At 38.0% G+C, this 115,343-nt stretch carries 114 protein-coding genes, 4 tRNA genes and 1 other RNA gene (2 of these 119 cut by a window edge); 49 read left to right on the forward strand and 70 right to left on the reverse strand.

The window, feature by feature from the left end; translation table 11 throughout:
• Together CVT15_RS06140 and CVT15_RS06145 are read right to left on the reverse strand one after the other, a co-directional pair.
• On the reverse strand, positions 1–196 hold the 5' portion of the coding sequence (locus CVT15_RS06140) for a branched-chain amino acid transporter permease (RefSeq protein WP_103577367.1). Its footprint begins 140 nt before the window's first position; the window shows 196 of its 336 coding nt (coding positions 1–196); the start codon lies at positions 194–196; its stop codon lies beyond the left edge, outside the window.
• Complete coding sequence (locus CVT15_RS06145; protein ID WP_103577368.1) at positions 193–855, reverse strand: AzlC family ABC transporter permease; 663 nt, start codon at positions 853–855, stop codon at positions 193–195. The genes CVT15_RS06140 and CVT15_RS06145 overlap by 4 nt, the downstream gene beginning before the upstream one ends.
• Positions 856–957: 102 nt before the next feature.
• On the opposite strand from CVT15_RS06145, the gene CVT15_RS06150 reads away from it, so the two are divergent.
• Both CVT15_RS06150 and CVT15_RS06155 read left to right on the forward strand, forming a co-directional pair.
• Entirely contained in the window at positions 958–1,401 is a 444-nt protein-coding gene (locus CVT15_RS06150; RefSeq protein WP_103577369.1) for a tetratricopeptide repeat protein, read from the forward strand.
• 11 nt (positions 1,402–1,412) lie between these two features.
• On the forward strand, positions 1,413–1,580 hold the full coding sequence (locus CVT15_RS06155; protein ID WP_180998555.1) for a hypothetical protein: 168 nt from the start codon (positions 1,413–1,415) through the stop codon (positions 1,578–1,580).
• Between the two features lie 98 nt (positions 1,581–1,678).
• Here the strand turns inward: CVT15_RS06155 and flgG are convergent, their stop codons facing one another.
• Positions 1,679–2,467 carry a flagellar basal-body rod protein FlgG gene (gene flgG / locus CVT15_RS06160; RefSeq protein ID WP_021091447.1) on the reverse strand — a complete coding sequence of 263 codons (789 nt, stop codon included), beginning with the start codon at positions 2,465–2,467 and terminating at the stop codon, positions 1,679–1,681.
• Between the two features lie 15 nt (positions 2,468–2,482).
• Positions 2,483–3,292 carry a flagellar hook-basal body protein gene (locus CVT15_RS06165; protein ID WP_103577370.1) on the reverse strand — a complete coding sequence of 270 codons (810 nt, stop codon included), beginning with the start codon at positions 3,290–3,292 and terminating at the stop codon, positions 2,483–2,485.
• A gap of 148 nt (positions 3,293–3,440) precedes the next feature.
• Here CVT15_RS06165 and rpoD point away from each other — a divergent pair, with 148 nt between their 5' ends.
• On the forward strand, positions 3,441–5,297 hold the full coding sequence (rpoD, locus tag CVT15_RS06170) for an RNA polymerase sigma factor RpoD (protein ID WP_021091519.1): 1,857 nt from the start codon (positions 3,441–3,443) through the stop codon (positions 5,295–5,297).
• A gap of 227 nt (positions 5,298–5,524) precedes the next feature.
• Here rpoD and CVT15_RS06175 read toward each other — a convergent pair whose 3' ends face one another.
• The 7 genes from CVT15_RS06175 to CVT15_RS06205 form a co-directional block, all read right to left on the reverse strand.
• Entirely contained in the window at positions 5,525–6,280 is a 756-nt protein-coding gene (locus tag CVT15_RS06175; RefSeq protein WP_196373517.1) for a flagellin, read from the reverse strand.
• A gap of 84 nt (positions 6,281–6,364) precedes the next feature.
• Positions 6,365–7,657 (reverse strand): histidinol dehydrogenase, encoded by a 1,293-nt coding sequence (gene hisD, locus CVT15_RS06180; RefSeq protein WP_103577371.1) that lies wholly within the window; start codon positions 7,655–7,657, stop codon positions 6,365–6,367.
• The gene (locus tag CVT15_RS06185; RefSeq protein WP_103577372.1) at positions 7,654–8,505 is read right to left on the reverse strand and encodes a pyridoxal-phosphate dependent enzyme; all 852 of its coding nucleotides are present in this window, start codon (positions 8,503–8,505) and stop codon (positions 7,654–7,656) included. The genes hisD and CVT15_RS06185 overlap by 4 nt, the downstream gene beginning before the upstream one ends.
• Positions 8,498–9,589, reverse strand: a complete 1,092-nt coding sequence (locus tag CVT15_RS06190) for an OmpA family protein (protein ID WP_103577373.1) — start codon at positions 9,587–9,589, stop codon at positions 8,498–8,500. The genes CVT15_RS06185 and CVT15_RS06190 overlap by 8 nt, the downstream gene beginning before the upstream one ends.
• Positions 9,586–10,899, reverse strand: a complete 1,314-nt coding sequence (locus tag CVT15_RS06195) for a MotA/TolQ/ExbB proton channel family protein (protein WP_107898126.1) — start codon at positions 10,897–10,899, stop codon at positions 9,586–9,588. The genes CVT15_RS06190 and CVT15_RS06195 overlap by 4 nt, the downstream gene beginning before the upstream one ends.
• Positions 10,900–10,903: 4 nt before the next feature.
• Positions 10,904–11,968, reverse strand: coding sequence for a class II fructose-bisphosphate aldolase (gene fbaA / locus CVT15_RS06200; protein ID WP_103577375.1), 1,065 nt, complete (start codon positions 11,966–11,968; stop codon positions 10,904–10,906).
• A gap of 15 nt (positions 11,969–11,983) precedes the next feature.
• Positions 11,984–12,802, reverse strand: a complete 819-nt coding sequence (locus tag CVT15_RS06205) for a peptidylprolyl isomerase (RefSeq protein ID WP_087583877.1) — start codon at positions 12,800–12,802, stop codon at positions 11,984–11,986.
• Between the two features lie 95 nt (positions 12,803–12,897).
• Here CVT15_RS06205 and nth point away from each other — a divergent pair, with 95 nt between their 5' ends.
• Positions 12,898–13,530 carry an endonuclease III gene (gene nth, locus CVT15_RS06210; RefSeq protein ID WP_103577376.1) on the forward strand — a complete coding sequence of 211 codons (633 nt, stop codon included), beginning with the start codon at positions 12,898–12,900 and terminating at the stop codon, positions 13,528–13,530.
• Here nth and dsbD read toward each other — a convergent pair.
• Positions 13,523–15,253, reverse strand: a complete 1,731-nt coding sequence (dsbD, locus tag CVT15_RS06215; RefSeq protein ID WP_103577377.1) for a protein-disulfide reductase DsbD — start codon at positions 15,251–15,253, stop codon at positions 13,523–13,525. The genes nth and dsbD overlap by 8 nt on opposite strands.
• A gap of 105 nt (positions 15,254–15,358) precedes the next feature.
• Here dsbD and ppk2 point away from each other — a divergent pair, with 105 nt between their 5' ends.
• Positions 15,359–16,168 carry a polyphosphate kinase 2 gene (ppk2, locus tag CVT15_RS06220; RefSeq protein ID WP_021091543.1) on the forward strand — a complete coding sequence of 270 codons (810 nt, stop codon included), beginning with the start codon at positions 15,359–15,361 and terminating at the stop codon, positions 16,166–16,168.
• Between the two features lie 49 nt (positions 16,169–16,217).
• On the opposite strand, the gene CVT15_RS06225 is transcribed toward ppk2, so the two are convergent.
• The 4 genes from CVT15_RS06225 to CVT15_RS06240 form a co-directional block, all read right to left on the reverse strand.
• Complete coding sequence (locus CVT15_RS06225) at positions 16,218–16,649, reverse strand: trehalose-6-phosphate synthase (protein WP_087586424.1); 432 nt, start codon at positions 16,647–16,649, stop codon at positions 16,218–16,220.
• A gap of 126 nt (positions 16,650–16,775) precedes the next feature.
• Entirely contained in the window at positions 16,776–18,650 is a 1,875-nt protein-coding gene (dnaK, locus tag CVT15_RS06230; protein ID WP_103576314.1) for a molecular chaperone DnaK, read from the reverse strand.
• A gap of 35 nt (positions 18,651–18,685) precedes the next feature.
• On the reverse strand, positions 18,686–19,228 hold the full coding sequence (gene grpE, locus CVT15_RS06235) for a nucleotide exchange factor GrpE (protein ID WP_084042087.1): 543 nt from the start codon (positions 19,226–19,228) through the stop codon (positions 18,686–18,688).
• Positions 19,225–20,019: an HrcA family transcriptional regulator gene (locus CVT15_RS06240; protein WP_103576316.1), complete on the reverse strand. Its 795-nt coding sequence runs from the start codon at positions 20,017–20,019 to the stop codon at positions 19,225–19,227. The genes grpE and CVT15_RS06240 overlap by 4 nt, the downstream gene beginning before the upstream one ends.
• 347 nt (positions 20,020–20,366) lie before the next feature.
• Here CVT15_RS06240 and CVT15_RS06245 point away from each other — a divergent pair, with 347 nt between their 5' ends.
• Together CVT15_RS06245 and CVT15_RS06250 are read left to right on the forward strand one after the other, a co-directional pair.
• A complete protein-coding gene (locus CVT15_RS06245) occupies positions 20,367–20,612 on the forward strand; it encodes a DNA-binding protein (RefSeq protein WP_103576805.1) in 246 nt (81 codons plus the stop codon).
• Entirely contained in the window at positions 20,613–20,786 is a 174-nt protein-coding gene (locus CVT15_RS06250) for a hypothetical protein (RefSeq protein ID WP_196087885.1), read from the forward strand.
• Positions 20,787–20,891: 105 nt separating this feature from the next.
• Here CVT15_RS06250 and kdsB read toward each other — a convergent pair whose 3' ends face one another.
• The 6 genes from kdsB to CVT15_RS06280 are packed head-to-tail and all read right to left on the reverse strand — an operon-like array spanning position 20,892 to position 26,217.
• On the reverse strand, positions 20,892–21,605 hold the full coding sequence (gene kdsB, locus CVT15_RS06255; protein ID WP_103576806.1) for a 3-deoxy-manno-octulosonate cytidylyltransferase: 714 nt from the start codon (positions 21,603–21,605) through the stop codon (positions 20,892–20,894).
• Positions 21,602–23,065, reverse strand: coding sequence for a threonine synthase (gene thrC, locus CVT15_RS06260; RefSeq protein WP_103576807.1), 1,464 nt, complete (start codon positions 23,063–23,065; stop codon positions 21,602–21,604). Before thrC ends, kdsB begins: the two co-directional genes overlap by 4 nt.
• Positions 23,062–23,376: a divalent-cation tolerance protein CutA gene (cutA, locus tag CVT15_RS10345; protein ID WP_103576811.1), complete on the reverse strand. Its 315-nt coding sequence runs from the start codon at positions 23,374–23,376 to the stop codon at positions 23,062–23,064. Before cutA ends, thrC begins: the two co-directional genes overlap by 4 nt.
• Positions 23,377–23,425: 49 nt before the next feature.
• Positions 23,426–24,346: a tetraacyldisaccharide 4'-kinase gene (locus CVT15_RS06270; protein WP_103576808.1), complete on the reverse strand. Its 921-nt coding sequence runs from the start codon at positions 24,344–24,346 to the stop codon at positions 23,426–23,428.
• Entirely contained in the window at positions 24,339–25,469 is a 1,131-nt protein-coding gene (locus tag CVT15_RS06275) for a DegT/DnrJ/EryC1/StrS family aminotransferase (RefSeq protein WP_087583886.1), read from the reverse strand. Before CVT15_RS06275 ends, CVT15_RS06270 begins: the two co-directional genes overlap by 8 nt.
• Positions 25,470–25,479: 10 nt before the next feature.
• On the reverse strand, positions 25,480–26,217 hold the full coding sequence (locus CVT15_RS06280) for an NAD+ synthase (RefSeq protein ID WP_103576809.1): 738 nt from the start codon (positions 26,215–26,217) through the stop codon (positions 25,480–25,482).
• Between the two features lie 121 nt (positions 26,218–26,338).
• Here CVT15_RS06280 and CVT15_RS06285 point away from each other — a divergent pair, with 121 nt between their 5' ends.
• A complete protein-coding gene (locus CVT15_RS06285; protein WP_107898127.1) occupies positions 26,339–26,941 on the forward strand; it encodes an MBL fold metallo-hydrolase in 603 nt (200 codons plus the stop codon).
• Between the two features lie 172 nt (positions 26,942–27,113).
• On the opposite strand, the gene CVT15_RS06290 is transcribed toward CVT15_RS06285, so the two are convergent.
• From CVT15_RS06290 to CVT15_RS06305, 4 genes are all read right to left on the reverse strand, one after another.
• Positions 27,114–28,433, reverse strand: coding sequence for a major outer membrane protein (locus CVT15_RS06290; protein WP_107898128.1), 1,320 nt, complete (start codon positions 28,431–28,433; stop codon positions 27,114–27,116).
• Positions 28,434–28,628: 195 nt separating this feature from the next.
• Positions 28,629–29,162, reverse strand: coding sequence for a thioesterase (locus CVT15_RS06295; protein ID WP_103577089.1), 534 nt, complete (start codon positions 29,160–29,162; stop codon positions 28,629–28,631).
• 8 nt (positions 29,163–29,170) lie between these two features.
• Complete coding sequence (gene cmoB, locus CVT15_RS06300) at positions 29,171–30,040, reverse strand: tRNA 5-methoxyuridine(34)/uridine 5-oxyacetic acid(34) synthase CmoB (RefSeq protein ID WP_230853996.1); 870 nt, start codon at positions 30,038–30,040, stop codon at positions 29,171–29,173.
• Position 30,041: 1 nt separating this feature from the next.
• Complete coding sequence (locus tag CVT15_RS06305; protein ID WP_002942642.1) at positions 30,042–30,209, reverse strand: hypothetical protein; 168 nt, start codon at positions 30,207–30,209, stop codon at positions 30,042–30,044.
• Positions 30,210–30,302: 93 nt separating this feature from the next.
• Between CVT15_RS06305 and CVT15_RS06310 the strand changes: the two genes are divergently transcribed.
• From CVT15_RS06310 to CVT15_RS06325, 4 genes are read left to right on the forward strand one after another with little or no spacing between them, the layout of a single operon-like run.
• Positions 30,303–31,382, forward strand: a complete 1,080-nt coding sequence (locus CVT15_RS06310; protein ID WP_103577091.1) for a transglutaminase-like domain-containing protein — start codon at positions 30,303–30,305, stop codon at positions 31,380–31,382.
• Entirely contained in the window at positions 31,379–31,702 is a 324-nt protein-coding gene (locus CVT15_RS06315; protein WP_103577092.1) for an aryl sulfotransferase, read from the forward strand. The genes CVT15_RS06310 and CVT15_RS06315 overlap by 4 nt, the downstream gene beginning before the upstream one ends.
• On the forward strand, positions 31,695–31,952 hold the full coding sequence (locus CVT15_RS06320; protein WP_103577093.1) for a heavy-metal-associated domain-containing protein: 258 nt from the start codon (positions 31,695–31,697) through the stop codon (positions 31,950–31,952). The genes CVT15_RS06315 and CVT15_RS06320 overlap by 8 nt, the downstream gene beginning before the upstream one ends.
• Before the next feature lie 19 nt (positions 31,953–31,971).
• Positions 31,972–33,261, forward strand: coding sequence for a M28 family peptidase (locus tag CVT15_RS06325; protein WP_103577094.1), 1,290 nt, complete (start codon positions 31,972–31,974; stop codon positions 33,259–33,261).
• A 94-nt stretch (positions 33,262–33,355) separates the two neighbouring features.
• Here CVT15_RS06325 and CVT15_RS06330 read toward each other — a convergent pair whose 3' ends face one another.
• The 7 genes from CVT15_RS06330 to CVT15_RS06360 are packed head-to-tail and all read right to left on the reverse strand — an operon-like array spanning position 33,356 to position 39,860.
• Complete coding sequence (locus tag CVT15_RS06330; protein WP_107898129.1) at positions 33,356–34,633, reverse strand: dihydroorotase; 1,278 nt, start codon at positions 34,631–34,633, stop codon at positions 33,356–33,358.
• Positions 34,634–34,635: 2 nt separating this feature from the next.
• Positions 34,636–35,565: an aspartate carbamoyltransferase catalytic subunit gene (locus CVT15_RS06335; RefSeq protein ID WP_107793721.1), complete on the reverse strand. Its 930-nt coding sequence runs from the start codon at positions 35,563–35,565 to the stop codon at positions 34,636–34,638.
• Between the two features lie 16 nt (positions 35,566–35,581).
• Complete coding sequence (locus tag CVT15_RS06340; RefSeq protein ID WP_103577097.1) at positions 35,582–35,992, reverse strand: tetratricopeptide repeat protein; 411 nt, start codon at positions 35,990–35,992, stop codon at positions 35,582–35,584.
• A gap of 9 nt (positions 35,993–36,001) precedes the next feature.
• Positions 36,002–36,229, reverse strand: a complete 228-nt coding sequence (locus tag CVT15_RS06345; protein WP_002942640.1) for a hypothetical protein — start codon at positions 36,227–36,229, stop codon at positions 36,002–36,004.
• Entirely contained in the window at positions 36,226–37,251 is a 1,026-nt protein-coding gene (locus tag CVT15_RS06350; protein ID WP_103577098.1) for a DHH family phosphoesterase, read from the reverse strand. The genes CVT15_RS06345 and CVT15_RS06350 overlap by 4 nt, the downstream gene beginning before the upstream one ends.
• Before the next feature lie 9 nt (positions 37,252–37,260).
• Positions 37,261–39,453: a flagellar biosynthesis protein FlhA gene (gene flhA, locus CVT15_RS06355; protein ID WP_103577099.1), complete on the reverse strand. Its 2,193-nt coding sequence runs from the start codon at positions 39,451–39,453 to the stop codon at positions 37,261–37,263.
• Between the two features lie 2 nt (positions 39,454–39,455).
• Entirely contained in the window at positions 39,456–39,860 is a 405-nt protein-coding gene (locus CVT15_RS06360; RefSeq protein ID WP_054196916.1) for an RrF2 family transcriptional regulator, read from the reverse strand.
• 146 nt (positions 39,861–40,006) lie between these two features.
• Between CVT15_RS06360 and rpsO the strand changes: the two genes are divergently transcribed.
• Both rpsO and CVT15_RS10230 read left to right on the forward strand, forming a co-directional pair.
• Positions 40,007–40,279, forward strand: a complete 273-nt coding sequence (gene rpsO / locus CVT15_RS06365) for a 30S ribosomal protein S15 (protein WP_103577100.1) — start codon at positions 40,007–40,009, stop codon at positions 40,277–40,279.
• 393 nt (positions 40,280–40,672) lie between these two features.
• Complete coding sequence (locus CVT15_RS10230; protein ID WP_343219212.1) at positions 40,673–42,952, forward strand: molybdopterin oxidoreductase family protein; 2,280 nt, start codon at positions 40,673–40,675, stop codon at positions 42,950–42,952.
• 130 nt (positions 42,953–43,082) lie between these two features.
• Here CVT15_RS10230 and cmoA read toward each other — a convergent pair whose 3' ends face one another.
• The 12 genes from cmoA to CVT15_RS06435 form a co-directional block, all read right to left on the reverse strand.
• Entirely contained in the window at positions 43,083–43,787 is a 705-nt protein-coding gene (cmoA, locus tag CVT15_RS06380) for a carboxy-S-adenosyl-L-methionine synthase CmoA (protein WP_021085945.1), read from the reverse strand.
• A complete protein-coding gene (locus CVT15_RS06385; protein ID WP_103576943.1) occupies positions 43,784–44,677 on the reverse strand; it encodes a bifunctional riboflavin kinase/FAD synthetase in 894 nt (297 codons plus the stop codon). The genes cmoA and CVT15_RS06385 overlap by 4 nt, the downstream gene beginning before the upstream one ends.
• A complete protein-coding gene (gene tlyA / locus CVT15_RS06390; protein WP_087586404.1) occupies positions 44,643–45,356 on the reverse strand; it encodes a 23S rRNA (cytidine-2'-O)-methyltransferase TlyA in 714 nt (237 codons plus the stop codon). The genes CVT15_RS06385 and tlyA overlap by 35 nt, the downstream gene beginning before the upstream one ends.
• Positions 45,346–47,289: an NAD-dependent DNA ligase LigA gene (gene ligA, locus CVT15_RS06395; protein WP_103576942.1), complete on the reverse strand. Its 1,944-nt coding sequence runs from the start codon at positions 47,287–47,289 to the stop codon at positions 45,346–45,348. The genes tlyA and ligA overlap by 11 nt, the downstream gene beginning before the upstream one ends.
• A gap of 42 nt (positions 47,290–47,331) precedes the next feature.
• Positions 47,332–47,676, reverse strand: a complete 345-nt coding sequence (locus CVT15_RS06400) for an NADAR family protein (protein WP_230853908.1) — start codon at positions 47,674–47,676, stop codon at positions 47,332–47,334.
• An 80-nt stretch (positions 47,677–47,756) separates the two neighbouring features.
• Positions 47,757–48,896, reverse strand: a complete 1,140-nt coding sequence (gene folP / locus CVT15_RS06405) for a dihydropteroate synthase (protein WP_107898132.1) — start codon at positions 48,894–48,896, stop codon at positions 47,757–47,759.
• Positions 48,893–49,513: a DNA polymerase III subunit delta' gene (locus tag CVT15_RS06410; protein WP_107898133.1), complete on the reverse strand. Its 621-nt coding sequence runs from the start codon at positions 49,511–49,513 to the stop codon at positions 48,893–48,895. The genes folP and CVT15_RS06410 overlap by 4 nt, the downstream gene beginning before the upstream one ends.
• Complete coding sequence (locus CVT15_RS06415; protein WP_021091525.1) at positions 49,514–50,056, reverse strand: HobA family DNA replication regulator; 543 nt, start codon at positions 50,054–50,056, stop codon at positions 49,514–49,516.
• A complete protein-coding gene (locus tag CVT15_RS06420) occupies positions 50,056–51,258 on the reverse strand; it encodes an aspartate kinase (RefSeq protein WP_103576386.1) in 1,203 nt (400 codons plus the stop codon). Before CVT15_RS06420 ends, CVT15_RS06415 begins: the two co-directional genes overlap by 1 nt.
• Positions 51,258–51,722 (reverse strand): RNA pyrophosphohydrolase, encoded by a 465-nt coding sequence (locus CVT15_RS06425; RefSeq protein WP_103576387.1) that lies wholly within the window; start codon positions 51,720–51,722, stop codon positions 51,258–51,260. The genes CVT15_RS06420 and CVT15_RS06425 overlap by 1 nt, the downstream gene beginning before the upstream one ends.
• 64 nt (positions 51,723–51,786) lie before the next feature.
• Complete coding sequence (locus tag CVT15_RS06430) at positions 51,787–52,854, reverse strand: PepSY-associated TM helix domain-containing protein (protein WP_258033174.1); 1,068 nt, start codon at positions 52,852–52,854, stop codon at positions 51,787–51,789.
• A gap of 31 nt (positions 52,855–52,885) precedes the next feature.
• Positions 52,886–54,832: a TonB-dependent receptor domain-containing protein gene (locus CVT15_RS06435; protein WP_103576388.1), complete on the reverse strand. Its 1,947-nt coding sequence runs from the start codon at positions 54,830–54,832 to the stop codon at positions 52,886–52,888.
• Positions 54,833–54,938: 106 nt separating this feature from the next.
• Here CVT15_RS06435 and CVT15_RS06440 point away from each other — a divergent pair, with 106 nt between their 5' ends.
• The 6 genes from CVT15_RS06440 (at position 54,939) to CVT15_RS06465 (ending at position 59,961) form a co-directional block, all read left to right on the forward strand.
• Positions 54,939–55,823, forward strand: coding sequence for an AraC family transcriptional regulator (locus CVT15_RS06440; RefSeq protein ID WP_103576389.1), 885 nt, complete (start codon positions 54,939–54,941; stop codon positions 55,821–55,823).
• Between the two features lie 55 nt (positions 55,824–55,878).
• Positions 55,879–56,925 (forward strand): radical SAM family heme chaperone HemW, encoded by a 1,047-nt coding sequence (gene hemW / locus CVT15_RS06445; protein ID WP_103576390.1) that lies wholly within the window; start codon positions 55,879–55,881, stop codon positions 56,923–56,925.
• Positions 56,926–56,992: 67 nt separating this feature from the next.
• Positions 56,993–57,391 (forward strand): Sec-independent protein translocase protein TatB, encoded by a 399-nt coding sequence (gene tatB, locus CVT15_RS06450; RefSeq protein WP_103576391.1) that lies wholly within the window; start codon positions 56,993–56,995, stop codon positions 57,389–57,391.
• On the forward strand, positions 57,391–58,149 hold the full coding sequence (gene tatC / locus CVT15_RS06455; protein ID WP_021091515.1) for a twin-arginine translocase subunit TatC: 759 nt from the start codon (positions 57,391–57,393) through the stop codon (positions 58,147–58,149). The genes tatB and tatC overlap by 1 nt, the downstream gene beginning before the upstream one ends.
• A complete protein-coding gene (gene queA, locus CVT15_RS06460; RefSeq protein ID WP_107898134.1) occupies positions 58,142–59,164 on the forward strand; it encodes a tRNA preQ1(34) S-adenosylmethionine ribosyltransferase-isomerase QueA in 1,023 nt (340 codons plus the stop codon). Before tatC ends, queA begins: the two co-directional genes overlap by 8 nt.
• Positions 59,161–59,961, forward strand: a complete 801-nt coding sequence (locus CVT15_RS06465) for a hypothetical protein (RefSeq protein ID WP_107898135.1) — start codon at positions 59,161–59,163, stop codon at positions 59,959–59,961. The genes queA and CVT15_RS06465 overlap by 4 nt, the downstream gene beginning before the upstream one ends.
• 15 nt (positions 59,962–59,976) lie before the next feature.
• Here the strand turns inward: CVT15_RS06465 and ruvX are convergent, their stop codons facing one another.
• Genes ruvX through ilvC form a run of 4 tightly spaced genes read right to left on the reverse strand, consistent with a single transcriptional unit; the run spans position 59,977 to position 63,541 of the window.
• Entirely contained in the window at positions 59,977–60,360 is a 384-nt protein-coding gene (gene ruvX, locus CVT15_RS06470) for a Holliday junction resolvase RuvX (protein ID WP_087583917.1), read from the reverse strand.
• On the reverse strand, positions 60,357–61,127 hold the full coding sequence (locus CVT15_RS06475) for a DNA-processing protein DprA (RefSeq protein WP_103576394.1): 771 nt from the start codon (positions 61,125–61,127) through the stop codon (positions 60,357–60,359). The genes ruvX and CVT15_RS06475 overlap by 4 nt, the downstream gene beginning before the upstream one ends.
• Positions 61,124–62,515: a divergent polysaccharide deacetylase family protein gene (locus CVT15_RS06480; protein ID WP_103576395.1), complete on the reverse strand. Its 1,392-nt coding sequence runs from the start codon at positions 62,513–62,515 to the stop codon at positions 61,124–61,126. The genes CVT15_RS06475 and CVT15_RS06480 overlap by 4 nt, the downstream gene beginning before the upstream one ends.
• 3 nt (positions 62,516–62,518) lie before the next feature.
• Positions 62,519–63,541, reverse strand: a complete 1,023-nt coding sequence (ilvC, locus tag CVT15_RS06485; RefSeq protein WP_054196937.1) for a ketol-acid reductoisomerase — start codon at positions 63,539–63,541, stop codon at positions 62,519–62,521.
• Between the two features lie 142 nt (positions 63,542–63,683).
• Here ilvC and CVT15_RS06490 point away from each other — a divergent pair, with 142 nt between their 5' ends.
• From CVT15_RS06490 to CVT15_RS06540, 11 genes are all read left to right on the forward strand, one after another.
• Positions 63,684–64,502 carry an HDOD domain-containing protein gene (locus CVT15_RS06490; protein WP_021091523.1) on the forward strand — a complete coding sequence of 273 codons (819 nt, stop codon included), beginning with the start codon at positions 63,684–63,686 and terminating at the stop codon, positions 64,500–64,502.
• Positions 64,499–66,418: an RNB domain-containing ribonuclease gene (locus CVT15_RS06495; RefSeq protein WP_107898136.1), complete on the forward strand. Its 1,920-nt coding sequence runs from the start codon at positions 64,499–64,501 to the stop codon at positions 66,416–66,418. Before CVT15_RS06490 ends, CVT15_RS06495 begins: the two co-directional genes overlap by 4 nt.
• Entirely contained in the window at positions 66,411–67,409 is a 999-nt protein-coding gene (gene holA, locus CVT15_RS06500) for a DNA polymerase III subunit delta (protein WP_103576397.1), read from the forward strand. Before CVT15_RS06495 ends, holA begins: the two co-directional genes overlap by 8 nt.
• A gap of 77 nt (positions 67,410–67,486) precedes the next feature.
• The gene (gene rpsF / locus CVT15_RS06505; protein ID WP_054196940.1) at positions 67,487–67,906 is read left to right on the forward strand and encodes a 30S ribosomal protein S6; all 420 of its coding nucleotides are present in this window, start codon (positions 67,487–67,489) and stop codon (positions 67,904–67,906) included.
• Between the two features lie 13 nt (positions 67,907–67,919).
• A complete protein-coding gene (locus CVT15_RS06510) occupies positions 67,920–68,477 on the forward strand; it encodes a single-stranded DNA-binding protein (RefSeq protein ID WP_103576398.1) in 558 nt (185 codons plus the stop codon).
• A gap of 15 nt (positions 68,478–68,492) precedes the next feature.
• Entirely contained in the window at positions 68,493–68,753 is a 261-nt protein-coding gene (rpsR, locus tag CVT15_RS06515) for a 30S ribosomal protein S18 (protein WP_087579022.1), read from the forward strand.
• Between the two features lie 565 nt (positions 68,754–69,318).
• Positions 69,319–69,394, forward strand: a tRNA-Lys gene (locus CVT15_RS06520).
• Positions 69,395–69,407: 13 nt separating this feature from the next.
• A tRNA-Glu gene (locus CVT15_RS06525) sits at positions 69,408–69,483 on the forward strand.
• Between the two features lie 18 nt (positions 69,484–69,501).
• Positions 69,502–69,577, forward strand: a tRNA-Val gene (locus CVT15_RS06530).
• Positions 69,578–69,585: 8 nt separating this feature from the next.
• Positions 69,586–69,662, forward strand: a tRNA-Asp gene (locus tag CVT15_RS06535).
• A 264-nt stretch (positions 69,663–69,926) separates the two neighbouring features.
• Complete coding sequence (locus tag CVT15_RS06540; protein WP_103576399.1) at positions 69,927–70,946, forward strand: bifunctional 3,4-dihydroxy-2-butanone 4-phosphate synthase/GTP cyclohydrolase II; 1,020 nt, start codon at positions 69,927–69,929, stop codon at positions 70,944–70,946.
• Between the two features lie 37 nt (positions 70,947–70,983).
• On the opposite strand, the gene panB is transcribed toward CVT15_RS06540, so the two are convergent.
• Positions 70,984–71,793 (reverse strand): 3-methyl-2-oxobutanoate hydroxymethyltransferase, encoded by an 810-nt coding sequence (gene panB, locus CVT15_RS06545; protein ID WP_103576400.1) that lies wholly within the window; start codon positions 71,791–71,793, stop codon positions 70,984–70,986.
• 86 nt (positions 71,794–71,879) lie between these two features.
• On the opposite strand from panB, the gene CVT15_RS06550 reads away from it, so the two are divergent.
• On the forward strand, positions 71,880–72,284 hold the full coding sequence (locus CVT15_RS06550; protein WP_035167557.1) for a histidine phosphotransferase: 405 nt from the start codon (positions 71,880–71,882) through the stop codon (positions 72,282–72,284).
• 29 nt (positions 72,285–72,313) lie between these two features.
• Positions 72,314–72,672, forward strand: a transfer-messenger RNA (tmRNA) gene (gene ssrA, locus CVT15_RS06555).
• Positions 72,673–72,715: 43 nt separating this feature from the next.
• Here the strand turns inward: ssrA and CVT15_RS06560 are convergent.
• The 16 genes from CVT15_RS06560 to galU form a co-directional block, all read right to left on the reverse strand.
• Positions 72,716–73,603, reverse strand: coding sequence for a cache domain-containing protein (locus tag CVT15_RS06560; protein WP_084109392.1), 888 nt, complete (start codon positions 73,601–73,603; stop codon positions 72,716–72,718).
• Positions 73,600–73,968 carry an HIT family protein gene (locus CVT15_RS06565; RefSeq protein WP_103600176.1) on the reverse strand — a complete coding sequence of 123 codons (369 nt, stop codon included), beginning with the start codon at positions 73,966–73,968 and terminating at the stop codon, positions 73,600–73,602. The genes CVT15_RS06560 and CVT15_RS06565 overlap by 4 nt, the downstream gene beginning before the upstream one ends.
• Positions 73,969–73,982: 14 nt before the next feature.
• Positions 73,983–75,023: an AI-2E family transporter gene (locus tag CVT15_RS06570; protein WP_103576258.1), complete on the reverse strand. Its 1,041-nt coding sequence runs from the start codon at positions 75,021–75,023 to the stop codon at positions 73,983–73,985.
• A gap of 216 nt (positions 75,024–75,239) precedes the next feature.
• Positions 75,240–76,319, reverse strand: coding sequence for a cytochrome C (locus CVT15_RS06575; RefSeq protein ID WP_103576259.1), 1,080 nt, complete (start codon positions 76,317–76,319; stop codon positions 75,240–75,242).
• 23 nt (positions 76,320–76,342) lie between these two features.
• The gene (gene ruvB, locus CVT15_RS06580) at positions 76,343–77,353 is read right to left on the reverse strand and encodes a Holliday junction branch migration DNA helicase RuvB (RefSeq protein WP_009294236.1); all 1,011 of its coding nucleotides are present in this window, start codon (positions 77,351–77,353) and stop codon (positions 76,343–76,345) included.
• A gap of 49 nt (positions 77,354–77,402) precedes the next feature.
• On the reverse strand, positions 77,403–78,509 hold the full coding sequence (locus CVT15_RS06585) for a sensor histidine kinase (RefSeq protein WP_103576260.1): 1,107 nt from the start codon (positions 78,507–78,509) through the stop codon (positions 77,403–77,405).
• Positions 78,493–79,161, reverse strand: coding sequence for a response regulator transcription factor (locus CVT15_RS06590; protein WP_021091644.1), 669 nt, complete (start codon positions 79,159–79,161; stop codon positions 78,493–78,495). The genes CVT15_RS06585 and CVT15_RS06590 overlap by 17 nt, the downstream gene beginning before the upstream one ends.
• Positions 79,162–79,251: 90 nt before the next feature.
• Entirely contained in the window at positions 79,252–80,187 is a 936-nt protein-coding gene (gene nrfD / locus CVT15_RS06595; protein ID WP_107898319.1) for an NrfD/PsrC family molybdoenzyme membrane anchor subunit, read from the reverse strand.
• Positions 80,180–80,743 (reverse strand): 4Fe-4S dicluster domain-containing protein, encoded by a 564-nt coding sequence (locus CVT15_RS06600; RefSeq protein WP_009294242.1) that lies wholly within the window; start codon positions 80,741–80,743, stop codon positions 80,180–80,182. Before CVT15_RS06600 ends, nrfD begins: the two co-directional genes overlap by 8 nt.
• A gap of 9 nt (positions 80,744–80,752) precedes the next feature.
• Positions 80,753–83,026, reverse strand: coding sequence for a thiosulfate reductase PhsA (phsA, locus tag CVT15_RS06605; protein WP_107898320.1), 2,274 nt, complete (start codon positions 83,024–83,026; stop codon positions 80,753–80,755).
• A gap of 285 nt (positions 83,027–83,311) precedes the next feature.
• Positions 83,312–84,799: an anaerobic C4-dicarboxylate transporter gene (locus tag CVT15_RS06610; RefSeq protein ID WP_087586338.1), complete on the reverse strand. Its 1,488-nt coding sequence runs from the start codon at positions 84,797–84,799 to the stop codon at positions 83,312–83,314.
• Positions 84,800–84,890: 91 nt separating this feature from the next.
• Positions 84,891–86,291, reverse strand: a complete 1,401-nt coding sequence (locus tag CVT15_RS06615; protein ID WP_072595163.1) for an aspartate ammonia-lyase — start codon at positions 86,289–86,291, stop codon at positions 84,891–84,893.
• A 671-nt stretch (positions 86,292–86,962) separates the two neighbouring features.
• The gene (abc-f, locus tag CVT15_RS06620; RefSeq protein ID WP_103577513.1) at positions 86,963–88,552 is read right to left on the reverse strand and encodes a ribosomal protection-like ABC-F family protein; all 1,590 of its coding nucleotides are present in this window, start codon (positions 88,550–88,552) and stop codon (positions 86,963–86,965) included.
• Between the two features lie 62 nt (positions 88,553–88,614).
• Positions 88,615–88,773, reverse strand: coding sequence for a DUF1287 domain-containing protein (locus CVT15_RS06625; protein ID WP_230853909.1), 159 nt, complete (start codon positions 88,771–88,773; stop codon positions 88,615–88,617).
• A gap of 45 nt (positions 88,774–88,818) precedes the next feature.
• Positions 88,819–90,039, reverse strand: coding sequence for a glucose-6-phosphate isomerase (locus CVT15_RS06630; RefSeq protein ID WP_107898162.1), 1,221 nt, complete (start codon positions 90,037–90,039; stop codon positions 88,819–88,821).
• Positions 90,036–90,857 (reverse strand): UTP--glucose-1-phosphate uridylyltransferase GalU, encoded by an 822-nt coding sequence (gene galU, locus CVT15_RS06635; protein WP_103577511.1) that lies wholly within the window; start codon positions 90,855–90,857, stop codon positions 90,036–90,038. Before galU ends, CVT15_RS06630 begins: the two co-directional genes overlap by 4 nt.
• Before the next feature lie 126 nt (positions 90,858–90,983).
• On the opposite strand from galU, the gene CVT15_RS06640 reads away from it, so the two are divergent.
• From CVT15_RS06640 to CVT15_RS06700, 13 genes are all read left to right on the forward strand, one after another.
• Positions 90,984–91,625, forward strand: coding sequence for an IMPACT family protein (locus CVT15_RS06640; protein ID WP_103577510.1), 642 nt, complete (start codon positions 90,984–90,986; stop codon positions 91,623–91,625).
• Between the two features lie 40 nt (positions 91,626–91,665).
• Positions 91,666–92,481 carry a prolipoprotein diacylglyceryl transferase gene (lgt, locus tag CVT15_RS06645; protein WP_103577509.1) on the forward strand — a complete coding sequence of 272 codons (816 nt, stop codon included), beginning with the start codon at positions 91,666–91,668 and terminating at the stop codon, positions 92,479–92,481.
• A gap of 119 nt (positions 92,482–92,600) precedes the next feature.
• Entirely contained in the window at positions 92,601–93,299 is a 699-nt protein-coding gene (locus tag CVT15_RS06650) for a fumarate reductase cytochrome b subunit (RefSeq protein ID WP_021091688.1), read from the forward strand.
• Between the two features lie 14 nt (positions 93,300–93,313).
• Complete coding sequence (locus CVT15_RS06655; RefSeq protein WP_072595155.1) at positions 93,314–95,332, forward strand: fumarate reductase flavoprotein subunit; 2,019 nt, start codon at positions 93,314–93,316, stop codon at positions 95,330–95,332.
• Entirely contained in the window at positions 95,325–96,044 is a 720-nt protein-coding gene (locus tag CVT15_RS06660) for a fumarate reductase iron-sulfur subunit (protein WP_021091811.1), read from the forward strand. Before CVT15_RS06655 ends, CVT15_RS06660 begins: the two co-directional genes overlap by 8 nt.
• A gap of 362 nt (positions 96,045–96,406) precedes the next feature.
• Complete coding sequence (locus tag CVT15_RS06665; RefSeq protein WP_103576963.1) at positions 96,407–97,306, forward strand: restriction endonuclease; 900 nt, start codon at positions 96,407–96,409, stop codon at positions 97,304–97,306.
• A 232-nt stretch (positions 97,307–97,538) separates the two neighbouring features.
• On the forward strand, positions 97,539–98,270 hold the full coding sequence (locus tag CVT15_RS06670) for a phosphatidate cytidylyltransferase (RefSeq protein WP_103576964.1): 732 nt from the start codon (positions 97,539–97,541) through the stop codon (positions 98,268–98,270).
• Positions 98,252–99,361: a 1-deoxy-D-xylulose-5-phosphate reductoisomerase gene (gene dxr / locus CVT15_RS06675; protein WP_103576965.1), complete on the forward strand. Its 1,110-nt coding sequence runs from the start codon at positions 98,252–98,254 to the stop codon at positions 99,359–99,361. Before CVT15_RS06670 ends, dxr begins: the two co-directional genes overlap by 19 nt.
• On the forward strand, positions 99,348–100,583 hold the full coding sequence (locus tag CVT15_RS06680) for a uracil-xanthine permease family protein (protein WP_103576966.1): 1,236 nt from the start codon (positions 99,348–99,350) through the stop codon (positions 100,581–100,583). Before dxr ends, CVT15_RS06680 begins: the two co-directional genes overlap by 14 nt.
• Entirely contained in the window at positions 100,583–101,875 is a 1,293-nt protein-coding gene (locus tag CVT15_RS06685) for a M99 family carboxypeptidase catalytic domain-containing protein (protein WP_103576967.1), read from the forward strand. The genes CVT15_RS06680 and CVT15_RS06685 overlap by 1 nt, the downstream gene beginning before the upstream one ends.
• Positions 101,872–102,879 (forward strand): tRNA (adenosine(37)-N6)-threonylcarbamoyltransferase complex transferase subunit TsaD, encoded by a 1,008-nt coding sequence (gene tsaD, locus CVT15_RS06690; RefSeq protein ID WP_103576968.1) that lies wholly within the window; start codon positions 101,872–101,874, stop codon positions 102,877–102,879. Before CVT15_RS06685 ends, tsaD begins: the two co-directional genes overlap by 4 nt.
• Before the next feature lie 96 nt (positions 102,880–102,975).
• Positions 102,976–105,063: a dynamin family protein gene (locus CVT15_RS06695; RefSeq protein ID WP_103576969.1), complete on the forward strand. Its 2,088-nt coding sequence runs from the start codon at positions 102,976–102,978 to the stop codon at positions 105,061–105,063.
• Positions 105,056–106,888: a dynamin family protein gene (locus CVT15_RS06700; RefSeq protein ID WP_107898163.1), complete on the forward strand. Its 1,833-nt coding sequence runs from the start codon at positions 105,056–105,058 to the stop codon at positions 106,886–106,888. The genes CVT15_RS06695 and CVT15_RS06700 overlap by 8 nt, the downstream gene beginning before the upstream one ends.
• A gap of 49 nt (positions 106,889–106,937) precedes the next feature.
• On the opposite strand, the gene CVT15_RS06705 is transcribed toward CVT15_RS06700, so the two are convergent.
• The gene (locus tag CVT15_RS06705; protein ID WP_107898164.1) at positions 106,938–109,391 is read right to left on the reverse strand and encodes a molybdopterin-dependent oxidoreductase; all 2,454 of its coding nucleotides are present in this window, start codon (positions 109,389–109,391) and stop codon (positions 106,938–106,940) included.
• Between the two features lie 161 nt (positions 109,392–109,552).
• Here CVT15_RS06705 and CVT15_RS06710 point away from each other — a divergent pair, with 161 nt between their 5' ends.
• Genes CVT15_RS06710 through CVT15_RS06720 form a run of 3 tightly spaced genes read left to right on the forward strand, consistent with a single transcriptional unit; the run spans position 109,553 to position 111,040 of the window.
• Positions 109,553–109,846 (forward strand): putative quinol monooxygenase, encoded by a 294-nt coding sequence (locus tag CVT15_RS06710; RefSeq protein WP_103576971.1) that lies wholly within the window; start codon positions 109,553–109,555, stop codon positions 109,844–109,846.
• A 33-nt stretch (positions 109,847–109,879) separates the two neighbouring features.
• Entirely contained in the window at positions 109,880–110,101 is a 222-nt protein-coding gene (locus tag CVT15_RS06715) for a hypothetical protein (protein WP_021091847.1), read from the forward strand.
• Between the two features lie 51 nt (positions 110,102–110,152).
• Positions 110,153–111,040, forward strand: a complete 888-nt coding sequence (locus tag CVT15_RS06720; RefSeq protein ID WP_103576972.1) for a hypothetical protein — start codon at positions 110,153–110,155, stop codon at positions 111,038–111,040.
• Positions 111,041–111,207: 167 nt separating this feature from the next.
• Here the strand turns inward: CVT15_RS06720 and CVT15_RS06725 are convergent, their stop codons facing one another.
• The 3 genes from CVT15_RS06725 to CVT15_RS06735 form a co-directional block, all read right to left on the reverse strand.
• On the reverse strand, positions 111,208–113,946 hold the full coding sequence (locus tag CVT15_RS06725; RefSeq protein ID WP_103576973.1) for a M16 family metallopeptidase: 2,739 nt from the start codon (positions 113,944–113,946) through the stop codon (positions 111,208–111,210).
• Between the two features lie 74 nt (positions 113,947–114,020).
• Positions 114,021–114,737, reverse strand: coding sequence for a transporter substrate-binding domain-containing protein (locus CVT15_RS06730; RefSeq protein WP_103576974.1), 717 nt, complete (start codon positions 114,735–114,737; stop codon positions 114,021–114,023).
• Between the two features lie 194 nt (positions 114,738–114,931).
• A protein-coding gene (locus tag CVT15_RS06735) for a methyl-accepting chemotaxis protein (protein WP_103576928.1) crosses the window boundary here: on the reverse strand, positions 114,932–115,343 show its final stretch. It continues 1,541 nt past the right edge of the window; 412 of the gene's 1,953 nt are visible here — the last part of the coding sequence; its start codon lies off the right edge, out of view; its stop codon occupies positions 114,932–114,934.

Consider the following 115,343-nt stretch of genomic DNA (forward strand, 5'->3'; position numbering starts at 1 on the left):
TCGTATCTTTTAAGCCGTAGCAGACCAAAACGACCATTATCATCATGCCCATATGCTTCTCGATGGCATCCAAATAAGGGTTTGGCTTATAGTTTCTTAATGCATAAAACGGTGTCGCCCTTGTGATAAAAGTAGCCAAGGCACTTAAAAGCACCGCTATAAACAGTATCATTTCACTTGAATTTACACTTATCAAATTTTATCCTTAAACAAAAGCAAAAATATAAAACAAAGCGCCATCGAGCCAACAAGCACAAATTTAGCTGCAAATAGGCTCACTCCAAGCACGCCAAAAAAGGCCGCCGCAAAGAGCACGCGGTAGTTTCTATCATTTTTAAACATCTCGATGACGATCACTATAAAAAGCGAGGTCAAACTAAACTCAAGCCCCTTTGTATCGGCCTTTATAAGATCGCCAAGTATCGCACCAAGAAGCGTCCCAGCCGCCCAGTAAGACCAAGAAAGGATATTTAGCCAGGTAAAGACAAAGCTGCGATCACTCACATCCTTTAGCCCTAAATTTTTAAATATCGCAAAGGTCTCATCTGTTAGCAAAGCGATGTTTAAGAGCTTAAATTTGATCCCGCCATACTCTTTTAAAAGTGAAATTCCATAAAAAGTATGGCGTAAATTTACAAGGTAGCTCACGATAAAGACCTCAATATAGCTCGTGCCGACGCTAAAGAGCGAGAGCAACATAAACTGCGCTGCTCCGCCGTAAGCTAGCGTACTAAGTGCCACGGCGATAAACGCGCTAACGCCCATGCTCTTTGCCAGCACGCCAAATGCGACGCCAAGTGGGAAATAGCCCATAAAAATAGGAATAGATAGTTTAAAAACGTAGTTAAATGTCAAATTTTACCTTCATAAAAAGCCAAAATATTAGCAAAAATTTGAAAATAAGAGTAAAAATAGAGTTAAATTTTATAAAATGATAGAAATTTTTGGAGTTAAAAGATGAAAAAGGTAATTCTAATTTTATTTTGTATTCTATTTTCTTGGGGTAAAAACTTAGATACCACTAAGCTTGAAAATGAATGTGCTTTAAACAACATAGAAAGCTGCACCGATCTTATATATATCTACCTTGACAACAATGAGCGCGATAAAATGGCAGCTATGGCAAACAAAGCCTGCGAGCTAGGCAATCCACATAGCTGTCTATTTTTAGGAAATATATATCTACAAAAAGACACTCTAGTACAAGAGAAAGAAGAGGGGCTTAGACTTTATAATAAGGCTTGCCAACTAAAAAATGCATTTGCTTGCTATACTCTTGCGCTCATTTATGAAACTGGAGATGCTGGTATGTTGCAAGATAAAAATAGAGCAAAGAACTACTACAAAAAAGCCTGTGAGCTTGATTTGGAAGAAGCATGTAGTATGCTTAAAAATTTTTAATTAAACAAAAGATGCTTTTATTCTTGCTCTTAAGAGCAGAAATTTTAGATGAGATATATCAAAGCGATAGCAGGATAAGAGAAAATTTTACAGGCAGTTACAAAGATGCCTTAAAAATTTATAATTCATCAAGCAACAATAGTACTGCCAAATTTATATTAATGCGTCTGCTTTATTGAGTCCTTCTCTTTTGAAGTATTATTTGAAAAATAAAATACCTCAAGCGTAAAAGCAACCAATATAAGCCCAACAATAGTCAGAGTCACATCCATACTACTTACCTTTTAAGCCCATTTACTATTTCAAGCATCGAGTCACTCGTGGTTATCGCCTTTGAGTTCGCCTCGTACGCACGCTGTCCAGTGATAAGATCAGTCATTTCTTCAACTAACTGAACGTTACTCATCTCAACAAATCCTTGTCTGATCGTACCAAGTCCGTCAAGTCCTGCCACGCCTACTACAACATTACCGCTAGCGCTTGTTTCTAGATAGTTGTTATCACCCATTGAGTGAAGGCCAGCTGGGTTTATGAAATTTGCTAGCTCGATCTGACCTATCTGAGCCATCTCTCTCTCGCCTGCTTGGAGCACTGATACGGTGCCATCTGTGCCAATAGAAATTTGCGTCGCATTTGCAGGGACTGTGATCTGAGGGATTAGCTGATAGCCATCGCTATTTACGATAGTGCCGTTTGCATCAAGCTTAAATGCGCCATTTCTAGTGTAGGCTGTTGTGCCATCAGGCAGCTGAATCTGAAAAAATCCATTGCCCGCTATTACCATATCTAGGTTGTTGCTAGTCTCTTTGAAATAGCCCTGAGAGAAAATTTTATTTATCGCTGTTGGGCGCACGCCAAGACCCACTTCGATGCCTGTTGGACTTGTGGTAGTCTGGCTTGTAGCCGTACCTGCGTACTCCATTACTTGATACATAAGATCGGCAAATTCAGCCCTATTTTTCTTGTACCCATAAGTATTTACGTTTGCGATGTTGTGTGAGGTTACGTCTATCTGCGTCTGCTGAGCTATCATACCAGTGGCCGCAGTGTAAAGTGATCTCATCATAGTTTTATCCTTTTATTAAGCTTTTAGGGCTAGTTTTTGAACAGCATCTTGATTAAGATCGTTCATATGGCTTGTCATAACCTTTTGATACATATCAACTAAGCGCTGGGTTTCTATTAGACCAACCATTTCTAAAACTGGGTTTACGTTTGACATCTGAGCATATCCTTGCATCACGCTATCAGCCTCGTCAAGCTCTGTGATGTCATCAAAATTTCTACTCTCAAAAAGGTTATCTCCGACCTTTTTGAGATCTCTTATCTCCCTTGGCTGAGCGATAAAAAATTTAGAAAATTGATTGTTATTTGAGTATAAATTTCCATTTTTATCAGCAGTTAGCACCTCTCCTTGTGGCACTTGGATACCTCTTTGATCAGGATTTTGTGCCTCGTAGCCGCTTGGCAAAACTTTATAGCCCTCTTTTGTGACGATGTAGCCGTCGCCATCAAGACTAAAAGAGCCATTTTTGCTAAGTTTTACACCATTTGGAGTATCGACTAAGAAAAATGCGTCATCTCTTTTTATCGCAAAATCAAGTGTGTTTGAGCTGTATTTAAAGCCACCGGCACTAAAGTCGGTGTATTCTTCGCTCACTTGTGGTACGCGATCAAGTGTTCTATTTAAAAATTTAGCTCCATCTTTTGTGTGATTTTTAAGAGGAAGCTCATCTTGTGTCTCTTTAAAAATTCTCGCAAAGTCACCGATAACTACATCATTTCTCTTATAGCCGATCGTATTTACATTTGCAAGGTTGTTTGAGATAACGTTTAATCTGTTAAACTGCGTTACCATGCCAGCAGTGGCTTGATAATAACCATTTTGCATAAAATTTCCTAATCAAAATTTGATTTTTATAGCTACTAAGCAATCATCGTTCCAACTTTGTTTTTATACACATTTACAAAATTTGGGTATAATCCACTTTCTTTTAAACAATACTTAAATCACAATTAGACGATTCGAAAGGAAATTTATGAGCGCCGCAAAAGACTCTTTTTCTCAGATAGAAGAGCTTTTCGCTGAAAATGCAAAAGGCTTTTTGACATACGAAAAATTAGTAAAATTATTAGACAAAGCTCCGACTGCTACGATAGTAAAAAAGATAGAACAACTAGCAAAAACAAATAAAGTCCAGCTCATCACATCTGCTGAAGCTGCAAAGCTTAGAAATTTAGCCGATGCTAAAAAACGCCAAGAAAATGCTCAAAAAAGTGATCAAGATATCGACGAAGATCTCGATCTTTCTGGCGAGAGCGACCTTTTAGAGTGGTCAAGGTCAGATAGCCCTGTCAGGATGTATTTAAGAGAGATGGGTCAGATCGCGCTTCTTACAAAAGATGAAGAGGTAGAGATTAGCAAAAGGATCGAGCTTGGCGAAGATATCATTATCGATGCATTTTGTTCTGTGCCATTTTTGATCGATTTCATACTTGACTATAAAGAGCCGCTCATCAATAGAGAACGCCGTGTAAAAGAGCTTTTTAAGAGCTTTGAAGACGAGAGTGAAAACGAAGAAAACGAAGATAGCGAAGACGATATAGATGAGGAAGATGAAGAGAACGAAGAAAATGAAGCTCCTAAAAAATCAGCTAAAAACGACAAGCGCGCTGAAAAAGTTATAGAGAGCTTTAAGGCCCTCGAAAAAGCTAAAAAAGAGTGGCTAAAGACTGCAAACAAACAGGATAAAGTTGAGAGCGATGACACAGCTTCAAAGATGACACTTGCATTTAAAAAGAAAATTTTAAAAGAGAAGCTAATGGATCTTGGACCAACAAGCAAGCTAATTAGCGAGATCGTAAAATCAATGGAAACAGCACTAAAAAGCGACGACGAATTTGATAGAGAGCTAAAACGCTTGGAGTATCGCTTACCAATGTTTAGCGACGAGCTTAAGAAAAATCACAAAAGCATACTAAAAGATATTATCAAGCTTAGTAAGGAAGAAATCGCGGCTCGAGTACCAGAAGCTACAATGGTCTCAACTTATGTCGAGATCAAAAAGCTATTTACTACAAAAGAGGCAAGCAAGCAAGGCTTTGATCTTGAGCCAACAAGGCTAAAAGAGATTTTAGAGCAGATCAAACGTGGAAAGAAAATTTCTGACGAGGCAAAAGCTAGAATGGCTAAGTCAAATCTCCGTCTAGTTGTAAGTATCGCGAAACGCTATACAAACAGGGGTTTGCCATTTTTGGATCTCATCCAAGAGGGCAACATTGGCCTTATGAAGGCGGTTGATAAATTTGAATACAGAAAAGGCTATAAATTTTCAACCTACGCCACATGGTGGATCCGCCAGGCTATTTCGCGTGCGATCGCCGATCAGGCAAGGACGATTAGGATACCTATCCACATGATAGAGACGATAAATCGTATCAACAAAATAAACCGCAAATACCTCCAAGAAGAAGGTAAAGAGCCTGATGTAAGCGTTATCGCAAAAGAGGTTGGGTTAAGCGTTGATAAGGTAAAACAAGTCATCAAAATAACAAAAGAGCCTATCAGCCTCGAAGCTCCGATCGCAAACGAAGAGGACGGAAAATTTGGAGATTTTGTAGAGGATAAAAGCTCACTTTCTCCGATAGAGCAAATTTTAAAAAGTGACCTTAGAGAACAGATAGATGATGTGCTTTCGCAGCTAAATGAGCGTGAAAAAGCAGTCATTTCGATGAGATTCGGCTTACTTGAAGATGAGAGCGACCGCACACTTGAAGAGATCGGCAAGGCTCTAAACGTCACTCGTGAGCGTGTTCGCCAGATAGAAAGCTCAGCTATCAAAAAACTAAAACACCCAAAAGTCGGTAGAAAACTTAAAAACTACATTGAGGGCTAAAAGCCCTTTTCTTTGGGATATTTTCCTTAAGACTTTCTCTTTAGCTTTATAAAATTTAAAAATTTTTAGCAACAAATTTCACTAACAATCTACATTGATTTTATTATTGAAAGGTTGGATTCAGCCCTCATTTAGCCATTAGACCAACTTAAAAATACAAAAAACTTAATATTTTTAAAGAATAAAATTAGATAAAAAGAATTTACCGGCGCAAGACCGGTAAAAATTTATTCAGCTAGAAGTTTATCTAGTTTTGTAGCCAAACTCGTAGTATCATGAGCTTTAGCTAAGCTCGCAGCATGAAGTTTTAAATTTGCTTGTAAATTTTCTTCCAAGCTCTTTGCGATGTCGCTGCTATCAAGGTTCTCTACACTATTAGCATTTGCCACGCTTCTTGCGGCTAGAGCATTTATACCTCTAAATACAGCATTTTGTGTTGATCCGATCTCTGAGCGAAGTGAATTTATATTTTTTAAAATTTCGCCTGTATTTGAGCCGTCCTCTTTTACATTTAAAAGAGCATTTGTACCCAAATTTATATTTTTTGTACTCTCGCCTGTGAAAAATCCAAGCTCAGCATCAAATACGTTTTTACCGTTAAATTTAGCCTCTTTTACGCTATCATTCATAGCATTTCTTAGTGCGTTGATTTCGCCCTTTATACCTTTTTGTTCATTTGCTGATAGAGTAGGATTTGTAAGCTTACTTGAAAGCTCACCTATTCTATCCGTACTTTTACTTAAATTTAAAAGCGTTGAGTCAGCGATTTGAAGCATACCGATCATATCGTTTGCATTTGCCAAACCTTCGTTCAAGACATTTGTTTGCGAAAGCAAACTCTCTGCGATTTGCAAATTTGCACCTGAAGCTTTGATCTCGCTGTTTGCAGAGATAGCATTTAGCGCTTTCTTCTCGCTATTTTTTGCTTGATCTAAATAATAGTTTCCTGAAGCCTGGTTTGCAGTATAAGTTCCTAACTTCATAACAACTCCTTTTTAATAATTCGCTATGGATTCTACTATAAATTCTATAAAAAGTTGCAAAATCTCTATAAAATTCATTTTTCTTTACTCTTCCAGCCTCACTGCAACTGATTTTTTATGAGCAGTTAGTCCTTCAGCTTCGGCTAGCTGCATGCATGATTTGCCAAGATGCATGATACCTTTTCTACTCACTGAAATGATCGAACTTCGCTTCATGAAATTTTCAACTCCAAGCGGCGAGTAAAATCTCGCACTTCCACCGGTTGGCAATGTGTGATTTGGTCCAGCGATATAATCCCCCATCGCTTCAGGCGTAAAGTGTCCAAAAAATATAGCACCCGCATGAGTCACATCATCAATATAACTTAAAGCATCGTTTGTAGCGATCTCTAGGTGCTCAACAGCAAGCTCATTCATGAGTGCAAAACACTCTTTCAAATCTTTTGCCACTATTATTGCAGCTTTATTTCTTATACTTGCACTTGCGATCGGCTCACGTTTTAGTGTCTTTAGCTCATCTTCAATGTGTTTTTGCACAGCCCTTGCAAAGGCTTCCACTGGCGTTATCAAAAAGGCACTTGCGATCTCGTCGTGCTCAGCTTGAGAGAGCATATCGATAGCTATGTGGCGAGGATCGGCACTATCATCAGCGATGACGCCTATCTCGCTTGGACCAGCGATCATATCAATATTTACGTCGCCATAAACTAGCTTTTTAGCAGTCGCTACGTAGATATTGCCAGGTCCTGTGATGACATCAACTTTTGGCACCGTTGCAGTTCCGTATGCCATCGCCGCAATGGCGCTTGCACCGCCTATTTTAAAGGCTGTCTTTATGCCACAAAGGTGCATTGCAGCAAGAAGCAAGGTATTTACCTTGCCATTTGGCGCTGGGGTGCAAACTACGATCTCTTTTACGCCAGCTACGATCGCTGGGATCGCATTCATAAGAAGCGAGCTAGGATAAGCCGCCTTACCGCCTGGGATATAAAGGCCTGCGCGGTCAACCGCTGTGTATTTTGCGCCAAGCAAGATGTCATGCTCATCTTTATATGTCCAGTCGCTTGGCTTTGTGCGTTCATGATAGCTTTTTATCCTATTGTGAGCTAAATTTAAAGCTACCCTTAAAGCATTATCTAGTGAATTATAGGCAGCCTCCATCTCTTTAACGTCGATTATTATGTCGTTTTTACTTGTAACGCTAAATTTATCAAATTTAGCTATCTGTGCAAAAAGCGCACTATCACCATCTTTTCTTATCTCATCTATTATTCCAGCAACCACCGGCATTACAGCACTCATGTCATTATCACTTCGTTTAACAAGCTGTAAAAATTTACTCTCAAAATCAGCGTCACTACTATGAAAAAATTTCATTTATGCTCCTTTAATTTTAATTTTCTCTCATATCTTTGCTTTTGTGTAATGTTACCTAAAATTCCGCCCTGGTGGATATATAAAATTTCAGCTCCAAGCCTATCTAAATTTGCAAAAAGCGTGATAAAGCCAACAGGGTCATACACTAGGTCAAATTCCACGCCACTTTTGCACACTTCAAGCCAAATTTCATAAAGCTCTGGGTATAAATTTCCAAAATAATACTTCTTTGGCGGATTTAAAATTTGCACCTTGCTATTTTTGTCTAGCTCGTAAATTTGCTTTTTGAGATAGTCGCTGTCTCCCACGCAAGGAGCGGTATAAACGCTAAGATCAGTGTGCTTTGCCAGGTAGCAAGCGCTAGTGCCTGTACCAGAAGGTAAAAAAATATCAGGCTTTATGCCACTTTTTTTGCTCCACTCATTTATCTCATTTGCCTGCGTGATAAAACCAAACTCAGCCTCGCTCTGAGCCACACCCTCGTTTATAAAAAGTGCATTTTTGCTAATTGCCAGCTCTTTGGCAAATTTCTCACGTTCCTCTTTTACAAAAATTTCCATACCATTTTCAAGTGCAAATTTGAAATTTCCGACTGGATTTTGCTCTAAATTTGAACTAAGATGAGAGACGACATAGTAAAATTTAAGCCCTTTGAGCTTAGCAAAAAGACTTAGGCTATACATCGCATTTGACTGGCTTGAGCCGTGAGATACGATGGCTTGGATGCCGTGTAAATCAGCCTTTAGAAAATACTCTAGCTTTCTTGCTTTGTTACCGTTAAACTCACCTAGCAGATCATCCCTCAAAAGCCAAAACTCTCGCCCCTTAAGAATAACCCGCTCAATCACCCTTAAACTCCAAAAATTTCTCTATCTCGTTGATGGCCTCTTTGTTTGAGAGTGAAAATTTGATCTCGATACGCCTTGAAGCGTCCTTGTCCTCGGCTCCGTCCTTAAAAACTAGCTCGTTGTAGCTTCGACCACTTGCCACGAGCAATTTTCTAAGGCGAGTATCACCATCAAATGAGTTTATAAACTCCATAACCGCGTATGCTCTTTTTTGTGAAAGCTCTAAGTTATAAATATAACTTCCATCACTATCTGTAAAGCCTTCGATTATTATCTGATCAATATTTGATGCAATATCTTTATCATTTAAAAGCACGTCAAAATATTTACTAAGAGTGGCCTTTAACTCCTCTTTGACCTCTTCTTTTAAGACTGCACTGCCTTTATCAAAAAGTACTGAGGAGCTAAGCTTTAGCGCGCCTGAGTTTGGATCGATCTCAATGCTTGAGCCTAGCCTATCTTTTAGGGCTGAGATCACTTTTACCCTGATACCGGTTAAATTTTTCACTCTGTCACGAGTGACGTTTAAGTCCCTTAAAAGCTCGTCGTATTTAGCTTCTCTTTGGCTTACCTGCTCGAGCAAAAAGGCGATCTTGGCTAAATTTTTCTCACTGCTTTCGTTTGCATCACTAAGCGCTCTATCTTTTGATGAAATTTCATCATTTAGCACGATCATCTTTTGATTTAGATCAAAAATGCTAGCATTTAGCTCTTTTATGCTCGCATTTGCGTCCTTGTTTTCCTCTATGAGCTGGGCTAGTTTTTCTTTTAGGGCATCTATTTGGATGACAAAAATTTCATTTGATTTTTTTAAATTTATGTTTTCGTCACTTATCTTTAAAAGCTCACTTTTTAGTGCTTCATTTAGCTCTTCAAGGGTGAAATTCTTGCCCTGAGCGTCTTTTAGATTTGCTAAAGCTGCGATGATAGCTTGCTCTTTATTTTCAAGGGTGTTTTGAGTTAGGACGTATTTTACGACGACAGCGCCTATTAACAACATAAAAACAAAGAGCAGACCCGCCATCAAGTCTGCGTATGAAACCCAAAAGCTCGATTGATCCTCGTTATTTTTGTTTATTTTCATTGCACTAGATTTTCGATTTTTTCTATTACAGAATTTGCTTCTTTATCGATCTCGTCTATGTTCTTTTTAAGCTCAGCAATGAGGCTCTCGCGCTCTTTTTCACGCTCCAAGCTCCTGCCCTCTTGCTCATAAGCCGCCTTAAATATCGTCGCACTCTCCACGAGCGAGGCTCTAAATTCCTTTAGTGCGTCGTTTTGCTCTTTCATCAAAGAGAGAGAAAATTCTTTTAAAATGGCATCAAAACTCTTTATAGTCTGCTCAAATTTTAGCTGGCTCTCTTTTGTAGCGTTTAAATTTCTACTAAAAATTTCGCCAAGCTTTGCATGCTCGGTTAAAATTTTAACCTCCATATCTTTAAAGGCATTAGAAAACGCGCTTACTGCCTTTAGCATATTAGAGTGAATTTTTACAAATTCATCTTGTTTTAGGCTAGCTTCATTTAGCATTTTTAAATTTGCGCTAAGCTCGGCTTTGCTTTGATTGATGATATTTTTTTCAATCTCGCAAAGCTCTTTTAGGCTGTTAAATTTCTCATTTGTCTGCTCGCTTAGCTCTTTTACAAATTTATCATCAAGCACCATTTTAAAGGCGTCGTGACTATCTTTAAAGTAGCCTACACTTGCTTTCATGAAATTTGCATTTAGCTCATTTTCCTGCCAGAAAAACTCACGGCTTAGCTCTTTTTGCTCGCTATAAAATTTCTCAAATTTACTAACGCCTATCTTTTCAAAAAACATCCACCAAAGCGCTAAAAATATGCCATAAATCGATACATAAAATGCCGTAGCCACGCCGTTTAGCAGTATAGCGATCTCTTTTTCTAGACCATTTGTCGTGCTTGAGCTAAACTCTGGCATCGAGATAGCGATACTGATAAATGTGCCCAAAATTCCAAGCATAGGAAAGACTGCTTGACCGATGTTTGCTAGGTTGTCATTTCTAAAATTTCTTGTATAACTCTCAAAGAAGTCTTCAAATTTAGCGTTTGCTTTTTTGATGCTTGAAATTTCAAAGAGATGCGAGATGATAAATTCTTTTAGTCTTATCTTGTAGTCTTTGGCATTTGCTAAGAAATTTGAGTAAGCTACCAAGGCGCTGTGGCGAGAAAAGATAAAAGCAACAAAGAGTATAACGCCCATCATCACGATGGTATGAAGCTTCATCTGAAAATTTATAACACCAAGATAAGCTAGTATCGCCAAGATGTAGATAGCTAAAGGGATAAAGATAACTTTAAAAAAGACAAAGAAAGAGTGAGCTTGGCGCTCTTTTGGCACGCTTAGCTCACTAAAATCATTTTGATTTTGCATAGGATTAGTTCCTATTTAGGCAGTTTAAGTCGCTAAAAGCAGTCTGAAGACGCTTAACCATGCTCTCCTCGCCACTTCTTAGCCATTTCCTTGGGTCGTAGTATTTTTTATTTGGCTTGTCATCGCCCTCTGGGTTGCCGATCTGCCCTTGCAAGTACGCTCTATTTTTAGCCTCATACTCGCGCACGCCGTCCCAGAAAGCCCACTGTGTATCGGTATCAATGTTCATCTTAATAACGCCGTAGCTTACAGCATTTTTGATATCTTTTAGCTCACTGCCGCTACCGCCGTGAAATACAAAATTTACTGGCTTGTCGCTTTTTGTGTTAAATTTCTTAGCGACATAGGCTTGTGAGTTTTTAAGAATTTCTGGTCTTAGCACGACATTGCCCGGTTTATAGACGCCGTGAACGTTACCAAAACTAGCTGCGATGCTAAATTTATCGCTTATCTTACTTAGTCTTTCATAAGCAAGTGCGACATCCTCTGGCTGAGTGTAAAGAAGTGCGTTATCAACGCTTGTGTTATCTACGCCATCTTCTTCGCCACCAGTGACGCCTAGCTCGATCTCTAGGCTGATGCCAAGCTCGCTAAGCTCTTTTAGATACTTCTCGCATGTGCTTAAATTTTCGTTGATATTCTCTTCGCTAAGATCAAGCATATGAGAGCTAAAAAGTGGCACGCCGTGAGTTTTTTTATACTCATGGCTTGCTTTTACTATCTCATCTATCCAAGGTAAGAGCTTTCTGGCAGCGTGGTCTGTGTGCAAAATGACTGGCACGCCGTAAGCCTGGGCAAGCAAATGAACATGCTTTGCTCCAGCGATCGCACCAAGAACGGCTGCGTTTTCGCAGGCTTTACCAGCGTAAAAACCTGCGCCGCCATTACTAAACTGAACGATAACAGGCGAGTTAGCAACCTTTGCTGCTTCTAAAACAGCATTTACCGAGTCACTACCTACGACATTTACAGCAGGTATTGCAAAACCTTGCTCTTTGGCATAAGCATAAAGTTTTGTCACATCATCTCCGCTTAAAACACCAGGTTTTACGATATCTAAAACGCCCATTTTATCCTCCAAATTTTATTTGTATTCTATCTTTGCTTTTTGGCGTAGAGCTTCACTTTTTTGTCTAACAGCAGCTTGGAATTTCTCCATTTTTACAGCTTGCTCGATCTCTGGTTTTGCTTGCTCAAAGCTTACAGTGCCAGCTGCCTTACCATCTTCTTTCAAGATAACATGGTAACCAAACTGAGTTTTAACTGGTTTAGTTGAAACTGTGCCATTAGCCATTGAAAATGCTGCGTCTGCAAAAGGTTTTACCATTTGGCTTTGACCAAACCAGCCAAGCTCGCCGCCGTGTGCTGCTGAGCCTTTGTCGATTGATTTTTGGCTTGCTAGCTCTGCAAATTTCTTAGTTAGCGCCTCACCTTTTAAATTTTTAAGTTGAGCGATGATGTCGTTTGCTGTTTTTTCATCTTCAACTAAGATATGTCTAGCTCTTGCTTGAGCTGGTTGGTTCATGCTAGCTTTGTTTTTATTGTAAAAATCTTTTAGTTCGTTTTCACTTACTTTTATGCTATCAAAAAGCTTTCTCATATAAAGCTCAACTGCGATGCCTTCTTGCGCTGCTTTTACAGCTTTGATATACTCTACATCTTTTTCAATACCACTTGATTTAGCATCTTTTAAAAGAAGTTTTCTATTTATTAGATCGTCGATTATACGTTTTTTCTCATTTGGCTGAAGCTTGCTAGCGTCAAATCCTGGCATGGCTGCCGATAAAAGGCTTGAAATATCGCTATCGCTTATAGCATCACCATCAACTGTTGCAACTACTGCTGCATTTAGAGTGACAGCTGCAGCTAAACTTAAAACTGCTGGAAACAAAAATTTTTTCATATAAATCCTTTAAAAAATTGATTTTATGGGCAAGATTATATCAAATAATGCGGTAACTTTTCGTTTAACTTAAGAAAATAAGGTAAAATACGAAAATGAGAACAAAAAAAGATATTTTAGAGATAAAAAGAAGACTTTTAGAAGAGTTTAAAGACGCCAAAAGCGAGCTTAAATTTAGAAATTTATATGAGCTACTTGTCTGTGTCATGCTCTCAGCCCAGTGCACTGATAAAAGAGTAAATTTAATAACTCCAGCTTTATTTGAAGCGTATAAAGATGTCTATGAGCTAGCTAGCGCAAATTTAGCAAGTCTAAAACTCATGATAAACTCGTGCAGCTTTTTTAATAACAAAGCGGTAAATTTAATCAAAATGGCAAATAGCGTGGTTGAGCTTTATAATGGAGAAATTCCGCTTGATGAAGAGAAGCTAAAAGCGCTTGCTGGAGTTGGACAAAAGACCGCTCATGTCGTACTTTTAGAAGCTACAAATGCAAATGTTATGGCTGTTGATACGCACGTTTTTAGAGTGGCGCACAGACTTGATCTTAGCCATGCAAAAACGCCAGAAGCTACTGAAGCTGATCTTAGCCATGCCTTTAAAACAGATCTTGGCAAGCTTCATCAAGCCATGGTGCTCTTTGGACGTTACACCTGTAAAGCCAAAAAACCGCTTTGCCATGAGTGTATTTTAAATAATCTTTGTAACAGCAAGGACAAGATTATTTAATTTTCTCAAGCTTTGCTAGAAAATTTTTAGCATCTATGAAACCGATAGTTCTAAGAAATTTTAGCTCATCTCCACCACTAAATAACAAGAGTGCAGGCGGATCAATAAGCCCAAAATTTCTTAGCATCTCATCATTTTGTGATCCACCATTCGTTACATTGATACGAATAAGTGCAAAATTTGCCAAAGCATCCATAACATCGCTATCTTTAAAAGTGATCTTTTCTATCTCTTTGCAGCTTACACACCAATCAGCATAAAAATCTACTAAAACGGGCTTGGTTGAGTTTTTTATTACCTCATTTAGTTCATCTAAATTTTTAACGGAATTAAATTTTAACGCACTATCACTTTTTGCCAAATTTAGTCCAGAAAGTGGAGAGAAAGCCTCCTTTGAGCCCAAAAACGAACCAACTATTAGCATAACTGAATATATAAAAACTAGGATAAAAAACGCTTTTTTAAACTTAGCCCAGCTTTGCTCTGCTACTTCAAATGCCCCAAAATAAACCGCCATAAAAACGCCTATAATGCCATATCCTAATAGCTCAAAAAATTCTCCGAGCACACGTGCAAGGATCCAAACTGCCATGATGAGCATCAAAAAACCAAAGATTTTTTTCACTTCATCCATCCAACTACCAGGTTTTGGCAAGAGCTTTCCAGAGCTTAGCCCGATAATAAGTAATGGTACGCCCATGCCAAGCCCCATGACAAAAAGCATAATGCCACCATAAAAGATATTTCCACTTTGGGCAATATAAAGAAGCGCACCAGCTAATGGTGCTGCTACGCAAGGTGATACGATGAGAGCTGAGGCAAAACCCATAATAAAAATTCCAACATAGCCTGAGCTATTTTGCGATTTTTTACTTATCAAATTTTCAAATTTTGCTGGCAATTTTATATCATAAAATCCAAACATACTAAAGCTTAAAATGACAAAAATGGCCGCAAAAGCGCCAAGCACATAGATGTTTTGCAAAGCTCCTGCGATACCAAAACCAAGTAGGCTAGCTGCAACTCCAGCTAGTGCATAAGCTAGGCTCATCGCGACAACATAAATGAATGATAATAAAAAGCCTTTTTTTGCATTTAAATTAGCACCTTTTGAGACGATTATGCTTGAAAGTATCGGTATCATCGGAAAGACGCAAGGTGTTAGTGAAAGCAAGAGACCATAACCAAAAAAAGTAAGAAGCGAGATAAAGAAATTTTTATCTCCAAGCCCATTTGCAATATCTTGCTCGCTAGAAAATTCTTCGGCAAGGCTGTCGGTATCGTTTTTTTGCTCTTTTTTAAAAGTGGCGATGCTAAATTTTCCAGCTTGGTCAGTTATCTCATAAATTCTGCTTTGCGGGCGGTAGCAAATGCCGTTTTTAGCACAGCCTTGATAGTTAATGTCAAGTATTGCTTTGCCATTTGAAAGATTTTCTTTTACTAAATTTAATGGGATAAAAATCGAAAAATCTTTTGGATAAATTTCATATTCTCCCGTATTTTCACTACTTGGCAAATTTAATAGCTCATTTATCTTTTTGCCAGCTAGCTTAATCTCAAAACTCTCTTTATAAAGATAGATATTTTCACCAAAGTTAAACTTCACTTCAACATTTTGACTATCAACGCTTGGAGTTAAAACAAAGGCTTTGCTAACATCTAAAACCTCGGCAAAAAGCGAGCCTACAAATAAAATAAGCGAAAAAAGAAATTTTAAAAACATACTAATCCTTGCTAAATTAAAAAAGATGATTTTAGTCTAAATTCCTAAATTTATTCTATTTTATTGTAAAATCGTGAAAATATGTGAAATTTTAAAGGAGCAAAGATGTCAAAAGACAAAAAACACCAAAAAAGTGAGAAACTTGGCTACGAGGAAGAGCTTAGACTACTTCAAATTGAACTTTTAAAATTTCAAAATTACGTAAAAGAAAAAGGCCTTAGAGTACTTATGTTAATGGAAGGGCGCGATGCAGCCGGTAAAGGAGGAACGATAAAACGCCTAACTGAGCATCTAAATCCAAGAGGTTGCCGTATAGTAGCGCTTGCTAAGCCAAGTGATGTCGAAAAAACGCAGTGGTATTTTCAAAGATATGTGACTCATCTACCAAGTGCTGGAGAGATCGTGATCTTTGATAGAAGCTGGTACAATAGAGCTGGCGTTGAGCCAGTAATGGGCTTTTGCACGCAAGAAGAGCATAAGGAATTTTTACGTGAAGTACCAAAATTTGAAGAGATGATCATAAACTCCGGCATAATTTTCTTTAAAATTTATCTTTCAATCACAAAAGATGAGCAGAAAAAACGCTTCAAAGAGAGGCAGAATGATCCGTTAAAGCAGTTTAAAATTTCACCCGTTGATCAAAAAGCACAAGAACTTTGGGATCAATACTCTATCGCTAAATATTCTATGCTTCTTGCCTCTCACAATAGCATTTCGCCATGGGTCATCGTCTCAAGCGATAACAAAAAAGAAGCTAGGCTAAATGTCTTTAAATTTATCCTAAGTCACGTTGAATATCCAAAAAAGATAAATGACTACTTGGAATTTGACAAAAACGTCGTAAGAGATGGAAGTGAAGAGATAAAACGCATAGAAGAAGGGCTGAATAAAGATAAGTTAAAGAGTATCGATTAGAGAATTTTAACTTCTAGCTGGCGATTTGCTTAGATTTGCTAGCTAAACTTTAAGCCCACCACATTACTTTTGCTAAAATGACCATTATTAGGCAAAGCACTAGAGCTATTAAATGTGAAAATTTACCAAATGGATCAGGCTTTTTTAAAATAATGACATTAAAAACAGAGATAAAAGTTACAAGGCACATTATGAGTAAAACAAAAATTTTTACAAGCAGTAGCTTTTGAAAGTTGCTTTGCCACCAGCCAAGCTCGCCTCCAAAATAGTCTTTTGCCATATAAGCGCCACTTATTAAAAGCAATAAAAACGCTGTGCCAAATACCTTTGCGCTGCCTTTTGTGTAGGCTTTTTTAACTATTTCAAGGGTTTTAGCATCAACCGTTTTTTTAGCAAATGGATATATGCAAGCATCGAAAAATACGTATCCTATAAATACAATGGCACAAATTAAATGAGTAATCAAAAAAAATAAGTACATTTTTTCGCCTTTTTGTTTGGCATTATATAAATTTTAACTATTTAAATTACTTATTTTGAATCAATTTTAAGAATTTATGAAGATAAATTTATAAAAGAGCAAGGCAAGCGCCCTGCTCTAGGAGTTTTACTCGACTTCAGCGTCTATAACGTCGTCGTCTTTTTTGTTGTTTCCACCGTTTGCGCCAGCGTTTTCATCTTTTTTATACATAGCTTCTGCTAGTTTGTGGCTGGCCTTGCTTAGAGCTTCTACTTTAGCATCGATTTGCTCTTTTGAAGAATTTTCATCTTTTAAGACCTCTTTTAGATCGTTTAGCGCAGCTTCGATGTTGCTTCTATCCTCAGCTGGGACCTTCTCGCCAAGCTCGTTCATGCTCTTTTCAGTTTGATGAACTAGTGCGTCAGCTTGGTTTCTAGCCTCAACTGCGTCTTTGCGTTTTTTATCCTCTTCTTTATGAAGCTCGGCGTCTTTTACCATGCTATTTATCTCATCTTCGCTAAGACCGCTTGATCCGGAGATGGTGATATTTTGAGCTTTGCCAGTTGCTTTATCTTTTGCAGAAACGGTTAAAATTCCGTTTGCGTCAATGTCAAACTCAACTTCGATTTGAGGTACGCCTCTTGGAGCTGCTGGGATGCCTTCAAGGTTGAAATTTCCAAGTGATTTATTGTCCCTTGCAAACTCACGCTCGCCTTGTAAAACCATGATAGTAACGGCACTTTGATTATCTTCAGCAGTTGAGAAGACTTGGCTTTTCTTAGTTGGTATGGTTGTGCCTTTTTCGATGATCTTAGTCATCACGCCGCCAAGTGTTTCGATACCAAGGCTAAGTGGAGTAACGTCAAGAAGTAGCACATCCTTAACGTCGCCTTTTATGACCGCACCTTGGATAGCAGCACCGATAGCTACGACCTCATCTGGATTAACGCTCTTATTTAGCTCTTTACCAAATGCTTTTTTAACCTCTTCTTGAACAAGTGGCACACGAGTTGAACCACCGACCATTACGACCTCTTTGATGTCGCTTTTATTTAAACCAGCGTCTTTTGTTACCTCGTTTATCTTAGTGATAGTCTCACCCACAAGTGAGTCGATCATGCCCTCAAATTTAGCACGAGTTAGCTTTTTGACAAGGTGTTTTGGACCAGTCGCATCAGCTGTGATAAATGGTAAATTTATCTCGGTCTCTTGAGCTGAGCTTAGCTCTTTTTTGGCATTTTCAGCAGCTTCTTTTAAGCGTTGAAGTGCCATGATATCGCCTTTTAGGTCGATACCAGTTTCATTTTTAAACTCACTTACTAGCCAGTCGATGATCTTGTTATCAAAGTCATCGCCGCCCAAGAATGCGTTACCACCGGTTGCCAAAACTTCAACGATATTATCGCCAGTTTCAAGCACTGTAACGTCAAATGTACCGCCACCTAGGTCATAAACTAAAATTTTCTCAGCCTCTTTTTTATCAAGACCATAAGCAAGTGCCGCAGCTGTTGGCTCGTTGATGATACGAAGCACGTTTAGTCCTGCGATCGTTCCAGCCTCTTTTGTAGCCTTTCTTTGGCTATCGTTAAAGTATGCAGGTACGGTGATAACCGCGTCTGTTACCTTTTCACCAAGATATGCTTCAGCGTCTTCTTTTAGTTTGATAAGAATTTTTGCTGAAATTTCTTGTGGAGTGTAAACCTTGCCAGCGATCTCAACCGCGCAAGCACCATTTCTGTCTACGACGTGATATGGCAAGCGGCTTTTTGCCTCTTCAGCATTTTTTTCATTGCTCATCAAACCCATGATACGTTTGATAGAATATATCGTTTTTTCAGGGTTTGTAACTGCTTGACGTTTTGCAACGTCACCTACTAGAATTTCACCTTTGTCTGTAAAAGCAACAACAGATGGAGTTGTGTTTTTACCCTCTTTATTTGGGATAACCTTGCTCTCGCCGCGTTCAAAAACGCTCACACAAGAGTTTGTTGTACCTAAGTCTATACCTATAACTTTTGACATATTTTTCCTTTTTATTAGATTTTATTTTTATAAATTTAGTTTGCTACACTGACCATAGCTGGGCGCAAAACCCTACCATTTATCATATAGCCTTTTTGCAAAGCTTGCACGATTTGACCACTCTGCTTCTCTTCGCTATCGACCCTTAAAACAGCATTATGCACGCTCGGATCAAACTCAGTGTCAGTTGGTATCTCGCTTACGCCATGCTTTTCAAAGCATTTTTTAAACTGATTTATAGTTATCAAAATGCCCTCTTTGATCTTTTTGGCAAATTCATCATCCTCTGGATCAAAATTTGCAGCGATCTCAAGAGCATCTATGACTGGTAGCAAGTCCCTAGCAAATTTCTCATTTGCATAGTTTGCAACGTCCGTCTTCTCTTTTTCATATCGCTTTTTGATATTTTCAAACTCAGCATTTGCTCTATAATATTTATCAGTTATTTCTCCGAGCTCTTTTTCAAGTTTTTCAACCTTTGAAATATCGCCAAGTGCGTCCAAATTTACACTATCATTAGCTAGTTCTTGCACAGGCTCAACCTCAGGTAGGTTTTGCTCTTTTACCTCTTCGCTCACGCAGCCTCCTTTATTAGATTTATAAATTTCACATAGTCAGTATAAATACTGCCAGCACAGATCATCTGTGCTTCGTTGCCAAGATAGTTTGCACTAAATTTGAGCCCCATAAAATTTTCATCAAACATAGGAGAAAATGTAAGTTTTTCGTCCATCTGCAAGCTAAAACTTGGGTCAAAAACCATCTTAAAACGTCTATCTTTAAACATATTAAAGGCTAAAATTTCGTTTTCTTGGAAGTAAATTTTAGTCCTTTTAAGCTCTCTTATTTTACTTTTTAGTTCGCTTAAGCCAACTTGAGAGCAGATAAGCTCAAGTTTGTTTAAACTAACTCCAGCAAGATTACTTAAAAATTTATACATCCTAGCATCAAATTTGATGACAATCTCATCTTCGCCAAAATTTAAGATCATATATCTATCATTTAAATTTAAAATTTCTAGCAATTCATTATCGATTGTACCAAAAATCATGCAGTAAAGCTCAAATTCATCGCATAGCTTCTTCAGTATTTCGGCGTCATTTATCTCTAAATTTATATCACTTATAGCAAAAATTTCACTCCAATATCTTCTCATCGCAGCAATTGTCGGTATCCGACCGCCACTTATATGAAGCTTGGTGATCTCGCCTTCGTCTGAAAGCTTTTTAAAATAAACACGTATCGTAGAAGCCGGAATAGCCGCACTCATACGAGAGCCGAGCTCATTTGAACCAATAGGCATATTGTCCTGCAAATAAGCCTCGATGATAGAATTTAGTATCAAATCACGTTTATTTGTTTTACTCACTTTTAGCACTCTTTCTTTTTAATTGCTAAGTGGATTATACAACTTTAGTTTATTAATGTCAAGTATTTAAGTTAAAATAATTTATTTATGTATCTTTAGTCTATATAACTAAGCTTATTTAATATTAATTGTATAAGCCTTTCCGAAAATAAAATTACAAAAAATAATTAAACAAACTTAAAAGTCTTTTATATTACCTCTACGTTCTAATATTTTTATACGTTTTTACGTACTAATATAATTATTTATAGTATAATATATAATATATTTTAATTTATTTATACGTATTTCTATTATTTATATATTATTTTATGTATATTTAATAAAATAATCCGTATAATACTTTAATGATTGAAACAAGTGATATATTTAATTTGCTTCACAATGCAGTTGAGGCAAAAAATATCGGTAAGAAAATTTCACAAGCAAAAATGGCAGAAGAGCTTGGTGTACCAATGAGAACATATCAAGATTGGAGGCTTGGCAACTCAAAGCCACAAGCTGTTGCTGCAGTTTGTAAGCTACTATGTGAGCTTGACGACGATGAAATATTATTTGTTATCAATAAGATGAGAAAGTTGTTAGGAAAATAGATGGAAAATTTGACACAAAAAGAGAGAATAGACCTTGAGAGCGTGTTCGCAGCTATCTGCGCTAAGAAAGAGCCTAAAATTTTAGGTTTCTATAAAGACTTTTACTCGAGTGCGATTTTAAAATTTTACGTAGTTAAAGACAGAATTAAAAAAATAAAAATCAAGAAAAATTAGTTTTATATTATTTGAGTAGAAAAATATTTTTTACTGCATTTAAAGATTAATAATTTAAATAAATTCTCCTTAAATATCGACTTTATTTAAAGAGAATTTGCTGACTTATTTTTTACCAAATTTAGCTAGCGCTCTTTGGTAGTCCTCTTCGCTATCGATGCCTATACTTTGACTTTCAACCTCTAGCATCGCTATCTTTTTACCATTTTCTAGGGCGCGTAGCTGCTCGAGCTTCTCAGTATTTTCAAGGCTTGAAGGCAAGAGGCCGCAAAACTCTTTTAGGCTCTTTACGCTGTATCCGTAGATGCCAAGGTGCGCCTTGTAGCTTTTGCACTCGCTTCTGTTAAATGGTATCCTCGATCTTGAAAAGTAAAGCGCATAGCCCTCAAAATCAGTCACCACTTTGACTAAATTTTTATCATCTGCAAACTCATCGTCCATATTTTTATAGCAAGAAAACATAAAGGCATTTTGCCTATTTTGCTCGCAAAATGCCCTAAATTTAGCGATATTTTCAGGCTCTATAAATGGCTCATCAGCCTGAACATTTATGATGATCTCGCTCTCGCTTAGCCCCAAAATTTGCGCCGCTTCATTTATCCTGTCAGTGCCACTTTGATGATCTTTGCTAGTTAGCACCGCTTTTATGCCGTGAGCCTTGGCGACACCAAGCACACTTGGCTCATCCACAGCAACCGCCACATCGTCCACGCCGCTTACTCTAAGAGCCGTCGCCACAAACATCGGCACGCCGTTTATCTCTTTTAAAATTTTATTACTAAACCTTGTTGAGGCAAGGCGGGCTGGGATGATTATCATCGCTCGATCCATTCTAGGACGCACTTTTCAATCTCGTCCTCTTTTATGATGCTTTTATGTAAAATTTTCGCACTAAATAGCGAGTTTATTGAGCTTGGCACGCTATCGTTTAAGATTTTAGCAGTCTTTGCCAGCGCATCTTTTTCATCTTTTGTATCTTTGATCTGGCACGCTTTGATCATGCTTGGCGTAAATTTCACCCAGTGCGCGGTCGATGTGATGACGTTTATGCGGCCAGCATCCACCATCTTAAAGCAAGTAGCCGTATGCGGATCGATCGCGTAGCCGTTCTTTGCGAGCTTTGCGATGTATGCCTCGCACTCTTTATCGTCGCACCAGCTAGCCTCAAAGTCCTCTTTTAGCGCTTCAAGCTCTTGCTTGCTAAGTTTATAAAATTTATTTTTGGCTAAGCTTTGCATGAGTTCATTAGTTCTAACGCTTCCAAATTTATCAAACAGCAAGCGCTCGACGTTTGAGCTGATCAATATATCCATTGCTGGGCTTATCGTCTTAACCAGCTTTTTATCTCTTAAGTCATAAACGCCGGTGGTGAAAAACTGCGTCAAGATATTGTTTGCGTTTGAGGCGATCTTGATCTTGCCAATCTTTGCGCCCATTTTTTTAGCGTAGTATGCCCCAAGCGCATTACCAAAATTTCCACTTGGCACGATGATGTCAAAACTCTCATTTGCCTTAAGCACCTTTTGTTTTAGTAAATTTGCGTACGCGTATGCGTGGTAGATGATCTGAAAGAGTATTCTGCCAAAATTTACCGAGTTTGCCGCGCTTAGTTTAAGGTGCTTTTTCTTCAGTTCAGCCTTAAATTTATCATTTGCAAGCAGCATCTTTAGCGCCCTTTGAGCGTCGTCAAAGTCGCCTTTTATGCCAAAAACCTTTAAATTTTCACCTTGTATGGTCTGCATTTGTAGCTTTTGCACCTCGCTCGTGCCACCATCTGGATAGAGACAGACGACCTTGATATTTTCGTCGTTTGCAAAGGTTTGAAGTGTCGCAGGGCCCGTGTCGCCGCTAGTTGCGCACATGATAAGGTATTTTTCGCCTCTTTCCTTTGCCAACTGGCTAAGCAGCGAACCAAAAGGCTGAAGCGCCATATCCTTAAATGCCCTAGTTGGGCCGTGATAGAGCTCATTTACATATAGATTTTTATCTATTTTTTTAAAAATAACTGGGTGCTTTGGATCATCAAAGCTTGTGTATCTCTTGACCGCCTTTTGGAAAAACGCCTCTGGCACGTCAAATTTAAATAGCGAGATGATGTGAAGTGCGAGCTTTTCGTAGCTTAGGCTCGAGAGCTCTTGCCACTTTGCCTTTGTGATCTTTGGTAGCTTCTTTGGTGCGTAAAGTCCGCCGTGAGCGGAGCTTGGGCTAAGCATAGCTGTGTTTAAATTTACATTTTTTACCTTTTCATCTTTTACGCTTCTAGTTGGTGTTAGTCTCATTTTTTGCCTTTTTTGGTTGATTTTTGTATCCAATTTTCGTATTTTTTAAAGACCTCTTTTGGCTTAAGTGCCAAAATTTCTGGAGTTTCGTAGCTGTGGTGCTTTCTTATAAATTTAGCTACTTTTTTAAATTTAACGTCCGTTTTTATGAGTAAAATTTGCTCTTTTTCATCAAAAAGCTCTTCTTGCCAAAGATATAGACTCTTTGCGCTAAAGCTACTCACACAAGCTGCAAGCCCCTTTTTCACGAGCTTTTTGCTTAGTTTTTTTGCCTCTTTTTTCTTTGCGACTGAGGTGATTAAAATTCTCATTTTGATCAAAATTTCCTTTTAAAAAGTGGCTCATTATAACAAAATGGGCTTAAATTTGCTGTGCCAAAACCTTTTTAAACTCCTCGCTTAGCGTAACTTCAAGCGTGATAAGCGATACTCTCAGCCCAAAATCCTTTGCCTTTACATAGTCCTTTTGCGTCATCAAAAGTGAGGTGGCAGCGTAACTTTGCAAAATTTCACTTAGCTCTTCTTTTGAAAAGTCGTAGTGATCAGGAAAAAAGACCTGTCCCACACACTCGCTAAAAAATGGCTCAAGGCGGGCTGGGTTTGCTATGGCGGTAACTAGCACCATTTTTTCGCTTTTATTTAAAATTTCACTCTTTCTAAAGTGAGTTTGCCCCTCGCAGGCGATAAAATCTGCAAATTTATAAAAGCCAAACGGATATCTATAAGCTCCGCTTGGTAGACAAAATTTTAGCTTTGGCTCTGGGTTTGGACGCACTAAGATGTCAAATTTTGCTATATCAAATTTAGAAAATCCATCATCAAGTAAGATATACTTTGCGCCATGCTCTTTGGCATATTTTATAGCTAATTTCCTATCTTCGCTTACTATTACATTTGCGTTTTTAAGGCTTGTAGCATATATCATCGCTTCATCGCCACTTGCTGCTACGTCAAGTAAAATTTCGCCATTTCGAGCGACAACTTGTATGCCTTTGCTTTTTCTTTTATAGCCTCTAAGAATGATAAAAGCGCCCTCGAAATTTTTAGCAATTGCCACGCAAAGTGGAGTCTTCCCGCTTCCTCCAAGGGTCAAATTTCCAACGCTTATTACCTTTATGCCAAAGTCTATTTTTCTAGCAGTAAATTTCTTAAGCACAACAATAAGAAAATAGATAAAACTTAATGGCAAAAGTAAAAATGCTAGTAAAATTTGAAAGAAATTTGGGCGAAAAAAGTAGTCATTCGCCCAAGAATGCAAGAAAATATTTAATTTCTTAAACACGAGTTTTAGAAATTTCTTTTACTTTGCTGCAGATGTATTGCACCTCTTCGTCACTCAAACTATGATAAATAGGCAGTGACAACACTTGCTGATAATTTTTTAAAGCATTTGGAAAATCATTTACTTTAAGTGAGTATTTATTTTTATAATAACTTAGTAAATGTATCGGTATGTAGTGCAATGATGTGTGAATGCCATGCTCCAAAAGCTCTCTAGCAAAGCCATCACGATTTTTGTTTATCTTAATAATATACTGAGTGTAAATGTGCTCGCGTTTTTTAACAGGGATTGTTATATTGCGGCACTCACCAAGCTCTTTATCATAAATTTTTGCGATCTCTTGTCTTCTTTGTATGAGCTTATCTGTTCTTTCTAGCTGCGCAATAGAAAATGCTGCATTTATCGAGTTTATATCATACTTTAAGCCAATATCGACGACATCATAAATATAACTCAAGCTACCGAATTTATCAATGCCATTTACAAGAGCATAGTTGCGAAGTAGTTTTGCTCTTTTATAAATTTCCTCATCATTTGTCGTAAAAAATCCAACCGTTGATATAGGATTTTGCACACGCGAATGTGTTTGAAAGCATGATAAAAAGGAGTCTGATCCAACTTTTTTGCCATTGTATGTTAAGCCCATACCGCGATTTGCATCATCTAAAATTTTTACGCCGTATTTCTCACAAACCGCCGTTATCTCATCCATCCTAGCACTTTGACCTGCGATATGAGAGATAAAAGCACATTTTAATTTTTTGTGATTTTGTTCTTTTAGTACTTTCTCAAGGGCATCTGGGCAGATGTTAAAATCTTCTTCATCAACATCCACAAAAATAGGTTCAGCATCAAAATGTCTAACAGCTTGTGCAATGCTAGGAAAGGCATTTATGGAGCAAATGACCTTATCTCCGCGTTTAGTGTCAAGCGCACTTAGTGCCAAGTGATGTGCGGCTGCGATATTATTTGTGGTAACTACAAATTTTGCACCAAAATACTCTTTTAACTTCTCTTCAAATCTAGCAACGATATTAGTAGTATTTTCAGAGTGCAAAGCCTCCTCAATAAGCTCACTTTCACGCTCAGTGATAGTTGGTCTATAAAACGGAATCTCTCTCATCTTTAATCCTTTAAATTTTCACTATCAACGGCATTTGTCGTTTAAACCTGTTTGAAACAACTCTATTTTCTATATCCGATACTGCTTTTAATCCAAACTTTTTGATGACTTGCTCCTTGTTATTTTCTAAATTTTCTAAAATCTCATCAATAACAGCATAACTGTAACCTATGTCGCCTTCGTCACTTTGTCCATCCCACAAATCAGCCGAAGGTGCTTTGTTGATAAAATTTTTATCAACCCCAAGATGTTTTGCAAATTCAAAAATTTCACTTTTGTAAAGCTCTCCGATAGGATTTATCGCACATGCTAAATCCCCAAATATCGTACCGTATCCAAGCATAAGCTCACTTTTGTTGCTTGTTCCGATAACTAGAGCGTTTATACTAGATGAATAATCATAAAGCAAGCTCATTCTAACTCTAGCTGCTAAATTCCCTTTTCTTAAATTGCTTAAATTTACATCTATCGTTTCGTAAAAGGCATTTAAAATACCCTCTATGGATAAAACCTTATATTCTATGTTTAATTTTTCACATAAATTTAAGGCATCATCCATATTTTCTTTACTTGACGATACTGTTGGCATGATGAGTGCGTAAGTCTCATCTGGTTTTGCTCTAGCACACAAAGTCGCTACCACAGCAGAATCAATACCACCACTTACACCGAGCAATAATTTCTTATCTTTAGTTTTATCTTTTAAGCTAAAAACTAAAGTTTCTTCGATCTTTTGATACTCCTTCATTATCCCTTTGCCTAAATTTGCTTCCTTTTTGCAAAAATTATACTAAGTAAATTTAAAATTTTTCTTTAAGTTTAAGTAAAAAGATGTAAAAATTTTTAAAATGATAAATTTAGGATAAAAAATGAGAGTAATGCATAAAAGTTTTGGGGATTTTGGTACTAATTGTTATATTGTTACAAAAAATGGTTCAAGTTTAGTAATAGATCCAGGAGATGGGGCAAAAGAGTGGGTTTTACAAAATGCCACAAATTTAAAAGCCATCCTTTGTACTCATGGACATTTTGACCACATTTTTGATGTGGGCGAACTAAAGAATGAGCTAAAAATTCCGGTTTACATTAATAAATTTGACGCTTTTATGTGTGAGAATGATATTTTTGACTATATGAAAAATGTATTTAAGCCAGATGTTTTAGTTAATAACGATGAAAATTTCCAGATTGATGATTTTTGCGTTAAATTTCATCATTTTCCTGGACACACACCAGGTTGCTCGATGATAGAGATAGAAGATGTGATGTTTAGTGGAGATTTTTTATTTAAAGGTAGCATCGGACGCTGGGATTTTCCTTTTTCAGATAAAAACGAAATGTTAGCTAGTTTAGAAAAGTGTAAAAATCTAAAGGGCGACTTCGCACTTTATCCAGGGCACGGAGAAAGTAGTACACTAGAGGCCGAGCAAAATAATATTAATTATTGGATAGATATAGTAAAAAATAGCTAAAAATTTCAGTGGTATTAATTTCAAGTTTCAAACTTTTAAAATACACTTAATCGCTATTAAAAATTTATATTTTTATAAAACTAAGAGTCAATCAAAAAGGGTAGATAAATTTTATATGGAGTCTATTAAATTTTAAAGAGGTCCGAGCGAAAACTCGCTCGGGCGAAAGTTTTTAGAAGCTATATTTTGCTTCAAATCTTATACGATCTTGTTTGTAGCTTGCACCATCTTTTTTGTCTTTAGCAGCCGCATACCAAGAAAGGAATGTAAGTTTTTTGCTGTATTTGTAGCTAGCGTCAAGTGACCATTCGTTTCTTTTTGCTCTCTCTTTGCCAAGCGCATAACTTGTGCCCTTACCTTGAGTATATCCAGCACCAAAGCCAAATTTATCTATATCATACCCAGCATTAACAAACCAGTAGTCGTTATTGCCCTTGATGTTATTGTAGTATTGTTGGCCACCACTCATTACACCATTTAAGATCTTAGTTGGGTTGATTAACTGTCCATTTCCATCAATTGATGTAAATGCGATTTTGTCTTTGTTTTTAGCGTCATTTTCTTTGTTTTTAGCGTCAAAGTCTAAATAACCAGCGTTAAGTTTAGCACCAAATAGTTTTGTGCCAGCTTGTACTGCCCAGAAAGTTGCATCAGCTACTTTTTTATGATCTGAGTCACTATAAGCATATTGACCTTTTAAGTTTAGGTTTATATCATCTGTTACATTAAAGCTGACACCAGCTTCAGTACCATAAAGTGTAGCAACCTCTTGGATATTCGTAATTGCTACTTTGAATGATACTGGATCATAACTACCCATAGCACCTAAGTTATAGATGTTACCAGCAGCATCACTAAATTCATCACTGCCAAGCCTTGACAATAATGGGCCATCTATATCTGGGCTTTTAGCTTTATATTTAATGTGTCCAAATTTATCATATTCTGTATTGCCATTTTTGTCTTTTAATATTTCAGCATCGTTATCAATAGCATCATAAGCAGCAGCTGTTAAAGTAAGACCAGGTACGTCAGTACTTACTACTTTTAGACCAGTGCCAGCTATATCGCTATCGATAAAGAAACCTTTGACAAGTTGTTTACCAGCTGTGATGGTAGTATCAGCCACTTTGTAGCCTAGATACATCTCATAAACACCAAAAGTGCCTGTTGTATTTGTTTTATCTGTGCCAGCTCCTGCATTATCACCAGATCCATCTGTAGCAGAATATCTTAGTCTCAAAACACCAAAAAAGTTATCGTCTATCGCAGCTTTAAATGCTGTTTCCATTCTAAACGCATGGCCAGCACTACTACCTTTTACAGTATCATTAACTTTTGAATTTTTAGTACTATCATTTGTATAACGATATCTTGCAAATCCTGAAAGATCTACATTTTTTATAGCTTCTTCAAGTGGAGTTGCACTTGCAACGCTTGAAAATGCACCTAAAGCAACCAAAGCAGCTAAGCTAACTTTTGTAATTTTCATCTAAATCTCCTTTTGATAAAAAGTTTTGAAAGGATATTATCATAGAAAATTAATTTTATTGCTTAATTTTCCTTAAAATTTTAAAAAATGTTACCAATTATTTACCAAAATAGGATAATGAGATAAAGATTGTCTTTTTAAAATTTCGTTTTATTTGGAAGTAATTGCAAGAAAATCAAAAATTTTTACTTACTTTTAGCTATTATCTTTAGCTTCTTCTCGTTCTTTTTTCTGCCTTATAGCAGCTTCTTTTTGGATATTTTTTTGTTGAGCCAAGAAGATATGCTCTTCAAGTGTGACAAGTTGAAATATTCCTTCAAAAATTTTTATATCTTTAACATATCCAAGTACTTTCACTTCTCTTTTTCTGCTCTCTTCAAATCTTGCTTGCGCGTCAAATTCCACCACGTCACCAAGCTTTAGTGGCCCAAAGAAATTTATCCTAGCCCCGATACTAACGCAAAATTCTTCATTAATGGCTAAAAGAGCGGCATGATTTGCGCCCATAAAAATAAATCCGCTATGAATAAGCCCCTCAGTATCGCACACCATATCATCCGTAGTAAAAAATCTAGTCTTTGCGTGATTTTTTTCAAGTAAAAATGCCGTTCCACTAAAATTTAGCTTTGTAAGTGGAGCGGTTTTGATCTCATTTCTTAGTGGATTTTCATCTTCTGGTAAGATTATTTGCGATTCATCTTTTATATCATAGATATTTTCTTCTGCCATTTTTATCCTTAAATTTTAACTCTAACATATGCTCTTTTTGGCGCTGGGTAGCCCTCGATGGTCTTTGTATTATCGTCTGGATCTAAGAAATTTCCAAGACTCTCACCATCTATCCACTGCGTTTTTCGCTGCTCATTTAGATCAGTGGCCTTTGTATCAAGCAGGGTAAAATCCTTAAATTTAGCCCTCTCACACCAGTTACAAAGCGCACTAAGCGTTGGCACAAAGTAGATATTTGAAATTTTTGAGTATCTATCTTTCGGACTCAGCGCAAAGTCGCCATCCATATCTATATACATTGTATCTAAATATAGCTCGCCTCCAGGATTCAAAGCCATTTTTAGCTCTTTTAGCATCTTGATAGGATCACTTCTGTGATATATCACCCCAAGACAAAAAATCGTATCAAATTTAGCTCCATACTCAGGCAAGTTCTCAACGCCAAGAAGCTCATAAGTGATATTTGAGCGGATAAATTTGTTTAAAAATTTAAACTGCAAATATGTATGCACACTAGGATCAAAGCCGGTTATGCTTTTTGGGGCATATTCAAGCATCTTAAACATATAATAGCCATTATTACAACCCACATCAGCCACGCTTTTGCCAGCTAAATTTAGGTGTGGGGTGAGGATATTAAATTTAATAAAACTTTGCCACTCGCTATCTATATATATATCATCAAGTAAAAATGGTCCTTTTCGCCAAGGCTTTAGGCTAAGGGCTAGATCATAAATTTCATCTTTTTTGGCTTGGTCTAAATTTTTAAATTTCACATTTACACTATCTTTTAGCTCAAGCTCGCAGTCAAAATTTGCTAAATTTTCTATCCTATTATAAATTTGCTTTTGCTGCTCGTTAAATTTGCTAAGATCCACGCTATTTCCAGTCGACGATGTTGTGCGGACATTCTTTTTGGTAGGTGCCAGTCGCGTCATAATACTCTTTACAATCATTATAATATTGAGTCGAAACTCCACGCTCGTTCATATAAAGACAACCATTGCAAAATAGCGCTATAAAGCCTAAAAATATAATCTTTTTCATGTGGCGGATTTTATCATAAATAAAAATTTTATGCTAGAATAGCAGGCAGTTTTAGAGCCAAGTTTGGCTAATATTAAGCAAAAAAGGCATTTTATGCAAAGAAGAGATTTTTTTAAATTCAGTAGTTTTTTAGGTGCAGCGAGTCTGCTTCCAAGTGTCACTCTAGCTAGCGATGAACCAGCAAACCCAGTAGTTAGAAATTTCGACGTAAATTTCAAACATTTCTTACTTGAAAAGGGCAAAAGCTCAAGGATTTGGCTACCGCTCCCACTAAGCACCACTTATCAGCAACTAACCAAAGACTACGTCATAAACACAACAGCTAAAAACGTTTATATTTCAGATACGCTAATACCAACAATGTATGCTGATTTTGAAGAAAATGAGCCAAGACCTATCTTAAATGTGCAGTTTAAAATTCAAACAATAGAGCGTAATACTGACTTTAGCAAGGTAAATTACGATCCAAATGAGAAGGTTGATCCTGCAGTTTTAGAGTTTTTAAAACCAACTTCACACATCCCAACTGACGGCGTCGTAAGAGCAAAAGCGCTAGAGATTATCGGCGATACTAAAGGCGATTTAGAGCGCGCAAAAGCAATCTATACGTGGGTTGCAAATACTATGCAGCGTGATAACAGCATCCTAGGATGCGGCACAGGCGACGTTAAAGCCATCCTAGAAAGTGGCAAACTAGTTGGCAAATGCACCGATATAAACTCGGTTTTTGTTGGACTTTGCAGATCAGTTGGCATCCCAGCAAGAGAAATTTTTGGTATTAGAGTTGGTCAGTCTAGATTTTCAGATCAAATGGGCAGTGCAAAAGACGGTGTGGCTAAAATTTCAGGCGGACAACACTGCAGGGCCGAATTTTACCTAAAAGGCTATGGTTGGATACCGGTTGATCCAGCAGATGTTACAAAGGTAAGACTGGGCGAGAAGCTAACAAATGACGATGCTAAGATCAAAGCTGTGAGAGATTATTGCTTTGGTAACTGGGAGATGTGCTGGATAGGCTTTAACTACGGACGCGACTTTATCTTAAAGCCAACCCCAGAGCAAACTCCTCTAAATAACTTTGGCTATCCATACGCTGAAGTTGATGGAAACACACAAAATTATTATTCGCCAAAAGAATTTAGCTACGACTACGCCTCAACAGAGCTAAAATGAGAGCCTTTTGGCTGATACTAACATCCATAGGTAGTGCTATCGGCGCTACCTTGTGCTGCCTACCGGCACTTCTTTTTTTACTTTTTGGCACGTCTTTTTCATTTCTATCTTGGACACAAAATTTATACGAGTACCGCATCCCTTTGAGCGTCGTGGCGGTCATTTGCTTTGTGATCTCAGGTGTGGCTTTATTTTACAAGCCAAAAAGCTGCAACCTAAGCTACAAAAAGAAAAAATGGATACTTATATATATACTTTTTGGAGTGATACTACTTTTGCTCCTTACATATCCGGAGCTTTTAGGAGAAATTTATGCGTAAAATTTTAGTTTTAGCCCTTTTGGTGGCTGCAAGCTACGCTGATAAAAAGATAGAAATTTCAGTGCCTAGCATGCACTGTCCGCTTTGCACAGCGATAGTGCGAAAGGCCGCCCTTAGCGTTGAGGGCGTAAAAAAAGCAGATGTATCGCTAAAAGAGCGAAAAGCTGTCGTTATAGCAGATGATAAGCTCGATGAAAAAGAGCTTTTAAAAGCAGTCGATGCGACTGGCTATAAGGGCGAGATAAAATAATTTTTTTACGGAGGCAAATATGTCAAAGAGTGAAATTTTAAAGAAATTTGAGACACTTACTACGATACCGCACTGCAGTTATGAGACTGATAAGATGCGTGATTTTCTAGCTAGCTATGCAAAAGATAAGGGCTGTGAGGTCACAGTCGATAGCTTTGGCAACATTCACGCGTTTAAAGGCAAACCAAAAATTTGCTTACAAAGCCACTACGATATGGTCTGCATGGGCGATGCTCCAAAGATCGAGATAGTTTATGGCGATGATGGCTACATGAGAGCCAAAAACTCATCTCTTGGCGCAGATAACGGCATCGGCGTGGCTATCATGATGCAGATGATAAGCGAATTTGACGACATTGAGTGCCTCTTTACAAACAACGAAGAAGTTGGCATGATCGGAGCTACTGGCTTTAGTGGCGATCTCAAAGCCGATAAGCTTTTAAATTTAGACAGCGAAGAGGACGACCGCGTCACTATCGGCTGTGCTGGCGGCATAAATTTATTTGCCACTATCGCGCTAGATAGTAAAAAAACAAAAGAGAGTACACTTTATGAAGTAAAAGCAAGCGGCCTACCAGGCGGTCACTCTGGCAATGAGATACACAAAAATATCCCAAATGCGATCAAGATTTTGGCCACATTTGTCACTAAAAATGGCTGCAAACTTGTTAAATTTGAAGGTGGCGAGCGAAGCAACTCTATCCCAAGTAGCGCAACTGCGCTAGTTTTAAGCGACAAAGAGCTAAAGAGCGAGTGTGAGAATTTAAGCGTGAAAAAGCTTGGCACGGGAGATGAGATTTTAGAAAATGGCGAGAAAATTTTAGCTCTTATTAACTCATTTTCTCAAGGTGTAAGAGCCTATAACTGCGAGCTAGGCATACCACAAGATAGTGTCAATCTCTCACTTGCAAAGATCAAAGATGATGGCACACTTGAAGTGGAGTTTTTTGCAAGATCAATGAGTAAAGACGGTCTAAATAGAATGGAATTTGAAATTTCAGAGCTTGCAAAAGCGGTTGGTTTTAGCGTTATCAGTAAAGATAGAAACCCAGCTTGGAAACCTATAAATGATAAATTTGCAAACGATATCTTAGAAGAGCTTAAAATTTATAAGCCAGAAGCTAGGATAACAGCCGTGCACGCAGGTCTTGAGTGTGGAGTACTTTTAGAGAAAAAAGCGGGTCTTAGTGCTTGTTCTATTGGACCAAACATCTACTCACCGCACTCAACAAGAGAGCACTGCGAAGTCGCCTCAGCACTTTTCATCGAGAAAGTTGTTCGCGGTATCGTTAAAAAATATAACTCATAATCCAAACCAAAATTTGCTAGAAATTTCTAGCAAATTTTGATTCTGCGTTTTTATAGATTGAGAATTTGCTCTTGAGAACGAGCAAATTTATATATTATTTTCCAAACTCATAAACGATCTTGCCACTTTTTATCGTGGTAGTCGCTGCGCCTTTTAGTTTTTTACCAAAGAGTGGAGAGTTTATAGATTTTGAGCGGTTTATCTTTTCGTCGTAGATATACTCGATCTCAGGATCTATCACCGCAATGTCAGCCAGCATGCCCTCTGCGAGCTTACCTTTGTCTTTTAAATTTAGCATTTTAGCCGCATTTGTAGATGTTAGCTCCACCATGCGCTCTAGGCTTATAACGCCCTCATTTACGAGTTTTAAAGTAAGCGGTACAAGAGTTTGAAGTCCGATGATACCAAATGGCGCCTTGTCAAATTCCACTATCTTTTCGTCCGTGTGATGTGGGGCATGGTCTGTGGCGATAACGTCTATGAGACCGCTTTTTAGCGCCTCTCTTACCGCTTTTACGTCGCTTATCTCACGAAGTGGCGGTGACATTTTGAAATTTGTATCGTAGGCATTTTTCAAAATTTCATCGTCGCTAAAGCTAAAGTGGTGAGGTGTGGCCTCGCAAGTGATGTTTATGCCCTCTTTTTTGCCCATTTCGATGATCTTTAGCGAGTACTCCGAGCTTACGTGAGCGATGTGGATGTGCGCTTTAGTGAGCTTTGCAAGCAGCATATCACGGCTCACTGCGATCTCCTCTTTCTCTCTCGCCATGCCGCGAAGTCCAAGTATGGCTGAGACCTTGCCCTCGTGCATGACGCCCTGCCTGCAAAGCGAGCAGTCCTCTGAGTGGCTTATGCAAAAGCTGTTAAACATGCTTGAGTACTCAAGCGCCGCCCTCATCACGCTTGAGCTAGTCACTGGTAGGCCATCGTCACTAAATGCAACTGCGCCAGCATCTATAAGATCGCCCATTTCAACGATCTCATTGCCACCAAGCCCTTTGCTAATGGCCGCGATTGGCAAAAGATCGATCAGTCCGCAGTTTTTAGCCTTTTCTATCATCGCCCTTGTGATCGAGGCGTTATCATTTACTGGGTTTGTATTTGCCATGCAAAGGCAGGTTGTCACTCCTCCAGCCACCGCTGCCTGCGAGCCTGAGATGATGTCGTCTTTATACTCTTGACCAGGATCGCGAAAGTGCACGTGCATGTCGATAAGTCCTGGCATGACGAGCTTATTTGTAGCGTCGATGACTTTATCAGCATCAAATTTCTCACTTCCTATTTTGGCTATTTTGCCGTTTTCTATTAGGATATTTGCCTTAAATTTCTCGTCGCTATTTACGATAGTGCCGTTAATTATTGCTATTTTCATCGTTAGCCCCTATTTTTTGCAAGCGTATTTAGTATCGCCATTCTTATAGCAACGCCGTTTTCAACTTGATTTAGTATGACTGAGTGCGCGCCATCAGCCACATCTGAGTTTAGCTCCACGCCTCTATTTATCGGTCCTGGGTGCAACACGATCGCATCAGGTTTGGCTAGCTTTATCCTATTTTTATTTAGTCCAAAAAATTTCGAGTACTCCCTCGAGCTTGGAAATGCCACGTCCGCACCGCCACGCTCTAGCTGGATGCGAAGCATGATGATGACGTCACTGCCCTCGCAAGCCTCCTCCATATTTTTGCAAATTCTAGACTCAAAGACCTCAGCGTCTTTTGGCATCATCATCCTTGGCGCAAAGAGCTTTAAATTTATGCCAAATTTCTTCATCGCCCAGATGTCAGACCTTGCCACGCGGCTTCTGGCGATGTCACCAATGATCGCCACGTTTAGGTTTTTATCCAAAATTTTGCCATGCTCTCTTAGCGTGAAAAGATCAAGTAAAGCTTGGCTTGGGTGCTCATTTGTGCCGTCCCCTGCATTTACGACGCTAGCTTCTGTCCTATCAGCTGCAAATTTCGCCGCTCCAGAGCTTGGGTGACGAAGTACGATGATGTCACTTCTCATAGCAGCCATGTTATTCATCGTGTCATTTAGGCTCTCGCCCTTTGTCACGCTAGAGCTTGACGAGCTGAAATTTATCGTATCAGCTCCAAGTCTCTTTGCTGCGATCTCAAAGGATGTTCTAGTTCTTGTCGAGTTTTCATAAAATGCGTTGATCGTGGTCTTTCCACGAAGATAGTCATTTTTTTTCACTTGGCTTAAATTTAGCTCCTTAAACTCTTTCGCCGCCTCTAAAAAATATAAAATTTCTTCCTTGCTAAGCTCTCTAGTTCCTATCAAATCTTTATGTTTGTAGCCCATTTTAAGCCTCTTAAATTTATTTTGCTACGAAGTCGCAAGCTGGTTGGTAGCCGTTATCACAAGCTTTTTTAAATAAAGCCTTTGCTTTTTCTTCGTTCTTTGCTTCGTTTGCGTCTTTATCTTTTACAAGGCCATAAGCGATCATTTCACCTAGTTTTTCGCAAGCCATGCCCTCGTTTTCATCACACATTTTTGTAAAAATTTTCTCAGCCTGAACTCTATCTTTTGCCACACCGTCGCCGTTAAATAGCATGATCGCATTCATCGTGCAAGCTTTTTTCTCGCCATCGCCGCATGCTTTATTAAAAGCAAGATAGGCCTCGTTGAAATTTTTCTTTGCATAAAGCTCATTTGCCTTGTCTAAATTTTCATTTGCCATAGCATTTAGCGCAAAAACTGCCGCCGCTAAAACTAAAATTTTCTTCATATTTTCTCCTTATTTAAATAACTTTGGATGGTGTTTTTTCATATATTCAACTATCTCTATGACCTCGTCGCTGCCGCTAGCATCAGAGTTTTCTAGCGCATCGTCGATGCACTCGACATAGAGATTTGCTGCCTCTTCAAGCTTATCTTTTTTCACGCCAGCATAGTAAAACATCGCTTCAAGCACCATGCTAAGCTCATAGCTAAGCTCCTCTACGCTCACCTCTTCTTCTTTCATATCTCCTCCTGTGTTTTTTTGGTTATTAGATCGATTATCTGGGCTTTAATCGGCTCATAACTAAAGCCATCTTTGAAATTTGCAAATAGCCCACCACTTGCATTAACATGCCCGCCGCCGCCAACTAGGTGTTTTGCCATGGCACTAACGTCTAGCTTGCCATTTGCACGAAAACTTAGCGTTTTTTTGTTTGTCACGTCGATAAAGAAGTCAAATTCAGGATTTGCCACTAAAAAGTCGTTGCCAATAACCGAAACGTTGCCGACATTGTAGGTTAAAATTCCTTTATGATCTTTATAGTTTATGCTAAATTTCTCTTTATTTTCACTAAGTTTTTTTACGACGTAGTTTGAGATCAGGTTGCTTAGCGTGTCGTCTTTATCCTCTTTGAAAAATGACTTCTTAATAGCATGCACCTGCATATCAAGGCCGATATAGTCGTTTTTTTCGTTAAAAAATTTGCTTGCTTCTTTTAGGATGTGATCCATATAGAGGTTGTTTTCAGCTTCAAACATTACCTTGTTTATCTCTTTAGCATTTGCCACAAGTCCCAAACAAACCTTTCCCATCTCAAAATTTTTATCATCTTTTAGCCAGATATCCACGGCATTTACGACGTCACTAAAAATTTCAAGCTCTTTGTTTTTACCAAAAATGCCTGCAAAAAAGTCATAAGTGATCTTTGTAGCACATCTTGAGCTATCTAAAAAATACCAAGCATAAGCGCTCGCGCACTCGGCACCGCTTTGGTGATGATCTAGCAAAAATAGCTTTATATTTTTACCCTTTATCATCTCCTCAAAGCTCTCGCACTGAGCTAGAGTTAAATTTAGATCAGTGATTAAAATGACGTTTTTATCATCATTGGAGACATCTATCTCAGATAGAATTTGAGCAAATTTATCATCTATCTCTCTGCCGTAGTTTGAGTTTAGAAATTTCACATCTTTGAAGTAAAAATTTGTTATGTATTGCGCGCCGTATCCGTCAAGATCGGTGTGTGAGAGGTGATAAATTTTCATCGTTTTCCTTTATAAATTTTCTATTTCTATGACGCCAACCGTTTCAAATGGCGTATTTGCCGAGATCTCAGCAAAGCTTAGCACCACGATGTCGATGGCAAAATTTGCGCAGATATTTGCTATAAATTTTCTTAGACTTGGCTCCACACAAAGCACCATTTCACCGTGCTGACTCATCGGACGTTTCTCTTTTTCATGCCTTAGAGCCTGAACGATCGATGAAGTTTGAGCCACATTTATCATAAGATGATACGCACCGTCTTTATACTGCACCGCGTCCATAAGCTTTTGCTGTGCGGCACTATCTAAAATGTAAAAATTTAGCTGACCTTTCTCATCGACATAAAGCGAAGTGATGACACGTGAGAGTGCTGCGCGCACATGTTCGATGATCATATCTAGGTTTTTACTAACCTCGGCGATATCGCTAATTGATTCAAGTATACTAAGCAGATCTTTGATCGGGATATTGTCTTTAAGCAGCGCTTTTAAAACCTTTTGGATCAAATTTATAGGTGCGATCCTTAGCGTATCCTCGACCACAACTGGGTAGTCGATCTTTAGTTTGTCTAATAAATTTTGCGTCTCTTGGCGGGTTAGAAGCTCGGCTGCGTTTTGCTTGATAAGCTCACTCATGTGCGTTGAGATGACGCTTGCAGGATCAACTATCGTGTAGCCGCTAAGTATGGCGTCCTCTTTGACGCTAGCATCGATCCAGAGTGCGTCCAGCCCAAAAGCTGGCTCTTTTGTCGGAATTCCCTCGATATCTTCGCTAACTAGGCCACTATCCATCGCTAGAAATTTATCAGCATAAATTTCACCCTGACCGATCACGATACCTTTTAGCTTAAAGCGATACTCGTTTGGCGGTAGTTGAAGGTTGTCGCGGATCCTTATCTTTGGCATCAAGAAGCCAAGACTTGAAGCGATGTTTCGCCTCATAGCACGAATCCTCTCAATGAGATCCACGTCAGCTAGCTTTAGCAGACCATATCCTAGGTCGAGCTCTAAAATTTCAAGCTTTAAGATGTCGTTTATCTTAGTCTCTTCTTCTCTTGCGATCTCTTCGTCGCTCTTCTTTGGCACCTTAGTAGTGGCACCACTAGCAGCTGCCCCTGCTCCACCTTGCGTAGCGGCTCCAGCTTTTTTAGAAGCTGTTTTGTCTTTTGGCGCAAGGCTTAAATTTAGCCCGCCATCTTTGGTCTGCTTGATGATGTAGCCAAGTCCCAAAAATAGCAGTGCTATAAAGCCAAGAGATAGGGTTGGCAGACCTGGCACAAGGGCAAACATAAATAGTATGAAGCCCACTATCAGTAAGGTTTTATAATCCCCTAATAGCTGATTTAACGTGCCTTCTGCAAAGTCCTCATCGTCCTTGCTAGCCCTTGTGATGATGATAGCAGTCGCTGTTGATGTGATAAGCCCTGGGATCTGGCTCACAAGTCCATCACCGATAGTTAGGATCGTATAATACTGAGCCGATGTCGCCATATCAAGGCCATGCTGAAACGAGCCGATAGCAAAGCCACCGATGATATTAATGATAGTGATGATTATGCCAGCGACGGCGTCACCTTTTATAAATTTAGACGAACCATCCATCGCGCCATAGAAATTTGCCTCGCCGATGATGGCTTGACGTCTTTCGCGCGCCGTTTTTTCATCAATCAAACCTGCGTTTAGATCCGCATCTATCGCCATTTGCTTACCAGGCATCGCATCAAGTGTAAAACGCGCTTGCACCTCGCTCACACGGGTTGAGCCCTTTGTTACGACCATGAAATTTATGAGAACCAAGATACAAAAGACGATGGTGCCGATAACGAAGTTGCCGCCAACTACGAAATTTCCAAAACTTGAGATGATCTCACTGACCGCTTCTGGACCGTTATGACCTTCGCTTAAGATCATACGTGTGGTTGCGATATTTAGCGAGAGGCGAAAAAGCGTAACGATAAGAATTAGTGTCGGAAATGTACTAAGATCGGTTGGCTTTGGCACATAAATCGAAATTAAAATTATAAGCACAGAAATAGAAATAGAAAGTGCCAGAAAAAAGTCAAGCACCGCGCTTGGAAGCGGTACGATGATGATAGCAAGGATGGCAACAATGATACCAACGATGCTAAGGCTTTTAAACTTAACAATTGGCGCAAGAAACGGCGCAACAAGAGTTAAGATATTATTTTTTTGCTTTGCCAACTTTACTTCTTAACGATATCACTTAGTTTTATCGCATCAAGCATCTCGTCGATCTTGCTTTGAAGGCCGCTAAACATCGACCAAATTTGACAGCTTGAGGCTTTATTTGACGGACAGCCATCCGCAGAAGATGAGCACTCAAAGACGTTAAGTTCACGTTTTTCAGCGCACTCTATTATCTTTTTTATGCTTAAATTTTCAGGTTCGTTATTTAGCGCGAAACCGCCATTTGCCCCTTTAAACGACTTTAAAATTCCATCTTTTGCAAGATTTTGTAAAATTTTAGCTAAAAAGCTTTTTGAAATTTTAAGTTCATTTGAGATCGTATCAACATCAACTGGAGATGATTTTTGAGATATTAAAATAAGTGAAAGTAGAGCGTATTCGCTTGCCTTTGTAAAAAGCATTTATCTTCCTTAAGTCTTTAAATAGCCCTAATTTTATTAAATTTTTACTGCATTTTTCATTAATTTTTAAAAAGCGTAGTTTTATCTAACTTTATGTTTTAAATGCTATAATCGCTCTTCCAAAATTCACCAATCAGGAGGTCATTATGGCTTTGGATTCGGCTAAAAAAGCTCAAATAGTTGCGAAATTCGCTAGAAAAGATGGAGATACAGGCTCTCCAGAAGTTCAAATAGCTCTTTTAACAGCTAGAATAACTGAACTTACAGAACACCTTAAAATTTTTAAAAAAGACTTTTCATCACGCTTAGGTCTTTTGAAATTAGTTGGTCAAAGAAAAAGACTTTTAAAGTATCTTAAAAACAAAGACTACACTACATATTCAAAACTAATCTCTGAGCTTGGCTTAAGAGATAAATAATCCCACGGAGAGCGATCTGCTCTCCTTACTAAATTTCATTTATACATTTCTTTTATTCAAAATTTTGCAGTCTATTTTAAAATTTTCCATCTTTAGTATTAATTTATCTACTCACAATATGACTAACCTTTTTAAATAAAGTAAAACTAGAATTAATTTCTTCATTTTATATAAAAAGCTAAATCTCTATATCTTTATTTCTTTTATAATAAATTTATCAATTTTAAATAAATTTTAAAATCCCTAGACAATTGACTTTAGTGGAACTATATTAATTCTAACTTAAATTAGAAATTTATTTTTATAGGTAAAGAATTTTTATTAAAGATTAAGAATTTGGCTAGTAACATTACCCATATAGAAATATGCAAATATTGCATAGCAAAGGAGAAAATGATGAAAGAAGGCAAAGTCATCTGTCCTTATTGTGGGACGGGCTGTCAGGTTACCTTGCATGTGGAAAATAACGTCGTTCGTGCCGCAACTGGCGTTGAAGATAATCCAGTTAATCAAGGAAATTTATGCTTAAAAGGCTTTTACGGCTGGGACTATGTAGCAAGCCCGGATAGACTTACAAAACCACTCATCAGAAAGAAAAATGGCGTATTTTCAAAGGATGGTGATTTTGAGGAAGCCAGCTGGGACGAAGCACTTGACCTTGTCGTAGAAAAGATGAAAGAAGCCAAAGAGAAATACGGTCCTAACTCACTAGCAGGAAATTTCTCAGCACGCTGTACGCTTGAGGACAACTACGTCGCACAAAAGCTAATGCGCGCTGTAATTGGCACAAACAACGTCGACCACTGTGCTAGAATTTGACACGCTCCGACAGTAGCAGGACTTGCTAAAACAATCGGAAACGGAGCTGCCACAAATAGCTTTACGGAGATTGGCACTTATAGTAACTGTATATTAATGATAGGCTCAAACCCAGAAAATGGTCACCCAATCGCAGCTATGCACATCCAAAGAGCGCTAAACCGCGGTGCAAAACTTATCGTTATTGATCCTATCAAGACCGAGTTTGCAAGTAGAGCCGACATTCACTTACAACTAGAGCCAGAGCACAATATCCCAGTTATCAACGCACTTCTTTACACTATCATAGAAGAAGGCCTTGTAAATGAAGAATTTGTAAGAGATCACACAATAGGCATTGAGTATGTCAAAGAAGCTGTAAAAGACTATGCTCCAGAGGTCGTGGCTAAATACACAAGGCTAAATCCAGAGGATATCAGAGCAGCTGCTAGAATGTACGCTACCACAAAGCCAGCTGTCATCACTCACGGCATGGGCGTGACTCACTTTAACCACGGCGTTGGCGGAGTTTGCGATGTATCAAATTTATTCTTGATCACTGGCAACATCTGCGAGCTTGGCACAGGTGACTTACCATTACGTGGACAAGAAAATGTTCAAGGATGCTGCGATATGGGTGTTTTACCAAATATATTCCCAAATCTTGGCTCAGTAACTGATCCAGAGCAAAGAGCTTGGTTTGAAAAAATGTGGCACCTAGAACCTGGATTTTTGAGCTCAAAAATAGGCGTTCACAAAACCGAAGTACCTGATGCGATCCTTGATGGCAAAGTGCATTTCTTCTGGACTATCGGCGAAAATCCGGTCATCTCTGAGCCAAATACAAACCACTTCTTAAAAGGTATCGCTCATGTTGATTTCTACGTCGTGCAAGATCTATTCTTAACCGAGACTTCACTAAAAGCTGACGTCATACTTCCTGGCGTTGCAAGTAGCGAGAAAGAAGGACTTTATACAAACGCAGAGCGCCGCGTACAGCACAACGAAGCAGTCATTACACCTCCAGGAGATGCTAGACAAGACTGGTGGATCGTTTGTGAGATCGCACGCCGTTTAGGAGCAACTGATGGATTTAACTTCAACTCACCAGAAGAAATTTGGGAAGAAGTTAGAAAATGCGACCCAAGACGATATGGCGGTATGAGTTATTATCGTATCAAAAAATATCACGGACTACACTGGCCATGTCCAAATGAAGATGACATGGGCGGTCAGAGCCTCTATCTTGATAAGAAATTTTTCACACCTGATGGCAAAGGTCGTTTTGTGCCATGCCTCTTTGTGGATAAGGCCGATAAGATCGAGAGCGCAAAACTTGAGTTTGCTAAGAAGATGAATATGTCGCCTGAGTATCCTATCATGGCTGGCTCAGTCGATGAAAAGACTGACGATGAGTATCCGATACAGCTTTTAACTACAAGAAAGGTCTATCAATACACCGTTGGCACCATGACAAGACGCTCACGAGCGATTGAAGAAGGCGGAGATAGCATCGGACCTATCGCCGAAATGAATCCAGCACTTGCAGCAAGATATGGCTTAAAACAAGGCGACTTCATCAAAGCATGGAGTAGATACGGCTACATCGTCGTAAAAGCTGAAGTAACAGACATCGTGCCTGATGGCATCATCCAGATGACTTTCCACTACTGGGAGAGCTCTTGCAATGAGCTAACAAGCAGTGGCTGGGACTACATCAGTAAGACTCCGACATTTAAAGCAGCTATTCAGATCAAAAAGATCGATGAAGAGGAATTTTTACGAGTTCGCGAGCTAAAACGCGAGAAATTCCAAACTTCAAAGATCATCTACGATGACTTCCACCACCATGGAAACGCAGCGATAAATGAGTAAATTTAGCGGGAGCTATCCCGCTAAATTTCATTATCCAAAAATGCTGACATTGCAAAGCAAAATCTAAATTTTAAATTCAATGTTTATGATTAAATTTTATATTTAAATACAAAAGCAGATATTTTTAAATTTACTTAAACGCCAAAAAACTCATGAAATTTCCCCATTTAAATGTGCTCTCGACACGCTTAAAGCCAGCATTTAGGGCTAAGTTTCTATTTTCTTCTTCAGTGTATGGCACAAGCACATTTTCAAGCGCCTCCCTTTTTTGGGCGATCTCGTAGCGTGAGTAGCCTTGCGCTTGCTTGTAGTCCTCGTAAATTTCTATGACGCTTTTAGTAAGCTTTTTATCTTCAAAGATGATCTTTTCACTAAACAAAAAAACACCATTTTCATTTAGTCCGTTATAAATTTTTTGCACCAGATCAGCCCTTTTTGGCGGTCTTATAAACTGCAAAGTATAGTTTGCCAAAACCGCGTCAAAGCCCTCTAGCTCGCACTCTAAAATGTCATCTAAAATAAATTCAATATCAGCTCCATAAGCCTTTGCCTTGTTTTTTGCATTTGCAAGCATCGCCTCAGAGTTATCCACGCCACTTAGCACGAGGTCGTTTCTAAGGTTGTTTAGCAAAAGTAGGCTATTTGCCGTAGAACAGCCAAGGTCGCACACTTTTGCTGATTTTGGCAAAATTTTAGCCAGCAACTTTGCATTTAAATTTGAGCTAACGTCGTAAAATGGCACCGAGCGCGAGATCATATCGTCAAAAACGCTCGCCACAAAGTCATCAAACTCAAACTGCTTACTTATAGGCTCTTTAAAAATTTCATCTCTCATATACCAGCTCCATATCCGTCAAAGTATCTCATCGTCTCTCCAAAAAAGAGATCGCACACGCCCACGCACTGCCTAGCCTCGTTTATATCGCGTTTTATCTGTTCTTTTAGCTCGCTTAGAGAGTTAAATTTTTTATTATCGCGCAAACGTTTTATGAAGCAAACGGCAACGTGCTTTGTCACTTTTGGCGCGACCTCGTCTAAGATGTGCGTCTCAACGCTAAAATTTCCATCCGTGCTAAGTCTGTTGCCTATAAAAGTGACCGAGCCATAGGTGTATGAGCCCATTCTCGTTCTTGTCGCATAGACGCCCTCGCGCGGCAAAAGATAGCTTTTTATATCTAAATTTAGCGTGGCAACCAGCTCTTTTGCGCCGATGCCCTGCCCTTTTATCACGTTGCCCTCGATCGAGTACTCCCTGCCTATTAGCCTGTTTGCCTCATCGATGTTGCCTTGGCGTATCAGCTCCCTAATGGATGAGCTATGCACGCCCATGCCGTCATAACAAACCTCATCAACGACGACCACCTCACCATCAAAAATTCTTTTCAAATCGTGCTTATCCCACGCTCTATTTCTGCCAAATCTAAAATCAAACCCAACAACGATCTTTTTTAAATTTTTAAAATCATGTTTTAGCATCGCGATAAATTCCTCACCACTAAGCCCTTTTATACTCTCAAAATCGTACAAAAAGCAAGGATAGTTTGAGTACTCGGCTCGCTTTAGCTTTGGCGTGATGTTGGCTTTATTTTTATCAATCACGACAAGTCCGCCAAACTCGCCAAGCTGCTTTAAAAGCTGTTTGTGCCCTCTATGCACGCCGTCAAAGTGCCCGATCGCAACGGCAGTGATGTTATCTTTTGTTAAAAGCGTAGAAAAATTCGGCATTTCCCTCTTTCCCTTTTACTTCGCACTCTTTGCAAGCTATCATTTTAAATCCTAAGCCATTAGCCATCACTTCAAAGCGCTTCATTGCTAAATTTATAGCTTTCATATCAGTGACAACACCTTTTTTATTTCGTTTTACACCAACACCCACTTCAAATTGTGGCTTAAAAAGCGTGATAATGAGCGAATTTGTGCTTGCAAGCCCAAATATGGCTGGTAAAATTTCGGCCAACGAGATAAAGCTAACATCGCAAGTTATTAGATCAAATTTATCTTGCCCTTGCTTGGCAAACTCTCTGACGTCAGTTTTTTCATAAATTTTCACTCGCTCATCACTTCTTAGGCTGACATCTAACTGATCGGTGCCAACATCCACACCAGTCACGCTTTTTACGCCACGCTCAAGCAAAATTTGCATAAAGCCACCAGTCGAGCTACCTATATCAAGCGCATTTTTGTCAGTTAGATCAAATTTCATCGTCTCCAAAAAGCTTTTTAGCTTAAGCGCCCCTCGCCCAACGTAAATTTCATCAAGCAGCGAAATTTTAGCCTCACTAACCTCGCTTGAAACCTTGGTGCAAATCTCGCCGTTTGAAAGCACCTTGCCAGATTTTATCAGCTCGCTCGCCTTGTTTCTGCTGATGTTTAAAACGCTTGCGACGTAGTTATCAAACCTCAAGTTTTAGCCTCTCATATTCGCTCTCATCGATCACTCGCACGCCTAGCTCATTCGCCTTACCTAGCTTACTGCCAGCCTCCTCGCCAGCTAGGACGAAGTCCGTTTTTTTAGAAACTGAGCTAGAAACCTTTGCGCCAAAACTCTCAAGCTCCGCCTTTATCTCATCTCTTGGGCGACTTAGCGTGCCAGTTATCACCACCGTTTTACCACTTAGCGCATTTGAGATGCTCTGCACCTGCGTCACGCTTGGCTGCACGATCTGGCTAAGAGCTAAAATTTCATCTCTATTTACCTCGGCAAAGTCTATTAAGCTGTTTGCCATCTCCACGCCAAAGCCTTCAAGCGAGACAAGCTTCTCAAAACTAGCATCAAGCCAGCCTAAACCGAAGCTACTTGCGAGCTTTTTAGCCGCCACCTCACCGATGTGCTCACAGCCAAGGCCGGTGATAAAGCGCGATAGCTCCGCACCTTTGCTAGCTTCGATAGCGCTTAAAAGGTTGTTTACCTTTTTATCTTTAAAGCCCTCAAGCACAATGAGATCATCAAATTTAAGGCCGTAAATGTCTTTTATACAGGAAATTAGCCCCTTATCAAATAGCAAATTTACGATTGCGTCGCCAAGGCCATCGATATTTAGGCATTTTTTCGATGCGTAGTGGATTATCGAGCCCACCACTCTTGCCCTGCAGCTTAAATTTTGACACTTTACAAAGACCCCTTCATCAAGCAGGTGCGAGCCGCAAACTGGGCAAAATTTAGGCCTCTCTATCGCTTGCTCGCTACCATCTCGCCTATCTTTAAAAACCTTTGTGATCTTTGGTATGACGTCGCCTGAGCGGATGATGCCGATGTAGTCGTTTTTCATAACGCCAAGGCGCTCGATCTCATCAAAGTTATGAAGGGTGGCGGATTTTACATTAGCACCATCTATATTTACCTCATCAAGCACGCCAACAGGCGTTACTACGCCACTTCTGCCAACTTGAAGTGCCACATCTCTTAGCCTAGTCACCTTTTCAATGGCTGGAAATTTAAATGCCACCATAAATTTTGGAAATTTGACCGTGTAGCCTAGCTGCTCACAGCGCACAAGGTCATTTACACGTATCACCATGCCATCCATCATCACGCTCTTTGCCTCGCGGCTGGCTAGTAGCTCGTTATACGCAGTCTCAAGCTCATCTTTTTTTAAAATTTTAAAAAATTCATCTCTTTCAAAGCCAAGATCACGCACAAATTTCATCACCTCGCTGTGATCTTTTAGCCCAAGGCTCTGCTCGCCCACGCCCCAAGGTATGAAAAGTAGCTTTCTTTTAGCAGTGACCGCGCTATCAAGCTGTCTTAGACTGCCTGCGGCTGCGTTTCTAGGGTTTGAAAGCGGCGCCTCGCCCTCTTTTGCACGCTCTGCGTTTAATAGCTCAAAGTCATCTTTTCTTATGACGACTTCGCCCCTTATTTCAATGAGCCCTTTGTAGCTAATGCTCTTTGGCACCGAGCTAATGGTCCTTGCATTTTGCGTCACGTCCTCGCCTGTAACGCCGTCGCCTCTGGTTATCGCCCTAACTAAAACACCGTTTTCATAAAGCAAATTTAAGCTCGCTCCATCAAATTTTGGCTCAGCAACAAAGGTTAAGTTCTCTTTATCACCACGCTTTAGCCACGCATCAAGCTCGGCTAGATCAAAAATATCTTCCATGCTCCACATGCGTTTGATGTGATTGGCCTTGCTAAAGCCCTCTTTTACAGTACCGCCCACGCGTTTTGTAGGTGAAAAGATAGAAATTTCGCTTGGATTTGCCTGCTCATACTCAAGCACAGCGTGATATAGCGCGTCATACTCCTCGTCACTTGCAAGTGGCTCATCCTCGTCGTAGTAGGCCTTTGCCCACGTATTTAGCGTCTCTACCGCTTTTTCGTACTCTTGTTTTGTCATTTTTTGCTCCAAATTTACACCGCATTTTATCTTAAACATACTTTATAAATGATCTAAATTTAGCTCTCTGGCGTCACATAAATGGACATTTTTATAGACCTTTGCTATCTCGTCTCTAGCTCTCATTAGCGCAAAGCCAAGTAAATTTTGCCCTTGCCACTTCATGGGATTTTGTGCATTTTCATCGCTTACAGCCAAACCTATGCCCCAAATTTTATCAAGTGGGCTTGCTTCAACCAAAACTTTACTCCCAGTTTGGAGCAAAAAGTCTCGCAAAGGGGCATTTTGGCTAAATTTTAGATAGCTCGCATTTAACACGACGCCAAATTTGACCTCATCCCAGACCTTAGCGTCAAAGCCACGCACCTGCCTACCAAACGCCTTCATCTACGCTGGATCTTTAGCGGATAAAATTTGCTCCAAAGCCTCTTTATCACCAAAGCACTCAGCCTTTTTAGCCTTACACTCTACCAAAGCGTGGCTTGACTCATCGCCTCATGCATATTAAAAAGCTGCTTATGCTCGGCCACGTCGTGTGTACGGATGATATGTGCGCCGTTTTCGAAGGCCTTTAAGTGTAGGTAAAGCGAGCCTGGTAAACGGTCTTTAACCTCACTTGGACTGTAATGATTTATAACTGATTTGCGGCTAGCACCAACTAGTAGTGGGCAGTCAAATTTTAAAAAATGTTCCAAATGCTTAATAAGCAATAAATTTTGTTCGGCCGTCTTACCAAAGCCAATACCCACATCAAGCACTAGTTTTTTGGTGCCAAGCTCCTTTGCTAGGGCTATCTTTTGCTCAAAAAAGTCTGCTATCTCGCCGATTAAGTCGTTATATTTTGGCGCGACCTGCATAGTCGCAGGATCGCCTTGCATATGCATCATGCAAAACTCAGCATCGTATTTTGCAGCAAGTGGGGCTAAATTTATATTTGCCGTGATGTCATTTATCATTTTAAAGCCGTGATTTAGAGCAAATTCAAGGCAATAAGGATCAAAGCTATCAAGGCTAAATTTCGCCTTTTCATGTAAATTTAGCTTGTAAATTTCCTCCACAATATCTTTTATACGCCCAAATTCCTCTTCGCGGCCACAATACTCGCTCCCTGGCCTTGAGCTAACGCCGCCAAGATCGATGTAGTCTGCACCTGCTTCTATCATGGCTTCGATTTTCGCTATGCCATTTTGCGTATTTATGCGGCTTTGTTCGTTAAAGCTATCTGTGTTTATATTTGCAACGCCCATTATAAGAGGCTTTGTTGGCTTTATAAATTTTGTATCCAAAAAGACTGCTAAATTTTTAAGTCCGAAGTCTTGCAACTTCTCTTTTTTAGCTAGCTGTCTAAGCTGCGCATTTGTCGCTATTAGTAAGGCTTTATTTAGGCTCTCTTTGCCCAAAATCGTATCTTTATGCGTCACAAGCTCGGCTCCAACGCTAAGTGCATCTTGCTTTAGGATATTTGCTGCTGGGGTTTTTATCTCATCTATAAATATAAAATTTATCTCGCTCTTTTCATGCATGAGCTTCGCACCAGCAGGGCTTGGAGAGATGGCTTTGCAAATTTCTTCAAAGTCACTTTTATTATTTATCTTATAAAATTTCAACGTCGTCCTTTTTGAAATATAGTAAGCAGTAGCGGCGTTAGCACGGCGTGAGACTTGGCATTTAGATCCGCAAGCTTAATAAGCGAGAAAAAATAATCCATCTCATCGCCACTAAATTTATACCCGCTATCAACCGCCTTTGTCACGATAACGCCAACAAGCTCTTTTAACTCGTTTTTGCCAAATTTCTGAGCTTGTTCGTCTGCGATCTTTTGATCGATAAAGCTTGTTAGCTCTTTTAGGCTAAGCGATTTTAAATTTAGATCAAGGGTTATTTTTGGCTTTTTTGTGAGATTATTTTCTATGAGCATTCTTGATCTAATCGTTGATAGAAGTAAATTTTTACTCTGCGTTACTATTATAAATTTGATATTTCTTGGAGGCTCTTCAATGATCTTTAAAAGTGCATTTTGAGCCTCTGTTCTAAAAGAATTAGCATGTATTACTAAAATTTTTTCATCTTTTTCAGCAATGTATGCTTCTGCGATGACCTCCTTTGCATTTTCTAGCAAAAAATCATCACTTATAAAAAATCTTAAATTATTAGTGCCAAACTCATCTTCAAGGTTGGCTTTTAAATTTTCAAAATCGCTTGTAACGACGATTTTATTAAGCATTTAGAGTATCACCTTTGCAAAGAGAGCCGCATCGATACTTTTATCAAAAATTTTGCAAAGACTTATTAGTTTAATGTCTAAATTTTCATCGCTTGAGCTAAGAGTAAAGCTATTTTGTGCCTGCTCGTCAAATAGCCACATATAACTATCCTCATCGCTTTTAGCTAAATTCGCATATCTATCAAGGCTCTTTCCGATATAAAAAAACAAGTATCCGTTTGGAAAAGCAAGACTGAGCATATCTTTTAGAAGCTGTTTTTGCTCATTTGTCTCTATCTCGTCAAGCGATGGATAAAGCGATCTTAGGCTAAAAAATGGCAAAAATGGCCTTATACTTTTTGAATGGTTCATCTTTTTTAAAAGATAAATTTCAAACCATCTTCGCTCTTCATCACTTATAGTTATAAAAGCCCTTCCTTCAAGTAAAAATTTAAGCCTAGATGCGAGCAAAGGCGTCCATTCAACACGCCTTTCCTCCATCCAGCTCATCAAAGGACCTTCATCCCTAATAGCCTTTAACGTCCACTGAATAAAGTCTTGCATTACTGATCTAGCTTATAAGCATCGTGAAGTACGCGAACTGCTAGCTCGCCATATTTTTGATCAACGATCATTGAAATTTTTATCTCACTTGTTGAGATCATTTGGATATTTATACCCTCTTTTGCAAGCGTTTCAAATGCTAGACATGCTACGCCGCTATGACTCTTCATACCGACGCCTATAACTGAAACTTTTACGATCGCGTCATCAAATTCTATATGTTTTGCAGCTGAGAGTTTTTGCATAGTCTCTTTTGCTAGTTCAAGCTCATTTTGTGGTACTGTAAAGCCTAAATTTGTAGTACCATCGTGCCCTACGTTTTGGATTATCATATCTACGTTTATATTTTCATGCGCAAGAGCTGTAAAAATTTCTGCTGCAATACCAGGCTTATCAACTACGCCTCTTAGTGTTACTCTTGCTTGATTTTTATCTAGTGCTATTCCGCTTACTAAAACTGCTTCCATATTGTCATCTTCCTTTGCTATTAATGTACCTTCGTTGTGATTAAAACTACTTCTTGTGACTAATTTTACTTCTAGTTTTTTTGCCAGCTCGACTGAGCGATTTTGAAGTACCTTCGCACCAGCAGAGGCGAGCTCAAGCATCTCATCATAGCTTATTTGCTCTAGTTTTTTTGCCTTTTTTTCTATCCTTGGATCAGTTGTATAAACTCCATCAACATCGGTAAAAATTTCGCATAGGTCAGCCTTTAGTGCTCCCGCTAAAGCAACCGCACTAAGGTCGCTTCCACCTCTACCAAGTGTCGTAATATCACCTTTTCCATCTATACCCTGAAAACCGGCTACAACCACGATCTTACCAGCTTTTAGCTCAGCTTTTAGCCTTTGTGTATCTATCTTTTCTATTCTAGCTTTTGTATGTACATTATCGGTAATAATACCCGCCATTGCACCTGTCATACCCACACAAGCACAGCCTTTTGCATTAATCGCAATCGTCAAAAGCGCGGTGGTTACTTGCTCTCCAGAGCTTAAAAGCATATCGGTGGCGATGCCATCTGGGTGTTTTGAAAAATATTCACTATATTCAACCAATTGATTTGTAACTCCGCTCATCGCAGAAACTACCACGACCACATCCGCACCGCTATTTTTAGTCTCGATGACTCTATTTGCCACAGCTTCGATGCGCTCAAGTGTTCCTACGCTAGTTCCGCCAAATTTTTGAACGATTAACATCAAAAATATCCTTTCTCTTTAAAATAACTCAAAACCTTTTCATAAATAGGTTTTTTAAAGTGATTTATATTTTCTAAACTTCTACCAAAATCTACAAATTTATACTCGCTAAACTCAGGATGCTCTGTCTTTAAATTTACGCTGGCACCATTTTTAAGTCTAACTAAAAAATACTTTTGCGTCTGCCCATCAAATGGGTAAAATTTCTTTGCCGCATTTGCTGGAAAGTCGTAGCTTAGCCACTCTGGATACTCTTCTAAGATATCGAATTTGTCAGTTCCGATCTCTTCTTTGAGCTCCCTTTTTAAGGCCTGCTTTGGACTCTCGCCTTCGTCTATTCCGCCTTGAGGAAACTGCCAGATATCATCCATATCCACTCTTTTTGCGACTAAAATTTCACATTTAAATGGATACAAGCTAGACAAAACAACAGCTGCCACGTTTGGTCTATATTTTTTTTGCATGTTTTTTCCAAGAAATTTATTTGAGATAATAACTAAAAAGAGTTAAGAGATAGATAAATAAAAACTACTTTTTACGCCGTTTGTAATAAATCACACAACCGCTAAAAAGTAGCACGCCAACTCCACAAGAAGCCATAAAAAAGATAAATTTTCCAGCCTCTCCAAATGTATATCCAGCGTGCAGATCAAGCATAAATTTATAAATTTCAAAAGATTTTGGCATGGTGTTTTTTAAAATTTCTCCACTTGCCGTATCGACTACAAACCTAACGCCATCACTCTCACTAGCGCCTTTTGGCAAGTAAAAGATCATAAATTTTACGCCATCTTTATTGAGAATAAAATTTAAAGCGTCAAACTCATTTCCAAATTTTAAAGTAAAAATTTCATAAGCTTTTTGAAGATTTTCTACCTTTTGCTCTTCATTTAGACTAAAACCATTTTTGCTAGTAAAATTTGGCTTTTTAAATACCTTTTGCTCGCCATAAATTTGATTTATGACCTTAGCAAAGCTCTCATAAGAAAAGTATAGACCGCTAATACAGATAATAAGCAAAATAGCTCCCAAATAAAGCCCTAAAAATCCATGCAGCGAATATAAAAATGCAAATTTCTTTGCCTTTATATTTAGCTTAAAGGCGCTAATAAATTTGCTTCTAAATCTCCAAAAATGTATCAGCACCCCGGTTATTAAAACAACAAGTAGTGCAAGCGTCGAAATCGCCACTAGCTCACTTGCGATTTTAGATAAATTTTCATTTTTAAATAGAGCTAGTCCTAGATTTTTATGTAAATTTAAAGCTAGGCCTATAAATTTTTCCACACTATTTTCAGAGACTATCTCGCCCGTATAAGGATCTACAAAGAATGACTTAAACTCACCATTCTCGCTTGTGCCGCTTACTACATAAGCTCTATTTACCTCGCCTTTTATCTTTATATAACTAAGGTTAAAATTTGGCCTAGTCTTACTAAAGACCTTTAAAATTTCATCTATTTTTAAAGCACTTTTATTAGTTGTTATCTCTATCTCATCTTTGCTAAAAGCTTCAATTATCTCATCATGATACGAAATAATCGCTCCACTAATTGAGATTATCAAAAGTGGCAAAGCAAAGATAAGAGCTAAAATTAAGTGAAATTTCCGCTAAATTTTAAACATTTTAAAACTTCAAATTAAAGCCAAGTTCGATCTTTTGCCCATCGGCTATTAAGATATCATATCCGTTTGATCTTGTCGTAAAAAACTCGTTAAAGAGATTATAAACGCTTAGGTTTAGGCTGAAATTTTTAGTTACATTGTAGTTTATGCCAAGATCCGCAATAACGTAAGCTCTCATATCATTAGCATAGTTAAAAGAGTTTTTAGTTCTACCATAGTAATTTATCTGTGACCAGAAATTTAGCCATCTATTTAGCTCGTAGTTCGCTCCAAATTTAAATGTATGAAGCGGATAGTTGTTTAAGGTTTTACCAGCTTCTGGTCCATCTTTTTGTTTTGATTTTGTATAAACATAGCTTTGATTTAGTCTAAGAGCATTTGTCACCTGCCACTCATTTGTTAGCTCAACTCCGTAAATTTCAGCCTTGCCGATATTTATACTCTCCCAAATACCATTTGGATAAATTTTACCTTTATGCATACAAACGCTGCCTCTTGAGCAGATAGGGCTATAGCTTAACATATCTTTAAAACTTGTGTAAAAGCCAGTTAAAGACGTTTCAAAACCTTCATTATTATTATAAACGCCACCAAATTCATAACTTACGCTTGTCTCTGGCTTAAGGCTACTTCTACCAAGCTGTGCTCCGCGTCCTCCAGCAAATGGCAACGCAAGATCTTGTGTTCGTTGCTTGATATCAGGTGTCGCATAACCTGTGCTAACTCCGCCTTTAAGGGCAAAAAAGTCGTTTAAGCTATAGATGCCATAAATTCTTGGTGAAACGTGCGATCCATAGTTCTCATCGTAGTTATAGCGAATACCAGTACTTAAGATAAAATCTTTTGTAAGATGATAATCATCTTCGCCGTAAAGTGAAACATCATACCTTTTTACATTTGCCGCATCTGCTGTGGTAGCCTTTTCGTCAAGCTTTTCTTTTTTAGCGTTTAGTCCTAATGTAAAGGCATTATTATCGGTAAAATATGAGCCTTTTGTATCAAAGTTTAGAGTCTTTAGCGTCAAATTTTGTTGTGCTATCTCTTTTATCTTGCCGTAAGATAAATAGCTTTGAAGCAAGATATTATCAAGCCTTGCTTCGTGGCTTAAATTTATCATATCGCCCTTTATTCTTTCGCTAGCAACCGAGTTAGTACCAGTTGATAGTGTTTTGCCTTTAGTTCTTTTATATTTCACATCGCTTCTTGCAAGCTCAAGCGTAAGATCATTATTTTCATTTGGCCTAAAAAATAGTTTTGCACCAAAATTTCTATCCTTTTGCTCTCTATTTGCATAAGAAATTTTATCTTCTGATTTATTTAAATTTTTACCATAAACAGAAACACTTAAAATATCATCAATTAGTCCAGAGTGCAAATAAAGACTATTGTAAAGCTCGCCACTTATATTTTTATTTCTTGCAAATTTATAGCTTGAGCCAAGATTTGCACCAAATTCATTACTAAACTCATCTGTAATGATATTTATAACTCCGCCTAGTGCGTCGCTTCCATAAAGCGAGCTCATAGGTCCACGTATCACTTCAATACGGCTTATCGCACTTGCTGGTGGGATGAAACTATATGAGCCTCCAACGCTTCTAAGCCCTTTATAGGCGTTATCACCGGGTACTGGCATGCCATTTACTAGAATTTTAGTAAATCTTGGAGAGAATCCACGTATAGAAATTCCTCGTCTATTTGCCGCTGCGGGAGTTGTCCCAAAAAGACTTGGGATATCTTTGGTCATGCTCTCGATATCTTTGTGATTTTTCTTTTCTAATGCCTCTTTGGTTATAACACTAAGCGTTGCTGGTGCGTCTTTGATATTTTGTTCAAATCCTGTCGCACTCACTACTTTAACTTCTGGTAGAACCTTATCTTCATTTGCAAAAAGCGGTAAATTTATAAAAATTGCCGCACAAATAGAAATTTTTAATGCACTTTTCACAAAAACTCCTTATAAAAATTTAATGCACATTTTACTAAAATTAAATAATCGTTATCAATATCATACGTAACGCTAAAGGGATTAAATTTAACGCTTGAGGGATAAAATGATAAATTTAGACAAAAAATATGGAACGAGCAAAATATCTCAAAAGGAAAAACAAGCAAGCGTAGAGTTTTTCAAGCAAAGCAGTGGCATCAGCTATCTAAAAAGTGAAATTTTATGTAATGGCAGGATAAAAAGGGATCGTCACAAGTCTAAGAAATACCTATTTTTAATGTTTAATGAGGATAAAAACGATCTTTGCTTTAAGCTTGATAGAAAAGAGTATATTTTAAACAAAGATGAATTTTGCATTGGGCTTGTTAATGATGATTTTAAAGGTGTCTTTGAGTATCAAAATAAATTTTATAAGACAAAAACACTACTTTTTGACGAAAGCTATGCAAATAAGCTTGAGATATTTGCTGGGCTTAGATTTGATGATAAATTTGAGCTTTTGAAATACAAAAAAGATTTAGCTCAAATTTGTGTTTTAAATGAACTTGATACGACAAATTTATATGAAGGCGCGATGAGGGAAATTTTTACCGAATCAAAAATTTTAGAGCTTATTTACAAAAGTAAAATACGAAAAGAGAGCGAAATTTCACTTAGCAGTGACGAAGAAAAGACTCTTTTAAAGGCTAAAACGATATTATTAAGTCGCATGCAAAATCCTCCAAGCATCAAGGAGCTAGCCCATCTTTGTGGTACAAATGACTTTTGGCTAAAGAAAAATTTTAAGCTATTTTTCAAAGATACGATCTATCAGCTCTTAGCAAAAGAGCGCCTAAAGCTAGCTTTTACTCTTTTAGAGCAAAATGATATAAGCATAAAAGAAGCTGCAAATATCGTAGGCTACGCAAATACTGCACATTTTGCAAAAATTTTTAAGATAAATTTTGGCTTTTTGCCAAGCAAACTCTTAAAGACAAAAAGCTACTTTTAAACTGCTATAAATGCCAAATTTCTTATAATCGCCAAAATTTTAAAAAGAGAGAAATTTGCAAGTTTACATCCACGTGCCATTTTGTGAAAGCAAATGTCCCTACTGCGCCTTTGGCTCAAGTGATGACGAATTTAAGAAGGTTAGCACCTATTTTAAGGCACTTTGCTTTGATCTAAATTTTCAGCTAAAAAGCCAAAATGTAAAAGAAATTTCTACTATCTTTTTTGGTGGTGGCACACCAAGTGCTGTAAATGCTAAATTTTATGATGAAATTTTTAGCATTTTAACGCCTCTTTGCACTCCAACAACTGAGATCACACTTGAAGCAAATCCAAATTCTGCAAATTTAGCCTGGCTAAAGCATGTTAAAAATTTAGGGGCAAATCGCATAAGCTTTGGTGCTCAAAGTTTTTTTGAAGATAAGCTAAAATTTCTTGGGCGCATTCACAGCAGAGAGCAAATTTTTAAAGCAGTTGAAAATGCCCAGACAGCTGGCTTTAGCAATATAAATTTAGACCTCATCTATGACACCAAATTTGACACTAAAAAGCGTCTTTTGGCTGAGGTTGAAAATTTAAAAAGTCTTGCTATTACGCACATAAGTGCTTACTCACTCACGCTTGAAGAAAATACCCCATTTGCTGGCAAAAAAAGCTATAAAAAAGATAGCGACAGCCTGGCTAAATTTATGATAGAACAAATTGGGCTTGCTGGATTTGCGCAGTATGAAATTTCAAATTTCGGTCAAATTTGCAAGCACAATCTTGGCTACTGGCAAGGCAAAAGTTATCTTGGTGTGGGCGCTTTTAGCGTGGGCTTTGTGGACGGCACTAGATACTACGCCAAAAACGGCATAGATGCCTACATCGCCAAACCAACATATAGAGAAAAAGAAATTTTAAGCCAAAGTGAGTTAGTAAGAGAGCATATATTTTTAGGGCTTAGAAGCATAGTTGGTGTGGAGGCTGGACGCTTAAGTGAGACTCAGATAAAAAGAGCAAATTTTCTTGTAGAAAATGAAAAACTGCTCTTTAAAAATGGTAAATTTTACAATCCAAATTTCTTACTAAGCGACGAGATCGCACTCTTTATCGAGGGCTAAATTTATAAAATTTTGAGCAAAGTCAAGATAAAATACAAAGCTTAAATAAAATTTAATAGAGGCAAAAATGTTTGGAATGAGTTTTTCTGAAATCTTAGTTATCGCCATTATTGCAGTGTTAGTTTTAGGTCCTGACAAGCTGCCAAGCGCGATGGTTCAGATTGCAAAATTTCTAAAAATGTTTAAAAAAGGTATAAATGACGCAAAATCAACATTTGATCAAGAAATGAAGATAGCTGAGCTAAAAGAAGATGCTCAAAAATATAAAGAGAGCATAACCCAAAGCGCTCAAAACGTGCGTAAAAAGCTCACATTTGAAGAGCTTGACGAGATCAAAAAAAGCGCAAATGATATCACTAACGATATACAAAATGTCGTAAGCGATACCAAAAAAACGGTAGAAAATATACAAAATCCAACAAATTTAGTTAAAGATGCGATCTTAAACGATAAAAAAGAGGCGTAATGTTTGAAGAGCTAAGACCCCATTTAATCGAACTTAGAAAAAGACTTTTTATAAGCATAGTAAGCGTTTTTGTCTGTTTTGGCATCTGCTTTACGTTTTGGAACCCACTGCTTGCATGGATGAGCGAACCACTAAAACAGGTCTTGCCAGCTGGCTCAAATATCATATTTACTCAAATTCAAGAGCCATTTTTTACTGCGATGAAAGTTGCATTTTTTGCTGGTGTCGTGATCGCACTACCTATCATTTTTTGGCAGTTTTGGCTATTTGTCGCCCCTGGACTTTATGACAATGAAAAAAAATATGTGATCCCATTTGTCATCTCAGCTTCATTTATGTTTGCGTGCGGGGCGGCGTTTTGTTATTACGTGGTCATCCCGCTTGGCTTTGCATTTTTGGTAAATTTTGGTGGCCAGCTCTTTACGGCTTTACCAAGCATTGGCGAGTATGTTGGCTTTTTTGCAAAACTACTGATTGGCTTTGGAATTTCATTTGAGCTACCAGTCATTACATTTTTCTTAGCAAAGATCGGACTTGTCGATGACAAAATGCTAAAAGATTACTTCAGATACGCTGTTGTTATCATCTTTATCTTTGCAGCTATCGTTACACCACCTGATGTGATAAGTCAAGTCTTAATGGCACTACCACTCATCGGACTTTATGGAATTTCAATAATCGTCGCTAAAAGAGCTAACAAGAGCGACGATGAAGACGAAAAAGAAGAACAAGACAGCGACGTAGCAAGCGATGAGTAATATAAACGACGTCTCGAGTTATGATTATTTTTTGCCTGAAGAGCTCATCGCAAAAGAGCCAGTTTTGCCAAAAGAAGAGGCAAGATTGCTTGTCTATTTTAAAAATACAAAAGAGATAAAACACTACAAATTTAAAGATCTCTCCAGCCTTATTCCAGATGATGCTGCAGTTATTTTTAATAATACAAAAGTTATCAAAGCTCGCATTTTAGGAAAAAAAGAAAGCGGTGGGGCTTGCGAAGTGATGCTAAATCAGCCCATAGGCGAGAATAAATTTAGCGTCTATATAAGAGGCAAAGTAAGCTCTGGTAGCGTTTTAAATTTTCCTGATAATCTAAAAGTCAATGTGCTTGAGCTAAATGACGATGGCACAAGGGTGGTAAATTTTACGCAAAATGGCGTTTTGCTTGATAATGTTCACCTTTTTAGTGAGCTTGAAAAGATCGGTCATGTCCCGCTTCCACCATACATTAAAAGGGCTGATACAAAGGATGATGAGAGCTGGTATCAAAGCATATTTGCTAAAAATAGCGGTGCAGTGGCAGCTCCAACAGCTAGCCTTCACATAAGTGAGCAAATGCTAGAACAGATAAAAACAAAGCATGAAGTCGCCTACATTACGCTTCACGTTGGCGCTGGGACATTTAAAGGTGTGGAGTGCCAAAATATAAATGACCACAAAATGCACTCAGAATTTTACGAGCTAAGCGAGCAAGCTCAAGAGATTATAAATTCTAATAAACCAATCCTTGGCGTTGGCACGACGGTTACTAGATGTGTTGAAGAATTTGCAAGAAGCAAGCAAGCAAGCGGCTTTTGCAAGCTATTTTTAAACCTAAATAATAAACCAATTAGACAAAACTACCTTCTTACAAATTTTCATCTACCAAAATCAACTCTAATAATGCTAGTTACCAGCTTTATAGGGCTTGAAGAGACGATGAGGATTTATAAAACGGCAGTTGATGAAAAGTATAGATTTTACTCATACGGCGACGGGATGTTGATAATATGAAAGATAAACATATCGATATCATAAACAGAATGGAAATTTTTCTTAGCGCCATATACCAAGATGCGCAAGACACTAAAAATTCCATCATTTTTAGTTACGATCCAAGTTATCCAAGGTTTTTAAAATTTGATGCCACAAATCTCATAAAAACACTTGAAAATATTTGCAAATTTTTCCTTTATTCTACCGAATATGCAGACATTTACATTCTCTTTCAACTTAAAAATTATAGTCCCAAATCTGTACATTTTGACATTAAGATAAAATCTAGCCATAGCGTAATGAGGCCAAGTCACTACTATCTCAGCAAGATAAACGACTATCTAAAAAAAGCAAATGAATCTATGATCTCTCATAATGATGGAGAATTTTTAATATCTTTTAGCGCGGCACTAACAGGCGATAGAGCTATCCAAAGACAAATAAATATCAAAAATCAAACAAATACAAATATCTTAGTCGCTTGCGATGACGATGCTTTGTTTGACACCATTAGTGCTCAGATAAATTTTTTAGGTCTAAAGGTTATCGGCAAAAACGACCTTAGCAATCTAATGAGACACATAAAAGATTCTATTTTTACCCCATTTGTTATTTTTATCGATAGTAAAATTTTAAAAAATGAAGCGATGCTAGAAGATATACTTGAGTTTAAAAATATTAAGAATTTTCGTATCGTAGCCATTTGTAAAAGCGATGAGTCGGCTAACGATCTGCCAAATAATGTCACAGTATTAAAGCAGCCTTTTAACACAGATAGCTTTCAGCTAGCTTTTAAAAATTCGCTCGAAAAATAGACCGATTTTTACTTTTTAATTTATCCCAAGATATCTTTTTAAAATAATAGTGGCCGAAATGCTATCTAGCCTACCATCTCGCTTTGTATTTGTGTAAATTTCACTAGCTTCACTGCTACTAAAAGCTTCATCTTGATAGACGATATTTGCCTTTACATCAAGAAGTGAGACAAAATGCTCGATACGTCTTCTCATCTCATCTTCGCTACTACCACCGATTGGCACACCCACTACCAGCGTGTCTGGGGCATATTCATTTACCTTTTGGCTCACATCTCTTGCGGCTTGATTTCTATTTTTTCTAAGCACTGGCTCAAGCGGAGTCACGATCTCGCCAAAACCAAAGGCAAGCCCTATTCGCTTTAACCCAACATCGATCGCCATAAATTTCTCTCTCATAACACGCTCTTCACTCTTAGATTTGAAATTTCAACTAGCCCCTCAAGCTCATACTCATAGATGATATCGCCAAATTTTGCCAAAACTTCATCAAGGCTTACACCATTTTTACAAAATTTTAAAATCTCGTCACTAGTCTTTTCTTGCTCTTTTATCTCGCCAAAAAGTGAAGCAAATTTATGATAGTCATCAATAAGCTCGGCTTTTTTATTTGCAAGCAAAAAATTTGTCCCATCGCTTTCGCCCATGCGCTGTGGCAGTACATAAACTGGAATTTTAAGCTCGTTTGCAAGCCTTGCACTTTGCATTGAGCCACTTTTAAGATCAGCTTGCGCGACGACTAGAGCTTCACAAAGCCCCACAACTATGCGGTTTCGCTCCAAAAATCTATAAGCAAGTGGTGGCTCACCTTCATCATACTCACTAAGAGCCAAGGCTTTTTCATAAATTTCTTTTATCACCACTTTATTTTGGCTTGGATAGATGGTGTCAAGTCCGCTCGCAAAAATACCAATCGTTCGTGGCATAGCAGCTTTATGAGCTGTGATATCAACGCCGATAGCTCCGCCACTTACCACGCAGACGTTTGCACTTTTTAGTGCTGCGCAAAGTGCCGTAACGCACTCTTTTGTATAAACACTTGCCTTTCTTGAGCCAACAACTGCGATCTTTGGCAAAGATAAAAGCGAAGTATCTCCGATAAAATTTAGCTGTTTTGGTGGATTTTTTAGTCTATTTAACGGCTCTGGGATAAAATCAAGTCTCATAAAATATCTTTTAAATAAACCACATCAACATCTTTTAAAAGATTATTTTTGCTCTCTTTTATCACTGCGATCGTATTTTTCTTTGGATGTCCAATGGCGATCGCATAGCCTCTTTTTTTAGCCAAATTTACAGCAGCCGCAAGCTCACGCCTAACAGCACTAGCCGATGGATCGTCGTCTAAAAATATATCTCTTGAGATGTATGGTTGATTATGTTTTTTTGCAGCTCTTGCTACTGCGGTTTGAGCGATAGTTTTGCTGTCAATAAAGACAAAGCCCTGCTCTATCAGCGCCCTATAAGCCTTATCCATAGCATCAAAATCGCTTGTAAAGCGCGATCCTGTATGGTTGTTTGTATATTTTGCACGCGGGAAGTCTTTACGTATCTTTTTTATCTTCTCAAGCATGCCCTCAAAGCTCTCGTTGATCGTAAGAGTGCCTATCTCTGGGCTATCAAAGTGTTTTGCTTGCATCGGAAGATGTATCATGTAAAACTCAAATGTTCTTGCGATATTTGGCGTATCTGGATGAGTCTTTGTCGCTGGAAAAATAGACGGCGTGATTTTTAAGCCAAGCGACTTTATCATACTTGCATGTTCAAATGTCGCTACATCGTCTATTATGATAACGAGCTTTGCGCGCCCTTTTATACTGGCATTTGGCGTAAAAGGTACCGCTTCAAAGCTATCTTTTTTTATATTCTTTTCTTCGTATTTTGTTTTTTCTATCTTTTTAGTGGTTAAATTTTCAGCTTTTTTAGCTGGCTCGACTTTTATGTTCTCGCTTTTAATTTTCTCTTTTTTTTCTATTTCAGCGCTTTTATTTTGATCGATTTTTACTTCAAAATTTTGAGATTTTAGCTCGGTTTTTTGTTCGATTTTTGAGCTATAAAATGGCTCTATCTTTTGTTCATTTTCTATTACGCTAGGCTCTGTATTCTTATAACTTGCAAGCAAATTTTTAGTATCGTTTTGCTCTTTTTTTATCTCTTCTTTTTTGGCTTCACTCTTTACTTCAGCTATCTTTTTTTGCTCTTTTGGCTCAACTTTTGAATTTAAAGTAAGCTCACTTTTATGCTTAGGATCAGTAAAAATTTTACTTAAATTTTCATCTTCATCAAATTTTAGAGGGTATTTTCTCTTTTCGTACTCTTGTTTTTTCTCTTTACTGGCAAACTTTGGCTCAGCTTTTTTAGAAATTTGCTTCTCTATCTTTGGCTCATTTGTTTTGCTTAACTGCTCTGTACCATTATTTTTTATACTAAGGGCTACGCTAAGTGCTATTATCAAAATAGCTGCGATAATGCCGATACCAAGATAGGTTTTATTGTGAGAGCGACCTGCACTATTTTTTGTGGGTCGCTTCTTTGCAGTCTTTTTTTCGCTCAAGGCTTAGTTTTTATTTTGATCTATAAGTTTGCCGTTAGTTATCCAAGGCATCATCGCGCGAAGTTTTTTGCCAGTTTGATTTAGCAAACTTCTCTCAGCTATACCGCGTTCAGCGTTCATTCTAACATATCCTGCTTTTCTCTCTAGGATAAAGTCTTTTGCAAATTTGCCATTTTGAATCTCTTTTAAAACTTCTTTCATAGCTTTTCTGCTCTCTTCGCCAACTACTCTTACGCCGCTTACGTAGTCGCCGTATTCAGCTGTGTTTGAGATAGAGTAGCGCATATCAGCCATGCCACCTTGATACATTAGATCAACGATTAGTTTTAGCTCGTGCAAGCATTCAAAATAGGCCATCTCAGGCTCATATCCAGCCTCTACAAGCGTATCAAAACCAGCATTTACTAGCGCGCAAAGACCACCACAAAGTACTGCTTGTTCACCAAACAAATCTGTTTCAGTTTCATCTTTAAATGTTGTCTCAATGATGCCGGTTCTGCCGCCGCCTATACCGCAAGCATAGCTTAGAGCGATCTCTTTTGCCTTTCCACTTGCATTTTGCTCAACAGCGATAAGATCAGGTATGCCGCCACCTCTTACGAATTCGCTTCTAACTGTGTGTCCTGGTGCTTTTGGAGCGATCATAATGACATCTATATTTGCTGGAGCTTTTATCTGGCCAAAATGAACATTAAATCCATGCCCAAACGCGATAGCAGCGTGATCTTTTAAATTTGGCTCGATCTCATTTTTATAAATTTCTGCTTGAAGCTCATCTGGAGTTAAAATCATAACCACATCAGCGCCTTTTGTAGCTTCACTTACGGTTTTTACCTCAAAGCCTTTTGCTTCAGCTTTTGCCCAGCTTTTGCCACCTTTTGAAAGGCCAATTACAACGCTTACACCGTTATCTCTTAAATTTTCAGCATGTGCATGACCTTGTGAACCAAAGCCGATGATTGCTACTTTTTTACTTTGAATAAGGCTTAAATCGCAGTCTTTATCATAATAAACATTTATAGCCATTGTTACTCCTATTATTAAAATTTGGCAAAATTATAACTTTAGCCAGCAAAAATTCGGCTGAAATATACAGAAACTCTTTTTAAGTTTTATGATAATTTATTTTGATAAAATACGCTGAAATTTCAAAAAAAGAGATAACTCAATGAATGAATCAGTTTTTAAAAAAATCAAAGCACTTCCACCATTAGATGACACAGTTATACAAATTCAACGCTTACATGCGGACGAAAATAGCTCAATAAGTGATCTTACAAAAGTGGTCGAAAAGGATCCTATGCTAACGGCAAATATCTTGCGTTCAGCGAACTCTCCACTTTATGGGTTTTCTCAAGAGATCACAACCATCGCAAGAGCTATTTCTCTTTTTGGTATGGCTACTATTCGAGGTTTTGCGCTTTCAAGTACGATTAAAAAGAGCTTTTCTATAAATTTAGAGCCTTATGGTATTACTACACAAGATTTTTTAAATATCTCGATAATACAAAATGCACTGATGTACAATTGGCATTCTAAAGTTAATCCTAAGAGTCTAGAAATTCTCTCTCCGGCTTCATTTATGCTTGAAATTGGAAAGATAGTCCTTGCTCATGAATTAGCTGAAAATAAGCAAGACGTCGAATTTAGAGAAAAACTTAAAAATATATCTAGTCCAATTGATCTTGCTCTATTTGAAACAGAAATTTTAGATATGTCAAATGAAGAAGTTACAGCTAAAATTTTTGAACAATGGAACCTTGAGACAGAGCTTAGCAGCTCAATACTCTATTCAAATAATCCAGAAGAGGCACCAGATCATATAAAAGATTACGCAAAAGCCCTAAAAGTGATAAAAACGGCTGTAAATATCTTTAATCAACTTGATGATATAAGCATACAAAATACTCTACCTCTTCTTGACGAATACGGCTTTGGACATGATACGTTTCTAATGGCTGTCGCTAAAGTCAAAGACAATTTGTGAAAGAATTTTTAACATCACTTCTAGTTGGCATCAAAGAAAAAGAGATATCAAACGAAGATAAAGAGATCTTACGTAATCTCCTAAACCTTGGTGCTGTAAGCTCCCACAAAGATAGATTTTACCTAAACAACGGCTATGTCTGCGGCAAGCTAGACATCAGTCAAAACGCAACTGGCTTTATCATGCCGTTTGATAAACGCTTCAAGCAAGACATCATCGTAGAAAATAAAAATTTAAACAACTCTCACCTTGGCGACATTGTGTTAGCAAAGCTTTTGCCGCTTAAGAAAAAACGCCAAAGCGCTAAAATAGTAATGAGCCTAAAGCTTGCAAATGAGACAAGCGTGGTCTATACAAAACGCTTTGGAGCGGCCATTTTAGGGGTAAATTTAAAAACTGGACTAAGCACAAACCTAAAGGCGACACAAAAAAGCCTAAAGATGCTCCCTCTTGGGACGCTACTAAAGATAAATAACCTAAATAACGAAATAGTCGAGGTTTTAGGAAATTTAGAAGATCCATTAAGCGATGAGAAAATTTCGCTTGCTATTTATAATAAAAACGATAAATTTAGCGAGGCTTGTGAGCTTGAGGCAAAGGCTTTTGGCGATGAGGTTGATGCTAGCATGTATCCAAACAGGGTTGATCTAAGAAATTTAGACTTTTGCACGATCGATCCAGTCGATGCCAAAGACTTTGATGATGCCATATATTTCGATGAGAAAAAGCGTGAAATTTACGTCGCAATCGCTGATGTAAGCGAGTATGTGACCGCATATAGCGCTATTGACAGCGAGGCTAAAAAAAGAGGCTTTTCTATCTACTTTCCGCACATCTCAGTACCGATGTTGCCGCGCGCGCTTAGTGAAAATATCTGCTCGCTAAAGCCAAATGTTCCTCGCCTTGCATTTTGTTTTAAAATTTCACTTGATAAAAACAACGAGGTAAAAAAAGAGGAGCTTTTTGAGGCGATCATCCTTTCAAAAAGGCGCTTTAACTACGACGAGATCGATGAAATTTTAGAGGGCAAAAGAGAGTGTGAAATTTCATGGATCAAGCCACTTTTTAAACTCACCACAAAGCTTCGTAAAAAAAGGCTTTTGCACGCATTTGACTTTAGGACAAAAGAGCTTAGAATGAGCCTTGATGAAGAGGGCCAAATTTCTCAAACTAGGTTTGAAAGCGACTCCGACTCACATAGACTAGTCGAGGACTGCATGCTTTTAGCAAATAAAGCTGCCGCAAAGCTCATCACAAAGGGTGTTTTTAGAAACCACGCATCGCCTGATTTTAAAAAGATAGATACATTACTTGAAGATTTGCAGCTTTTGGGGCTTGACTTTACCTACGAGAGTGACCTTGCAAATTTGATAAGAAAGATCCAATTAAAAGCCGATGAACTTGGCAACCGCGAGGAGATAGACAAACTCATCATCAAGTCTCAAAAAAAAGCTGAGTATTCAAGTGAAAATTTAGGCCACTTTGGGCTTGGATTTGATAGATACACACACTTTACAAGCCCTATTAGACGATATTCTGACCTTATTTTGCATAGGCTTTTAAAGGCTAAAATTTCAAAAGATGAGAAGCTTTACAACTTCTTGCTTTTAAACATCCAAAGCACCTGCGCAAATTTAAGCGAACTTGAAAGAGAAGCTGATAAGGTAGCCTACGACTTTATGGATAGGAAATTTGCACGCTGGGCAGTAGCAAACATTGGCAAAGAGGTGCGCTGCTATGTGAGCGAAAACCAAAATGTCTTGGTTGCTAAGCTTGATGATTATTTTGTTGGAGCTAGGATTTTTATAACAGGATACAGCGCAAATTTACTTCAAAAGCTCGTGGTAAGGATCACAGAGGCCGACATCGCGAGTGCTAAAATTTTTGCAAAAGTGGTAAGAAAGATCGATGTATAGAAAGGATTTGGAGCTAAATTTAGCAAATGCAAATTTAAGCAACTACTTCTTACTTTTTGGCGCAGACGAGTTTCAGATCGAGCTTTTTGGCAAAGAAATTTTAAGCTTTTACTCGAGTGAAAATGCGAATTTATTGAGCCTTTATTTTGACGAGTACAACTACGCGCAAGCAAGCTCTCATCTAAGCGAGCAGTCGCTTTTTGGCGGCAAAAATATCCTTTATATAAAAAGCGACAAAAAGATCCCAGCAAAAGAGCTAAAAGAGCTCATCTCGCTTTGCTCAAAAAGCCAAGATAACTACTTTTTATTTGAGCTTTACGAGGCCGATATGAAGCTAGTTTTTGATACACAAAAGGCTTTTGGGACAAATTTTGCAAGATTTTTTAAGCCATCAACTCCAGATGAAGCGATAAATTTACTAGCCAAAAACTCAGCCAAAATAGGCCTAAACATAACCAAAAACGCACTTTATGAGCTTTATTTTACCCATAATGAAAATTTATACCTTGCTGCAAGCGAGCTAACAAAGCTAAAAAGCCTAAATACTCACATCGAACAAGACGATATAAAAAGGCTGGTTTTTGGGCTTGGCGGGATAAATTTTGATGATTTTTTCAATAAATTTATGACACTAAAAGATATAAAAAACGACTTTTTTACTTATCTGGAAGATCCAAATTTTAATGAAATTTTTCTTCTAAACTCGCTTTACAAAGCATTTTTTAGGCTATTTAAAATTTACTCTTACATCAAGATAAATGGCCGCTTAAATTTAGACGAAGCGATCGGCTATCAACCGCCTGTAAATGTGGCAAATTTATTAAAAGCAAATAGCTTAAAACTAAATTTAAATACCTATTTGGAGATATTTAAAACGCTAAATTTAGCCGAGTTAGAGCTAAAAACAAACACAAAAATGGATAAAGAAATTTTTGTATTATCAACCATTTTAAATTTGCAACATCTCATATCAACAGCAAATATTAAGTAACTTTAAGCTAAAATCCACCCTTGCTTAAAGCAAAATCCTTGCTCACAAAGTGAGCTAAATATCCATAAGGAGAAGAAATGAAACATTACGAGCTTTTATTTATTCTTAAGCCAACACTAACGGAAGAGGAAGTTAAAGCTAAAGTTGACTTCGTAAAAGAAGTTATAACAAAAAACGGCGGCGAGATCGCTACTGTCGTTGAGATGGGTACTAGAAAGTTAGCCTATGCCATCAAAAAATATGAGCGTGGAACATACTTTGTTATCTATTATAAAGCTCCACCAGCACTTCTTGCAGAGCTTACAAGAAACGTAAGAATCACAGAAGATATCATAAGATTTTTAAGCGTTAAATATGAAAATAAACGCGAAATCGCAGCTTGGGAAAGACTTTGCAAAGGTATCAAACAAACTATCAAAAAAGAGACTCGCGAGCCAAGAGCACCACGTGAGCCAAGAGTTGAAAAAGTAGACGAGCAAACTTTTACAGAAGAATAATCAAGGATAAAAAATGTTCAATAAAGTAGTCTTAGTTGGAAATTTAACTAGAGATATAGAGCTTAGATATACTACTAGTGGATCTGCTATAGGAAATTCTGGTATTGCTGTTACTAGAAAATTTAATACTAACGGCGAAAAACGTGAAGAGACATGCTTTATTGACATATCGTTCTTTGGTAAATCAGCTGAGATAGCAAATCAATATTTAAGCAAAGGCTCCAAACTTTTGGTTGAAGGAAGATTAAAATTTGATCAATGGACCGACAACAATGGACAAAACCGTTCAAAGCACTCAATTGTAGTTGAAAATATGGAGATGCTTGGCGGAAATAGCGGAGCTAATGGACAAAGCCAAGGTGGATTTAATCAAAATAGTTCGTACTCACAACAACGAAATAATGGTTCAAATAATAGCTATGGCAATGGTGGATATCAAAATTCAGCACCACAAAGACAGCAAATGCAACCACAAAATAAAAAAATACAAGAAGAGTACTATGAGGAGAAAATCCCTGATATAAACATTGACGCCGATAATTTTGATGGCGACAACGAAATACCGTTTTAATTTAAAGGATAGAAAATGGCAGAAAAAAGAAAATATTCACGTAAATATTGCAAATTTACAGAAGCAAAAATTGATTTTATAGATTATAAAGATACTTCTCTTTTAAAGTATTGTTTATCAGAGAGATTTAAAATAATGCCAAGGCGTTTAACTGGCACATCAAAAAGACATCAAGAAATGGTAGAAAAAGCGATCAAAAGAGCTCGTCATGCAGCTATTATACCTTACATAGTAGATCGTAAAGATATAGTTTCAAATCCTTTTGATGGACTATAATTATTTAATTTATTAAACCCCTATCAATGGGGTTTAATCCTAATCTTAAATATCCTAGATTCATGTTCTTATAGATTTTTATTTATTGACTGCAGTTTAAAATATTTTTCAAGCACTATCTATAATTTTGGTTTAACTTACACGAGGCAATTAGAATTTATTCAGGTGGACATCTCAAATATATGCTGTCTTTAAATAACTCTATAGCATCAATTTATTAGTTCAAAATAATTTATTTAGCCATATATACAATCAATATCGTTGATCTATATTATTCACAATTTTTACCACGAATCACGCATTATCTATCGTATAGCAATAGCTGTCCACATAATGCTAAAAGACAAGGTACTTAAATGTAAATAAACTTTATTCAATAAATCCAATATTCATCCATTTGGTGTTCATATATCTTGCAAGTGGTATTTATCATGTATTTTTAAAATCAACTGATACCAAACCAACCTAACCATGCAACAATGTTAACTAAAAACAAATTTTAAGCATCCTTTTCTTGACATGCAATAATGTTTTTTGTATAATCTCAATTCTTTTTTAAACAAATGTCTTGCTAGCTCAGTCGGTAGAGCATCTCACTTTTAATGAGGGGGCCGTTGGTTCGAATCCAACGCAGGACACCATTTTTGGGTTTATGACCCTTTCGTCTAGTGGCTCAGGACTCTACTTTCTCTGTGTAGAAACAGAGGTTCAAATCCTCTAAGGGTCGCCAGATATTTTTTAAATTTTAGGTCGCTTAGCTCAGTTGGTAGAGCGCCACCCTTACAAGGTGGATGTCATAAGTTCGAGTCTTATAGCGACCACCATTGTAGGTGCAGCGGTAGTTCAGTTGGTTAGAATGCCGCCCTGTCACGGCGGAGGTCGCGGGTTCGAGCCCCGTCCGCTGCGCCATCTATTATTCTTTGACTTTTATTTTACCTAATTACTGAAATTCTTAAAAATAGTGTATTTTATTAAAATTTATGCTTTAAAAATTTATACATAAGACAAATTAAAAATAAAATCTAAGTCATCACTGCCAAATCGCATATATTTAAAAATAAATCTTTTACTAAAATTTCTAAATAATTGATACAAGACAAATCAAAATTAATATTTTTATCTCTAAGTTATCAAAAAATCAATATAATCGTAAAAATTTAATAAGGGAAATTTATGGCATTTGAAAATGTATTAAAAGCGATTGAAGATATAAAAAATGGCAAAATGGTAATTATGGTCGATGACGAGGACCGTGAGAATGAAGGAGACTTGGTCTTTTCAGCGGCAAGCAGCGATATGCAAAAGGTAAATTTTGCAATCACTCATGCAAAAGGTGTACTTTGCCTTGCAATGGATGAAGCAAACGCAAAAAGACTTGATTTGCCGCTAATGGTTTCTAAAAATACATCCAGTCACGAAACCGCATTTACTGTCACGATTGATGCAAAGGAAGCAACGACAGGCGTAAGTGCTTATGAGCGTGATATGACGATTAGACTTGCTGCTAGTACTGATTCGGTGCCTGAAAATTTTGTAAGGCCTGGGCATATATTTCCGCTTATTGCAAAAAAAGGCGGCGTACTCGTTCGAACAGGTCACACTGAAGGATCAGTTGATCTTTGCAAACTTGCTGGCGTTAGTCCAATGGCAGCGATTTGCGAGATCGTAAAAGAAGATGGCACAATGGCAAGACGTGATTATTTGGAAGAATTCTGTAAAAAATTTAACCTAAATATGATAAGCGTTTCTGAATTAGTAGAATACAGACTTAGCCACGAAAGCCTAATAGAAGTTTCGCCCGCAAAGAGTGTAAAAATCTGTGGTTTTGAAGCAAAAAGATATGACATAAAAGATCACGAAAATAAAAATCACGCTGCCTATATTTTTGGAAAGATAAAAGCGCAAACTAATGTAAAATTTCAAAAAATAAGTAAAGATCATGAGCTTTTAAGCGGAGATAAATTTGATAATTTATTAAAGGTATTGGACTTTTTAAGTAAAAATGGCGGAGTGTTGCTATTTTTAGACAGCAATAAAAGCGATGCAAGCTCACAAAAAGATTATGGCATTGGGGCACAAATTTTAAAATATTTTGGTATAAGCGAAATTGAGCTTTTAAGCTCAAATAAAAATAAAGAATTTGTAAGCTTAGCAGGCTTTGGTCTTGATATAAAAGGCTATAAAGAAATTTAATTTTGCCACGTTCTATTTAGTGCGGATATCAATCGTCCTAATAGCAAAATTCTTCACTTGGAAAAATTTTGCTCTTTACATCATTTGCGTAGGATTGCACACTCTTTCTTACAATATCCGCTCCATCAAGATAGCGTTTTACAAATTTTGGCTTAAAGTCCTCGAAAAATCCAAGCATATCAGACCATACAAGTACTTGCCCATCGACGTTTACTCCGGATCCGATACCAATAACTGGTACATGAACTTGCTTTGTTATCTCGCTAGCCACGCTACTCATCGTGCCTTCAAGTAAGATGCCAAATGCTCCAGCTTGCTCAAACGCCAAAGCCTCTTCAATTAGTTTTTTTGCCTCGATCTCGCTTCTGCCTTTTATCTTATAGCCACCTTCAAATTTATAAAACTGAGGCTTTAAGCCAATGTGAGCCATAACGTTTATGCCCTCTTCACAAAGGCGCTTCACTAAATTTACTTGATGCATGCCAACTTCGAGCTTTACCGCATCGGCATTTGTCTGTTTGAAAAAATTCATCGCATTTTTTATCGCTTGCTTTTCATTTGTGTAGCTGCCAAATGGCATATCAGCCATGATAAAAGTATTTTTAGCTCCGTTACAAACGGCCTTTGTATGATAAAGCATGGTATTTATGTCTGCACTTATCGTGCTTTCTTGCATATTAAAACTCATATTTAAGCTATCGCCAACCAAAATAATATCAGCATAATCATCAAAAAGCTTAGCAAATAACGCATCATAGGCAGTTATCATTACAATAGGCTCAATGCCTTTTTTGTTTTTTATATCATTTATGCTTAGTTTTTTCATCTGAGTTTTTTCATTTTTCATTGCAAGCTCCAAGGATTTTTAGCTAAAAGGCTAACAATTTTATCAAATTTTTGCTACAATTACGCCAATTTCTTAAGGACATAAAAATGGGTATATTAAAAAGGCTTGAAATAGATTACTCTTATGACATAGTTGAAGAATTTTTATCTCACTATGCTTTAATGTGCGATTTACTCGAGCCTTTGATAATAAATTTAGGAAGAGCTGATAAATATAAAGATAGTATCTTAGAGCTTACTAGGATTTTTCATAATATTAAATCAGCAGCAGGATTCATGCATCTTGATCCGATATTAAAGCTTACAACTTTAGCTGAAGAGATAACTCAAGAGGCAAGAAGTCTAAAAGGGCCAGCAAATGATAAATTTATAGATTGGTTGCTACTTATTAGCGATCAGTTTAATAAATATAAAGATGACGTCGAGAACGATTTTGAATATTTTAGCGTTCTTGAGCCAAAAATCATTGATGTGCCTGCAAAACTTAACTAAATAATTCTTCACTAACCATTTTATTTTTTGGGAGCGACTTGGCTTCGACAGGAGCAGAGTGTGTACGGTGGCACGTCGCTTTGAGCAAAGCGTAAAAAGCTCAAATTAAATTTAAACGCAAACAACGTTAATTTCGCTCCTGCTTACGCTAAAGCTGCGTAAGTTCAGTTGAGCCTTGCTTAGTCTAATTCTAGCTAGGACAAAAGCAAGTAATTTAGCTAGAGTAGGCTCGCAAAGTGACTGCTTGCTAGCTGAAATTTTAGTCTTAGTCTAAATTTTGGTTTTGGAAAGTGAGCCTTTTTAGATGAAATTTTCACTTTTACTAAGCGTGTAGAGGCTGTATGCATTTTGTTTTTGGACAGGGGTTCGATCCCCCTCGCTTCCACCATTTCTATCTAAAATACAAATAAATTTTTATTAAATAGCTTAAATTAAAAAAGCTCTTCTGACTCAAAATAATTTTGTGAAATATTTCGCTCTTTTTCATTAGTATTTACATGAAGCACATAATAGCCTATCTGTGTGTTGCTAGCGTCTATTAATGGAACCACGCAAAAGTAGTGTGTTTTATAAACGTAAAATTCATATTCTTTAAAATTAATATCACGCAAAAAACCTACTATATTTAAATTTGCACTGCTTAAATTTTCGATGTAATAATCATTTAAAATTTGATCACTCGGAATGCTTTTACGAGATGGCATCTTATCTTTTGCCAAAAGAACAAATAGATCAATTCCTTGCTTTTTAAAATAATTTCCAAGTGAGTCAAAATTTAACAAAACCTCGATGTTGCCAATAATTTTACCATCACGTATTACGTTTGAGACAGCCCTTATATGCGTTCCAGCATACCACGCCTCGATACCGACCATGGGCTTGTTTTGATGCCTTGACTCTTGCACTAAAAACCTACTACTAGCGATCATATCGCCATATCTGTTTAGATCCCAGCTCCTTACATAGCTTTTTAGATCTTTATCATAAATGTGAAGCTTAATATTGTTATACATCGAAGCTGCACCAAGGGTTTTGGTTAAATTTTCGATATTTTTTATGCATTCATCGCGGCTTTGACCTAGCAAACACATTTGTATAGACTCATTTTGAGCAAGCAGGATAGAGATCGCCATTGATGAAAATTTCTCATCATCTATGCTTTTATTAAGCTGTTTTACCTGGTAATCAAAAAAGACTCGCATATTATTTTGCATCTTTTCAGCCATATAAGAGCTGTAAAGAAAGTAAAAAAGCCCTCCAAGTACTATGATAAAGATAAAAACGATATAGACATTAAGATATTTTTTATATTTATTCAAAAACTAGCCCTTAACTTTTCTTCTAAAAATTTTGCAAATTTATCAAATTCTGGCAACGCAAGCTCGCTTTTTCTTTTTGGATTAGCCCAAACGCTATCTGGAAAAAACGAGTCACTACTAAATCTAGCAATAACATGAATATGCACGTGTGGCACGTAGTTTCCAAAGCTTGCAATGTTTATTTTGGTTGGTTTATAAAACTCAAGCATAGCCTTTTCGCTTATAAGCATCGCTTCAAATAGCCTTGCCCTACTCGCTTCATCGCAATCGCTTAGCTCACGAAATGGCTTAATGGTAAAAATTTTTATCCAAGGAAGCTCATTGTCTTCACGCTCGATTTTTATAAATTTATCTTCATAGATCATATTTATTCCTATTTTTATACAAAATTTCTCTCTCTTAAAAGCGTATAAAGTTTAATAGTCGAGATAAAAAATGTCACGATCGCTGGTCCAAGGATCACACCCCAAAACCCAAATGTCGTGATGCCGGCGAGCATCGCAAAAAATATAAGAAGTTCATTTATCTTTGTTGGTATTTTGACCAGCTTTGAGTTTATAAATTTAATAACAAGTGGCTTTAAAAGCGTATCAGCTGCAAATGAGATCACTACGATCGTATAAATTGCGATAGTTATCGCTGCTGCTGTGTTGCCATTTGCAAACTCATAAATACTAATAGGCGCCCACGCCAAAATACCGCCAACAACTGGGATTAGTGAAGCAAAGCTAAAAAAGATGCCAGTTAGCACGCCGTCATAGCCGTAAAAGCTTGTGATAATAGCAAATAAAAAGCCTTGTATTATCATATTTGCAATGGTTGAATAAAAAACGACACTCATCACATTGCCAACTTCGCTTAAAATAGACTCTGTGTCATCTTGCTTTAGCGGAAGTGCATATTTTAGATAGCTGATTAGTTCATTGCCATAAAGATTGCAAAAGAAGAAAAAGACCAAAATAATAATCATATCAACGCCAAATTTAAGGCTTAACTTACCTAGACTTGCAAGATTTGTCGCAAGTTGAGAAAAAAGCATCTTAATATCAAGTCCGCCAATAAATTCTTTTATCTTTGGCTCTAAAAAATTTATCGACTCAGGCATCCTAAAATCATAATTTTTGATAAATTCTATAGTCTTTGTAACATTGTTTATATCAAAGCCAGCCGCGTATTTTGCGATCTCAACCACCGCATAAAGAAGTGGGGCGATAAATAAGCAAAGAAGCACAGATGTGGTAAGAGCCGATGAAAGCGTCTTTCGGTTTTTGGTAAGCGATAAAAATGCGATTTGGACATTTGAAACCGCGACAGCAAGCAGTGCAGCGATAAAAATATCAAGCAGATAAGGTTTAAAAAGATAGACCACTAAAGCCAAAGCACAAAATACAAAAATTCCAAAAAATAGTCTATTGTTCATCTTGCTCCCTTAAAATGGGGTAATTATAGCAAATTTATTAAAGCTGCTCATTTGCTTCCCAAATTTGCTCAATCTCTTTGCCATCAAGCTTGTAAAGCTAGCAATTGTGGCTAGGCTTTGGGTATTTTTAGCATGCTACTGGCGCTTAGTAAATTTAGATAAATTTATAGTTTTACGCAAAATTTCTAGCTCAAAAGCTCCTACAAATTTAGCCTTTTACGTGCACTGAAAATTTGCCCCAACGATCTCGCATTCATCACATATTTGAACATATATAGTTCCATCGCCATCTACTAGACTTCCAAGAGGAATTTGTGCTAGATATTTCATGCTTTTGCTGCATTTTGGACATTTTAAATACTCGGCATCTTGCTCCCACTGCGGATATCCACCAAGCAAAATTTCGCTATCTATCATATACGAGTAGTGAGCGCAAACCTCGCTGGCTAGCTCGAAATTTTGCCCATCAAGAGTCGTCACAGCATCTCTTAAATAGTCCTCACTCTCGCCCTCGCCCACTATCTCTGTTTGCATATTATTGTCATCATTTTGGCAAAAATACTGCACCAAGCCCACACATGTTGGGCAAAATTTAAGCACAGCATCGTTTTTTAGCTCTAGTCCGAGTCGCTTTAGACTCTCTTTTTTGATGATAAATTCCAGCATCTCACCGCTACAAAATTTACATTTTTCATCGCTTAGTGCTTTAAATTTAATGCTTGTATCTACGTTTTGGCTTGGCTGGCAAGTAAAGCACCTATCAAAAAATAGGCTTCTTCTCTTGCCGCTCTCATCAAAGCTCCAGCCAGCAACCTGCGCGTATCCATCCATATCAACGTGAAGCTTTGCCTTCCAAGGCTTTGGCGCTTTATAGAGCTTAAAAAATAGCTCCCTCACCACCTCATCGCCCTGCCACGCAAGCGCACAAAGGATGTGATTTATTTTTACGATATTTTCAGCGCCATTTAGACTATTTATGAGCTCATCTCTCACGTCGCTTGTGGCGTTTTTATAAATTTCAAATGGGTAGTATTCACTCTCTTTGGTCACTTCTCTTATTATCTGCTCGTCGCAAATTCCGTGCAGGTAGAAAATATAGACAAGATCGCTATAAATTTCATCATATTTGCCTATATCGTCTGTGTGAGCTAGGACATTTTTTAGCTTTTGCTTAATCTCAGTCTCGCTTAAACCTTGATAAAACTCCAGCTTCTCTTTTTGTCTGCATTCGTAGCATATCCCATCAAAGTAAATCGTCCTTTGCTTGCACCTAGGACAAAGATGTGGCTCGCCCATTTTTGCTCCAAATTTAAATTTCGCTACTCAAAAAGCCCTTTTTCGATATCGATCTTGACATTAAAGGTCTCAAAGCACTTCGCACTCGCGATTCTACCCTTTGCGGTGCGCTCGATAAAGCCATTTGCAAGCAGATATGGCTCTATAACGTCCTCAACCGTGCCCTCGTCCTCGCTAAGTGCCGCAGCGATCGTGCTAAGCCCCATCGGACGGCGCCTTGCTTGCATCAAAATTTCTAAATACCTAATATCCATCTCATCAAATCCAAGCGAATTTACTCCAAGCGCATTAAGTCCCTCTTTTGCGCGCTCGTGGCTGATGATTAGCTCGTCATTTACCTCGGCAAAGTCGCGAATTCGCTTTAATAGCCTAAGAGCGATCCTAGGCGTGGCACGTGAGCGTTTGGCGATCTCTAAAGAGGCGTTTTTGTCGCACTCTTTACCAAGCTTAGCTGAGGCGATCTGTACGATACGGCTTAGCTCGCTACTTGTATAAAACTGGAGTCTAAAATCCATCCCAAAGCGGTCTCTTAAAGGCGCTGAGATCATGCCAGCACGCGTCGTTGCGCCTATTAGCGTAAATTTTGGCAAGTCTATCTTGATAGTCTGGGCAGCTGGTCCTGAGCCTATGATAATGTCTAGCCTAAAGTCCTCCATCGCAGGGTAAAGCACCTCCTCAATAGCTGGGCTTAGGCGGTGGATCTCATCGATAAAAAGCACGTCGCCCTCTTGTAAATTTGTAAGGATTGCCGCCAGGTCGCCACTCTTTTCTATCATCGGTGCTGCGGTCATTTTGATACTCACGCCCATTTCGTTTGCTATGATGTGAGCAAGGGTTGTTTTACCAAGTCCTGGAGGGCCGTAAAATAGCACGTGATCTAGGCATTCATTTCGCTTTTTGGCTGCTTTTATAAAGACATCTAAATTTTGCTTGATCTTTTCTTGTCCGATGTAGTCTTCAAATTTTGTCGGTCTAAGTGAGACTTCAAAGTCATTTTCAAAGCTTACTTTTTCGATTTCAACGATTCTATCCAAAGTTTTTCCTTCTAAATTTAAGGCTTCATTTTACGCTTTTATGCTTAATTTAAGCTCGTTTAAATTTATAATAAAAGGTGCTACCCTCGCCGTAGACGCTATCAACGCCGTATGTAATGCCATGTTTTTGGCAAATTTCACTGACGATATTTAGCCCAAGGCCAAAGCCGCCTTGGATTTCATCCTCTCTGACGTATCTTTTCCAGACCTTTTTGACGTCCTTTATCCCCTTGCCAAAGTCTTGCACGCTAAGCTTTATGCGCTCATTCTCAAAGCTTAAATTTATTAGTATCTCGCTCTCTTTTTGACTGTATTTTATAGCGTTTGTGATGGTGTTGTCGATGATACGCTGAGCTTCGACCTTGCTTAGCATAGTAAATGCATCGCTTGCCAAATTTGTCTTTACCACGATGTGCTTGACATCAGCCACGCTTGAGAGAAATTTCACTCGCTCTTTGACGTAGTCGCCTAAATTTAGCCTCTCAAGTGGGAATTTGATATAGCCTCGCTTTATGAAATACTCGACATCTTCGTAGGTTATTTGCATCTGTTTTAGGGCGTTTTTGATGCGAGTTATATACTTGTTTTCAAGCCCAAGCATCTCAAGATTCATACCAGCTACACCAAGTGGAGTCTTTAGCTCATGCATGGCGTCGTTAAAGAAGTTATTCATATATTTTTGAAACTCTTTATAAGGCTTAACGCTGCTTAGATATAAGAAATATACGATAAAAAGCACCGCTACAAGGATGACAAGGAGCATAAGTGCCGCTAGAAATATACTTTTTTCATTATCAAGCTCTTTTTCAACGACAATGTAATAAGGCGTTTTATCCTTTATAAAAAAGCTTTTATAAAACAAGCAGCCATTTTCTTCAAGTGTTACAAATTTAAAGTTGCTTGGCTGCCTGGAGAGATTTGAAATAATTGGATTAAAATTTACATCATAGATCGCAAATTTATAATTTAAAGAAGGAGTTATATTTTCATTTTTTAAAAACGAATTTTTGATAATAGTTTCATGCTTCATCGCACCAAAAAGAGCTTTTGAAGTGCTATTTTTTTGACTTAAATTTAAGATCACAAAGCTTTGAAAACAAAAAAGCGACATTATCACAAATGTCGCTATGATCTGAACCTTAAAGCTCTTGTGCATCTATCTTATAGCCTATACGCCTCTTTGAAGTGATAAAGTCACTAGTTGTTTTGTTTCTTATCTTTAAAACGTGCATTCTAATATCAGCGCCTTCTATTTCTTTGTCATTCCAGACAAGATCTCTTAGTTCTTCCATGCTGACGTAAGAATTTAGATGTGAAACTAGACACTCAACAAGTGCGACTTCTTTTGCACTAAGATCGACCATTTTGCCGTTTTTAAATAGCGCACGCTTGTTTAGATTAAAGCTAAACTCGTCATTGATCTTTACTATGTTCTTATCATCAGTACCATAGTATTTTCTCATAAGCTCAGTTACTCTAAATTTAAGCTCAGCAAGCTCAAATGGCTTTTTTAGGTATTCATTACAGCCAAGCTCATAGCCAATAGCCATATCGCCTATATCAACTAAAGATGTTGTTATCATGATAGGAGCGTTTGGATTTAGACTTCTTATATACTTGATGACCTCGTGACCATTTACTCCAGGCACTTTTATGTCAAGTATAAAAAGGTGATAGAAATTTTTTTCTATCAAGTCGCAAGCCTCTTGACCGTCGCTCACCGCTGTAACTTCATAACCAAGCGTCTGCAAAAACTCACAGACGCTCTCTTGAAACCCCAAATCATCTTCTAAAAGCAAAATCTTCAAAATGCTCTCCTAAAAAACAAACTTTAATAAGATTTTTATCTATTGTAATACTTAATAGGTAAATTTCAAATTAAAATTCTTTTTTAAGTATTAAATAAAAATTTGTCCTGCATAGACTATGTAATATCTTAGCAAAAAGACGCCACAAATGACTAAAACAGCGTTTAGCACGGCGAATTCGCGTTTGAAATCATGCACCTTTAAAACGCTTAAGTCTAAAATGATAGGCACAGCCATACCAAGACCTATGACGCCGATATAAAACATCAGCCCAAGAGAATTTGCGCTAAGTGCGTTTGCTACGCTCTGCGCACCACTTACGCTTGCACCTTTTACGACCATGAAAAGAGCAACTATTAGCAAAAACTCGACTATTATCGCAAAAAAGTCAAATTTTAATAAAAAGTGTGCAGTTTGATTTTGCTCTCTTGTTTCATCTTTTAGCACTCCAAAAAGCAGTGTAAATGCACCAGCACAGCTTAAGCCAGAGACTAAGAATAATAGTGGCAAAACCGGTGTGTTCCAAAGTGCTATCTTATGAGCTGCACTTAGCAAAAAGCCTGTATATGCGCCAACGCCGATGCCTAAGATGAAAAGCAAAACTCCAAGCAAACCTGAAAGCTTGCTAGCTAAATTTGCAAGCGCGTCAAAAAGAGAAATTTTAAGCATTGCTATCTCATTTTTAAACGCACCAAGCGCATATATAACGCTAAGAGGCGTATAAACTAGAAGCAATGCAACACCTATTGACATAACTGAGTCGAAGTTATAAAGCAAGAGTATCCAGTAAAAGCTAAGCGGCTTGCCAAGATCAATCACCAAAAGGGCAAGTCCAAGGATGATCGCCACTGGAGCGATAAGAGCGGCTGCTTTAAAGTAGTAGTTATCCTTGCCAAATTTATTTGAGATAAGCACAGCAACGATGCTAGCACCTGCACTAAGTCCTGCTAAAAATAGATAAAAAGCTATCGGCCAGCCCCAGTAAATTTCTGTGTATTGAGCTAGGCTTCCTGACATGTTATTCATGGTGTGCTCCTTTTGTATTTGCGATCATCGCAAGTGAAGGTTTTGTGTTTAACTCCGCTTTTGGCAAGTAGTATTTGCTCTCTTTTAGTTTCTTTGAAATTTTAGAGTTTTCATCATTTACGTCGCCAAAAGTTAGGGCATTTGTAGGGCAGACGCTAACACAAGCTGGGTCTTTGCCCTCTTCTAGCCTGCTCTCATAGCAAAATGTGCATTTGCCTATCTCGCCATCTGGCAAGACGTAGCGAGCGTCGTATGGACAGGCTAGGATGCAGTACTTGCAACTAACGCAAATTCTGTGATCAAGCAGCGTCACGCCATCAGCCGTTTTAAAGCTAGCTCCAGTTGGGCAAACCTCAACACAAGGTGCATCTTCGCACATAACGCAGCTTTGACGTAAAAAGTCAGTCTTTAAATTTGGAAATGTCCCACTCATCTTTGCATGCACCTGCAAGCGGTAAAGTCCCCTTGGCACGTTGTTTGCACTTCTGCAAGCTACCGAGCAGCCTTGACAGCCGATGCATAAATTTTCATCATGTATCATCATATATTTTTTCATTTTCTATCCTTACGCTTTACTTATGCTAACGCCAACATTTGTAACCATAGTCGCAGCCACTGGACCCTCAGCTGGATCAAGAAGCACGCTTGTGTTAAGTCCCACGTGATCTATGCTCTTAAGGCCTGGTGTGATGTGTCCAAAGCCGTGATAGATAAAGAGCGTATCTTCTCTAATGCCCTCAGTCACCATAAGCTTGCCCTTTTGCTCGCCAAATTTATTTTTAACCAAAACCATGTCACCGTCACGTAAATTTTGCTTTTTAGCTGTTTTTGGATTTATCCAGATAGGGCTATCGCTCATGAGGTCATTTAAAAATGGCACTGCTTGGGTGTGGCCGTTAGTATGGACAGGCGTTTTACCACAAGTTAAGCAAAGCTCGTGTCCGTCAAATGTATCCATATCTTTATCATTTAGCGCGCCATATCCTGCAAACTGCGCCTCGACATCAGGCAAAAATAGCTCTATCTTGCCGCTTTTTGTTTTAAGCTTAGCCATATCATCCATTAGACCATTTTCACCTACAAATTTAGAAGCAACTGGATATTTAGCAACAAATTTCTCGATCATGCCTTTTTCTCTAAACAAAATTCCCGGCTCATCCCACGTAATAAAGCCATCTTTTTCAAGCGCAGCAAGTAAATTTACATCTCCACCAGCTTGCTGCATCCTAAACTCACGTATGTCATTCCAAGTGTAAAGCTCATCTATCTTCATGCGGCGTGCTAGCTCTCTAAAGATAAACGCCCCATCTTTTGTGTCGCCAACTGGATCAATAACTTTATTTCTTATCATATAAGCTGGCTTTAGACCTGACTTATCCTCTATGCCCTCGTCGCGCTCTAGGTAGCTGCTCTCAGGCAAGATGACATCAGCAAATGTCGCCATATCGTTTAGATAGACATCACTTACTACGATAAAATCAAGCTTCTTCATCGCCTCTATGCTCTTCATCGTCTCAGCAACGTTTATTAGGTGATTAAATCGGATGTTAAACCAGCCTTTTATGGCGTAAGGCTTTTCGTTTAAGATAGCGTCATTTATATCCATCAAAACGCCATGTTTTCTGCTTACAAATTTATGCCTACCAGTCTCGCCAGCGAAGTCTAGTCTAGTGACTTTTGGTACTTTAAATTTCTCATCTGGATTTTTAAGAACTGGAAATTTATCCTCGCCAACTAGCTTGTTAAAGGTTTTTGCATTTTTGCCACCAAAAAGACCGCCTTTAACCTCCCAGTTACCCATCATCGCATTTGCCACCATGATGGCTTTTGTTCTCATGTATTCGGCTTTTGTGGTGGTTGTCTTATGCCCAAAATCAAAAATAACTCTTGGAGCAGCTTTATAAATTTCATCAGCGATACGTCTAACATCACTTGCTTTTATGCCAGTGATCGCTTCTTGCCATTCAGGCGTTTTGCCCTCTACGCTTTTAACGATCTCATCAAAGCCAATTGTAAATTTTTCTATAAATTCTTTATCGTAAGTGCCATTTTGTATCCATGTATTTATGATAGCTAGCACAAAAGCTAGATCGGTACCAGGTCTAACTGGCAGCCACTCATCAGCCTTCGAAGCCACCACGCTAAATCTTGGCTCAAGCACAAGCAGCTTTGTATCTTTTTTAGCCGCAAATTTAGCAAGTTTTTTAGCATCAGCTATGACGATGCCTTCAAAGAGGTTGTGACCAAAATTTACAATATATTTTGCATTTGCAAAGTCTCTTTTTAGCTTAGCTATGCCATACATCTGCTCGCAGACCATTTGATAGGTGATCGGACAGCACGAAAAGTGTGAAAAACAGTTTGGCGAGCCGTAAGCTGAGGCAAAATTTACCATCAGCTTATGCGTTTGCGAGCTTTTACAGGTAAATACAAAGCTTTCTGGGCCATACTTTTGCTTTATCTCAAGCATTTTTGAAGCAACTAGATCAAGTGCTTCGTCCCAGCTGGCCTCGCGCCACTTATTTTCGCCTCTCTCACCAACCCTGATCAAAGGCTTTTTGACTCTATTTTCGTCATAAAGCTGGCTAAAACCAGAGCCACCTCTTGCACAAAGCGAAGTTGCCGTACCACCAGCTTTTGGATTACCGCTTAAGAAGCAAATTTTATTATAAACGACCTTTGCTTCAATAGGGCATCTTGAAGAGCACATCTCGCAAAAGCTGCGGACGTACTTCTCATCTTGCTTTGCAGCATTTTCCAAAGCACCACCCGGTAAGGACGATGCAACCATACTAACTCCAGCACCGAATTTTAAAAATTCTCGTCTATTTAAGCTCATCTTTCTCCCTTTAAAAGATATTTGCCTTTAGTTATTTAAAGTTGAAAATAAAATTAAATTTTACTTAATATTTATATTTAGATTTTTAGTTTTAAAAAATGAGCATTCTAATATCAAAATGAATAAAATTCTAAAAATGATAGATTTAATTAATATAATTTTTAACGCGATCTTATAAAAATTTTGAATATAAAATTTTGATTAAGGATTTTGAATAGAAATTAAAAATTTTAAAGAGATTTAAAAAGCCGAGAAAGATCTCGGCTTAAGTTTGATTTAAAATACTTATAAAAGTATCGGAGCTATCAAAAATCCAAGTGCGACAGAAAAAGCAATAGCTAAAACGCCTGGAATAAAAAAGGAGTGGTTGAATATATATTTACCTATCCTAGTTGTTCCAGTATCATCCATTTGAACGGCTCCAAGAAGTGTCGGATATGTTGGCAACACAAATAATGCTGAAACTGCAGCAAATGATGCAACTAAAATATATGCGTCACCGTTATTTGCAGCAGTTAAACCAAGTGCGGCTATAACTGTAGGAATAAGTGCCTTTGCGGTAGCAGCTTGAGAATAAAGAAGCATACTAGCAAAAAATAGCGCAACAGCTAGCATAAACGGATAGTCTTTAACAAAATCACCTGCAAAATTTTTGATCGCATCGGTGTGATTTACCACAAAAGTATCTCCAAGCCACGCTACACCTAGCACGCAGACGCACGCGGTCATACCACTTTTAAATGTAGCTGTATTAAATAACTTATCGACTTTGACACCACAAGTTAGTGTGATTAAAGTAGCGATAACTAGCATAAAGCTCATAATAGCGTTATCTCTAGTTAACACCAACGTCTTTGTAGGCTTATCTGGATCTTCTACATATTTTACATTAGTGGTTGAGTCAGTTTTGACTTTTATATCTTTTGCGACTAGTTCATTAAATTTATCTGGACTTTTGGTCTCATAAATTTTTTCATAGCCTGTTACATAGCTTGGTTTTATCCAGCCTACGTTTTTACTAATAGCAGTAGCATATAAAACGACAGAAATAACGCCAACTAAGAATATTAAAACAGATAATTTAGCTCCTTTTGGAAGCTCTTTTTTCTCTTCGATTTTAACATCTTTGATTAGCCCTTCTTTAAGTCTTCTTTGATACTCTTTATCGCTACTTAGATCAAGATTATAAAATATATTTATAACAAGAGCTGTTAGCATACAACCAATAAAAGTTGTAGGTATCCAGATAGCTAATAGTAATGGATAGCTAATGCCAAGTCCGCCCAAAGCATGCTCACCAGCCATAAATACAACCGCTGCTGAAACCGGGCTTGCAGTAATAGCTATCTGACTAGCAACAACAGCTATACTAAGAGGCGCACTAGGCTTAATGTTTTGTGTCTTTGCAACTTCGGTAATAACTGGAATCATAGAAAATGCTGTGTGTCCAGTACCAGCAAATACAGTTAGCAAGTAAGTGACAACTGGAGCTAAGAAATTTATGTATTTTGGATGTTTTCTTAGTATCCCTTCAGCTATTTGCACCAAATAATCAAGGCCACCAGCTACTTGCATCGCTGTAATAGCAGCTATAACGGACATAATGATTAAAATAACATCCCAAGGTATACTACCTGCTTTTAATCCAAGTCCTAAAGTTAAAACTACGACGCCAATACCACCAGCATAACCAATAGCCATACCGCCTAGTCTAACACCCAAGAATATCGCACCAAAAAGCACGATCAACTGTAATATCAATGAAATATCCATTGAAAACTCCTCTATTAAATTTTATAACTAAAATTTTTACTTAAGCGTGTCAGAATTTTGACACGCTTTTAATAATATTTTGCTTAAATTTCTACCTAACCATGCTTGGATTTAGCATATTTTTTGGCTCTAAAATTTTATCGATCTCTTCTTTGCTTAGATAGCCTCTCTCTAGGCAGATATCGCCAACTGCTTTACCAGTTTGAAGGGCTTCTTTAGCAATGCTTGCAGATTTTTCATAGCCAATGTATGGGTTAAATGCAGTTACGATACCAACTGAGCCTAGAACTGATTTTAAGCAAGCTTCAGGATTTGCTGTTAGTTTTCTTACAGCTTTTTCAGCTAGTGTTTTCATCGCGTTTTCAAGGATAAATATAGAGTTAAATAACGCATAAGCAATGCCTGGCTCAAATGCATTTAGCTCAAATTCGCCTCTTTCTGAGCAAAGCATGATAGTTACGTCGTTACCGATTACCTCGTAGCATGCTTCGCCTACAACCTCAGCGATAACTGGGTTTACTTTGCCTGGCATGATTGAGCTGCCTGGTTGCATTTGTGGTAAATTTATCTCGCCAAGGCCGCATCTTGGACCTGAGTTCATTAAGCGAAGGTCGTTTGCGATTTTTGAAAGTCTAACAGCTGCAGTTTTTAACGCACCACTTACGTGAACGAAGTCTGCTGTATCTTGTGTGGCTGCAATGAAATCATCAGCTTTTTTGAAATCAACACCAGTGATATCTTTTAACTTTTTAACAACTACATTTTTATAATCAGGATGGCAGTTGATACCTGTACCAATCGCAGTTGCACCCATATTTAGATATGTCATTGACTCACGTGCAGCTGTGATCTTTTCGATATCACTTTTAATGTAGCTTGCAAATGCATTAAATGTATTTCCAAGTGTTGTAGGAACTGCGTCCTCAAGCTCAGTTCTGCCCATTTTAATGATATCTTTAAAATCTTTTGCTTTTTTATCAAGCTCATCTTTTAGTAAATTCATAGCAGCAAGCAAATCAGTAAGTTTTGCGTAAGTTGCTACTTTTATTGAGCTTGGATAAGTGTCATTTGTGCTTTGTCCAAGGTTTGTATGATCGTTTGGATGGATGTATTGATACTCACCTTTTTTATGACCCATGCTCTCAAGTGCGATATTTGTAATAACCTCATTTGCATTCATGTTTGTACTTGTTCCAGCACCACCTTGAACCATATCAACCACAAATTGATCTAAAAACTCACCAGCTATTACTCTATCAGCGGCTTTTGCTAAAGTATCAGCGATCTTAGGATCTAAAACGCCAACCTCTTTATTTGCAAGTGCAGCTGCTTTTTTGATTTGTGCAAATGCTTTTACAAAGTATGGATACTCTTTTAGTGTTCTACCGCTCATGTGAAAATTTTCGGTAGCTCTAAATGTTTGGATACCATAATAAAAATCGTCAGAGATTTCCAACTCACCTATAAAATCGTGTTCTTTTCTGGTTGCCATAACCATTCTCCTTATAAAAAATGTATTAATGAAATTATATAGATATTTAGTACTTTAAATATTAATTACTACTTATTTTTTTTAAGCTTTGACTTTTAGCCTAGATAAAACGACCTTTGGAGAAAAATTTATAGTATCTTTTAAGCCATATTTAATAATATAGCTTAGACAAATTGTTATTTTAATAATAATATCACTTTTTTATTATATAAAAAAGCTCATAATTAGCTCAAATTTATTTAAATTTTTTTAAGCTTAAAAGGTAAATATATAGAAAAAAATAACATAAAAATAAATATTAAATTACACTTTTTTTATATCCAAAAAAATATAAAAAAATAAAGTTAAATTTTATTTCTAATATTACTTAAGAAAGTAAAAACTAAGTAAATATCACCATATTCCAAAGTAAATTTATTATATTTTTAAATAGAGCCCTTAAACTAAGCATCATAAAAATATTATTTAATAAATTTTATTTTACTAATCTTACTAATACTTTAGAAATTTCTTATTAATTTTCTTTCTTATTTATAAAGTCTTTTTATTGGATTTTGATAATTTTTATAAGCCATTTTTAATTTATATAATTAGATTAATATTTGTAAGAATTTGTAGTAAATATAAATTTTAATCTTGCCCCTACAATCAGGAGCAAGGAATAACAAATTTTAGCTCTCAAGCCCCAAATTTGCTCTATACTCTTCATATGTGCCTTTAAAATCAACCACTTCGCCATTGCCTTTTAGGTGTAAAATTCTATTTGCAAAGGCGTCTATTAGCTCCCTGTCGTGGCTCACACAGATAACTGAGCCATTAAAATTATAAAATGCCTCGCCAAGCGCGATGATAGCTTCAAGATCGAGGTGGTTATTTGGCTCATCCATGACAAGTAAATTTGGTCTGTGAAGCATGAGCTGAGCTAGTCTTACTCGGTGTTTTTCGCCACCACTTAGCGCGCCAACTGCCTTTTCTTGCTCGGCACCGCTAAAGAGCATCCTGCCAAGGCACTTTCTGATCTCGTCTATGTCCTTGTTTTTGGCATCTTGCAAGTATTCATAAAGCTTTAGCTCGCCATCTATCTTATTTACCGTATCTTGCGCAAAATATCCTAGCTCGATGGTCGCGCCTATATGTACCTCGCCCGCATCAGGCTTTAGCTCACCCATTATGATCTTGCAAAGCGTACTTTTACCAACACCGTTATGACCGATGATAGCTAGCTTGTCGCCCTTTTCAAGCTTAAAGTTAAAGTTTTCAAATATCACTTTATCATCAAATTTCTTACTTACATTTTTAAGCTCTATTAGCTCGTTTCCTATCTCGCGGTTTGCACGAAAAAGTATGCTAGGATCGCGTCTACTTGATACTGCGATCTCTGCGATATCTAATTTTTCAAGCTGTTTTGCACGAGAGGTCGCCTGCTTTGCCTTGCTCGCATTTGCTGAAAATCTCGCGATAAATTTCTCCAGCTCCTCTTTCTCTTTTAGCTTCTTGTCACGCTCCATCTCATGCTGCTTTGCGATTAAATTTGCAGCCATATACCAGTCGTCATAGTTGCCTGAAAACTCGCGAATTTTCTTAAAATCCACATCCAAAATGTTTGTACAAACTCTATTTAAAAAGTGCCTGTCGTGGCTGATAACCACAAGTGTACCCTCATGGCGGTTTAGCTCGTTTTCTAGCCATGCGATCGCGTCTATATCAAGGTTGTTTGTCGGCTCGTCTAAAAACAAGATGTCAGGCTTTGGAAATAGCACCTGCGCTAGTAAAACCTTAACTTTATCTGAGTTTTCAACCTCGCTCATAAGCTTATCAAATTCATTTAGCCCAAGCGAGCTTAAAATTTTCTCTATCCTAGTCTCGTACTCGTAGCTTGGATCCTCTTCAGCGCTTATCATCTCAAGCTCGCTTAAGCGCTCGTTTATCTCATCTGTAAATTCCTCGCTCATATAGAGCTTCTCTTTCTCTTTTACAGCGTCATATAGGCGTTTGTTGCCATAAAGCACCGCGTCTTTTAGCGTGAAATTTTCAAACGCAAACTGATCTTGCCCAAGCACACCCACTTTTAATCCATTTTCTATGATGATCTCGCCGCTAGTTGGCTCAATAGCTCCGCTTAAAATTTTTAAAAATGTCGATTTGCCAGCGCCATTTGCACCGATTAGTCCGTATCTGTTGTGGCGATTTAGCTTTAAATTTACATCCTCAAATAGCAAACTACTTGCAAATCTTTGAGTAAGTCCCCTAACTTCTAACATTATTTTTCCTTAAATTTATTTTTTGCGATTTTGCCTAAAATTTGATTAAAAAGCCATTTCTGCTACTTTAGCCTAAAATGGCCTGTGATCTTGTAGTTATAAAGTATATTTTCTTCTTGTACGCCAGAGCCGATATTGTGGATAATAAGCGGTGTTTGACCTTCAAATTTATCTGAGATTACGCCGATCTGGAGCCTAGCATCATTTTGCCAAAAAGACAAAATTTGCTAGGCAAAAAGAGCTAAAAGCAGAAATTTCTTCATTTTCTACTTTAAAAGCATAGTTTTTAAGATACGTTTTCCTATCTCAACGCCTGGCTGATCGTAGGTGTTGATGCCTAGCATGATGCCAGTGGCCGAGGTAAGCAACTCGTAGTAGAAAATGAGCCAGCCAGCGTGAAACTCATCAAGCCTCTCAAGCGTGATAGTATCGACACTTATGCCCTCTTGCACTAGCGCCATAGCTGTCGCGTCGCATTGCAAATTTATAAGTTCATTTAGGCTTAGTCCTGCTACAAAATCGCACTCTTCAAGCCCTTTTAGGCTCAAATTTGGGATAGTCTTGTCGCTCGCGTGATCTTTTATCTTTATAAATGTCACGCTCTTATCTTTTACGCCGTCCATAATAAGCTGTAAAAAGCTGTGCTGATCACGGCTACCGACAAGTCCAACTGGAGTAAGGCCGACCCTTTTATAGTCTCTTTTTTTGCCAAGACTCTCCGCCCAAAGCTGCACGTACCAGTCGTTAAATTCAAAAAATCTATCGCAGTAGCTAAATATAACATTTATGCTGGCATTTCTGCTAGTAGCGTAGTGGTAAGCTTTAGCGACTATGGAGCTATCTTTTTGCTCGATGTATTGCTTCTTACAAGCAAGCGCACCCTCCAAAAGTGCCTTTATATCGTAGCCACAGATTCCAAGAGGCACAAGGCCGATCGCACTTAGCACGCTAAATCTCCCACCCACGTTTTTTGGGATATTAAAAAATTTGATACCATTTTCTTTAGCGAAATTTTCTAAATTTGTCCCAAGGTCAGTTATGATGAGGAAATTTTTGCCTAAATTTTGAGGTTTAAAGTCATCAAGCAAACACTTAAAAATAGTGATCGTCTCGATCGTGTTGCCTGATTTTGAGCTTATTACAAAAAGCGTCTCGTCAAAATTTATCCCATCAAGCGTGCTTTTGTATCTACAAGGATCGACGTTATCTAAAAATAAAAGCTCTCTTTTTATCCCCTTTGTGCCATCAAGCATCGATTTTAGCGCTTTTACGCCAAGACTGCTACCTCCAATGCCAACTAACACGACATTTTTGATATGAGCTAGTCCCTTTTTATACTCCTCAATCTCGCCAAATAAATTTTGGCCAAGAGCTGGCAGGTGGTAGTAGCCTATCTCGCCACTTTCATACTCATCGTTTATACGTTTGGCGTAGGAGTCAATGACATCGCTGCTTGCAAAGTTAAATTTAAATGAAGTCTCGATCATTTATTTCGCTCGTAAAAGAAATTTGTAGCCTCTACAAAGCCATCTATACTACCACAGTCAAACCTCTTGCCCTTAAATTTATAAGCTAGTACCATACCATCTTTTGCCTGTGCTTTTAATGCATCCGTGATCTGAATTTCACCGTTTTTACCTGGCTTTGTTTGCTCTAAAATGTTAAAAATATCTGGTGTTAAGATATAGCGGCCGATTATCGCTAAATTTGTCGGAGCCTCGGCAGGATCAGGCTTTTCAACCATGTCATCGACTATTATGAGATCATCTTCTATAAACCTGCCGCTTACGACGCCATAAGACTTGGTCTGCTCTTTTGGCACTTCCATCACAGCAACAACGCTGCAGCGATACTTTTCATAAATTTTAACCATCTGTGAAAGCACACCCTCGCCGTTTTCATTTATGCATAGATCATCTGCCAAAATGACCCCAAAAGCCTCGTCTCGAACTAGCGTTTTGCCCGTATAAATGGCGTGTCCAAGCCCTCTCATCTCATTTTGTCTAGTAAAAGAAAATGTGCATGAGTTCATTAAATTTCTTATCTCACTAAGTAGCGACTCTTTTGAGCTACCAGCGATCTCTTTTTCCAGCTCGTAGCTGATATCAAAATAGTCCTCAAGCGCCCTTTTCCCGCGTCCTGTGACAAAGGCCATATTATCCATACCAGCCTCAAGCGCCTCATCAACGCCGTAGTGAATGAGCGGTTTTGTAAGGATTGGTAACATCTCTTTTGGGAGTGATTTTGTAGCTGGCAAAAACCTCGTTCCGTATCCAGCTGCTGGAAATAGGCAAGTTTGTATCATTTTAGTCCTTCGTGAAAAATTGCAAAATTCTACTATCTTTTCCTTAATAATATAAATTTGTCTGAATTTACAAGGCTTTAATTAGCAAATTGATAAGATTTTTAAAATTTAAAGAAAAGAGCAAATTTGCAGACGATTGATAGGATTTTTAAAGCTCAACTCGACATAAAAAAATCAAATTTTTTAGCATTTTTATGCCCAATAAGCTCTTTTAAAAACTTGCATGAGAGTCTAAAAGAAGAGCATTTTAAGGCTGTTCACGTAGTTTGGGCGACAAGGGAGCTAAACAAATACGGCCAAATTGTTGAAAATCAAAGCGACGATGGCGAGCCAAAGGGCACCAGCGGCCAGCCAAGCCTAAATGCGCTAAGGGGCGCCCAGCTCATAAACGTTGGTGTCTTAATTGTCAGGTATTTTGGCGGGATAAAGCTTGGCACTGGAGGGCTTGTAAGAGCCTACTCTGGGGCTGTAAATGAGGTGATAAATGAAGCGATAAAAGATGGTGGTGTGATGAAATTTGAGATAAAAGATGAGATCAAATTTTTTACGCCGTTTTCGCTGATGAGCCGCTTTGAGCACTATTTTGCCACTAAAAATTTAAGCGAATTTGAAAGAGAATTTAATGACCTTGGAGCGATATGGAGCGTAAATTTAAACGAGGCTGAATTTGCTGAGCTATTTAAATTTTGCAAAGAATTTGAAGCAAGCGAGTTTAAATTTTTAGCCCTTGCGCTTAGTAATAAGAGCTTATTCGCTCATCAAAGCTAAATCATTGTAAAATCGCAAAAATTTTAAAAAGAAAGTAAAAATGGAAATTTGGAACGACATTTATAACCACTTTAACCCAGTAGCCTTTAGTATCTTTGGCTTTAGCGTGCACTGGTATGGGCTTATGTATATTTTAGCCCTTGTTTTGGCGCTTGCCATGGCAAAATATCTCGTTAAAAAAGATAAAATCCCAATCTCAAATCAGCTCTTGGATAATTACTTTTTTTGGGTTGAAATAGGCGTTATTTTAGGCGCTAGGCTTGGCTGGGTTTTAGTATATTCAGGCGAAGTAAGCTACTACTTGGCGCAACCTTGGCAAATTTTTAATCCATTTCATAACGGCGAGTTTATAGGAATTCGTGGCATGAGCTACCACGGAGCAGTAGTTGGCTTTCTGCTTGCGACATATCTATTTTGCAAAAGGTATAAACAAAATTTATGGCAGTTACTTGACCTTTGTGCCGTTTGCATACCTTTTGGCTATACATTTGGTAGGATCGGAAATTTCTTAAATCAAGAGCTTTTTGGGCGAGTTACAGATGTGCCTTGGGCGATAAATGTTTTTGGCCAACCAAGGCATCCTAGCCAACTTTATGAGGCATTCTTAGAAGGTTTAGTTATTTTTATTATTTTATTTTTATATAGAAAATTTAAGAAATTTAATGGCGAGCTGATCGCACTTTATGCTATTTTATACACTTTTGCAAGATTCATTTGCGAGTTTTTTAGAGAGCCTGATTCAGGGCTTGGATTTATTATTTTTAATCTTTCAATGGGTCAAATATTATCACTTATCATGTGTGGTTTTGGAATTTTTGTTTATGCTATGCTTTATAAAAAATTTTCAAAGCTCTAATATAAGTGTTTAAAAAATATTAAAGTAAAAATCTGATAGCATTAGCTTTATCAATTAATACTAATATTTAAATTAGTATTAAGAAATGATAATTTATTTCAAATTTCTTAGGAGGGCTCATGACCGGGCTTATAGAAGGTTTTTTGGGAAAACGGTCGGACGACAAAAAAAGTCGCACTCCAGCCGCTTGGGATAGATGGCAAAGTATTACAGGGTTTATTTTGGCCTGTTTTATATTGTGCCATATGGTTTTTACTTCTACTATACTACTTGGTAAAGACGCATTTAACGCTGTCGTAGGGTTTGCGGAAGCTAAATTTTTATTTGGAGAAGCTACTTGGTGGATTACTAACGTTATTGCCGCGGTAATATTTGCCATTTTTATCGCTCATGCATTTTTAGCTATGAGAAAATTTCCAGCAAACTACAGACAATATCTAATGTTTAGAGGCCACAAAGACCGCATGAAACACCTTGATACTACGCTTTGGTGGTTTCAGTTTTTAACCGGTTTTGCTCTATTTTTCGCAGCCAGCGCACACTTAGTGGATATAGTCTTTGGTGGACATATTACTGCCGACAAATCAGCGGCTGCATTTCATCAACTAGAAATTTTCTACTTCGCACTACTTGTTTTTATGGTCGTTCACGCTAGTATCGGTATGTACCGCTTGTATGTCAAATGGATAAGCATTGATGGTGCAAATAAGCACGAAATGTTTGCCAAAAGAAATAAGGCAAAAACAATTGTATTTGCCGTTTATGGCATACTTGCTATAATTGCGCTAATCGCCGATTTCGTGTGGATCAGCCATTAAAAAGGAGCTAGAAGATGAATGTAAAATATTATGATGCATTAGTTATCGGAGGTGGTCTAGCTGGTCTTAGAGCTGCTGTGGCTGCTGGAGAAAAGGGCTTAAGCACCGTCGTTTTAAGCCTAATACCTGTAAAACGCTCGCACTCTGCAGCTGCGCAAGGCGGCATGCAAGCCTCTTTGGGAAATTCAAAAATGAGCGAAGGCGACAACGAGGACGTGCACTTTGCCGACACGGTAAAAGGTAGCGACTGGGGCTGCGATCAGCAAGTTGCACGTATGTTTTGTCAAACTGCGCCTAAGGCGATCCGCGAGCTAGCCGCTTGGGGCGTGCCTTGGACTCGTATAACAAAAGGTGAGAGAAGCGCTATCATCAACGCTCAAAAAACGACTATCGTAGAAAAAGAAGAGGTCCACGGACTCATCCACTCTCGCGACTTTGGCGGAACTAAAAAATGGAGAACATGCTTTACGGCCGACGCCACCGGACACACTATGCTTTTTGCAGTAGCAAACGAAGCTCTAAAACACAACGTCGAAATTCATGACAGAAAAGAAGCTATCGCGCTAATCCACGCAAACAACCGCTGTTACGGCGCGATCGTCCGCGATCTAGTTAACGGCGAAATCACGGCATACGTCGCAAAAGGTACGCTAATCGCCACGGGCGGCTACGGCAGGGTTTATAAACACACTACAAACGCCGTAGTTTGCGAGGGTATCGGCGCGGCCATCGCACTTGAGACTGGCGTAGCTCAGCTTGGCAACATGGAAGCTGTTCAGTTTCACCCAACTCCGATCGTTCCAAGCGGTATCTTGCTAACGGAAGGTTGCCGCGGCGACGGTGGAATTTTACGCGACGTGGACGGATACCGCTTTATGCCAGACTACGAGCCTGAGAAAAAAGAACTAGCTAGCCGCGACGTCGTAAGCCGCCGCATCATGGAGCATATCCGCGCAGGTAAAGGCGTACCTAGCCCATACGGATATCACGTTTGGCTAGATATCTCGATCCTAGGACGCGAACATATCGAGAAAAATTTACGCGACGTTCAAGAAATTTGCGAAATCTTTAACGGCATCGATCCTGCCGACACCGAAGTATATACCGACGAGAATGGACGACAGCGCGGTAAAGGTTGGGCGCCGATCCTACCTATGCAGCACTACTCTATGGGTGGTATAAAAACTAAGCCTACAGGCGAGAGCCCGACGTTAGCAGGTCTATTTAGCGCCGGCGAGGCTGCATGCTGGGATATGCACGGATTTAACCGCCTAGGCGGCAACTCCGTTTCAGAAACCGTCGTAGCTGGCATGATCGTTGGGGACTATTTTGCCGACTACTGCGGCAGCCACGAGATAGATATAAATACCGCAGATATCGAAAAATTCGTTAAAAAAGAGGAAGACTATCTAAAAAGTCTAGTCGAAAAAGAGGGCAAATTTAACGTATTTGAGATCAAAAACAAGATGAAAGACATCATGTGGGAGCACGTAGCGATCTTTAGAACTGGCGAAGGTCTAGCCGTAGCGGTAAAAGAGCTAGAAGAGCTTTATAAGCAATCTTTAGATGTCAAAGTCACCAACAAGGCGCTATTTGGCAACCCTGAGCTTGAGGAAGCCTACCGCGTACCAAAGATGCTAAAACTAGCCCTTTGTATCGCAAAAGGCGCGCTTGATCGCACCGAGAGTCGCGGAGCGCACTGCCGCGAGGACTATCCGAAACGCGACGACCTAAACTGGCTAAACAGAACTCTAACTAGCTGGAAAGAGGGCGATACACTACCGACTATCGTGTATGAGCCACTTGATATTATGAAAATGGAGATGCCACCAGCATTTAGAGGCTATGGCGCGAAAGGTAATATTATTGAGCATCCAGATAGTGCCATCCGCCAAAAAGAGGTTGATGAAATTCGTGAGAAAATGCAAGCTGAAGGTAAGAGCAGACAAGAAATTCAAGAGGCTTTAATGCACTATGATCTTCAACCAAAATATAAAGCACCAAACGAAAGAGCAGGAATAGGATATGAGTAGAAAAATAACCATAAAAGCATTTAAATATAATCCGTTAAGCAAAATTTCAAAACCGCATTTCGCGACCTACGAGCTAGAAGAGACTGATGGTATGACGTTATTTATCGCGTTAAATATGATTCGTGAGAAATTTGACCCAGATCTTAGCTTTGACTTCGTTTGCCGCGCCGGCATCTGCGGAAGCTGCGGTATGCTCGTAAATGGTAAGCCAAGATTAGCGTGTAGAACTCTTACTAAAGATTTTGAAAGCGGAGTAATTGAGCTTATGCCTTTGCCAGTATTTAAGTTACTAAAAGACTTAAGCGTAGATACGGGCAACTGGATGAATGCGATGAGTAGGCGTGTGGAGAGCTGGATACATACAGACCACGAGACAGATATCTCTAAACTTGAGGAAAAGGTTGAGCCTGAAGTGGCTCAAGAGGTATTTGAGCTTGATCGCTGCATCGAGTGCGGTATCTGCGTGGCTGCATGCGGTACGGCTATCATGAGGCCTGATTTCATCGGTGCGGTTGGACTTAACCGCGTAGCTAGATTTAAAATCGATGCGCTCGATAAACGAACCGACGAGGACTTTTACGAGCTTATCGGCGACGATGACGGCGTATTTGGCTGTATGACTTTGCTAGGCTGTGAAGACAACTGCCCTAAACACTTACCACTTCAAAGCCGCATAGCTTATATGCGTAGAAAAATGGCTGCTATAAAGTAGCAAAGGGGCTGTAAAAGCCCCAAATTTACTTCTAAATTTGTTAAAAAAGACTGCAAATAGATGCCAAAAGGCATAAAAAGATATCAATAGATACAAATAAGAAAAATAAAAATATCAAAAATGGGATTGATAAGAGTGCGCCCATTATATAACCAAGTGGAAATGCGATAAATATAAAGACGATTCCAACACCAGAAACAAAACAAAAAATTAGCGCAAATATCGTAGCAAAGGTGTTTACAAATAAGCTAATATTTTCTAAAAGAAAATTTGTTAGGCCAAGACATCTCATGTTTTGATTATAGCTTTTAAGCCAAAAAATTTATATAATTTCAAAAATTTGCTTCATTTAAGGATATAAAATGTTGCCAAGCTATAAAGATATGATGCTGCCTATTTTGGAATTTGTCGCGCAAAAGAAAGAAGCAAATAGAGCTGAAATTTCTAAATTTATAATTGAGTATTTTAAGTTAAAAGACGAAGATATTTTACAAAAAATAAAAAGTGGAACTTTTACATATATAAGCAGGACAGGCTGGGCTTTATCCTATCTAGCCACAACAGCTCAAGTAAAATCAAAGCCAGAAAAAGTACCGCTTCAAAAAGTTGGTAGAAGTCTATTTGCTATAACAAATTTTGGCAAAGAGCTAGTAAGCAGCAAGGACAAAAAGAGCAAATTTCTCACTTGGTACGATGAAATTTACAAACAAGAGATAAGGCAAGAGAAAAAAGAAGCCACGGAAAACACCCCAGATGACAATATAGATGAAGCGCTTTGCAAGATAAAAGAAGAGCTAAAAAGTGAAATTTTATCTAGCATTTTAGAAAAAGAGCCAAGATTTTTTGAATACCTTGTAACAAAATTACTTGAAAAGATGAATTATGGAGCTGGAAATCTTACGAACAAAGGCCCAGATGGCGGGATAGATGGCATCATAGATGAAGATGAACTTGGGCTTTCTAAAATTTATATCCAAGCAAAAAGATACAAAGACGGCAGTAATATCCGTAGGCCAGAAATTCAGCAGTTTATCGGCGCCATCTCAAATAAAAATACTAAAAAAGGTGTCTTTATCACTACGGCAAAATTTACCAAAGAAGCTGAAATTTTCGCCAAAGATAATCAAAATTTTAGCGTGGTTTTGATAGACGGCGACAAGCTTGCAGAGCTAATGATAAAATACAAAGTCGGCGTTCAGACAAGCCAAATATATGAAATTTGCAAAATCGACACCGACTTTTTTGAGGAAAATAATTTTTAAAATTTTAAGCCATAAAGCACTACTGCGTATATTTATTGCAAGTTGCTGCTTGGGATCATTTCAGTCTTACTTTATTTGTGTGCTTAAAAAATAAATTTAAATCTTTACTAACACCAAAATAGTCCAAATTTACCAACTTAAAAAGCTTTTTAAATCAAATTTTACTCTTATAAACGCCGTCTAAAATTTAAGTGTTATAATTACAGCGAAATAACGATTTTAAGGAGAGGATATGCAATCTCGCATAATCACTGGCGTTTTGATGTTTGTTGCTATTTTGGTAGTTTTTTTTATTGATAATTATATTTTAAATTTTATCTTGCTCGGCGCTGTGCTTTATTTTGCATTTAATGAGTCGCTCAAGCTTTATAATATCGATCACAAACAGCTAGTTTTTGCCGCACTTGCTTTTTATGTGCTTACATATTTTACAAATCCAATTTTCATAGCAATCCTTACTATCATGCTGGTTGCTTCGATCCTGGCTCACATAAAAAGTGAAAATTTAAAGCTAGTCGCACCTTTTGTCTATCCGACCACGCCGATCTTTATGATGTGGATGCTCTACTCAGAGTATGGCGTAGGCTATCTTGTATGGCTTATTTTAAGTGTAGTTGCAAGCGATAGCGGTGCATTTTTTGTTGGCAAAATGTTTGGCAAACATCCATTTAGCCCAAGCTCACCAAACAAAACAATCGAAGGTGCAGCAGGCGGTGTGGCGATAGGCACTGTAATTGGCTGCATTGTTGGAAATTTTGTAACTGAAGGATTTTTCCAAATTTTATTCTCAAGCTTTTTAGTCTGCGTGTTTGCGGTTTGGGGAGATTTGTTTGAGAGTTACCTAAAAAGACTTTGCGGCGTCAAAGATAGTGGTTCGCTCTTCCCAGGACACGGAGGCATGCTTGATAGGATAGATGGCTATTTATTTGGCGTAGTAGCCCTACTTTGGTCGCTCTCGTGGTAATACTTGGCTCAACTGGTTCAATCGGCAAAAATGCCCTTAACCTTTGCGAAAAATTTGGCGTAGAGGTTGAGGCATTAAGCTGCGCTAAAAATGTAGATTTGCTAAATGAGCAAATTTTAAAATTTAAACCAAAATTTGTCTGCGTAGGCGATGAAAAGCTAGCTAAAAACGTAAAAAATATAGAAACTAAAAATATCTTTTTTGGTGAGGCTGGACTGCTGCAAATGCTAGAAATTTCAAGCTCAAAAAAGGTAATAAACGCCCTTGTTGGCTTTGCTGGCCTTGCTCCTAGTTTAAAGACGCAAACTCTTGGCAAAAGGCTTGCCCTTGCAAACAAAGAGAGTCTTGTTGTTGGCGGCAAATTTCTAAAGACTAGAGAGATTTTGCCGATTGATAGCGAGCATTTTGGACTTAAATTTCTACTTGAAAATAAAACTGCACCAAAAAGACTCATCATCACAGCAAGTGGCGGCGCATTTTATAAAAAGCCGATCAAATTTCTAAAAGACGCCACACCAAGTGATGCTTTGAAGCATCCAAACTGGGATATGGGCGCAAAGATTACGATTGATAGTGCGACGATGACAAATAAGCTTTTTGAGGTGATGGAAGCTTACTGGCTTTATAGCATCAAGGAGATCGAGGCTGTGATAGAGCCAACTTCTGCGATACATGCCGTAGTTGAATTTATAGACGGCTCAAGCACGATGCATCTCTCGCGACCTAACATGAAACTAGCTATCGCTCATGCTATGTTTGAAAATATCAATGAAAATATTGTCTCATACGCAAATTTACTTGATCTAAAAAATATAAAATTTCATAAAATCAGCCTTAAAAAATATCCCATTTTTTCGCTAAAAGATGAGGTCCTAGCAAACCCTGATCTAGGTGTAGTGATAAATGCTGCAAATGAGGTTGGAGTGTTTAGCTTTTTAGAGAAAAAATGCTCGTTTTTGGATATCTCAAGGCTCGTTTTAAGCTCTGTTAAAAATTTTAGAAATATTAAAATTTCAAATATTGATGAAATTTTTGAAGCTGATAAAGAAGTTAGAAATTACGCAAAAAGGATGTTAAATGCAAAAGTATGAGGGTTATAAATTTGATCCCAAGCAAAGCTTAATCGGCGTTCAGTTTTTATTTGTCGCCTTTGGTGCACTGGTATTAGTGCCGATACTTACTGGACTAGATGCAAATGTAGCTCTCTTTACAGCCGGTCTTGGCACGCTACTTTTTCAGCTAATCACTAGAAAAAATGTTCCGCCTATTTTTTTAGCAAGCTCCTTTGCTTTTATCGCGCCACTTCAGTACGGTATCGAAAAATGGGGCATAGCCGTGACGATGGGGGGCGTTATATTTGCTGGATTTTTCTACGTTGTTTTAAGCCTCGTGGTCCGATTTGGCGGAGAGAAAATTTTGCATAAAATTTTGCCTCCAGTTGTCGTTGGGCCGGTCATCATGACAATAGGCCTAATCCTTGCTCCAAATGCCGTCAAAATGGCAACATCAGCTACTGAAATTTATACCCAAAATGAGGCGATGATCGTCGCTGGCATTTCGCTAGTGGCTACCATTTTAGTGATGATGCTTGGACGTGGCATGTTTAGGCTTATACCTATTTTGCTTGGTATTATCGTCGGATACATCGTAGCTTACTGCTTTGGCATGGTTGATTTTACCCCTATCTTTAATGCACCTTGGTTTAGAATGCCAAATTTCACTACACCAAAATTTGAGTTTGAAGCGATAATTTATATGATACCTATCGCTATCGCTCCAGCGATCGAGCATATAGGCGATATGCTTGCTATCTCAAATGTTACAAAAGAAGATTTTCTAAAAAATCCAGGCCTTAAAAATACGCTCCTTGGAGATGGACTTGCTACTTCGCTTGCTGCTTTTTTTGGTGGCCCGCCAAACACTACATACTCAGAGGTCACAGGCGCAGTTAGCCTTACAAAAGCTTATAATCCAGCGATCATGACCTTTGCGGCGATCACTGCCATTGTGCTAGCCTTTGTTGGCAAGCTAGGAGCTGTGCTCTCAACTATCCCAGCCCCAGTCATCGGCGGTATCATGCTGCTACTTTTTGGCATCATCGCAAGCGTTGGCATGGAGACGCTTATAAAAAATAAAGTCGATCTTGCAGACCCTAGAAACATGATAATCGTAGCCCTCATCTTCATCTTTGCCATCGGCGGCATGGTGCTTGACCTTGGAGCGGTTAAATTTTCAGGTATAGGGCTTAGTGCGGTTACTGGTATAGTTTTAAATTTGCTTTTACCAAAGACAAAGCATTATGAAGGATATTAATGCGTAAATTTTTACTTTTTTTACTAACCTTTACCACTGCTAGTTTAGCCAATACTTTAGACTATGCGCTTATCAAAAAAGGTGAGCCAAGCGAAAACACGATGTTGTTAATCGGTGGCATTCAAGGCGATGAGCCGGGTGGCTTTTTGGCAGCCTCTATCGTGGCAACTGACTATAACATCACAAAAGGTTCGCTTTGGGTTGTGCCAAATTTAAATTTCCCAAGCATAATCGAGCGAAGTCGTGGCACAAAAGGTGATATGAATAGAAAATTTGCCCATGTAGATAAAAACGATCCAGACTATAACTCAGTGATGAAGATAAAAGATGTCATCACCGACAAAAACGTCACGCTCATATTAAATTTGCACGATGGAAGCGGATATTACAGAGATAAATTTATAAACAAAGATGAAAATCCAGATAAATGGGGCAATACTTGCATAATAGACCAAAGCACGCTTCCTGGCTCAAAATATCCAGAGCTTGAAAACATTGCTTCAAGCGTAAAAGACGTGCTAAACAAGCATCTAATAGATCAAAAACACCAGTATCACATCAAAAACACGCACACTGCGATGGGTGATAAAGAGATGCTAAAAAGCCTAACTTACTATGCTATCACGCAAAATAAATCAGCCTTTGCAAACGAAGCTAGTAAAAATTTAAATGCCGAGCAAAGGACTTATTACCATCTAATCGCTATTGAAGAATATATGAAAAAGGCTGGCATTAGCTTTACTAGACCGTTTAATCTTGATGTTAAAAGCGTAAAAAAAGCAATCGAAAAAGAGATCAGACTCGAGCTTGAAAATTCATACGCGATAAGCCTTAAAAATCTAAAGCCTTTAATAAATTTTGTCCCACTTAAAAAAGGTGAGTTAAATTACAGCTCACCAAATCCGCTAATAGCTGTCATAAAAGAAAATGGTAGCTTCAAAGTGCAATACGGCAACCGCTTTGTTACTAGATTAAAACCACAATATTTTGAGTTTGCGAAGCCGCTTGATGAAATTTCACTAATAAGTGACGGTAGCGAACTTGCATTAAAAAGTGGCGATAAATTTAGCGTGAAAAAGAGCTTTAAAGTAAAAGCACTCAAAAACGTGCGCGTAAATGTCATAGGATACGGCACAAAAAGCGTGGACGAAAGCGAGCAAGAGGTGGCTAAAAATAGCCTAAGTAAAAGCTACAGTATCGATAAAGACGGCAAAATTTATAGAGTCGAGTTTTATAAAAGCGAAGATGGCAAAGAGAAATTTGCCGGCATGATCTTAGCGGAGTTTAGATGATACTTGGCATCGAAAGTAGCTGCGATGATAGTTCGGTCGCACTCATAGATGAACGCACTTTAGAGAAGATTTATTATAAAAAAATTTCTCAAGAAGAGGAGCACGCTATCTTTGGTGGCGTTGTTCCTGAGCTTGCAGCAAGACTTCATACAAAGGCACTGCCAGCACTTTTAGAGGGTATCTTGCCAAATTTTAAAGATATAAAAGCGATCGCTGTGACAAATGAGCCAGGTCTTAGTGTGAGTCTAATAGGCGGTGTCAGCATGGCAAAAGCGCTAAGCGTGGCTCTAAATATCCCGCTAATTGCTGTAAATCATTTAGTTGGCCACATCTACTCACTATTTTTAGATCGTGAAGCCACCTTTCCACTTGGTGTCCTGTTAGTTAGTGGCGGGCATACGATGATCTTAGAGATTGACGAAAATGGTGAAATTTTGGAGCTTGCAAGCACTGGCGATGATAGCTTTGGCGAGAGCTTTGACAAGGTTGCTAAAATGCTTGATCTTGGTTATCCAGGCGGTGTCGTGGTGCAGCAAAATGCCCTACTTTGCAGAGACAAAGAGAGGTTTCATTTTACCATTCCACTTCTTCATGATAAACGCCTTGAATATAGTTTCTCAGGGCTTAAAAACCAAGTCAGAGTCGAAATTTCAAAGCTAGAAAATATCACACAAAAGGATATCGCTGACATCTGCTATGCCTTTGAAAATACTGCTTGTGAGCACATTTTAAACAAGCTTGAAAAGGTCTTTTGTTTAAGAAATTTTAAGCGTTTTGGCGTAGTTGGCGGTGCAAGTGCAAATCTAAATTTACGAAAAAGGCTTGAAACGCTTTGCCAAAAAAATGAGTGCAAGCTTTTACTAGCTCCACTTGAGTTTTGCTCTGATAACGCCTTGATGATAGCAAGAGCAGGGCGTGAGAAGTACCTAAAAGGCGAGTTTGTAAACCATAGCGAGCTAAATATAAACCCAAGAGTTAGCTTTAAAAAGCTTGAGTTAAATTAAACTTTTTAAAAAACATAAAATTTTGCGCCTAAATCTTGATAGCTTCGTAAGTAAAAACGTAATAAAATCTAAAAAATTTCAAAAAAAGAATCTTTAATGGACGAGTTTTTAAATCACGCTTGGCATTTAAATAAAATTTACGCCAATACTGATGCGAGTGTGCCTTTTTACCCAGATCTACTGGCGCTTCTTTTATCTTGTGATGAGAAAAATTTAGATGAGTTTATGGCCCTTGCCGAGTTTAGAACTATCTTAAAAAAGTTAGGCGTAGGACTTGATATATTTAGCATACAAAGTGCTCAGCTGGCCACGCTAAAAGCGCTAAATGAGGCAAAAATTTCAAGCGATGAACTCGTAACCCACTTACAAAAGCTATGTGATGAAAAGATAATTGGCCATAAAAAATTTGATTTTTTAATAAAATTTATAAGCAAAAACTCAAATCAAAATAAAGCTGAAATTTCTAATGTAAAGCCAAAAGATCACTTTCACAAGAGCTTAGATTTTCTAAATGAGATAAATGAAAAAGCAAGCATGCTTTATGAAGATAAAGAATTTTTACTAGCTTTAAAAAACGCCAAAAAAAGATCAAACGAAACGCTTTTTAACATCGCAGTAAGTGGCGTCATAAACTCTGGCAAATCAACGCTTTTAAATGCACTTTTAAACAAATCCGTCCTTGGCACTTCAAATGTGCCTGAGACCATAAATTTAACCATCTTAAAGCACGCATCAAATAGCCATGCAAAGGTAAATTTTTATAGCCAAGACGAGCTAGAAAAGCTTGGACTTTCAAGCGAAAATTTACCAGCTAGTAGCGTAGAGATCAGCCTAGATGAGATAAAAAACTATACATCTTCAAGCTCAAAAACGGCAAATCTCGTAAAAAGCGTTGAGCTTTATGATGACTTGGAGCTTTTAAGAGATAATGTCTGCATTATAGACACTCCTGGCATAGATGATGCGATCATTTTAAGAGAGCAAATAACTACAAATTTTATGAAAGAGTGCGACCTCTTGGCTCATCTCATGAATGCCTCACAAAGTGCAACGCAAAAAGACGCACTATTTTTGAAAAAATGCCTTGAAAACTCGCACATCGTAAGAGTTGCTATCGTGCTAACTCATGCTGACGAGTTAGACGCAAAGGATATTAATGAAACGCTTAACTACGTAAAAAAGGCGATCGGCGAGCAGATAAATGACATCAAGATAGATTATTTTGCCCTTAGTGCAAAGGCTTATCTTGATGGTGCTTTAAATAGTGGCGTGCCGGAGTTTAAAGAGTATCTTTACGATGTGCTTTTTGGTAAAGACTCTAAAAAATCAGCTCTCATTTTAAGCTCATATCAAAAAGAATTGCAAAATATTTTAAAAACAAAACTCGAAGCCACAAAGGCTGAAATTTTAGAGCTTAAGGCCTTTACTTTAGAGCTAGAAGCTTTGCAAAACGAGCAAGCAAATATCAAAAATTCTCTTAATGAAAATTTCACAAAACTTGAAAGGCTTTTAGAAAGCGAGCTAAAAAAACTAGGTGATAAAAATGCAAAAGATATCTATAAAATGGGCCTTGAAGCACTACTACAAAATCTAAATGAAAAGCTTAAGAGTGAGATCGCTTACTGTAAAAGTAAAAGAGAAAATTTAAACCTAAAACGTCTTACACAAATAGCAAAAACTACACTTTGTGACGGAGTTGCAGCACTTATGAGAGAGGCCAGAAATGAAACTTTGGTGCAGATAAAGTCATGCGAGCAAAATATCGCTTTAAGCTTTGATGGCTTTAAGGTGAGTGAAAATAAAATTTTTAGTATAAATGACTTTTTAAAGCAAATGGGCGTAGAGCTTGATTTTGGTGAGCTTTTAGATGAGCTTGAGGCTAAAATTTTAAATAAAAATGAGCCAGATGAAGCGCTTTTAAGTTTAAGACAGAATTTACTTAACAATAAAAGCATATCGCAGTTTTGTGAGATGCTAGCAGAATATGAAAAAAAGCTGCTAAAAGAGCGAGTAAAAGCTTATGAGATGAGCCAAAAAGAGGCTTTAAACCAAAGACTTTTGGTGCTCAATGAAAAACTTAATGAGCTAAATTTACAAAATCAAAGCTCAATTTCAAAGCTTAAACAAAAGACTTCCTTGCAAGATGAAATTTACTCACTTTTAGAGGATATTAAAAATGTTTAATGAGTTTATAAATGCCTACAAAGCGAGATATTTTAAGGTCTTTACAAATGATTTTAAGGGCGAGCTAGCTAGGCTCGTAAATGATCTAAACGATCCTAGCTTGCATATAAGCGAGCAAATAAAAGAGAGCTTAAATTTACTAATAGACACTCTAAATGAGCCACCACTAATAGCTGTTATCGGTCAATTTTCAAGTGGGAAATCAACGTTTTTAAACGCACTTCTTAGTCAAGATATCTTGCCATCAGGACTAACTCCAGTCACCGCAAAGGCTGTGAGGCTAAAATTTGCAAAGATGCCACTTCTAAGCGTGAAATTTATAAATGGTAGCGAAAGCCTGCTAGCAAGTAGCGATCTAACTGAGCTAAATAAGCTAGGCGAGCAAGTTTCTAGCATGACGCTTTATGCGCCAAGTGAAATTTTAAAAGAGATAAATTTCATCGACACTCCTGGCCTAAACTCGCTAAGAGATGCTGACACAAAAGAGACAAAAAATACGCTAAAAAAGGTTAGCGGCGCAATATGGCTAAGCCTTGCAAACAACGCCGCAAAGGCAAGCGAGCTTGAAAGTATCAAAGAAATTTTAAAAGCAAATGATCTAAAAGCGATCTGCCTAATCAACCAAAAAGACAAGCTAAGCGAGGAGGAGCTTGAAAGTTTGCTAAAGCACGCTAGGCAAACTTATGGTGAGCTTTTTGAGGATATCATCGCTATCTCGTCAAAGCAAGCTCTTCTTGGCATTACAAATAATGACAAAAACCTACTTGAAGCTTCAAATTTTAACGAAGCTCTAAAGGCTATTAAAGAGTGCTTTTTAGACAAGAGCTTTAAAGAAAATTTCATAAAAGCAAGAGCAAAAAAGATCGTAAAACTCCTAACCAACGAGCAAGAAAAACATCTAGAAATTTATGATAATGCGCGGTTGATTTTAGATGAATTTAGTGGCTCGCTAGATGAGAAGCTGGTGGCGATAAAAGAGGAGTTTAAGCCAAAGATCGCTTTAAGTTATAGTCAAATGAGTGAAGTCATAAAACTTGCTGCCGATGAGGTATTTAAGCTACTTAAGCCTTTTTCAAAGACAAAATTTAACGCTTCAAAGACGCTTTTAAACAAAGAAATTTATAAGCGTGAAAATTTTGAGGTAATAAGTCTTGATAGCGACGAAGTCTTTTCAAAACTTATCTACGAAGATGTAGTTTTTAATAAATTTTTTAAACGCTACAAAAAAGATTTAAAAGAGCTAGAAAATGCAATAACCTCAGCGTTTAATGAGCTTTATAAAAATTTAGAGGATAAATTTTTAATATACAAATCTCGCTATGAAAATTACGCTAGCTTTGATGATCAAGTCTTGGCTTACGAAACAAAATCCATAAATACCTATGCCGGACGGACATATGAAAATTTTTTAAGAGAGTATGAAACGGCCAAATTTAAGGCTATACAAAAGGTCTCTTTATTTTTCGAAAAGCTTGATATAAAGCTAGCCTCAAACTATGAAAACGCGCTCAAACTCGCGGTTTATTTTATAAAACAAAAGATAGAAAAGACGCTAGAATCGCATCTGCAGATGAATACACCACTTTATATTCCAAGCGTAAAAGATGTCTATGAGCGCATGCTTGATGCGTTTAGCCTTTATGAGTTTGAAGCTTTAATGTGTTCAAATAGCTCGTTTTTAAATAAAATTTTGCTTGATATAAAAAGCGATTTTAATGAAATTTATACTTTAAAAATAGCAATGCTTGATGGCTTAAAAGCAAGAGTTAAAGAGCAAATTTCAAAGATTGAAGAGCTTTGTGAAAATTCATTGCTATTAAGATAAATAAAATTTTTAAAGCTTAGAAGCTATCCATTTAAGGATAGCTTCTATTTTATGCGTGCATTATGCCGATCTTTGGTGCATTAAATGCTGTCACGCGCTTTGGCACGCCTTTAAATTTCTCGACATTCACAAGGCTTGTGTGAGCGGTGTTACTCTGGCTCATCTTGCTTGATGGCACGTCTTTTGTGAGCACATTTAAATTTCCGTGCAAGCAAAGGCTCTTTTCACCCGGTTTTTCAGGGTCATACCACGCACCTTCGCTTACTATTACGACATTTTGTGGCACATCCTCAGTCACAAAGGCACCGCACAAAATTTCGCCCCTATCATTAAACACACGCACCACGTCGCCCATCTTTATTCCTCTAGCCTCGGCTGTTTTTGGATTTATAAGCACTGGCTCGCGCTCTGCGATCTCATTAAAGTTGCGAAGTACAGAGTTATTTAGCTGCGAGTGAAGTCTAAATTTAGAGTGCGCGCCGCTGATTGCGATAGGATATTTTTTATTTTTTGCGCCCAGCCACTCAAATGGCTCAAGCCAAGCTGCATGCGGTGGGCAGTCATCATAGCCAAAGCCAGCGACCGTCTCAGAGTAAATTTCTATCTTGCCAGATGGCGTTTTTAGCGGATTTGCCACTGGATCGTCGCGGAATTTCTTGTAGTTTGTAAAGTAACGTTTTTTCTCATCGACCTTGTCAAATCTAAAATATCCCTTCTCCCAAAATTCCTCAAAGCTTGGCATGCTCTCATACCCAAGCTCGGCAGACTTTTTAACGGTATCTTCATATATTGTCTTGACCCACTCTAGCTCGCTTTTACCCTCGCTAAATGCCTCTTCCCTACCCCACTCTTTGGCGATCAGCCTTGCGATCTCGAAGTCACTCTTACTCTCACCAAATGGCTTAACAAGTGGCTTCATCGCAAATAGATATTCGCTTGTAGAGTTTGCCATCTCGATGTCCGTTCTCTCATATTCAAGTGCAGCTGGCAGGACGATGTCGCTAAATTTAGCTGTACTTGTCCAAAATGGCTCGCAAGTGATGATAGCATTGACATTTCGCATAGCTTTTATCGCTCTATTTGCGTCAGGATGCCTTGTGAAAGTCGAGCCATTTGCATTAAACATCACTCTAATCTTTGGCAGTTTATAGCTCTTACCGTTTCTTGTTATCTCCTTGCCTGGGCTTAGAAGCGCGTCTATGAGCCTTGAGTTTGGCATTTCGTAGCCCTTTGTCTTTGGCACCAGCCCGCTATCAATAAATTTTTGTGGCACCTTCGTCTCAAAAGCCGCTAGTTTAGGCGCTATATAGCTCTCATCAGCGTTTTTGTGCATACCGTCATTTGTGACAAAGCCACAACCCTCTTTACCGATGTGTCCAAGCATCGCATTTAGTGTCACAAGCACCCAGTACGCCATCTCACCGTGATCTTGTCTTTGAATGGCGTAGCCACTAATTATCACTGAGTCATTTTTAGCTAGATCTTCACTAAATTTAGCAAGATCTTGCTCGCTAACGCCACAAATTTTGCTTGCCCAAGCTAGGTTTTTATTGACTCCGTCTTTTGTGCCAAGCATGTACTCTTTAAATTTATCAAAGCCAACGGTGTACTTTTCTATAAATTCTTTGCTGTAAAGCCCTTTTTCATAAAGGTAGTTACACATACCTATCATCATCGCTGTATCGGTGCAAGGAACGACTTCAAGGTATTTTGAGTTGAAGTATTTTGCGCTATCGTTGTGATAAACGTCAACACTATAAATTTTCATCTCACCGCTCTCACCTTTTTTTCTGATCTCGTCATAGTATTTATATGAGTTATGAAGCGGCACGCCAATGGCGATTTTATTTGAAACGACTGGGTTTGTACCCCAAAATACGATCGTTTTGGCATTTTTTAAGATCGCCTCCCACTTTGTTGGCGCTAGCGCAGGATCGACGAAGCCAGTGACGTGAGGCATGATGACAGTCGCTGCGCCGTATGAGTAGCCACCTAGCTCATTTACGTAGCCACCAAGCACGTTAAGTAGCCTTTTTGCGGTCTTTTGGCTGTGGCCAACTTTGCCAAGGCTACCCCACTGATAAACCTGTCCGTAGATCGCTTCAGCACCGTATTTATCAAAATTTTCTTTTAAAACCTTTGCACTTAGCTTTATCGCTTCATCCCAGCTCACACGCACAAATTCTTCTTTACCACGAAGCTCTGGTTTTGGGTTGTTTGGATTGGCTAAAAAGCTCTTTCTAACAAATGGATATTTTACTCTGCTCTCATTTTGGATGTAGTCAATGACTGCGTTATTTAGTTCGTTTGGATAAGCATCGCCCTCAAATGGCACGGTCTCAACCACGCGCCCTGCTATAGTTTTTACATAAAATGGGCCAAATTTATTTGCGCTTAGTCCGCTTTGTTTGTCAAATAACGCTTGCTCTGCGCTTCCAAGCTCGTTTGCTTGAAGGCTAGCCGCGCCTAATGCGCTTAATCTTAGAAAGTCTCGTCTTTTCATTTTCTCTCCGATTTTGGTTAAATTTATTGTTTTTGGTTGGTTTTAGAAATTATAAATTTAGGGTTTTGTATCATTTCATCGTTTAAAGGCCTTGTAATGTAATACGCAAACTTGCGTCTAAATTGCGCTATTTTAGCCAAAAATTTTTAAAGGATGGGCAGATGATTGGATTTTATGTAAATGTAAAGTTAAAAGCTGGATGTGAAGCGAAATTTGAAGAAATTTTAAAAGAGATCGTGCCAGCTTCAAGAAAAGACAAAGGCTGCATAAGCTACGAGTGCGGCATGGTTGTGGGCAGTAAAAGCGAGTACTGCTTTATGGAAATTTGGGAAGATCTTGCAAGCCAAAAAGAGCATATGAAAAGCGTTCATATGGTGAAAAACGCAGCTACGCTGGAGGCTTGCAAAGAGAGCCAAGAGGTAAAAATAGTAAATTTTGTAAGCGTAAAGGAATAATATTTGCTTTAAAAAGGGCAAAATCCACAAAAAATGAGCGAAGAAAAAATGCTTGAGATGATAAATGCGACTGCTGATATTATATTTATGGCCGTACTTAGGGGACGAGTAAGCTTTGAGGCTTGCAAAAAAGATAGGGAATTTATCGACTCTTTAAGAGAAGAACTACTTGGCAAAAATCCAAATAAATTTAAAATCGCCCAAAACTCATACCAAATGATCGCCATTTTTGAAAAATACCGCAATAAAAAATAATCCACTTAAAATTTAAATCTGCTTGCCGATATTGTGTTAAAGGATTTTAACATGATAAACGCACTAAATGGATTTAATCAAAGCTTTAACTACCAAGACGCTTTTAGTAAGCGCCAAGCCACAAACGCAAAATTAGACAAAGTAGAAATTCCCACCAAAACTGCGGACATCAAGCATCTACCGCTCTCTGGCTACTCATCAAATGATAAAATTTCTATCTGGGGCAAGATAAATGGCCTTGATAGTGAGGCGAGCAAAGATGAAATCTCTAGCCTTAAAAATTTCATTAATAGCACGAAGCTTTGGCGACTAAACTCCATAATCACTAGCGAGAAAAACGGCTTTAGCGTAGATGAATTCATCAAAAATCACAAAATGAATGTAAATAACAAAATAACCAATAATGCTTTTGGTGCTCTTTATCTAAGCCGTGAGGCTACAAATTTACTAGACTCTGATCTAAGTATCAATGATTTTAAAGATAAATGGCTGGAATTTACCGCCGAAAGGATACTTGGTGAGCATGCAAATGTAAAAATTTCTTTTAAAGACGGGGCTTTACATTACGAGCAAAGCTCGGATAAAAAACGTATAGAATTCTTAGGTCAGCCTATGTTGCATCGTGTGAGCTACGCTGATAAAAATAGTAAAGATGAGTTTTTGAAATTTCTAAAAACAAGCTATGAAAAGGGCGAGAGCATCGCTGATGTGCTTCAAAATATCGCTCTTACGCCAGTTAGAGAAAATGGCGATGAAGAGATGGAAGAAGAGAAATTTAAGCCTATGCAAGTTACAAAAAAGAGCGTAACTTACACAGATAAAGATATAAAACGTGAGTTTTTTGAGGAATTTATCAGGCGCGAGGTCGAAAATGGAGCAAGCTTTGATGACCTGGTGCAAAAGCTAAACAAGCTAAAGCCAAAGGATATCCTCGCTTAGCTTTGGCTTTAGGCTGAAATTTTAGGGGCTGCTTAGCTCTTTAAATTTCTACTTAGATTTGAATTTAAAAAGCCAATTTAGCCAACTAATTTAAAAAGCTAGCTTATCTTAATAAATTTTACTCGCGTTTAAATTTTAAGAGTCAGCCAGCTTGGCTCACTAAATTTCTACTTCGGATTATTTATGCTTATCACCATATTTTTATCATCAAGATATAGCTTAGCTGCCTCTTTGATGTTTTCATTTGTGATGGCTTTTACCGCACCTATGTACTCATCAGCCGTATAAAGTGGCGTGTTAAAAATTTTATTTGAGATGATAAGCTTTTGCCAGAACTCAGGCTTTTCGTAATCTTTTTTTATAGAAATTTCACTCTGTGCCTTAAAATCCTCCAAATGCTTTGGCAAGAGCGCGCCACTACGCTTGATACTAGCTATTATCTGCTTTATCTCAGCGATGATCTTGTCCGTGTTTGCAGGATCGCAAGTAAAGTTAATTAGCATATCTGAATGCTCAAAAGGATAGCGCGAGAGCTTGGCATTTAGGCTAAAACCGTATGTTTGACCCTTATCTTCTCTGATCTTTTCTCGAAGCGCTGTTTTTAAAATTTCACTTAATGCCCTTAGCCTAATCTTTCCTTCAAAGCTATATTTAGCGTCAGAATTTATGATATTTATGCCAACATCGCTTCTTTTTGTGCTTTGATACTCCCTTTTAAAAGTGTGCTGACCCTTGATACTTCGCACGCCATCGTCTTTAAAATTTTCAGCTTCACCAAGCTTTGGCAAAGTGGCAATATACTTTTTAATAAGTGGCAAAAGCCTCTCTTCATCGGTATCGCCGATGATTACAAAAGTATATGAGGCTGCGTTTGTAAATTTATCATGCACGATCTTTGTAAGCTCTTCTAGATTTAAAGAGTCGATGTCAGTCATCTCAAGTGGCGCTACACGCTTATTATTTTCATAAAAGAACTTGCTAAATTCGGTACCAAATTTATATTCAGGCAAATTTTGCTCTTTACTTAGCTCATCTTTTGCTCTTTGTTTTATCCTCTCAAGCACGTGCGAGTCGGCTCTTGGAGCGTTAAATTCTAAATTTATGACAGCTAGCAGCGAGTCAAGGTCGTTTGTACTTGATGAGCCATAAATGCCCTGCGTGAGCGCTTCTATGCCCTTTTCATAGCTTACGATCTTTCCATTTAGTGCCTTTGAGAGCTCATAGTTGTTAAATTTACCAACGCCGCTTTCATTTGTGAGTGCCACTGCGAAGCTGCCAAGCTTTGGATCAGTCAAATTTGATGTGCCTCCTTTGCTGACGGCTGCAAACAAAACGCTATCTTTTTTAGTAGCTAGTGGCTTAAAGATAACTTGAGAGCCATTTGACATTTTGTAGGTATAAATTCCATTTTTTTCATCAAAGCTTCTTGAGCTTATCTCTTTTGGCTCTAAATTTTCATTACCTAGGCTCTTATCGTTGTTATTAGCAGATAGGCTTGTGTTATAAGCAGGTGCCTTGGCAAAAAGCTTTAAAAACTCATCTTTGCTAAGCTTATAACCATCTTTGCTAAAAATTCTTACACGCTCATCAGAAATGGCCAAAATTTGTCTAAATCTAGCATTAACGTCATCTAATGTAATCTCGTTTAATAGCTTTAAACTAAGCTCTTTGTCGTCTTCATCGCTTAACACAAAGCCACCATTTTCTATCATATTTAAAATTTGTCCTGCGTAAGCACTTGATTTTTTAGTCTTTGAGCGTTTAAATTTTGCATCTACATTTGCTGCAAACGCCTTTTTTACATCTTCGAAATCTTCTTTATTAAAGCCAAACTCTTTAATGCCTTTTATAACGCCAAGCATATCTTTAAGGCTTGCGTTAAAATCACCTCCAAGTACATTTGTTTCAAAACTATAAATTTTCTGCTTTGCTTGAAGTGTTTGAGCTATAAAGTCAGTGCTTAAATTTGATGAATTATTTGCATCTTTTTGCTCATAAAGCATATTTATTAGGCTTGCGATAAGTGCATCTTCTAGATTTCTCTTTGCGTCAGCCTCATTTAAAACTGGACTAAATTTATCAAAATAGCTAAGTCTAACTAGCTCCATTCCAGTTTCATTTGAGTCGTAGTTAAAAATATTTAAACCACTTTTAAAGCTGATATTTTTTTCTGGATGAATGTAAGAATTTGTATTTTTTGCTTGGCTAAAGCTTTTTTCGATTAAGCTTTTTATATCATTTTTATCAAAGTCGCCAACAGCAACAAAGCTCATAAACCTTGGCTGATAAAGCCTCTCATAAAATTCTTGCATGTGCTTAGCATCTACGCTTTTGATGACGTTCATATCGCCTATTGGCACTCTTTTTAGATAGATACTGTCCTCAAAAATATCCTTTGTTTGAGCCAAATAAAGCCTATATCCTGGCGTATTTCTCTGACGCTCCTCTTCCATTATGACGCCACGTTCTTTATCAAGCTCCTTAGGATCGATTTTAACGCCATCTATCCAATTCGAAAAGACCTTAAACGTATCTTGTAAATTTTTCTCATTTACATTAATCGTTAAGACATAGCTCGTCTGATCGTAGCTCGTCTGCGCGTTTAGATCGGCTCCAAATTTCACACCAAGGCTCTCAAGCTGTTTAATGAGCTCATTTTTACTAAAGTCACGGCTGCCATTAAATGCCATGTGCTCCAAAAAGTGAGCAAGACCTTGCTCGCCATCTTTTTCATCAGTTGAACCAGAATTTATAACAAGATAAAAAATAGCTGTTTTTTGTGGAAATTTATTCTCTTTGATATAGTATTTTAGCCCGTTTTTTAGCTCTCCATTTAACATATCTTTATCATTTTGAAGCGCAAAAAGACCCATTACTAGGCAAAAAAGCAACAAAATTTTTCTCATTATTTTCCTTTTAAATTTTAATCGATAGACAAAGCAGAATTTAGCATAAGCCTGCAAATTTGCAGGCTAGAAGGTTATTTTAGATCGTATTTTTTAAGTAAAGCTTCGTAGCTTCCGTCTTTTTTCATATCATCTAAAATTTGATTTATTTTTTCTATTAACGCACTCTCTCTTCCTTTATCAAAAGCTATTGAAAAGCCCTCACTACCATCAACTTCTTTGAAAAATGCTTCAAGTTCTGGATTTTTCTTGATAAAGCCATATCCGATAGAGCTATCAAGGATGACTGCATCAAATTTACCAACTTTTAATCCCATGATGAGTGGCACAGTATCTTCTGAAGGCACTACTTTTACGCCATTTATAGCATTTGCTGCTAGCTCTTGGACGGTGCCTTGTTGCACGCCAACTCTTTTGCCAGCTAGCTCTTCTTTAGCTTTTAGTGCGTCATTGCCTTTTTTCTTTAGGTAGAGATTTTCAGTTAGATAGTACGGCTTTGTGAAATCAATCGATTTTAATCTATCTGAAGTCGCACTCATCGCGCTTATAATGCCATTTATTTTGCCGGCTTTAAGTGCTGGAATAAGGCCGTCAAAACTCATATTTATGATCTTATATGAAAAGCCTGCACGCTTTGAAATTTCATCGATCAGCTCGATATCAAAGCCTGTTATTTTGTTGTTCTCATCGATATATTCAAATGGCGGGTAGTTCGCCGCTGTGCCAAATTTTAGCTCATTTGCACAAAGAGCAACAAAAGCTGTGAGTAAAAGAGCAAAGATCTTTTTCATAATAGTGTCCTTTAAGGTGATTTAGTGGCTTAATTATCAGTATTTCTCTATTAAAAATTGTTTAAATCCGTAATAAAAGAAAAATGCTATAAATAATCGTATAGCAAAGTAGCATATAAATTTTTATAGATAAGTTCTATCCCTTAATTATTTTAAGGGATAGAATAGTAGGAGCTCTAAGAGTAAGTCAAAGATTAAAATTTACTTTTTCTAACTTCGTTTACTATAGCCTTAGCCATGTCGTCAACATCAGATGTTACTTCATTTGCTTTATTGACAATTACTACATTTTCTTTTGTAAGTGTATCTATTTGAGCAACTGATTGATTTATCATATTGATTCCTTCACTTTGCTCTTTTATAGATTCACTCATTTCATTAATTGATTGAGCTAGTACGTTTGTATTTGCTTCGATCTCTGTTAGAGATTTTTGAGTTCTCTCTGCTAGTTTTCTAACCTCATCTGCAACGACCGCAAAGCCTCTACCATGCTCTCCTGCACGTGCTGCCTCGATCGCGGCATTAAGAGCTAGTAAATTTGTTTGATCAGCTATATCTCTAATAATAGTTATGATGTTTTTGATCTCATCACTTTGTCTAATAACA

The organism is Campylobacter concisus, assembly GCF_003048595.2.
Classification (GTDB): domain Bacteria; phylum Campylobacterota; class Campylobacteria; order Campylobacterales; family Campylobacteraceae; genus Campylobacter_A; species Campylobacter_A concisus_L.

Coding starts and splice junctions, on each gene's coding strand:
- tsaD (WP_103576968.1), top strand. CDS start 101,872: ATGATACTTGGCATCGAAAGTAGCTGCGATGATAGTTCGGTCGCACTC.
- CVT15_RS06650 (WP_021091688.1), top strand. CDS start 92,601: ATGACCGGGCTTATAGAAGGTTTTTTGGGAAAACGGTCGGACGACAAA.
- CVT15_RS06610 (WP_087586338.1), bottom strand. CDS start 84,799: ATGGATATTTCATTGATATTACAGTTGATCGTGCTTTTTGGTGCGATA.
- CVT15_RS06565 (WP_103600176.1), bottom strand. CDS start 73,968: ATGATCTATGAAGATAAATTTATAAAAATCGAGCGTGAAGACAATGAG.
- CVT15_RS06695 (WP_103576969.1), top strand. CDS start 102,976: ATGGACGAGTTTTTAAATCACGCTTGGCATTTAAATAAAATTTACGCC.
- ilvC (WP_054196937.1), bottom strand. CDS start 63,541: ATGGCTATAAATGTTTATTATGATAAAGACTGCGATTTAAGCCTTATT.
- nrfD (WP_107898319.1), bottom strand. CDS start 80,187: ATGAATAACATGTCAGGAAGCCTAGCTCAATACACAGAAATTTACTGG.
- CVT15_RS06175 (WP_196373517.1), bottom strand. CDS start 6,280: ATGAAGTTAGGAACTTATACTGCAAACCAGGCTTCAGGAAACTATTAT.
- rpoD (WP_021091519.1), top strand. CDS start 3,441: ATGAGCGCCGCAAAAGACTCTTTTTCTCAGATAGAAGAGCTTTTCGCT.
- CVT15_RS06490 (WP_021091523.1), top strand. CDS start 63,684: ATGAATGAATCAGTTTTTAAAAAAATCAAAGCACTTCCACCATTAGAT.
- CVT15_RS06305 (WP_002942642.1), bottom strand. CDS start 30,209: ATGAAAAAGATTATATTTTTAGGCTTTATAGCGCTATTTTGCAATGGT.
- CVT15_RS06410 (WP_107898133.1), bottom strand. CDS start 49,513: ATGCTTAATAAAATCGTCGTTACAAGCGATTTTGAAAATTTAAAAGCC.
- kdsB (WP_103576806.1), bottom strand. CDS start 21,605: ATGATAATCATCCCAGCCCGCCTTGCCTCAACAAGGTTTAGTAATAAA.
- CVT15_RS06325 (WP_103577094.1), top strand. CDS start 31,972: ATGTCAAAGAGTGAAATTTTAAAGAAATTTGAGACACTTACTACGATA.
- tatC (WP_021091515.1), top strand. CDS start 57,391: ATGTTTGAAGAGCTAAGACCCCATTTAATCGAACTTAGAAAAAGACTT.
- CVT15_RS06245 (WP_103576805.1), top strand. CDS start 20,367: ATGATTGAAACAAGTGATATATTTAATTTGCTTCACAATGCAGTTGAG.
- CVT15_RS06165 (WP_103577370.1), bottom strand. CDS start 3,292: ATGCAAAATGGTTATTATCAAGCCACTGCTGGCATGGTAACGCAGTTT.
- CVT15_RS06155 (WP_180998555.1), top strand. CDS start 1,413: ATGCTTTTATTCTTGCTCTTAAGAGCAGAAATTTTAGATGAGATATAT.
- CVT15_RS06575 (WP_103576259.1), bottom strand. CDS start 76,319: ATGGGCGAGCCACATCTTTGTCCTAGGTGCAAGCAAAGGACGATTTAC.
- fbaA (WP_103577375.1), bottom strand. CDS start 11,968: ATGGGCGTTTTAGATATCGTAAAACCTGGTGTTTTAAGCGGAGATGAT.
- CVT15_RS06225 (WP_087586424.1), bottom strand. CDS start 16,649: ATGTACTTATTTTTTTTGATTACTCATTTAATTTGTGCCATTGTATTT.
- dsbD (WP_103577377.1), bottom strand. CDS start 15,253: ATGTTTTTAAAATTTCTTTTTTCGCTTATTTTATTTGTAGGCTCGCTT.
- CVT15_RS06315 (WP_103577092.1), top strand. CDS start 31,379: ATGAGAGCCTTTTGGCTGATACTAACATCCATAGGTAGTGCTATCGGC.
- CVT15_RS06655 (WP_072595155.1), top strand. CDS start 93,314: ATGAATGTAAAATATTATGATGCATTAGTTATCGGAGGTGGTCTAGCT.
- CVT15_RS06420 (WP_103576386.1), bottom strand. CDS start 51,258: ATGTTAATCGTTCAAAAATTTGGCGGAACTAGCGTAGGAACACTTGAG.
- CVT15_RS06630 (WP_107898162.1), bottom strand. CDS start 90,039: ATGATCGAGACTTCATTTAAATTTAACTTTGCAAGCAGCGATGTCATT.
- CVT15_RS06360 (WP_054196916.1), bottom strand. CDS start 39,860: ATGCTTTTTACAAAGGCAAGCGAATACGCTCTACTTTCACTTATTTTA.
- CVT15_RS06400 (WP_230853908.1), bottom strand. CDS start 47,676: ATGAAGGCGTTTGGTAGGCAGGTGCGTGGCTTTGACGCTAAGGTCTGG.
- CVT15_RS06425 (WP_103576387.1), bottom strand. CDS start 51,722: ATGCAAAAAAAATATAGACCAAACGTGGCAGCTGTTGTTTTGTCTAGC.
- CVT15_RS06720 (WP_103576972.1), top strand. CDS start 110,153: ATGATAAACGCACTAAATGGATTTAATCAAAGCTTTAACTACCAAGAC.
- CVT15_RS06310 (WP_103577091.1), top strand. CDS start 30,303: ATGCAAAGAAGAGATTTTTTTAAATTCAGTAGTTTTTTAGGTGCAGCG.
- CVT15_RS06335 (WP_107793721.1), bottom strand. CDS start 35,565: ATGGGCTACAAACATAAAGATTTGATAGGAACTAGAGAGCTTAGCAAG.
- CVT15_RS06415 (WP_021091525.1), bottom strand. CDS start 50,056: ATGCAAGACTTTATTCAGTGGACGTTAAAGGCTATTAGGGATGAAGGT.
- CVT15_RS06285 (WP_107898127.1), top strand. CDS start 26,339: ATGAGAGTAATGCATAAAAGTTTTGGGGATTTTGGTACTAATTGTTAT.
- CVT15_RS06475 (WP_103576394.1), bottom strand. CDS start 61,127: ATGAGACTTGATTTTATCCCAGAGCCGTTAAATAGACTAAAAAATCCA.
- CVT15_RS06385 (WP_103576943.1), bottom strand. CDS start 44,677: ATGCCGAATTTTTCTACGCTTTTAACAAAAGATAACATCACTGCCGTT.
- galU (WP_103577511.1), bottom strand. CDS start 90,857: ATGATACAAACTTGCCTATTTCCAGCAGCTGGATACGGAACGAGGTTT.
- ligA (WP_103576942.1), bottom strand. CDS start 47,289: ATGACAAAACAAGAGTACGAAAAAGCGGTAGAGACGCTAAATACGTGG.
- CVT15_RS06660 (WP_021091811.1), top strand. CDS start 95,325: ATGAGTAGAAAAATAACCATAAAAGCATTTAAATATAATCCGTTAAGC.
- tatB (WP_103576391.1), top strand. CDS start 56,993: ATGTTTGGAATGAGTTTTTCTGAAATCTTAGTTATCGCCATTATTGCA.
- CVT15_RS06290 (WP_107898128.1), bottom strand. CDS start 28,433: ATGAAAATTACAAAAGTTAGCTTAGCTGCTTTGGTTGCTTTAGGTGCA.
- CVT15_RS06345 (WP_002942640.1), bottom strand. CDS start 36,229: ATGAAAGAAGAAGAGGTGAGCGTAGAGGAGCTTAGCTATGAGCTTAGC.
- rpsR (WP_087579022.1), top strand. CDS start 68,493: ATGGCAGAAAAAAGAAAATATTCACGTAAATATTGCAAATTTACAGAA.
- CVT15_RS06330 (WP_107898129.1), bottom strand. CDS start 34,633: ATGAAAATAGCAATAATTAACGGCACTATCGTAAATAGCGACGAGAAA.
- CVT15_RS06150 (WP_103577369.1), top strand. CDS start 958: ATGAAAAAGGTAATTCTAATTTTATTTTGTATTCTATTTTCTTGGGGT.
- CVT15_RS06340 (WP_103577097.1), bottom strand. CDS start 35,992: ATGAAGAAAATTTTAGTTTTAGCGGCGGCAGTTTTTGCGCTAAATGCT.
- rpsF (WP_054196940.1), top strand. CDS start 67,487: ATGAAACATTACGAGCTTTTATTTATTCTTAAGCCAACACTAACGGAA.
- CVT15_RS06570 (WP_103576258.1), bottom strand. CDS start 75,023: ATGAACAATAGACTATTTTTTGGAATTTTTGTATTTTGTGCTTTGGCT.
- CVT15_RS06510 (WP_103576398.1), top strand. CDS start 67,920: ATGTTCAATAAAGTAGTCTTAGTTGGAAATTTAACTAGAGATATAGAG.
- ppk2 (WP_021091543.1), top strand. CDS start 15,359: ATGTCAAAAGACAAAAAACACCAAAAAAGTGAGAAACTTGGCTACGAG.
- nth (WP_103577376.1), top strand. CDS start 12,898: ATGAGAACAAAAAAAGATATTTTAGAGATAAAAAGAAGACTTTTAGAA.
- CVT15_RS06730 (WP_103576974.1), bottom strand. CDS start 114,737: ATGAAAAAGATCTTTGCTCTTTTACTCACAGCTTTTGTTGCTCTTTGT.
- cutA (WP_103576811.1), bottom strand. CDS start 23,376: ATGAGAATTTTAATCACCTCAGTCGCAAAGAAAAAAGAGGCAAAAAAA.
- cmoA (WP_021085945.1), bottom strand. CDS start 43,787: ATGAGAGATGAAATTTTTAAAGAGCCTATAAGTAAGCAGTTTGAGTTT.
- ruvX (WP_087583917.1), bottom strand. CDS start 60,360: ATGAGAGAGAAATTTATGGCGATCGATGTTGGGTTAAAGCGAATAGGG.
- CVT15_RS06585 (WP_103576260.1), bottom strand. CDS start 78,509: ATGCACAAGAGCTTTAAGGTTCAGATCATAGCGACATTTGTGATAATG.
- CVT15_RS06250 (WP_196087885.1), top strand. CDS start 20,613: ATGGAAAATTTGACACAAAAAGAGAGAATAGACCTTGAGAGCGTGTTC.
- CVT15_RS06665 (WP_103576963.1), top strand. CDS start 96,407: ATGTTGCCAAGCTATAAAGATATGATGCTGCCTATTTTGGAATTTGTC.
- CVT15_RS06685 (WP_103576967.1), top strand. CDS start 100,583: ATGCGTAAATTTTTACTTTTTTTACTAACCTTTACCACTGCTAGTTTA.
- lgt (WP_103577509.1), top strand. CDS start 91,666: ATGGAAATTTGGAACGACATTTATAACCACTTTAACCCAGTAGCCTTT.
- CVT15_RS06205 (WP_087583877.1), bottom strand. CDS start 12,802: ATGAAAAAATTTTTGTTTCCAGCAGTTTTAAGTTTAGCTGCAGCTGTC.
- hisD (WP_103577371.1), bottom strand. CDS start 7,657: ATGAAATTTTTTCATAGTAGTGACGCTGATTTTGAGAGTAAATTTTTA.
- CVT15_RS06280 (WP_103576809.1), bottom strand. CDS start 26,217: ATGAAGGAGTATCAAAAGATCGAAGAAACTTTAGTTTTTAGCTTAAAA.
- CVT15_RS06465 (WP_107898135.1), top strand. CDS start 59,161: ATGAAAGATAAACATATCGATATCATAAACAGAATGGAAATTTTTCTT.
- dnaK (WP_103576314.1), bottom strand. CDS start 18,650: ATGTCAAAAGTTATAGGTATAGACTTAGGTACAACAAACTCTTGTGTG.
- queA (WP_107898134.1), top strand. CDS start 58,142: ATGAGTAATATAAACGACGTCTCGAGTTATGATTATTTTTTGCCTGAA.
- phsA (WP_107898320.1), bottom strand. CDS start 83,026: ATGAGCTTAAATAGACGAGAATTTTTAAAATTCGGTGCTGGAGTTAGT.
- CVT15_RS06670 (WP_103576964.1), top strand. CDS start 97,539: ATGCAATCTCGCATAATCACTGGCGTTTTGATGTTTGTTGCTATTTTG.
- panB (WP_103576400.1), bottom strand. CDS start 71,793: ATGAAAAATGAAAAAACTCAGATGAAAAAACTAAGCATAAATGATATA.
- thrC (WP_103576807.1), bottom strand. CDS start 23,065: ATGAGACTAACACCAACTAGAAGCGTAAAAGATGAAAAGGTAAAAAAT.
- rpsO (WP_103577100.1), top strand. CDS start 40,007: ATGGCTTTGGATTCGGCTAAAAAAGCTCAAATAGTTGCGAAATTCGCT.
- CVT15_RS06615 (WP_072595163.1), bottom strand. CDS start 86,291: ATGGCAACCAGAAAAGAACACGATTTTATAGGTGAGTTGGAAATCTCT.
- CVT15_RS06550 (WP_035167557.1), top strand. CDS start 71,880: ATGGGTATATTAAAAAGGCTTGAAATAGATTACTCTTATGACATAGTT.
- CVT15_RS06725 (WP_103576973.1), bottom strand. CDS start 113,946: ATGAGAAAAATTTTGTTGCTTTTTTGCCTAGTAATGGGTCTTTTTGCG.
- CVT15_RS06680 (WP_103576966.1), top strand. CDS start 99,348: ATGCAAAAGTATGAGGGTTATAAATTTGATCCCAAGCAAAGCTTAATC.
- CVT15_RS06710 (WP_103576971.1), top strand. CDS start 109,553: ATGATTGGATTTTATGTAAATGTAAAGTTAAAAGCTGGATGTGAAGCG.
- CVT15_RS06195 (WP_107898126.1), bottom strand. CDS start 10,899: ATGCAAAATCAAAATGATTTTAGTGAGCTAAGCGTGCCAAAAGAGCGC.
- CVT15_RS06275 (WP_087583886.1), bottom strand. CDS start 25,469: ATGAGAGAGATTCCGTTTTATAGACCAACTATCACTGAGCGTGAAAGT.
- holA (WP_103576397.1), top strand. CDS start 66,411: ATGTATAGAAAGGATTTGGAGCTAAATTTAGCAAATGCAAATTTAAGC.
- CVT15_RS06190 (WP_103577373.1), bottom strand. CDS start 9,589: ATGAAAATAAACAAAAATAACGAGGATCAATCGAGCTTTTGGGTTTCA.
- abc-f (WP_103577513.1), bottom strand. CDS start 88,552: ATGTTAGAAGTTAGGGGACTTACTCAAAGATTTGCAAGTAGTTTGCTA.
- CVT15_RS06715 (WP_021091847.1), top strand. CDS start 109,880: ATGAGCGAAGAAAAAATGCTTGAGATGATAAATGCGACTGCTGATATT.
- CVT15_RS06700 (WP_107898163.1), top strand. CDS start 105,056: ATGTTTAATGAGTTTATAAATGCCTACAAAGCGAGATATTTTAAGGTC.
- CVT15_RS06540 (WP_103576399.1), top strand. CDS start 69,927: ATGGCATTTGAAAATGTATTAAAAGCGATTGAAGATATAAAAAATGGC.
- flgG (WP_021091447.1), bottom strand. CDS start 2,467: ATGATGAGATCACTTTACACTGCGGCCACTGGTATGATAGCTCAGCAG.
- CVT15_RS06440 (WP_103576389.1), top strand. CDS start 54,939: ATGATAAATTTAGACAAAAAATATGGAACGAGCAAAATATCTCAAAAG.
- CVT15_RS06600 (WP_009294242.1), bottom strand. CDS start 80,743: ATGAAAAAATATATGATGATACATGATGAAAATTTATGCATCGGCTGT.
- CVT15_RS06705 (WP_107898164.1), bottom strand. CDS start 109,391: ATGAAAAGACGAGACTTTCTAAGATTAAGCGCATTAGGCGCGGCTAGC.
- CVT15_RS06350 (WP_103577098.1), bottom strand. CDS start 37,251: ATGAAAATTTATCACCTCTCACACACCGATCTTGACGGATACGGCGCG.
- CVT15_RS06295 (WP_103577089.1), bottom strand. CDS start 29,162: ATGGCAGAAGAAAATATCTATGATATAAAAGATGAATCGCAAATAATC.
- CVT15_RS06320 (WP_103577093.1), top strand. CDS start 31,695: ATGCGTAAAATTTTAGTTTTAGCCCTTTTGGTGGCTGCAAGCTACGCT.